This window comes from Rahnella sp. 2050 (genome assembly GCF_040544515.1).
Lineage (GTDB): Bacteria > Pseudomonadota > Gammaproteobacteria > Enterobacterales > Enterobacteriaceae > Rahnella > Rahnella aceris.
In genome coordinates, this window is record NZ_JBEPKE010000004.1 from 288,357 (window position 1) to 403,699 (window position 115,343).

Genomic DNA, 115,343 nt, shown 5'->3' on the forward strand with positions numbered 1-115,343 from the left:
TGGCGTAGTAGTTGGAATAGTGCGAATCGCCGCTGTGATACAGGTTACCGCCCGGCGTTTTGAACAAATAATTCACCGCGCGCTGATCCATCATATCCGGCAATACCCCTGCGGCTTTCTGGTCTGCGGGCAGGGTGATCAGCACCGTGCGGTCGAAAGAATCCAGTGCGTGAATTTCCACGTCTTTGATCCTCACCACTTTGCCCGGCGTCATCACGATGCAACGACTGGCGGGCACGCCCCAGCTCATCCACAAATCCACACAGGTTTGCGGGCCGATAAAGGGCACGTCAGCAGCACAGTTTTGCATGACCGCGGCGGCCACGTTCACATCGATATGATCGTTATGATCGTGGGTGGATAACACCGCGTCGATCTCCCTGATCGCAAAGGGATCGAGCACAAACGGTGTGGTGCGCAGATTTGGCTGGAGCTTCTTTACACCGGCCATGCGCTGCATCTGGTGGCCGGTTTTCATCAGCGGGCTGCTGTGATTTTGCTTGCCGACGCCACACCAGAAATCGACACAAATATTCGCGCCGCCCTCAGACTTCAGCCAGATCCCTGTACAGCCCAGCCACCACATGGCAAAAGTGCCCGGCGCGACCTTTTCCTGCTCGATCTCTTCGTTTAACCAGGTGCCCCATTCCGGGAAAGTGCTGAGGATCCAGGATTCGCGGCTGATCGTTTCTACTTTGCTCATAGTATTCCCTCATCTGAGTTGGCTTTGAAATAGAGTCACAATAAATCATTTAGTGATTATATATGATTTGTTTGTGAGAACTTATCATCGAAAATTCATAATGACAATGATTATAAACGAGCGATTTTTAGCATTAAGCAGGGGGTGACAAAGGAGGATGGGAGGATTTCAGGCGGTTTTCACATGCCTTTTTTTGTAGTATATGGCTGATATTTATCATAAAAACAGAGTGATTTAGTTTGTTAGCTCATTCTGCCGATGACGATATCTTGCGAGACTGCTCACAAATAATCATTGCGAATCTTTATTTGATTCGATGTGAGCATTAGAGTGCGTTTGTCCCTCACTTTTTAGCGCAGCGGTTATGTTCAAGTGCGTTGAAGAGATCAAACAAGGTCAGACGGAGAGTCTTATGGAATTCCTCTACACCATCTTCACCGTATTTTTTAATCAGGTAATGACTAACGCGCCGTTGCTGCTGGGTATTGTGACCATGCTCGGTTACATCCTGCTCAGGAAGAGCGCGACGGTGATTATCAAGGGCACCATCAAAACCATTATCGGCTTTATGTTACTGCAGGCGGGGTCCGGCATTCTGACCGGTACCTTCAAACCGGTGGTGGCAAAACTTTCAGAAGTGTATGGCATTAACGGTGCAATATCAGATACCTATGCCTCAATGATGGCCACGGTGGAGCGCATGGGCGAGGCCTATAGCTGGGTCGGTTACGCGGTGCTGATCGCCCTGGCGCTGAATATCCTGATGGTGGTATTCCGCCGCATTACCGGCATTCGCACCATCATGCTCACCGGCCACATCATGTTCCAGCAGGCGGGGCTGATTGCGGTGTTCTTCTTCATCATGGGCTATCCGATGTGGACCACCATCTGGTCAACCGCAATTCTGGTGTCGCTGTACTGGGGCATTACCTCGAACATGATGTACAAACCGACGCAGGCCGTGACCGAAAACAGCGGCTTCTCGATTGGTCACCAGCAGCAATTTGCCTCGTGGATCGCTTATAAAATCGCGCCGTATCTCGGGAAGAAAGAAGACAGTGTTGAAGATCTCAAACTGCCGGGCTGGCTGAATATTTTCCATGACAATATCGTGTCTACCGCCATCGTGATGACCGTGTTCTTCGGCATCATTCTGTGTTCCTTCGGCCTCGACACCCTGCAGCAAATGGCCGGAAAAACCCACTGGACGATTTACATCCTGCAAACCGGTCTGATGTTTGCAGTGGCGATTTTCATCATTATTCAGGGCGTGCGTATGTTCGTTGCTGAACTGACCGAAGCCTTTAACGGCATCTCCCAACGCCTGATCCCCGGTGCCGTGCTGGCCATCGACTGCGCGGCTATTTACAGCTTTGCGCCGAACGCCGTGGTCTGGGGCTTTATGTGGGGCACCATCGGCCAGCTGATTGCTGTCGCCATTCTGTTTGGCATGGGCTCTTCCATCATGATCATCCCCGGCTTTATCCCGATGTTCTTCTCTAACGCCACCATCGGCGTGTTTGCCAATCACTTCGGCGGCTGGCGCGCGGCGCTGAAAATCTGTCTGGTGATGGGGATGATCGAAATCTTCGGCTGCGTCTGGGCCATCAAACTCACCGGCCTGAGCGCCTGGATGGGCATGGCAGACTGGTCGATTCTGGCACCGCCAATGATGCAGGGCTTCTTCAGCATCGGTATGGCCTTTATAGGCGTCATTGGGGTGATTGTGCTGCTCTACATGTTCTTCGCGGGTCGCGCATTGCGGGCCGAAGAAGATGCTGAAAAACAGGCGCTTAATCAGTCCGTTTCTCACTAATGACTGTTCACTAATGACTTCTCACAAATAACTTCTCACAAAATAAAGAGGTTCCCATGACAGTACGAATTCTGGCGGTATGCGGTTGCGGGCAAGGCAGTTCGATGATCATGAAGATGAAAATCGGCCAGTTTCTGACGCAGGAAGGCGTGGATCACACCATGAATAGCTGCGCGGTGGGGGAATACAAATCCGAGCTGAGCGGGGCTGACATTATTGTCGCCTCCACGCACGTGGCGGATGAAATCACCGTCAGCGGCAACAAATACGTGGTCGGCGTGCGCAACATGCTGTCGGCGGCGGACTTCGGTCCGAAAGTGATGGAAGTGATTAACGCGCACTTTTCCGCAGACCTGAAAAAGTAAGGAGCGATGTATGAAACTGCGAGATTCGCTGGCTGAAAACAACTCGATTCGCCTCAACGCAGAAGCAGAAACCTGGCAGGGCGCAGTGAAAATTGGCGTCGATATGCTGGTGGAAGCCGGAGTGGTAGAGCCGCGTTATTACCAGGCGATTCTGGACGGCGTCGAACGTTTCGGGCCGTATTTCGTGATCGCGCCCGGGCTTGCCATGCCGCATGGCCGTCCGGAAGAAGGTGTGCTGAAAACCGGTTTTGCGCTGGTGACGCTGAAAAAACCGCTGGTGTTCAATCATGAAGATAACGATCCGGTGGACATTCTCATCACGCTGGCGGCGGTGGATGCCAATGCGCATCAGGAAATCGGCATCATGCAGGTGGTGAACCTGTTTGATGATGAAGCCAATTTTGACCGCCTGCGTGCCTGCACTACGGCGCAACAGGTGCTGGATCTGATCGACCTGACCTCCGCCACGGCGGTTCACTAATTCGTTAGCAGAGAAGGAATATATTATGTCTCATTCATTACCGATGTTGCAGGTGGCGCTGGATAACCAGTCGATGGACGACGCTTACAAAACCACGCGTCTGATCGCCAGCGAAGTCGACATTATCGAAGTTGGCACTATTTTATGTGTCGCAGAAGGTGTGCGCGCGGTGCGTGACCTCAAGGCGCTGTATCCGGAAAAAATTGTGCTGGCCGATGCCAAAATCGCCGATGCCGGAAAAATCCTCTCGCGCATGTGTTTCGAAGCCCATGCTGACTGGGTGACGGTGATTTGCTGTGCCGACATCAACACCACCAAAGGTGCGCTGGAAGTGGCGAAAGAATTTAACGGCGACGTGCAGATTGAGCTGACCGGTTACTGGACGTGGGAACAGGCGCAGGAATGGCACGACGCAGGCATCGGGCAGGTGGTTTATCACCGCAGCCGCGACGCGCAGGCCGCCGGGGTGGCGTGGAGCGATGCCGATATCTCGGCGATTAAACGCCTTTCCGCCATGGGCTTTAAAGTGACCATTACCGGCGGACTGGCGCTGGAAGATTTGCCGCTATTTAAAGACATTCCGGTGCACGTCTTTATCGCCGGACGTAGTATCCGCGACGCCAAAGATCCGGTTGACGCAGCACGTCAGTTCAAAAAATCCATTCGCCAGCTCTGGGGCTAAGGAACACCGAATGATGCATAAAGCCGTTCCACTCGGTATCTATGAAAAAGCCCTGCCTGCGGGCGAAGACTGGCTGATGCGCCTGACACTGGCGAAAGAGCTGGGCTTCGATTTCGTTGAAATGTCGGTGGATGAAACCGACAACCGGCTGGCGCGGCTGGACTGGTCACGCGAGCAACGTTTGCAGGTAGTTGATGCAATATCACGCACCGGCATCCGCATTCCGTCCATGTGCCTGAGCGCACACCGGCGGTTCCCGCTTGGTGCAGAAGATGATGAAACCCGCAATCAGGGTCTGGAAATCATGCGCAAGGCCATCGTGCTGGCGCAGGATCTCGGCATTCGCGTGATCCAGCTTGCCGGTTATGACGTGTATTACCAGCAGGCCAATGAAAATACCCGCGAGCGTTTTCGCGATGGCTTGCAGGAGTCCGTCGAAATGGCCAGTCGTGCGCAGGTCACGCTGGCGATGGAAATCATGGATTACCCGCTGATGAATTCGATCAGCAAAGCGCTGGGTTACAGTCATTACCTGAACAATCCGTGGTTCCAGCTTTATCCGGATATCGGCAATTTATCGGCATGGGATAACGACGTGCAGATGGAACTGGCAAGCGGCGCAGGGCATATCGTCGCTGTGCATGTTAAAGACACACAGCCCGGCGTATTCAAAAACGTCCCCTTTGGCAACGGCGTGGTGGAGTTCGAGCGTTGCTTTGCCACGCTGCAAAAAAGCGGTTATCGCGGGCCGTACCTGATCGAAATGTGGAGCGAAACCGCCGCCGATCCGATGCAGGAAGTGCGCAACGCCCGCGCCTGGGTGGTCGATAAAATGCAGAAAGCCGGGCTTAACATGGAGGAAACCCGATGACGGATGCACTGAAACAACGCGTATTTGAAGCCAACATGGCGCTGCCCGCTTTTGGTCTGGTGACCTTCACGTGGGGGAATGTCAGCGGTATTGATCGCGAGCGCGGTATTGTTGTGATCAAACCGAGCGGCGTGGAATACGAGAAAATGCAGGTCAGCGATATGGTCGTGCTGAACCTGCAAGGCGACGTCGTGGAAGGGCATTACAAACCCTCTTCAGATACCGCCACGCATCTCGAACTTTACGCCCGTTTCCCGCAGCTTGGTGGCATCGTGCATACCCATTCGACCTATGCGACCTCATGGGCGCAGGCCGGCGTCGCCATCCCGCCACTCGGCACCACACACGCGGATTATTTTGCCGGTGCCATTCCCTGCACCCGGCCTTTATCGCGTCAGGAAGTCAGCGGAGAGTACGAACTGGAAACCGGCAAAGTTATCGCCGCGTCGCTGACCGGCATCGATCCGCTGCATATGCCGGGTATTCTGGTCGCCCAGCATGGCCCGTTCTGCTGGGGAATCACGCCGGAACAGGCGGTACACAACGCGGTGGTGCTGGAAGAAGTCGCGAAAATGGCGTGGATCACCGGTTCAATCCGACGTGACCAAACCCCGATGGACGATTATTTGCTGCACAAGCACTTCAGCCGCAAGCACGGGCCGGATGCGTATTACGGGCAGAAATAATAGCTATTGAGATGCCATTAAAACCCCTCCCCTGCGAAGGTGAGGGTTGGGGCGGGGTTTTAATGGCATCTCCGCCATCCCTTCGACATGATTTCATGCATTTTTCCTCATCCCCGCAGTGAGCATTTTTCCAGCATAGGGTTTATACATAGATATCGCGATCACACTTTTTCTCACGGAAGCATTCCGTCCCCTCAGACTGAAAAGAGACTGCCCTATGTCGAAGATCACGTTCAAGCAGGATGTTTTTTTGGCGGCGCTCACCCGCCAGTGGCAAGCGTTCGGACTCACTTCAGCTTCAGATATGACCCGGCACCAGTGGTGGCATGCGGTCAGCGCCGCCGTCGCGGAACAAATTCCCCCGCAAAATGAGCCGGTCAGCAGTAAAAGCAAAAAAATTATCCGCCACGTTAACTATATCTCGATGGAATTTCTGGTCGGGCGTCTCACCGGTAACAACCTGATTAATCTCGGCTGGTACGAAAAAATTGCCGCTGCGCTGGAGCAGTTTGATATCAACCTGACCGACCTGCTGGAAGAAGAAATTGATCCGGCGCTGGGCAATGGCGGGCTGGGACGGCTGGCGGCCTGTTATCTCGATGCGATGGCTTCCGTCGGGCAGCCCGGCATCGGTTACGGCCTGAACTATCAGTACGGTTTATTCCGCCAGCGTTTTGTTGACGGCAAACAGAAAGAGTCGCCGGACGACTGGCACCGCAGCGAATATCCGTGGTTCCGCCACAACAGTTCGCTGGCGGTCAGCGTCGGTATTGGCGGTAAAATCGTGAAAAATGAGCAGGGCGTTTCACGCTGGGAACCGGAATTTACCCTGCGTGGCGAAGCCTGGGATTTACCGGTAATGGGTTACCGCAACGGTATCACGCAACCGTTGCGCTTATGGGAAGCCACGCATCCGCACCCGTTTGATCTCGAAAAGTTTAATGACGGCGAGTTTCTGAAAGCCGAACAACAGGGCATCGACGCCGCCAAACTCACCAAAGTGTTGTATCCGAACGACAACCATCAGGCCGGTAAACGCCTGCGCCTGATGCAGCAGTATTTTCAGTGCGCCTGCTCGGTGGCCGATATCCTGCGGCGTCATCATTTCCTTGGCCGCAAAATCAGCGAACTGCCGGATTATGAAGTCATCCAGCTCAACGATACGCACCCGACCATCGCTATTCCTGAAATGCTGCGCGTGCTGCTCGACGAGCATCAGTTGAGCTGGGATGACGCGTGGCACATCACCAGCCGCACCTTCGCGTACACCAACCATACGCTAATGCCGGAAGCGCTGGAAACCTGGGACGAGCGACTGGTGCGCAGCCTGTTGCCGCGTCATTTCCAGATCATTAAACAGATCAACGCCAACTTTAAGAAACGGGTCAGCAAAGAATGGCCGGGTGATGAGGCGGTCTGGGCGAAACTTGCCGTGCATCACGACAAACAGGTGCGTATGGCGAACCTCTGCGTGGTCGCGGGTTTTGCGGTTAACGGCGTGGCGGCGCTGCATTCGGATCTGGTGGTCAAAGATCTGTTCCCGGAGTATCACCAGTTGTGGCCGGAAAAATTCCATAACGTGACTAACGGCATCACGCCGCGCCGCTGGCTTAAACAATGTAATCCGGCGCTGTCGGCACTGATTGATGAACGGCTGAAAACCGACAGTTGGGTCAATAATCTGGACCTGCTGAAAGGTCTGGAAGACGGCGTTAAAGACAAAAAATTCTGCAAACAGTACCGCAAAATTAAGCACGATAACAAAGTGCGGCTGGCGGAATACGTCTGGCAGCGCATGGGGATCCGGCTTAATCCGGACGCGATTTTCGATGTGCAGATCAAACGTCTGCACGAGTACAAACGTCAGCATCTCAATCTTCTGCACATTCTTTCACTGTACCGCCAGATCCGCGATAACCCGAAACTCGACATCGTGCCGCGTGTATTCCTGTTCGGTGCAAAAGCCGCGCCCGGCTATTACCTCGCCAAAAATATCATCTATGCGATCAATCAGGTGGCAGAGAAGATCAACAACGATCCGATCGTCGCCGATCGTCTCAAAGTGGTATTCATCCCGGATTATTGCGTGTCGGTGGCTGAACTGATGATCCCGGCGGCGGATGTCTCCGAGCAGATTTCTACCGCAGGCAAAGAAGCTTCCGGTACCGGCAATATGAAACTGGCGCTGAACGGTGCGCTGACCGTCGGCACGCTGGATGGTGCCAACGTCGAAATTGCCGAACAAGTCGGCGAGGACAACATCTTTATCTTTGGACTGACCGTTGATGAGGTAAAAGCGCAGCTGAAAAAAGGCTACAAGCCGAAAGCGCTGGTGAAAAAGGACAAACATCTCAAAGCCATTCTCGACGAACTGGCCAGCGGTTTTTATGCCAGTGGTGACAAAAAGGCCTTCGATCTGATGCTCAACAGTCTGCTCGATGGCGGTGATCCGTATCTGGTGCTGGCGGATTTTGCCACCTATTGCGAGGCGCAAAAACAGGTCGATGCGCTTTACCGTAATGCCGATGAATGGACCCGCCGTACCTTGCTCAACACGGCCCGTGTAGGCATGTTCAGCGCTGACCGTTCCATCCGCGATTATCAGCAGCGCATCTGGCAGGCCAAACGATAGGAGCCGACATGGAGGACAAGCAACTTGCTGAGGCCGCGCGCCGGGCAGGCATTGTAGACAGTTTCATTAATATGACGGATGACGTGGAAACGGTGTCAGATGACACGCGCGTCGCCTTGCTGGCGGCGATGGGGCGTGATCCGGCTGACGTGCCGGAAATCACGCCCGTGCCGCCGGTCAAAGTGTTTACACAAGGCAAAAAAGTGTGGCTCACGCCGGAAGGCAGTGGCGCATTTCAATGGCAACTGACGCAGGAAAATGGCAGCCAGACGCAGGGCGAAATCCTGACAGGCAACGTGTTGAACCTCGGGGCTGCGCTGCCTGCCGGCTATCACCAGTTGACGTTATCGCAAAATGATAACGTCTGGCCTTGCCGGATCATCGTCGCGCCGCCGCGCTGTTATGAGCCGGAGGCATTGCTGGCAGGGGAAAAACTGTGGGGCGCGACGGTTCAGCTTTACACGCTGCGCTCGGAGAATAACTGGGGCGCAGGCGACTTCGGTGACCTGAAAAAAATGGTCGAAGAAGTTGGGAAACGCGGCGGGGCGTTCGTCGGGCTGAATCCGATACACGCGCTCTATCCGGCGAATCCGCAAAGTGCCAGCCCTTACAGTCCGTCGTCCCGCCGCTGGCTGAATCTGACCTACATTGATGTGAATGCCGTGGAGGAGTTTACCGCCAGTCGCGAGGCGCAAGACTGGTGGCATTCGACAGAGACGCGCGAGGCGTTACTGCAGGCGCGCAGCACGGAGTTTGTCGATTATCCGCTGGTGATGGCGCTGAAATCGGCGGCGCTCAAACTGGCCTGGCCGCTGTTTTGCGAGTTGCCGGAAGACAGCCCGCGTAAGCAGGATTTTCGCCGTTTCGTCGCACTTGGTGGCGACAGCCTGCGACAGCAGGCGTTGTTCGACGCACTGCATACGCATCTGCGCGATCTGGATTTAGGCCAGTGGGGCTGGCCGGTATGGCCGGAAGTCTATCGTGATGCGAAAAGTGCACAAGTGCGGGAATTCAGCGAGCGTTACGCCGGTGAAATTGAATTTTATCAGTGGCAGCAATGGCTGGCGCAGATGCAGTTTTCCGCATGTTATCAGCGCAGTGTTGAGCTGAAGATGCCGATCGGCGTGTATCGTGATCTGGCGGTTGGCGTAGCGCAAGGCGGCGCGGAAACCTGGTCCGATCCGGCGCTGTATTGCCTGAATGCTACCATCGGTGCGCCGCCAGATATTCTCGGCCCGCAGGGACAAAACTGGGGGCTTCCGCCCATTGATCCACACGAAATGAAAGCCCGTGCCTATCAGCCGTTCATAGATTTGCTGCGTGCAAACATGGCGGAATGCGGTGCACTGCGTATCGATCACGTCATGGGGTTGCTGCGTTTGTGGTGGATACCCGCCGAACAGGAGGCGGGCAGCGGCGCGTATGTCCGTTATCCGCTGGAGGATTTACTCGGTGTGCTGGCTTTGGAAAGTCAGCGGCATCAGTGCATGGTGATTGGTGAAGACCTCGGTACCGTGCCGAAAGAAATCCTCGCCAGCCTGCGTGACAGCGGGGTGTATTCCTACAAAGTGTTGTATTTCGAGCACGATAAACACTTCCTTTACCGGCCGCCGGAAGATTATGTTTCACAAGCGATGGCAACGGTCACCACCCATGATTTACCGACGTTGCGGGGCTACTGGGAAGGGGGCGATTTAACGCTCGGAGCGTCGCTGGGCGTTTATCCTGATCCGCAGGTGCTGGAAAAACTGCGCGGGGAACGTGAACGTAGCAAGCAGGGGCTTCTTAATGCGCTGCATCTGACACAGTGTGTGCCGAAATCGATCAGCCGCAGTGCTGAAAACATGCCGATGACGCCGCTGCTGAACCTGGGTTTGCAACGTTATCTGGCGGGCAGTGCCAGCGCGTTGCTGGGTTTGCAACCGGAAGACTGGCTGGACATGGATTTGCCGGTGAATGTGCCGGGCACCAATACCGAATACCCCAACTGGCGGCGCAAACTGACGCGAACCCTGGAGGACATGTTTGCTGATGAGCATATTGATGCGCTGCTCAGTGATTTAAACCAGCGCAGGCAGGCATAAAAAAAAAGCACCCAACGGAAGGGTGCTTTTTATGTTCTGGCTGATCAGCAGGTGATCAGTAGAAGGAGTGTTCGCCGCGCTGGTGTTCAGTCAGGTCGCGAACGCCTTTCAGCTCAGGGAAGTTTTGCAGCAGTTCTTTCTCGATGCCGTCTTTCAGGGTGACATCAATCATCGAACAGCCGTTGCAACCGCCGCCGAATTGCAGGATAGCGATGCCGTCGTCGGTGATTTCCATCAGGGAAACACGACCACCATGGCTGGCTAACTGCGGGTTAATCTGCGACTGCAACTGATATTCAACACGTTCCATCAGCGGCGCATCGTCAGAGACTTTACGCATTTTGGCGTTCGGGGCTTTCAGCGTGAGCTGGGAACCGAGCTGATCGGTGACGAAGTCGATCACGGCGTCTTGCAGATAAGGCGCGCTTAATTCATCAATGAAAGCAGACAGTTTCTCGAACTTGAGTTCGGTATCCGTCGCTTCTACGGCGTCAGGTGGGCAATAGGAGACACCGCATTCTGCGGTTGGCGTACCGGGATTGATCACGAATACGCGGATTTGGGTGCCTTCTTCCTGGCTTGCCAGCAATTTGGCAAAGTGCTCTTGGGCAGCATCGGTAATAAGGATCATAACATTCGCTCAATAGTTGACTACTCTAGTTGGTTATAATACGCCCTTTGTTTTTACCCGTCACCCTTCACGTTGCCAGTGTGTTAGCAGCACGTGCTTACGCCTGTAAAGTCCGGCAAATACAGGCAATTTGCAGCGAAGCAACGCCCTGATTACGCAGAATCTTGCTGATTTCCCTGACAGTACTGCCGGTCGTGACCACATCATCGAGCAACATCACGTGCTTATCGCGCAGGCTGGCATGGCAGGTGAAGGCTTTGCGCAGATTCCACTTTCTCTCGTGCTCGGTCAGACTTTGCTGCGGCGGCGTGCGCCGGTTGCGGCTCAGGGCATCGGGCAGATATTGGCAATGCAGCCAGCGTGCCAGCGGCTTCGCGAGCAATTCACTCTGATTATACCCGCGCGAGAAATAGCGCTTCTGATGCAGCGGCACGCTGAGAAGCACGTCGGGTCTGGGCAGATTGCTCATCCGGTAGCGTTCCTGCCAGCGCAGAAAAAGTAAACGGGCAAGTGTGGTGTCGAGTTCCGGTTGCCTGGAGAATTTGAACCGCAGAACCAGCCCGCTCACCGGCATTTCATAAGGGCTGGCGAAGATCATCGCGTCCCACGGTGGGGGTTTTAACAGACAACGTCCGCAATCGGCATGGCCCCCGGAAGAGGGCAATCCGCAGCGCAGGCAGCAGGGCGGTGCGACCGGCAGATGTTTCATGCACAAACTGCAAATGCCCTGAACCGGGAGATGCAGCGGACACTGGCATAGCCAACAGCGGCTGGCAATTGTTAGCATAGCGGCGGGTTCCTTTTGCCAATCAGACAGACACGGACAATACGCTATGAATACGCTTTACCGGGAGACTATCGGCGAAGGAGATCGCCATCTTGTGCTGCTTCACGGATGGGGGCTGAATGCCGAAGTGTGGCGTTACACGGCAGAGCGACTTGCGCCGCAATTTTGTCTGCATCTGATTGATCTGCCGGGCTATGGCCGCAGTGAGGGTTTCGGGGCGATGACGCTGGAAGAGATGGCGGAAACCGTGCTTGCCGCAATGCCGGAGAAAAGCGCATTACTTGGCTGGTCGCTGGGCGGCCTGGTGGCCAGCCAGATAGCCCTGAGTGCGCCGCAGCGCGTGGAAAAACTGATTACCGTGGCATCATCGCCCTGTTTTGCAGCCCATGAAAACTGGCCGGGGATCCGCCCGGACGTATTACAGGGTTTTCAGCATCAGTTAAGTGAAGATTTCCAGCGCACGGTTGAGCGTTTTCTGGCGCTGCAGACGCTGGGCAGCGACAGCGCCCGTCAGGATGCGCGGCTGCTTAAATCGATCGTTCTGAATCTGCCGATGCCGCCGGTGGCCGTGCTCAATGGCGGGCTGGAGATTTTACGCAACGTGGATTTGCGCCAGCCGGTGACGCAACTGACCTTGCCAGTCCTGCGTATTTACGGTGCGCTCGACGGGCTGGTACCGAGAAAAATGGTGCCGCTGATGGATGCGATTCTGCCCGATTCCTGTTCGGAAGTCGTTGAAAAGGCTGCACATGCGCCGTTTATCTCCCACCCTGATAGGTTTTGTGAACTTGTCGAGCGTTTCCTGATTGCAGACTGCAAGCCAATGTAAATATTTTTTTCAATTTTCTGGCTAATTCTCAAGGGTGACTAATACTTAAGCCGATGATGACGGGGTGAAAGGTGGGCGTAAGTTGTTACGCGAGCCTGTTTGCGTCTCTGGGGAGTTTACTGGCGTTTAACCATGAAGGTCATGCCAGCGCAGATACACCCGCTGTTCATATCCTGACTGCTTTCTTTGAGAACTATTCATCCAATTTAGAGGTAATGTCATGAAATCAAACAAAATTATCGTTGCGGCAATTCTGACAGGGTTATTCTCACTCAACGCGATGGCGGCAGAGATGATCTCGAAAGAAGAAGCCAAAGATAAGGGTTACACCAGTCTGGGCGTGGTCACGACCAGCAATGAATACACTGCGCCAATGGATGCGAAAGAAGAATTGTCCAAACTGGCTGATGAAAAGGGCGGCAAATACTATGTGGTGATTGCGGCTCAGGAGAAGAAGAAAATCACCGCAACGGCTGAAGTCTTCAAATAATCGCTTTTATGCTGCTCTGAACCCCGGGATGCCTTTGTGCATCCCTTTTTTATTCCCGTTTTCTGTGCGCTCCTTCTCTTTCTTTGTTCTGTATCAATTTGTTTTTAAAGAAATACGTCAGATCGTTACTCTCAGCGTAACGAAGTGTCCGGACGCTTAATTGATGCAATATTCTTCGCTGCTTACACTTAGCAGGCTATCAAAACAGGTCAAATGTGATGCAACCGCCACTTGACTGAACTTCCCGATGCCTCTTGTTTCATCACGCCGGGAAAGATTCAGCAAGCTCAACCCAGGGAGGTTTGGCATGCCGCAACATCCGCAGACCACGAAAGTGTGGGACACCCGCCGCAATGAAAAACAACGGCGTATCGACAGTGTCCGTTCCGTGGCAGAGGGTAAAGTTTTACCCACAGATAAAATTATCCCCATCCTCGAAACGCTGATTGCCTCCGGCGACCGCGTGGTGATGGAGGGTAACAACCAAAAACAAGCTGACTTCCTTTCCCGATCACTGGCGAAAGTGAATCCTGAAAAGCTGCATGATTTACATATGATCATGCCGAGCGTCAGCCGCGCTGAACATCTGGATCTCTTTGAACGTGGCATCGCCCGTAAGCTCGATTTTGCGTTCTCCGGTCCGCAAAGCCTGCGCATCGCGCAGTTGCTGGAAGACGGTCAGATGGAAATCGGTGCGATCCACACCTATATCGAACTGTATTCCCGTCTTTACGTCGATCTGGTGCCGAACATCGCACTGATCGCCGGTTTCAAAGCTGACCGCAAAGGCAATCTGTATACCGGCGCAAGCACCGAAGACACCCCGGCGCTGGTCGAAGCCGCAGCCTTCAAAAACGGTATCGTAATTGCGCAGGTGAATGAACTTGTTGAAGAAGACACCGATCTGCCGCGCGTCGATATTCCGGGCGACTGGATCGATTTCGTGGTCGTCGCCGACAAGCCATTCTTCATCGAACCGCTGTTCACCCGTGACCCGCGCCTGATCAAACCGGTTCACGTGCTGATGGCCATGATGGCCATTAAAGGCATCTACGCCAAACACAACGTGCAGTCGCTCAACCACGGTATCGGTTTTAACACCGCCGCTATCGAACTGCTGCTGCCCACTTACGGCGAACAGCTCGGCCTGCGTGGCAAAATCTGTAAACACTGGACACTGAACCCGCATCCGACGCTGATCCCGGCGATTGAAAGCGGCTGGGTGGAAACCGTTCACTGCTTCGGCGGCGAAATGGGGATGGAAGAATATATCCGCGCCCGTCCTGACGTGTTCTTCACCGGCTCCGACGGTTCTATGCGCTCCAACCGTGCGTTCTGCCAGATGGCAGGCCAGTACGCGGTAGATATGTTCATCGGTTCGACCTTGCAGGTTGACGGGCTGGCGAACTCGTCAACCGTGACCCGCGGTCGTCTGGCCGGTTTCGGGGGCGCGCCTAACATGGGGCATGATCCGCACGGTCGCCGTCACTCCACGCCAGCCTGGCTCGACATGATTGAAGAGCCGGACCCGATGGCACGCGGTAAAAAACTGGTCGTACAGATGGTGGAAACCTTCCAGGCCGGGGGCAAACCGACATTCGTTGAGAAACTCGAAGCCGTTGATGTGGGTAAAGAATCCGGTATGCCGCTGACGCCGGTGATGATTTACGGCGACGACGTGACCCACGTGCTGACCGAAGAAGGTATCGCCTATCTTTACCGCGCCCGTTCTCTCGAAGAACGCCGTGCGATGGTGGCGGCAGTTGCCGGTATCACTGACATCGGTCTGGGCGTTGACGCCAAACGCGTCGCCGACCTGCGCCGTCAGGAACTGGTGGTCTTCCCGGAAGATATGGGCATCCGCCGCACCGACGCCACCCGTTCATTACTGGCGGCGGGCAGCGTGAGCGAGCTGGTTGACTGGTCCGGCGGCTTGTATAACCCGCCAGCCAAATTCCGTAGCTGGTGATCACTATGCCGCAGACTTTAACGACTGGCGCTCTGCTCACAGCGGAAGAACTGGCCGAAAGGCTGGCAGAAACGGCGACGCAGGCGCTGATCGACGAAGCGCGGCTTAGCCCGAAACCGGGGCTGGTAGACAGCCGGAGTGCCGGAGCCCATCAGGATTTAAGTTTAGATCTGATGGTGCGTTCGGCGCGCAGCCTGACGTCCACGTTCTATTTGCTGGCTTTACACAGCTGGCAGCGCCCGGCGGATATCGCCCTGCGTCAGGAAGTGGGCCGTTTAGGTCGTGCTGGCGAAGCGCAGATGATGGCAGAAACCGGCGGCGTGAATACTCACCGGGGCGCTATCTGGGCGATGGGGTTGCTGGTCAGCGCCGTCTCCATGCAGCCGGAAAGTTTACTGCCGCTGCATATTGCGCAGCGCGCCGCGAAAATTGCAGCGTTACCCGATGCTTTCAGCCCGAAAAAATTCAGTAAAGGTTCGCACGCCGTGCAGCGTTATCAGGTGCCGGGTGCACGCGAAGAGGCGCAAAGCGGTTTCCCGCACATTATCGGTTGTGCACTGCCGCAGCTTCATCACAGCCGGGCACACGGCGCCAGCGAAAGCGAAGCGCAGGTCGATGCCTTACTGGCGGTGATGTCCACACTGGCCGACACCTGCGTGCTGTCACGCGGTGGCTTACCGGCGCTGGAAGCCATGCATCAGGGCGCGCAGGCCGTGCTGGAAGCCGGTGGCACCAGCACGATGGCGGGCAAACAACGGTTGCGCCATCTCGAACACCGGATGCTGGCGGACAACACATCGCCCGGCGGTGCCGCTGATTTACTGGCTGCGACGCTGTTTCTTGACCGCGTCAGCGTGGTCTGAACCGGATACGCATTAACTAACATCAGTACAAAGAGGTGTTATGGAACGTTTTGAATTTAACTACCCGGCGGCAAAACCGCTGGCAGGCCGTGCCGAAGCAGGCGTGGTAGGTTCCGGCGATTTAGAAGCGCTGTATGAACCAAAAACAGTCAATGAACTGAACATTATCGTCACCACCTCGGTCGACGGCAGCCATACCTTATGGCAGAACTTTTTTAACCGTCTGAGTGCGCTGCGTGAATTACCGGCCGGTCGTCTCGACATCAATGATTTTGGCGCCACACCCGGCGTTGCCCGTCTGCGTATCGAACAGGTCTTTGAGGAGGCTGAAAATGCCAACTGATACTGATCAGAGCTTTATCGAACTGAGCGCCCGTCAGCGCGCCCGCAAATTGCTGGACGCCGGGACTTTCCGTGAACTGCTCGGGCCGTTCGAACGCATTATGTCTCCGTGGCTGGAACCGCAGGGCATCGTGCCGCAGGCCGATGACGGCATGGTCGTCGCCAAAGGTCAGATTAACGGCCAGCCTGCTGTCGTTGTGGCGATTGAAGGCAGCTTCCAGGGCGGCAGCATGGGCGAAGTGTCCGGTGCCAAAATGGCTGCTGCGCTGGAAATGGCTGCAGAAGATAACCGTAACGGCATCCCGACGCAGGCCGTTCTGCTGCTGGAAACCGGTGGTGTGCGTTTGCAGGAGGCCAATCTGGGTCTGGCGGCGATCGCGGATATTCACGCCGCCATTGTTGATTTGCGCCGCTATACGCCGGTGATCGGCGTCGTTGCCGGTACTGTTGGTTGCTTTGGCGGGATGTCGATTGCCGCCGCGCTGTGCAGCTATCTGATTGTCACCCGTGAAGCCCGTCTGGGACTGAACGGTCCGCAGGTTATCGAACAGGAAGCCGGTATCGATGAATACGATTCCCGCGACCGTCCGTTTATCTGGAGCATGACCGGTGGCGAAGTGCGTTATCACAGCGGGTTTGTTGATGCGCTGGTGAAAGATTCCCTGAATGAAGTGAAAGACAGCGTGCTGGCCTTTATTAAAGCGGGCGTACCTGCGACACATCGTTCTGATAATTATGATTATTACCTGCCAAAACTGACCGGTTTTGACACCGCGCAGCAGGCCAGCCGTGAAGTGACGGAAGCCTTGTTTAACCGGGAGGATCGCGCATGAGCAACGTAGCAAATAATGCAGCCAGCCGGGGTGATTACTGGTTCGCTGAACTGACCAAAGACGCCACTCCGGTAACCGGTCTTTGCCCTTCCGTGAAAGCGGCTGACGGCAAAATGAATGACCAGCCGGTACGTTTCATCGCCGTGGTGCCGGACAAAAATAACCAGTATCCGCGTGCAGCGGGCGGCGAAGTCGGTTTGCTCGAAGGCTGGAATCTGGCAAAAGTCGTTAACGACGTGATTGACGCCGACGCGGATGCCAGCACCAAACGCGCCATCGTGGCGGTCATCGACGTACCAAGTCAGGCTTATGGTCGCCGCGAAGAAGCGTTCGGTATCCATCAGGCGCTGGCCGGTGCCGCAGGCGCTTACGCCAAAGCGCGTCTGGCCGGGCATCCGGTGGTCGGGCTGATTGTCGGTAAAGCGATGTCCGGTGCGTTTCTGGCGCACGGTTATCAGGCTAACAAACTGATCGCCTTCAAAAACAACGGCGTGATGATCCACGCGATGGGTAAAGAATCCGCCGCACGTATCACCTTACGTTCTGTGGATGCGCTGGAAAAACTGGCTGCCACCATTCCGCCGATGGCTTACGACATCGAAAACTACGCCACGCTGGGCCTGCTGTCGCAATTACTCGACATCGCTGATCCGGATAAGGCCACACCCGACGACATCAGCAACGTGCAAAACGTTGTCTGGCAAAACATCCAGGACGCACGCAAAGAAGGCGTTAGCCTCAGCAACCGTCTGGGTGCAGAAAACCGCGCAAGTTCGCAGCGCGTTCGCCAGCAGATGCGCCAGGAATGGTAATTCGTTAACAACTTTCAGTCTCAACCGGTAACGCACCTGCAAACAGCGTGACGCAGCCGCATTGCGGGTTCCCGCCCTGACATACCGTCCGGGCGAGGGCCTGCTGTTGTCTGCAACTGGACTGTCATACTAAAAAAACCATCGCACCGGCGCCGACTGAGCAATCATTTTTTGCCTCAGGAAAAACGCTATGACTTACGTAATATTGCACGCGCTTGCCCCTATTTTCGTCATCATGATCCTCGGTTTTTACGCCGGGAAAGCGAAAATGGTGGATAACCAGAATGTCTCTTTACTGAATATTTTCGTGATGGATTTTGCTTTACCTGCTGCGCTGTTTGCAGCCACCGTACAAACCCCGTGGGCGGGCATTGTGGAACAGTCACCGCTGATTCTGGTGCTGGTTCTGGCGATGTGGATAACCTACGCGGCGATTTACTTTATTTGCACCAAAGTCTTCAAAAAATCTGCGCAGGATGCGGCGGTTCTGACGCTGACTGTCGCACTGCCGAACTATGCGGCACTGGGTTTGCCTATTCTGGGCAGCGTGCTGGGTGATGCGCCGTCAACATCGCTGTCCGTCGCGGTCTCTATCGCCTGCGGTTCTGTGCTGATGACGCCGTTCTGTCTGCTGATCCTTGAACGTGAAAAAGCACGTCTCAGTGGTGAAAATCAGGGATCTTCCCTGGCATTGCTGCCGGTTCTGATGTGGCGCTCAGTGAAAAAACCGATCGTCTGGGCACCGTTGCTGGGCGTGATCCTGTCAGCGATTGGCATTAAAATGCCGGAAATCTTCCTGGCTTCGATCAAGCCGCTGGGGCTGTCAGCCACCGCATCTGCGCTGTTCCTGACCGGTGTGATCCTGTCAGCCCGTAAACTGAAAATTAACGGTCCGGTGTTGTTGTCTTGTGTGGCGAAAAACCTGATCCAGCCGTTCATCGCCTGGGGTCTGGTTCTGGCATTTGGCCTGAGCGGTCAGGTTGCTGTGACCGCAATACTGATGATTGCGCTGTCTGCCGGTTTCTTCGGTATCGTGTTCGGTAACCGTTTCGGTGTGCAGTCCCCGGATGCAGAAGCATCACTGCTGATCAGTTCCGTATTGTGTATCGTGACTTTGCCGCTGTTTATCTCACTGACCGCTGCATTGCATTGATTTAAGAAGGATTGAATATGTGTGACCCGCGTGCCCATGATTTTGTCTGGATAAGCGACCGTTCAGCGCTGCAAAGCGACACAACCTTACCCGAATGGGTAAACACCGGCTGGCGCACTGCGCTGCCGCTGGTAGTGCGTCGCGATAAGCGTGCTGACGGTGCGGTTCCGGTGGGTATTCGCGGGCTGACCCGTATTCAGCGAGCCGCCGCCTGGATTGACCCGGCGGCGGTGGTGCGGGTCGTCACGCCCGAATCACTGGTCAGCGACGTCAACGCACTTTTGCACTCGCCGTTTGTGTCTCAGCAACCGGTGCAGGCGCTGATCACGTTATGCAGTCTGCAACTGCCTTTCTCATGGGGGGTGACGGGCAGTTGCGCCTACGCGCTGGCCAGTGATCTCCCGGTGATGCATGCCGACAGCGATCTCGATTTACTGGTGCGTTGCGACACACCGGCAGAACCTTCTCAGTTTTCCGATTTTTACGACCAGCTTCAGCGGCTTCCCTGCCGCGCCGATGTTCAGATCAATACGCCGCAGGGGGGATTTGCCCTCAGCGAATGGTTGCGTGGCGGTGACATCATGCTGAAAACGGCGTCCGGCCCGTTGCTGGTGCGCGACCCGTGGCAATCGCCGGCAGGCTAAGGCCCGCAAAAAGAAGCAAGGAGCACGATGAAAATCTTATTTACCTTCCCCGGGCAAGGGCCGCAGGTGCCGCAAATGCTGCATCGCCTGCCGGATAACCCGCTCACGCATTCCCTCATCGAACAGGCCAGCCTCGCGCTGGATGAAGACGTTCTGCTGCTCGACAGCGCCGATGCTCTGCGTTCCACCCGCGCGGTACAACTGTGTTTACTGATTGCCGGTGTGGTCTGGGCGAAACAATGTCAGGCCGAAGGAATCGAAGCTGATTTTTGCAGCGGGCTGTCGATTGGCGCGTTTCCGGCGGCGGTGATTGCCGGTGCGCTCGACTATTGCGATGCTGTACGTCTGGTCGCGCTGCGCGGTGAGCTGATGCAACAGGCTTATCCGCAGGGCTTTGGCCTCTCGGCGATCACCGGTCTGCGTCAGATGCAGGTTGAAGATCTGGTGGCGCAGGTCAACAGTGCAGAATCGCCGGTATATCTGGCGAATATTAACGCGGAAGATCAACTGGTGATTGCCGGCAGCGATGCCGCGATGGCGCAGGTGATGCAACTCGCTAAAGCGCAGGGCGCACAGAAAACCCATCAGCTGGCGGTCAGTGTGCCGTCACACTGTGCGCTGCTTGATCAGCCTGCGGCGAAACTGGTTGAGGCGTTTAAACAGATTCATATTTCCCGCCCGATCAGCGGTTATCTCAGCGGAACAACCGGGCGTGTGTACTGGCAACCGGAAAAAATCGCTGACGACCTGGCGATGAACATGGCCCGTACTGTCAACTGGCGTGACGCCATGGTTGCCGCGTATCAGCGCGATGTGCGACTGGCAATTGAAATGCCGCCGGGCGCGGTGCTGAGCGGCCTGACACGCCGCGCGATGGAGCAGGGCGAAGCGCTGTCGTTATGCCAGTCGGGTATGCAGGTTGCGCGACGTCTCGCAACACGGTTACGGCAAAACGAACGCTGATTAAAGGCGTGATAGGTTGGTGATGCTACGGAATAAAAGCCTTTCCTGAGTGAAAGGTTTTTTGTTTTTATCGGACTGTTTATACAGGGAAGTCACCGCCATGCCAGTGATACTACGCTTTAAAAATTACCGTTTTTTCTTCTATTCCAATGAAGGAAATCCTCTTGAACCGCATCATATTCATGTAAGATCTGGTCAGAAAGAAGCCAAACTATGGCTTTCACCTGTTGCCCTATGTCGCCAGACAGGTTCTTCTGCCAAAGAGATCAGGGAAATTATAACGTTAACTAACGTTTATCAGACACTATTTCAAGGAGCATGGAATGAATATTTCGCCTAAAAGTGTTCGTTTTGATGAAAGTACAATGTGGGTGACTCTTGAAGATGGCCAGATCCTGACAGTGCCGCTGGCGCAATTTCCTGTTCTGCTGAACGCAACACCCGCACAGCGTCAGGATTGCGAAACCAGTGCTTATGGTTTGCATTGGGATGCTCTGGATGAAGATATTTCCATTGAGGGCTTAATCGTGGGAAAGCCGATCGCTAAACCGGCGACCCATACGAATGCGTCAGCGCTTTCTGCTCGCTAGCGCATACATCCGGCTTTCAGCGGCGAGGGCGAGCAGATTCGGGTCGTGCTCGCGGCTGTGCGGAAAGACCAGCGAAATGGTCTGGCGCATCTGGTAGGCTTCGGCCAGTGGCAGTAATTTTACCGTATTCTCATACACGCCTTTCATCCTGCCGGGAATCAGTGTGTAACCGACACCCGCCTGCACCAAACTCAGCATCGAGAAAATATCATTCACCCGCGTCACGATATCCGGTTCGAAACCGGCGACCTGGAAGGCTTCCTGAAAGCCGTGATAGGTGGCGAACCCTTCAGCCAGCGACACGAATTTCTTCTGTTTGTAATCGCGTAAATCCGCTGTGCCTTCTGAAATCAGTTCTGCGCTGGCCGGTGCGGCGAGGAAGATATCGTCCTGAAACAGCGGCAACTGATCGTAACGCTGGGCATCGACATTGGAATCACTGGTCGAAATCAGGATGGCATCCAGCTGACCGTCTTCCAGCTTGTGCAGTAAATCATTGTTGGACCCCATCACCAGTTCCAGTTCAAGCTCCGGACGGCGCAGTTTCAGCCCCATGATCAGGCGCGGAATGGTTTCCAGCGTCAGCGAATATAACGTGCCGACTTTCAGCCGCTTATCGCCAAAACCGGCGGCGCGCCGGGTCGCCAGGATACCGTGTTCCATTTGCTCGATGACCTGCGTCGCGTGCTCCAGCAGCGCTTCAGCCGCAGGCAGCGGCAGCAGATTGCGGCCACGATGGATAAACAGCGGGCAACGTAAACCTTCTTCCAGTGAATGCAGGGCGCGATGCACGCTGACGCTGCTCAGACCGAGTTGTTCAGCAGTACGCGTGATGTTTTGCTTTTCCATATAAGCGAGGAAGATTTCGAGTTTACGGAAGGTGATTTCACTGTCGATCATGCAGGCTCCTGCGGGCGTAAACGAGGAGTGATGATAGCCGCGACGCGGCTATCAGGAAAGGCTTTGAATCAGTGTCGGGTGAGCTGATAGCTCACCGTGAGGCATTTCTTGCCGTCGGCGCAGCTTTTACAACTGCCGCTCAGACAACTGTCATCAGCTTCGACCACTTCTGCTTTGCGCATGGCGACCAGCCGTTCAAGCATCGCCTGCACCAGCGGTTGTGGTGCATTAAGCTGATGGCTGAGCTGGCGGGCATCTGCCCGCCCGGCCAGTGCGAGACTGTCGCGAACCTGAATCAGACTGGTCATCTCATCTCCTAGTGGCAATCGCTGCCGGTAGCGGGTTTACAACAGGCCGCCACATTGCGCGGTTGCAGATGAACGCTGACCCGGCTGCGGGCTTTGCGCAGGGCGGTTAAGACGAGGGCATTGAAGATCAGTACGATCAGGATAATGCCCGCGCTGTGTGCCGGATGCGTGCTGAACGTTGCCGCCTGATAGAACAGGGTTGCCAGTGAGTACGCCACGTTCAGCCCCCAGAAGATCGAGAACGTCATCCAGCTACGGCTGGTTTCACGAGCAATCGCCCCCATCACCGAGACGCAAGGCACGTAAAGCAATACAAAGATCAGGTAGCTGTAAGCCGAAATCGCCGAACCAAATTTGGTGCTCATGACGCCCATTGAGCTGACGCCCATTTCGCCGTCGCCTTTGCTGGCTTCGATCGGGTTCGACAGCACGCTGATGCTGAAGGTATCTTTCAGACCCTGCCAGGTTTCTTTCACCGCGCCGCCCAGTTCATCGAACAGGTTGAAGCTGGCCGCATCGAAGGCTTCATTGGTGATGTGTTCGGCGGTATATAGCGTGTTCAGCGTACCGACCACCACCTCTTTTGCCATCGCACCGGTGACCAGACCCACGGTCGCCTGCCAGTTGTCAGGATGTACGCCCATCGGCGAGAGCACCGGTGTCAGCACTTTACTGACTGACGCCAGCGCCGAGTCATTGATGTTATCCACCGCCTTGCCGCTGAACGAGAAACTGTTCAGTGCGCCGATGAAAATACTGGCAATCACGATTACCTTACCGGCGCGCAGTACGAAACCTTTCAGACGTTGCCACGTTTGCAGCAGCAGGCTTTTCAGGTGCGGAACGTGATACACCGGCAGTTCCATCACAAACGGCGAGGCTTCGCCGCGCATGATGGTGTATTTCAGCAGCAGTCCGGTCAGGATAGCGACCACGATGCCCAACAGATACAGCGAGAACACCACGGATGCGCCGTCCTGCCCGAAAAAGGCCGCAGAGAACACCGCAAAAATCGCCAGACGTGCGCCGCATGACATGAACGGCGCCATCATCACGGTGATCAGCCTTTCGCGCGGCGCATCCAGCGTGCGGGCACCCATAATAGACGGCACGTTACAGCCGAAACCGACAATCAGTGGCACGAAGGATTTACCCGGCAGGCCGAGCGACTGCATCAGCCTGTCCATGACGAACGCGGCACGCGCCATATAACCGGAGTCTTCAAGGAACGACAGGAACAGATACATCATGCCGATTTGTGGCACCAGAGGCAGCACGGTATTGATACCGCCACCCAGCCCCTGTGCCAGAAAAATGGTCAGCCATTGCGGGAAATGCAGGGTAAAGCCAATCCACTGCGTACCCTGAATGAAAATCGCGGCGGAGCCGATATCGAAAATCGGCTGCAGCGCACCACCGATGTTGATGGCCAGCACGAACATCAGATACATCACCAGCAGGAAAATCGGTACGCCCAGAAAGCGGTTGAGGATCACGCGATCGAGCACCTGCGTCAGTTTATTCGGCGCCGTAAGGTGGGAGTTGCTGATCTCTGCGCAAAGCGCCGCGATGCTCTGATAACGCGCATCGGCGATCAGCAGTGCCGGATCGTCCAGTTTCTGCTCAGCCAGCCGGGCTCTCACCTGCGGCAATAATGCCTGTGCGTTGCCTGCGTGCGTCTGGCTATAAATATCCCCTTCAAGAATTTGCAGTGCCAGCCAGCGGCGTTGTTGCAGCGCCATGGCTGGCGGCATTTCGGCGGCCAGGACATCGACTTCCTGTTGTAAAACCGGATGATATTGCACACGTTCCAGCACAGCCACTTGTGGCAATTCGTCGATGGCGGCTTTCAGTTCTTTGATGCCGCTGGCACGGGTAGAAACCAGCGCCACCACAGGGCAACCCAGACGAGCAGACAGCGCAGGGATATCAATATTGATGTTCTGTATTTTGGCGATATCCAGCATGTTCAGCGCCACGATGCATGGCACGCCCAGTTCCAGCAGTTGCAGTGTCAGGTATAAATTGCGCTCGAGGTTTGAGGCATCGACGACGTTGATCATCAGATCCGCGTCGCCGCTCAGAATGTAATGGCAGGCAATTTGTTCATCGAGCGAAGTTTGCTCGGAAATGGTGGTCAGGGAATAGGTGCCCGGTAAATCCACCAGCGTAATCTGGTGCGCTGCGGTGGCAAACTGACCTTCTTTGCGCTCGACGGTCACGCCTGCCCAGTTACCGACACGCTGGCGTGAACCGGTTAACTGATTGAAAAGCGTGGTCTTACCTGAGTTTGGGTTACCAATCAGGCCGATCGTTAATGGTTTCATTCGATAAAATCTACGTGTCAGAAAAGGTAAACATGCAAGCCCGGGGCCGCCGCGAAAAATGAACTGTCAAAGGCCTGATGTTGGGATCAGGCCATCATCTCGAGCTGGAGGAGATCGAGGTCTTTTCTGCGGACGACGAGGCTGGTACGGCGGGTTTCGATTTGTACCGGATCACCCATGGGCGCAACGCGGATAATGTTGAAAAATGACCCCGGTAACATCCCGAGTGACAACAGTTTCTGCCGGTAAGCCGGGCTGATTTCGTGTGAAAAGCCGGTAATTTTATAAGCACGTTTTGATTGAAGTTGCATAGTTCCTCGCGAAGCATTCAGGCATTTTGGGGGCAGCGTGACAAAGGTTACGCCGCGCTTCCGTGCCCGGTGATCTCACTTAACTGCGAAATATTGCTCAGAAATTGTCCATGGTGCGAAATTGTCAGCCTGTGGCTGACGGCGTATTGAATACGCAAAGAAGTACAAACGAGAATAGTTATCATAATTAGTACGCGTATAGAGACAAAAGAAAAGAGGGGGTGCCTCTTCACGGGAATCTCCACCGCGTCGCTATCGTATGCCTGCCGGATGGCCGATTTATTGATTTACCTCAGTGATTGATTCATTAAGACAGAGTTTAAAAAGTGTCGAAAAAAGATACATAAAAAAAGCCGCTGGATATCAGCGGCTTTGGTGTGGCGGGGAAAAACGAAGAATTAACGTTTTTTGCCGAGCGCGGCGGCCAGAGCATCGGCCATCGCGTTATTGCCTGCTGGCGCGGCATTGCGGCCCGACGGTTTGTTTGGCGCGTGGCGTTTCTGATTGTCTCGTGAATCTGACGCTGGCGCGGAAGAACGGCGCGCGGGTGCTTCGCCCGGTTGCTCGTCCAGTCGCATGGTCAGCGCGATACGTTTGCGTTGCAGATCGACTTCCATCACTTTGACTTTGACGATGTCGCCGGCTTTCACCACCGTGTGGGGATCTTCGACGAATTTGTTCGCCAGTGACGAGATGTGAACCAGGCCGTCCTGATGGACACCAATATCGACGAACGCACCAAAGTTGGTGACGTTAGTGACAGAGCCTTCGAGGATCATGCCCGGCATCAGGTCGTTCATGGTTTCAACGCCCTCGGCAAAGGTCGCGGTTTTAAACTCTGGACGCGGATCGTGCCCCGGTTTTTCCAGCTCTTTGATAATGTCGGTGACCGTCGGCACACCGAACTGCTCATCGGTGAATTCGCTGGCTTTCAGGCCACGCAGCACATTGGAATCGCCCATCAGTTCTTTCAGCGCCAGCTGTGTCGCCGCCAGAATGCGTTCCACTACCGGATAGGTTTCCGGGTGAACTGTCGAGGCATCAAGCGGGTTGTCGCCGTGGTTGATACGCAGGAAGCCCGCGCATTGCTCAAAGGCTTTTGGCCCCAGACGGCTGACTTTCAGCAACTGTTCGCGGTTACGGAACTGACCGTTTTCGTCGCGCCAGTTAACGATATTCTGCGCCATCATGCGTGTCAGACCGGCCACGCGGGTCAGCAGGGGAACGGATGCGGTATTGAGATCAACACCCACGGCGTTCACGCAGTCTTCGACCACGGTATCGAGTTTTTTCGCCAGCTGAGACTGGCTGACGTCGTGCTGATACTGACCAACACCGATGGATTTCGGGTCGATTTTCACCAGCTCCGCCAGCGGATCTTGTAATCGACGGGCGATAGAGACTGCGCCGCGAATAGAAACATCCAGATCCGGGAATTCCAGTGCCGCCAGTTCGGAGGCGGAATACACCGACGCACCGGCTTCACTGACAATCACTTTCTGCGCTTTTACCGCCGGGAACTGTTTTTGCAGCTCAAGGAAGAAACGCTCGGTCTCGCGGGATGCGGTGCCATTACCGATCGCCACCAGTTCGACATTGTGTTTGATACACAGCGCGGCAACCTGTTGTGCGGCTTTTGCTGCCTGACCGGTATGGGGATAAACCGTATCGATATCCACCAGTTTGCCGGTGTTATCCACAACGGCGACTTTTACACCGGTACGTAAACCCGGATCCAGACCCATAGTGGCGCGCATACCGGCGGGGGCGGCCATCAGCAAATCGTGCATGTTGCGGGCAAAAACGTTGATCGCTTCATCTTCGGCGCGTTCGCGCACGGTGCCCATCAGCTCGGTTTCGAGGTGCAGCAGCACTTTGATACGCCATGTCCAGTTGACCACGGCACGACGCCAGACGTCAGCAGGCGCGTTGTTCAGGCGCAGGCCCAGATGGTCGATGATCAGTTGTTCGGCATAGCTTTCTTTTGGCGGCTCGTCATGCTGCGGATCGGCATTCAGCGCCAGTTGTAAGATACCTTCGTTGCGGCCGCGGAACATCGCCAGCGCGCGGTGCGAAGGCACCTGAGAAATCGGTTCGTGATGGTCGAAATAGTCGCGGAATTTCGCGCCTTCCTGCTCTTTACCTTCCACCATCCGGGACGTCAGATGGGCGTTTTTCCACAGGTAATCGCGGACTTTCGCCAGCAGCGCGGCATCTTCTGCAAAGCGTTCCATCAGAATGTAACGTGCGCCATCAAGGGCAGCTTTGGTGTCGGCCACGCCTTTATCGGCATCAATGAATTTTGCGGCAGCAGCGTCCGGCTCGTTTTGTGGCTCGTTCCACAGCAATTCGGCCAGCGGCTCCAGACCGGCTTCGATAGCGATTTGTCCGCGCGTGCGGCGCTTGGGTTTGAACGGCAGGTAAAGGTCTTCCAGCTCGGTTTTGCTCAGCGTGGTATTAATGGCTTTTGCCAGGTCGTCGCTGAGTTTGCCCTGTTCTTCGATAGATTTGAGGATGGTCTGGCGACGGTCTTCCAGCTCCCGCAGATAACCCAGACGGGTGTCCAACTGACGCAGTTGGGTATCGTCCAACCCACCGGTGACTTCCTTACGATACCGCGCAATAAACGGCACGGTATTACCTTCATCCAGCAGACGCACCACGGAAGCAACCTGCTCCGGGCGAACCTGCAATTCACTTGCGATAATGCGGCTCAGTTGATCATTCATAGGTCTGATATCAGTTTTTTTCGTTTAAAAAGCAGGGCACAGTTATACGGTTTGAAGACATAAAATGCCAGTCATCAGGCTGTCCGCCTGCGTGTTTTGAGAGTTAGCTGATCATTTCCCGTAGTCAATCTCATTGACGTACCAGGTCGCGTCGCCAACCGGCGTGGTGACCACCAGACTGTCGCCGACTTCTTTTTTCAACAGCGCGCGCGCCATCGGCGAGTCGATAGAAATGTAGTCTTTGCGGCCAAAAATTTCGTCATATCCGACAATGCGGAAACGCTTGATGTCGCCGTCGTCATTTTCGACTTCCACCCAGGCACCAAAGAACACTTTGCCGTCCTGTTGCGGTGAATAATCGACGATGCGCAGCTGTTCCATGCATTTGGTCAGATAGCGGATGCGGCGGTCGATTTCACGCAGCCGTTTCTTATTGTACTGGTAATCGGCATTTTCACTGCGGTCGCCCAGGCTTGCAGCCCAGGTGACCTTTTTGGTCACTTCGGGGCGTTCATCGCGCCACAGGAAATCCAGTTCAGTTTTGAGCTTGTCGTAGCCTTCACGGGTAATCAGTTTCGTCTTCATGTCACCTGTCGCTTTGCGCAAAATCCTCGCGCTATTGTTTCACACAATCGTGTCGCTGGCAGCGCAGAAATCAGCCGGAAATCCCCGGTTGCTGCTACGCTTTATCTGATGGCTTTTTAGGCGAATAATCATTATCCTGCGGCGCAATGCGTTGAATTTAATAAAAGTCCTGATTCGCATAAAAATATCACTTCTGGCGATGGTTCACAGGGATTAGGGGTACAGCAACAAATGGATTTATTAAAATTCTTACTTCGTCTGCCTTTTACATTGATAAAAGGTGTTTTCCGCGTGCTGGCTTTTGTTCTGGGCCTGCTGGGTCGTGTCTTCAAACCGCTGGTCGGGAATATTGACTGGCGGGCGCCTGCCTGGTGGACAGCCACTTCCGGCTGGCTGAAGCGCAGCTTTACGCGGATGGAAAATGGCGTAGATAAATACCCGAAAGCCATCAGTCTGGCGATTCTGGTTTTGCTGTGCGCCGCAGGTGCTGGCGTTTACGGCTGGCACTGGTGGCTCAATCGCCCGCAGCCGATAGAACCTGCACCAATGGTTTATCAGAACACCAGCGTCAGCGTCAGCGGCCCCGAGTCCGTCAATTACGCCGCGCAAAAGCCTGCACCGCAGCAAGTCATTTTTAGTTTCCGTCATTCTGCCGCGCCCGTGACGGAAGTGGGCAAAGTGGTCGAAAAAGGGATTTCCCTGAAACCTGCCACGGAAGGTGAATGGAAATGGGTAAGTGGTTACACCTTAGTGTTCACGCCTAAAAATCCGCTGCCGATGGGCAACAAATATGATGTGAACTTCACCCCTGATGTGCTGCTTGCGCCACAAATTAAACTGGCGAAAACTCGCTATGAATTTTCTGCCCCAGCTTTCGGTTATCAGTTGGGTCAGGCCGAGTATTATCAGGACCCGCAGGATCCCCAAAAACGCAGCGCGATTTTTAACGTTAAATTCAACGCACCGGTGGATGTCGCCAGTTTCGAAAAACAGATTTCGCTTGGCCTGACCGAAGGGAAAGCCAAAACCGGGACGAAACTCAATTATTCTGTGGTCTATGACCAGAAGAAACTCAATGCCTGGGTACATTCCGAACCGCTGAAATCGCTGGATCACGGTGGTTCCGTGCGTGTCATCATTGGCGAAGGCGTGAAGGCCTCTGTACTCTCAAATGCCACCGCGCAGGCGAAGAATGGCGTGGTGTCCGTGCCGACGCTCTATAGCCTGACGGTGAATGAAGCCAGCGCGCAGGTGGTGGATGCCGATGGCGCGAAAGGCCAGCGTGCGCTGATCGTCGGGTTCAGCGACGCGGTCAAAGACAAAGATATCCGCCAGGCAGTCAAAGTGTGGTTACTGCCACAGCATAATCCAAACGATCAGGACGAAGCCAAAGGCCCGGATGATTACGCAAGCTGGGCAGTCGACAGCGTCGAGAATAATGTGCTCGCGCAGGCCACCCCGCTGAATATCCAGCTTAATGACGCGGAAAGTGATTATCAGCCGCAGTTCAGCTTCCGTTTCGATGCGCCAGCCCACCGTGCCATGCTGGTGGAGATTGACAATATTCTGACATCTTCCGGCGGCTATAAAATGCCGGAAAAAGTCTACCGCATCGTTCAGGTTCCGGATTATCCGAAATCCCTGCAATTTATGTCGCAAGGCTCGTTGCTGTCGGTCAACGGTGACAAGCAAATCAGCGTCGCGGCGCGTAACGTACCGGGGCTGCGCCTGGACATCAAACGGGTGATCCCGAGCCAGCTGCAACACATCGTGTCGTTCAAAAGTCGTGAATATTCATCGGCGGAATTTAACCGCCTGAATGACGAGTATTTCACCGAGCACTTCAAATATCAGACGGCGGTGAATAACGACAAGCCGGGTGAAGTGAATTATCAGGGCGTCGATCTTTCGCGTTATCTCTCCACCGATCCGACCTCGCATCGCGGCGTATTCCTGCTGACGCTGTCGGAATGGGATCCGAAAAAGAAAGAAGTGAAACCGGAAGCGGATGACGACGGCAATGTGTATCAGGATGAAGACCAGAGCGGAGATGAAGCGCCGGTTGGCGATTCGCGATTCGTTGTTGTCACCGATTTGGGGATTATTGCCAAGCGTTCGCAGGATAAAACACGCGACGTATTTGTGCAGTCAATTCACAGCGGCACACCGGTGGCAAATGCGAAAGTCTCGGTTATTGCTAAAAACGGCGTCACGCTGCTGACTCAAACCACCGGTGCTGACGGGCATGTACGTTTCCCGGCGCTGGACGTTTATACCAGCGAGCGTCAGCCGGTGATGTTCCTGGTGGAAAAAGAGGGCGATGTCTCCTTCCTGCCAGCGGACCGGAATAACGATCGCGGCCTCGACTTCTCCCGTTTTGATGTCGATGGCGAAATCACCCCCAATGACCCGCGTACGCTGAGCAGTTATCTGTTCTCCGATCGCGGCGTTTATCGTCCGGGGGATACCTTCAATATCGGGTTGATCACCCGCGCTGCCGACTGGAGCAACGGGCTGGCGGGTGTGCCGGTGCGTGCGGAAATTCACGACCCGCGCGACAAGCTGATGAGCACCATCCCGCTGACGCTCGGTGCCAGCGGTTTCAATGAGCTGAGTTATACCACTGACGATAATTCACCTACCGGTGAATGGAATGTCTATCTGTATCTGATCGGCAAAGACAATGAGTCTTCCACTTTGCTGGGACATACCTCGGTTAACGTCAAAGAGTTCGAGCCGGATCAGCTGAAGGTGAAATTACAACTGACGCCGGAGCGTAAACAAGGCTGGGTGAAACCCTCAGAATTGCAGGCCAATATTGACGTACAGAACCTGTTCGGTACGCCTGCGCAGGACCGGCGCGTGACCTCGAAACTGACGCTGCGCCCGATGTATCCGAGCTTCGATCAGTTCCCGGATTACGCTTTCTATGAGAACCGCCAGAACAGCGACGGTTTCGAAACGGAGCTGGAAGACCGCACGACGGATGAAAAAGGCGCGGCGAATATCCCGCTGGATCTGAAATCTTACGCTGACGCGACCTATCAGTTGCAACTGCTGTCCGAGGCGTTCGTGGCCGGTGGCGGACGTTCCGTGGCCGCAACGGCTCGGGTGCTGGTATCGCCGTATGACTCTCTGGTCGGCGTAAAAGCCGACGGCGATTTAGGCTATATCAACCGCGATGCAGCGCGCCATCTGAACATTATTGCGGTCGACCCGTCGCTGAAGCAGATTGCGTTGCCGGATCTGAAAGTCGCGCTGATTGAACAGAAATACATTTCAGTGCTCACCAAACAGGATTCCGGCGTTTACAAATATCAGTCGAAAATGAAGGAAGTGCAGTTGTCGGAACAGCCGCTGTCACTGACGGCGCAGGGCAACGACCTGACGCTGGCGACGGATAAACCGGGTGATTTCGTGCTGGTTATTGAAGATGCGAAAGGCAATGTGCTGAACCGCATTGGCTATACCGTGGCCGGTAACGCCAACCTCAGCCGTTCGCTGGACAGGAATGCCGAACTGAAGCTGAAACTCAATCAGGCGGAGTACCAGCCGGGTGAGGAAATCGAGGTATCCGTTAACGCGCCGTACACCGGCAGCGGGCTGATTACCATCGAGAAAGATAAAGTCTACAGCTGGCAGTGGTTCCATACCGACACCACCAGTTCGGTGCAGAAAATCCGTGTTCCTGCAGGCATGGAAGGCAACGGCTACATCAACGTGCAGTTCGTGCGTGATGTGAATTCCAATGAAATCTTTATGAGCCCGCTGAGCTACGGCGTGATGCCGTTCAAAATCAGCACTAGAGCCCGCCAGAACACTCTCGACGTCAACGCGCCTGAGGTGATTAAACCGGGGGAAAATCTGGTCATGACGGTGAAGACCGACGGCCCGCAACAGGTGGCGCTGTTTGCCGTCGATGAAGGGATTTTGCAGGTGGCGCGTTATCGCCTGAAAGATCCGCTGGAGTACTTCTTCCGTAAACGTGAACTGGGCGTGGAAAGCTCGCAGATTCTGGATCTTATCCTGCCGGAATTCAGCAAGCTGATGCAGCTCGCCGCCGCGCCGGGCGGTGACGCCGGTGAAGGGCTGGATCTGAACGTCAATCCGTTTAAACGTAAGCGCGACAAGCCGGTGGCGTACTGGTCGGGCATTACCGAAGTGAACGGCGAGAAGCAGTTTGATTATCCGGTGCCGGATTATTTCAACGGTAAAATCCGCGTGATGGCGATTTCCGTGACGCCGGACAAAATCGGTAAAGCGCAGACCTCGGCAACCGTGCGCGACAACTTCATCATGACGCCAAACGTGCCGTCGATGGTGGCACCGGGTGATGAGTTTGATGTCAGCGTAGGTGTCAGTAACAACCTCGAAGGGCTGAACGGCAAAAGCATTCCTGTTGCTATCCACCTGACTGTACCGCCGCAGCTTGAAGTGGTGGGCCAGGCCGATCAGAACCTGTCGCTGGCTGAAAAACGCGAGGGCGTGATTAATTTCCGCTTACGCGCCAAAGCCTTGCCGGGTGATGCGCCGCTGGTGTTTGAGGCGACGTATGGCGATAAAACCAGCCGCCGCACGATCAGTACGTCGGTGCGCCCGGCAATGCCGTTCCGCACGCAGTCGGTGATGGGACGCATGAACGGCAGCGGCCAGAACGTCGATAACCTGCGTCAGATGTTTGATGCTTACGCGGTGCGTAACGCGGCGGTGTCCAACTCGCCGCTGGTACTGACCAGCGGGTTATCCCAGTATCTGGCGGATTATCCGTATTACTGTTCTGAGCAGATTGTCAGCCGCTCGGTGCCGCTGATCCTCGAAACCGTGCATCCGGAAATGCGTGGCAATCTCAGCCCGGCGGACAGCAGCAAGCAACTGAAAGATATGCTGGGGGTGCTGCGTTCACGACAGAACGACAGCGGCGCGATTGGCCTGTGGCGTTCATCGCCGCAAACCGATCCGTTCGTCACGCCGTATGTAGTGCAATATCTGCTGGAAGCCAAAGCGGCGGGCGTTGCGTTGCCAGCCGGTATGCTGGAAGAAGCCAATTCGGCACTGCGCGAACTGGCGGCAAATCAGAATGATGATTTGTATACCCTGCGTCTGCGCGCATGGGCGGTTTATTTGCTGACGCGTCAGGGTGAAATCACCACCAGTTCGCTGGCCTCGGTGCAGGATACCTTGCAGCAGCGCTATCCGGACACCTGGAAAACCGATCTCAGCGCGATGTATCTGGCGTCTTCTTACCGTCTGCTGAAAATGGATGATGAGGCGAATACGCTGTTGCAACCAACGTGGGCGCAACTGAGCAGGGCGTATGACAAAGCCTGGTGGACGCAAAGTTACTTTGATCCACTGGTGCAGGACGCGACGCGGCTGTATCTGATCACCCGTCACTTCCCGGAAAAAGTCTCCGCGATTCCGCCACAGGTGCTGGAAAATATGGTCAAGGCACTGAAAGAGGAACGCTACACCACGTATTCCTCGGCAATGAGCATTCTGGCGCTGGAGAGTTATTCCGCACAGGTGGCGGCGCAGGCCACGGCACCGGATGCGCTGAAAATTACGCAACTAAGCAAAACCAAAAATGTGGAACCGCAGCTGATTTCACAGGTTCAGGGGCTGTTTGCTAAAGCGAATTTCACCGCTGACGCACAGGCACTTCGCATTGAAAACGGCAATAACGCGCCCGCCTGGTACGTGGTGACGCAGGCGGGTTACGATCTGGCAGCGCCGAAGAAAGCCATTTCCCGCGGTCTGGAAATCACCCGCGATTACACCGATGAAAAAGGCAATGCAGTCACGCAGGTGACGCTGGGGCAGAAGATCAATGTGCATCTGAAAGTCCGCGCCAACTCGCAGGAAGGGCAGGACAATCTGGCGATTGTGGATTTGTTGCCGGGCGGATTCGAAGTGGTCCAGCAAACGCCACCGGAACCGGAATCTGACAGCAGTGATGAAAACAGTGAAGCAGAAGCTTCAGCGTCCTGGCAGTCACCGCTGGCGGCATCGGGTTCTACGTGGGCACCGGATTACAGCGATATTCGTGAAGATCGCGTGGTGATTTACGGCAGCGCCAGCACCGATGTGCAGGAGTTTGTGTATCAGATTAAAGCCACCAACACCGGCAGTTTCGTGATCCCTCCGGCTTACGGGGAAGCGATGTATAACCGTGAAGTTCAGACGTTGTCGGTCAGTGATAAAAAACTGGTGGTCGTGCCGGCTGATGAAGCGGCTGTTGCTAAAAAATAACACAATGCAGAAGCCCCGCCGCTGATGGCGGGGCTTAACCTGTTCTGAGTAGCAAGATGATCACCTTTCGCGCATTTTCTAAAACAGCCAAACGTCTGCTGCAAAACATCGCGATGGCGGTTTTTTTACTGGCGATGATTATTGTGGCATGCCGCCTCTGGCCACATCCGCTCCTTTCTCAGGGCCAGCCTTTTTCCACCGTCTATTATGACCGTCAGGGTACGCTGATGCGTATCACGCTGGCGAACGACGACCGTTATCGCCTCTGGACGCCACTTGAACAGGTTTCTCCGCTGGCGGTGAAAAGCTTGTTGCTGCATGAAGATCGCTGGTTTTATATCAACCCCGGTTTTAACCCGTTCAGCCTGATGCGGGGGTTCTGGCGCAGCTATGTGACGGGTGGAAAGATGCAGGGCGGCTCCACTATCACGATGCAACTGGCGCGGATGCACTGGCATCTGAACACCCGCACGCCATCGGGTAAAATCATGCAGGTTCTGCGCGCGGTGCAACTGGAACTGAGTTATTCCAAACATGACATTCTCGAAGCCTATCTGAATACCGCACCGTACGGGCGAAATATTGAAAGCATTGGCGCGGCCAGCCTGATTTATTTCAACAAAGCCCCGAAGGATCTGACGTTACCGGAAGCACTGACGCTGGCGGTTCTGCCACAATCGCCGAGCTACCGTATCGACTCTAAAACGGGTGTTGTCGGTGCGGCGCTGACGCAGGCTCGTAACCGGCTTTTCCAGCGCTGGCAGGCCCATTATGCAACCGACAGCAGCCAGACTTCATTGTTCAGATTGCCGCTGGCACTGCGCCAGCCCGAACAGATGCCTTATATTGCGCCGCATTTCATCGAGCAGTTACGCCAGCAGAACCCGCAAATTATCCGCACGGATACCCGTATCGACACCACACTGGATGCCGGTTTGCAGCGGCTGATCGAGCGGCAGGTGAATGCGTTTATCACCCGCAACGAAAGCCGTGGGATTCACAATGCTGCTGTTGTGCTGGCCGATACCCGTGATATGGGTGTGCGTGCGCTGGTCGGTTCCGCCGATTACTACAACCGTACGATTCAGGGGCAGGTGAACGGCACCAATGCGAAACGCTCGCCCGGTTCGGCGCTCAAACCGTTTATTTACGCGCTGGGCATGGAGCAGGGCGTGCTGCATCCGATGACTATTCTCAAAGATGTACCTTCAGCATTTGGGGCATATGCGCCGGAGAATTTCGACCGGCGATTTCTCGGACCAGTGACTGCCACCGATGCGCTGAACTTCAGCCGCAACATTCCGGCCGTGTATGTGGCTTCACAGCTTCGCCAGCCGACGTTCTATCAGTTTCTGCGTCTTTCCGGCGTGGCGGATATGTCCAGCGAGAACCATTATGGTTTATCGCTGGTGCTGGGCGGTGGCGAAGTGACGATGCAGGAACTGGCAAAACTGTACGCATTGCTGGCGAACCGTGGCGTCTTACAGCCGTTACGGATGCAGAAATCCGATCCGCGGCAGACAACGCCGGTCAGGTTACTGAGTGAAGAGGCCAGTTTCATCACCCTCGATATGCTGCGCCAGCACCGCCGTCCGGGCGATACGCTGGCACAGGCACCGTCTTCACTGCCAGTTTACTGGAAAACCGGCACGTCCTGGGGCTTTCGTGATGCCTGGAGCGTGGGGGTTTTCGGGCCTTACGTGCTGGTGGTGTGGGAAGGGAATTTCGACAGCAAAGGCAACAACGTGTTTGTCGGTGCCGATGCGGCCGCGCCGCTGTTCTTCAATATTATCGACAGCATTACCGCCAGTTATCCTGATTTGCAGGAACCCAAACGCCCGTTTCCCAAAGGGTTGAAACGGGTGGATATCTGCCTGGCCAGCGGTGATTTGCCGACGCCATGGTGCCAGCAAAAAGGCAAAACCTGGTTTATTCCGGGCAAGTCGCCGATCAAAGTCGATACGGTTTACCGCCCGGTGCGCCTCGATAAACTGACCGGTGAAGTGGCATGCCCGCCTTATGAGGAGGACGAAACCCGTACGGAAGTGTTTGAGTTCTGGCCATCGGATCTGGCGAATGTTTTTGCACAGGCAGGGTTGCCAAAACGTAAGCCCCCGGCGAATCACTGCAAGGATGAGGGCGTTGACGTGAGTGGCAATCCGCCACGCATCACGTCACCGCTGAAAAATACCACCTACACGCTGCGGCAGTCACAGCAAGGCCGTGACCGGATTTCCTTTAATGCGGTCACGGATGCGGACAGTAAAACGGTGTACTGGTTTGTCGATGACATCTACCTCGGCAGCTCCGCCAGCAAATCCGCTATCGACTGGCGGCCTATCAATAACGGCCAGTATCGCATTCGCGCGGTGGACGACCACGGGCGCGCGGACAGCCGGTTGGTGAGTATTGAGATTGTGAACTGAACAGCGTGGCAGGCTTATCGGATATCTATTTTCAAGGTCGCCATCCCACTGAATTCGCCGGTATCCAGCCCGCCACCAATGAGGTTAATTGGGTAAGCCGTCATAGAGATGTTTCCCATACCGTTTTGATTCATGGGTAAGTTTCCAGATTCAAAAGGGATCGCTGTACCGCTGGCATTCTCAACGCGAATACCAATATCGGCTTTATTGTCAGAAGGCCGGCGTCTGGCGACCAGCGTGTACTGATCTGTCAGGTCGTCCCCCTTCAACAGCATGGCAAGCTGTGTACCTGCCGGGATCTTCGGCAATCCATTGGCTGTGCAGTCATACGTAATGTTGAACGTTACAGGAATAAACCCTCTGGGAGGCTGATTGAGCGTGGTGAATTTATTGGTGGCGATGGCACCGAAATTGACCGTGATCGTTTCACCTTTATTGATTTCGCAGCTTTGGGGTACGGTCAGTTTTCCGCTGACGTAGACGCGGGCAACAGGGGAGCCAAGCGGAGGGGCGGTCACTATGGCCGTACCTGATGACAAATAAATCTCAGCGATCTCTGTTCTTGGTATATCCAGTTCTCCGATAAAAGGGGTGGTGATATAAAAAGTTAATGAACCTTGAGAACCAATGTCGAGGCTGGCACGGGTATTTTGCTGCACGCAAACGCCGTTATTATTTGCATCTGTGTGATGCGTGGCATCGCCAAGTGTTTTGGTCGTCGGCACCGGAACATCAGTTGCCGGAGGCAGATCAAGGCTTGCTTTGACATCAATGTGGTCATTAATTTTGTAATATCCCGGCTCAGTTCCCTTAGGTAAGGCGGTTTTTACGGTGTACATCAGCAGTACTCCACTGCGGCTGCTGGCATCTTTGTCGGTACAATTGCAGGCAATGGTGTAATTTTGCATTCCACCATTCATGCTTTTTTCATACTTTTTCCCTCTCTCGTTGTCCGACGCGGGGATGTCTTCATGAAGAAAGTTTTCATAACTCACGGCGGCACCATTTTCTGGCGAGCACATTGCCGATCCCGCTTGTGCGAGGGATGAAAAACTATTTATGGCGATCCCCAACAGTGCGAGCTTTATGAGTGATGTCAGGTTGTGCAAAACCTGTTTTTTAGTGTGCATGAATTATCCTTAAATACACTGAGCCTTCAGCGAATTCACCTGAGAGGTTGAGGCAGAAATGTTGAGTTGAGCCTGACATTGCTGAGATGCGTTATTCCCCCATTTGACATGAAGTAAAACGGGTTTTTCTAACGGGATACCTGACAGATAAACGACGCCGCCCTCATCCACGATATTGCTTTGTTTATCAGTGGCCGCCACGGCACCAAACGGGACTGTGGCCCCGTTTGGTCTGACAAGTGTCACCAAAACTCTGGCCCCCACTCGGGCATCAAAATGTGCCGTCACCATGGCGCCGGAATTCGGGATCACAATGGCTGAGGTATTTTCGATATCTACGTCGTCAGGCAGGGTGGTGGTGTCCATGGCGATACGGTTTTCGTTATACGCAGTCAGATACGGGACGACAGCAAAACCACGCCAGTCTGTTCTGACGCCAGGAAGATTTTGCAGACGTGCCCCACTGGCTCCATTGGTATCAATCAATGCAAAGGAATCACCGAGAGGTTGAGACAAAGTGGCACCCCGGGAATGCGCCACGATCCCGCCGGCAATGCCGTAGCTGAGTTGCTGAGAATCCCTGCTGTAATTGTAACCTGCATTGAGATTGCCAAAGGAGGAGCGGTAAGAAGAGTAAAGGTTGCTGCCGCTTTCACTGTTATGATCGGTATAACTTTGCTGAACTGAATAGCTCAGGCGACGATCGTCAAGCGCGGTTCCGCTTAATCCAACCTGATGCCGTGTCCCTTCGCCTTTCTGGTGAGAGACATTGTATGTCCCCCAGCTTTGTGGCAACCAACGGCTGAGCGGAATACGGACGTTCAGGGATATCTGTTGATCGTTATCCTGATCCTGTAACTGGCTGTAGGAATAGCTCAGGTTATAGCTGATACCAAACAGACTGTTGTTTAAGCCCAGTGAGAGATTCTTCTCCTTGCCGCTGTTGTTCCAGTAGTCCTGTTTGTATCCTGACAGATACAGGCTCGCGCCTTGCCACAATGTCTGATTGATATTGAACTGGATTTTACTGCGTTTGTGATAATCAAGTTCCGGAGCATTGTCGCCATCAAGATATTGTGTAGACTCATCGAAGTCGTAATATCCCGCACTTGAGTACCGATAGCTTGCCAGACTGAAATCTGTGTCGGTCATTTCAATATTTTTCGAATACTGGACGCGATATGACTGACCTGAGGTGGTTTGATTATTGTCCAGTGTGGAACGGGCATGGGTAACATCAGCCGAAATGCCGCCCAGCCACCGGAGGTTATAACCAATACCGATGAGTCCTGAGAGGTAATCTTCAGATACCACAGAGCCACCGTAGGACGTAATGGTGTTTGAAAGACCATAGATAGCCGTACCTTGAGCAAAGGTTGGCTCTTTCTCATTGTTATCTGTCGCGCGATAAGTCCCCGCAGTTGCGCTGTATTTCAAACGACCAGGGCGTTGCATGATGGGAATCGCTGAAAAAGGCTGATTAAACCGGCGTTCAGTCCCGTCAGCTTCTTTCACCGTTATCTCAAGATTTCCGCTGTAGGATGAGGGATAAAGATCGTTAATCTCAAAGGCACCCGGAGGGACAAAAGACTGATAAATAATGTGATCATTTTGCCGGATAGTGACTTCTGCATTTGAGTTTGCAATACCCCGGATGGTGGGTGCGAAACCGCGCTGGCTGTTTGGCAGCATATTATCGTCAGAAAAAAGCTGAACCCCGGAGAACGGGACACTGCTGAGGATTTCTCCGGAGGTCGAGTTTTCACCGATTTGGAATTTTGATTTTAAGGTTTTGATATCCCGTTCGGCGTAGGTTGAGATCGTATCCCAACGCTTCTCACCTCCGCTGTTGCTGTAAGTCGTATAATTACGTAAGCGCCACGGGCCTACGTTGAAGCCATTTTGCAGATTCAGGTATTGGCTGGAATCATCACTGCCATTTCGGTAACTCCTCTGGCCGCCTGAATAGGAATAATTTGAGAAAAGTACAGGTGCGCCGTCATCCCATTTTTCCGGATCAATATAGTCTTCAGCTTTTTGAAGGATCGCTGCCTGCGGAATGCTGAAATTAAGCTGCATGAGGTAGAAATCAAATTTGACGTCTGCAGCAGGGATATATTGTGCAAGCGAACCCAAAGGTGCGTCCGGCTGATGATTTTTTAACGCCGGAAACGCATCAACATTGACGCCCAGTAACCGCAATATATCAGGCGTGATCTGTGGCTCAAGCGTGCCGTCTGGTTTGGACAAGTAGCTGATTGAATGACGTATTTTTAATTTTTTATTCACATACAATGCAGTGTCATAGTTACCTGGTAACTGTGCCTGGTCATTACTCTGGAACAACGAGAGGTCGACATCCCCAACATCACCGGCTTGACGCTCGATGAACTGAGGATCGAAATAGACATTTTCTGAACGGGCCGGGTGAGCGGCGAGTAATCCCAAAGCCGTACTGGCCAGCAGGCCACCCAGTTTTAGCACGAGCGGCGCGGAGGTCTTTTTAATGTCTCCAGACAAGCTCTTCTGTAAAAATTTTTCATCCGTGAGCATAGTTTTCTCGTGCTTCTGAGTTGCCGTAATTAGGCGATTGCTGTGAGTTATGGCGTGGCTTTATTGGTCCGGTTACAGAGGTTGCTCATATCGTTCTGTCGTGCCGCCATAGTCATTTATCGCTTCCCATTTCACACTGTTGCCTGAGATTTTCGCGGGAAGAATGACATCCAGCTCGCTCAATGGCGCAATCATGGCCACCTCTTTTAAAAAAGTTGAGCCAATGCTGAGTGAACTGAAAACAACGTGATAAGGGCTCTGATTCTTGATAACGAGATGACCGTTATTTCTGGAGAAAGTGAGCGCCTTCGGTGCTTCAAACGATTTTCCGGGCAGTTTTGTTGGCCGGTAAAAGAGCTTTATCCGCGTATTGACCACCAGTTTAAGTTCGTTTTTTGTATTTTTTGGCGTTGAAGGTATCGCTTTAACATTGATATAGAAAACGGACTCTCTGTCTGTCGGGAGGACGCTGCCGTTATAGGAAATGCGCAGGTTACTTTCCTGTTGAGCATTCAGTCGAAATAGTGGCGGGGTGATAATAAAAGGACCGCGTGTTTTTTCTCCCCCCGCATCAACCCACGATTGTATGAGGAAAGGATTGTTATCGGCATTATTTTTAACGGAAAGGGTAGCTTCCCTTTTATCTGCATCATAAATAACGCGTGTCCGTCCGACAATAATTCCGCCGGCATAGGTTATTTGTGATGTAACTACTGAAGTTATAATGAAAAGTAATGTTAATATTTTTGACTTACCCATTCGAATATGAATCCTTACAGTAGCAATATATCCATGCGGTAATTGAATAAACGTATAAGAAATGCCCTGTAGAATTAATTTTTTACAGGGCAAGGCTCAAAGTACTTATCTGTAATCGAGAGTGACTTTCACGCGCGCGTCTGCCGCACCGGCAGTGATATCGCCAGGCAATTTAAACGACTCATAGTATGCGAGAAGGTTGACATTCATAACCTTTCCGGGGATTGGATAGATGATGTCAGGTAATCCGTTGATTTTCATTATCTCGTTGGTTTCTGCATCTTCGATTCTGATGCCGACACCATCCGCCATTTCATCACCGTAATCATTGCCAAGTGCAATCAAATCAGTGGTATCAGCAACGGTATCTGACTCCAGCCATATCCGGAAGTGAGGGGTAGGATTACTTTCAGTAACGACAGGACAGTTATCAAGTGGCAGGGTAAAAGGGATCTTCGGAGAGAGATCACCAATTTCCTGGAATTGAGCTGCTGAATAAGTCCCTAAAGGTATATTGAGCTCTTCACCCCCATTGATTTCACAGGCCTCTTCAACAATCGCACCCGTAAAATTAATAGCGCCATCGATCGCATAGCTATTTGCAGCCATAGCCAAAAATATCCCACCCGCTAAGAGCTTGAACTTGGTTTTCATTTTTTGCGTCCATTCAGAAATAAAAATTAGTGGTTAATCTAAAGATGACTTTATCGGATTAAATAAAGTGAATTCATCACCTTCAGACGCCGGATTCTATCAAGTGTTCTATACATTGAATAGTCGGTGGCATCCTGTCTAATTAAATGATAATGAGTTTTTAATCTGAAATATCACTGTCTATGATCTTTATGGTTTGGTTAATTCATTCAAATGATCAGTTGGTGGGTAAATGATCTATTTCTCAAATAAAATATTATCCTTATCACTTTATTATTAATCAAACGAATAAGTAAAATCACCAAACTTTTATCCCCACGGGCACATTGAGATGATCATTTTCCTGATACTTTCGGTAGAAATGCTCAGATAATGACCAGAAAAACGGATGAGCAGGTTTGCAGAGCGGGACACCCCGTAACAAACCAACCTTCGCTTGCAGAAGACTCCTCTGATATTGTTGATAAATTAGGAAATCCATAATCATTGTTACAATTTCGACTAGAATATATACCATTAAACGCTGTCTGTTTTGGCTGACTTTTCTAACAATACAAGCTTGAGGCATTCACGCCTTTGGGAGATTTAAATGCAAGAAAATCACAAGATTCTGGTGGTCGATGACGATATGCGCCTGCGTGCACTTTTGGAGCGTTATCTGACTGAACAGGGCTTCCAGGTGCGTAGCGTTGCCAATGCTGAACAAATGGACCGTTTGCTGACCCGTGAGTCATTTCACCTGATGGTTCTGGATCTGATGTTGCCTGGCGAAGATGGCTTATCTATCTGCCGTCGTCTGCGCAGCCAGAGTAACCCGATGCCGATCATCATGGTGACGGCGAAAGGGGAAGAAGTTGACCGTATCGTGGGCCTGGAAATCGGCGCCGACGACTACATTCCTAAGCCATTTAACCCGCGTGAACTGCTGGCGCGTATCCGCGCAGTCCTGCGGCGTCAGGCCAATGAACTGCCAGGCGCACCTTCTCAGGAAGAGGCGGTTATCTCATTTGGTAAGTTCAAACTAAACCTCGGCACCCGCGAAATGTTCCGTGAAGATGAGCCTATGCCACTGACCAGTGGTGAGTTTGCCGTGCTGAAAGCGCTGGTAAGCCATCCGCGTGAGCCACTGTCCCGTGACAAGCTGATGAATCTGGCGCGTGGCCGTGAATACAGTGCGATGGAACGCTCTATCGATGTGCAGATTTCCCGTCTGCGTCGTATGGTAGAAGAAGATCCGGCGCATCCGCGTTACATTCAGACTGTCTGGGGTCTGGGCTACGTATTTGTACCGGACGGCAGTAAGGCATGAAGCGAATACGCTTTTCACCGCGTAGCTCGTTTGCCCGAACTCTGTTATTAATCGTCACCTTGCTGTTCGTCAGCCTGGTGACGACCTATCTGGTGGTGCTGAACTTCGCCATTCTGCCCAGCCTGCAGCAGTTCAATAAGGTATTGGCATACGAAGTCCGTATGCTGATGACTGACCGGCTGCAGTTGGAAGATGGGACGTTGCTGGCGGTTCCACCGGCATTTCGTCGCGAAATCTACCGCGAACTGGGCATTTCTCTTTATACCAACTCTGCGGCCGAGGAGAGTGGCCTGCGCTGGGCGCAGCATTACGAATTCCTCAGTCAGCAGATGGCGCAGCAACTCGGTGGTCCTACTGACGTGCGCGTCGAGGTCAATAAAAATACCCCGGTGGTGTGGCTGAAAACCTGGTTGTCGCCTGACATCTGGGTGCGGGTTCCCCTTACTGAAATCCATCAGGGCGATTTCTCTCCGCTGTTCCGCTATACGTTGGCGATTATGTTGCTGGCGATTGGTGGCGCGTGGCTGTTTATCCGTATACAGAACCGCCCCCTGGTTGAGCTGGAGCATGCGGCGTTGCAGGTAGGGAAAGGTATTATTCCGCCGCCGCTGCGTGAATACGGTGCGTCTGAAGTGCGTTCTGTGACGCGGGCGTTTAATCAGATGGCTGCCGGTGTCAAACTGCTGGCCGATGACCGTACCCTTCTGATGGCGGGCGTCAGCCATGATCTGCGTACGCCGCTGACGCGCATTCGTCTGGCGACCGAAATGATGAGTGACGATGACAGTTATCTCGCCGAGTCGATCAATAAAGATATCGAAGAGTGCAACGCGATTATTGAGCAGTTCATCGATTATCTGCGCACCGGACAGGAGATGCCGACCGAGATCACCGATCTTAACGGTATTCTGGGCGAAGTGATTGCGACGGAAAGCGGTTATGAACGTGAGATCGACTCTGGTCTGGCGGACGGCGAATTGCTGGTCAATGCTCATCCGCTGTCTATCAAACGTGCCGTGGTGAATATGGTGGTGAATGCCGCCCGTTATGGCGACGGCTGGATTAAAGTCAGTAGTGGTCGCGAATTGCAGCGGGCCTGGTTCCAGGTTGAAGACGACGGCCCGGGCATTGAGCCTGACCAGCTTAAGCATCTGTTTCAGCCATTTGTGCGTGGCGAAAGTGCGCGAACTACCAGCGGAACCGGACTCGGGCTGGCGATTGTTCAGCGCATTATTGATGCCCACTCAGGCACGCTGGATATCGGGAAAAGTGACCGCGGGGGATTACGAATTCGGGCCTATCTGCCGTTACCGGTTGAGATGCTGAAAGCGGTGGCGGTACAGCAAAAACTGGTTTGATTAAGGGGAGCCTTAATGATCCCTTTTATTCAGACAGGTGAAAGTTTCGGTTTCTCAATTTCGGCGATCACTTATCGCGCTGCGGCAGCTGAAACATAGCCAGCGCGGAGCGCGCAATAGAGCCCGGGATTCCTTAAGGGGGGTGGCGATAAGCCACCTTTAAGGCCGGTGTGGGTGGCAACCCACGGTTTAACAGCAGCCCAGCCGCTGGCTTAATTCTTCCTGCTCATCACATAATACTCTGCCGCTTCTTCCCGCCATCGTGGTGTTTCCGCCGTATCCCATGGATTAACTAACACCACGCCCGTGTGTGCAAACACTTCTGCGTGATCTGTGGCAAGCCCCGCCTGATGGTTCAGGCAGATTGCCGCGAGCTGCATATCACGCTCCGCCATCTCAATATTGGCCGCCTTCGATAAGGCCATCACACGCGGGTAATACAGCGCGCTGGCCGCATCAAACGGCAATAGTCTGCCCGCGAAATCCTGGTTCATCATCTCCAGCAAAGCGTCCGAAAGCGCGGCTTTCGGCTGATTCTCCGGCAGACTATCCGCCCAGCTGAAAAGCGCCGCGACGCTCAGGCTGGTCAGATACAGTTGTGTGGCGTCCTGCGCGTCCAGCCATTGCAGCACGTTCTTTTGCGGGAAGGGGCTAATCATCTCAAGGATGACGGCAGTATTGAGGATGATCATTTCGGTGGCAGTTCCAGATGTTCCACGCTCAGGGAAGAAAAGCGCTGGCGCAGCTGACTGCCCAGACCAAAATCAGGCACTGTAGTGGTCAGCGCCTGTTTTAGTATCAAACGTGCTTCTTCTTCCATCGAATGGCCTTTTCTGGCCGCCGCAATGCGCAATAATTCCTTCACATCATCATCCAGATTACGAACGGTAATCGTCGCCATATCAGGCTCCTCTGACAGCAATGCTGTCATTCTGAAATGCCGCTGGGCTGGTTGCAATAAAAAAGGCGCGGAAGCCCGCGCCTGATAAGAGTTTGCCAGCAGATTAGCGTTTCGGTCCGGCACTGACCAGTGCGGCGCCAGCCGGGGTATCGGTGTATTTGTCGAAGTTATCGATAAATAACTGTGCCAGATGTTCAGCTTTTTCCTGCCACTGTTCACGGCTGGCGTAAGTATTGCGCGGATCCAGAATATGCGTGTCGACGCCCGGCAGCTCAACCGGCACCGCCAGATTAAACAGCGGCAAGGTGAAGGTTTCCGCATCATCAATGGTGCCGTTGAGGATCGCGTCGATAATAGCGCGGGTATTTTTCAGCGAAATACGTTTGCCGGTACCATTCCAGCCAGTGTTCACCAGATAGGCCTGAGCGCCTGCAGCTTCCATGCGCTTCACCAATACTTCGGAGTATTGCGTCGGGTGCAGCATCAGGAACGCCGCACCAAAGCAGGCAGAAAAGGTTGGCGTGGGTTCAGTGACACCGCGCTCAGTTCCGGCCAGCTTCGCAGTGAAACCGGACAGGAAATGGTATTGCGTTTGCGCGGCTGTGAGACGGGAAACCGGCGGCAATACGCCAAACGCATCGGCTGTCAGGAAAATCACTTTACTGGCGTGACCGGCTTTCGATACCGGTTTCACGATATTTTGAATGTGATAAATCGGGTAGGAGACGCGGGTATTCTCAGTCTTGCTGCCGTCATTGAAGTCGATTTTGCCGTCTGCGCTGACCATCACGTTTTCCAGCAAGGCATCGCGTTTTATCGCACCGAAAATTTCCGGCTCGGCGTCTTTGCTCAGTTTGATGGTTTTGGCATAGCAGCCACCTTCAAAGTTAAAGACGCCGTCATCGTCCCAGCCGTGCTCATCATCGCCGATAAGCTGACGCTTCGGATCGGTGGATAAGGTGGTTTTGCCGGTACCGGAGAGACCAAAGAACACCGCCACATCGCCTTTTTCGCCGACGTTCGCTGAGCAATGCATTGAGGCGATACCCTGCAATGGCAGCAGATAGTTCATGACTGCGAACATGCCTTTCTTCATTTCTCCGCCGTACCACGAGCCGCCTATCAGCTGGATACGTTCGGTCAGATTGAAAGCGATGAAGTTTTCAGAATTCAGACCCTGTTTCTGCCAGTCCGGATTGGTACATTTCGCGCCGTTCATCACGATGAAATCAGGCTCGAAATTTTCCAGTTCATTGACTTCGGGGCGAATGAACATGTTCTTGACGAAATGTGCCTGCCAGGCGACTTCCGTAATAAAACGTACTTTCAGGCGTGAGTCTGCATTGGCACCGCAGAAGGCATCAACGATAAACAAACGTTTCCCGGATAGCTGCTTGCTGACCAGCGCCTTGAGTGATGTCCAGATTTCCTGCGACAGCGGTTTGTTATCATTTTTCCCTTTGCCCTGATCAGCCCACCAGAGCGTATCGCGTGTGGTGTCATCACGGACGATATATTTATCTTTCGGCGAGCGGCCGGTGAAAATGCCAGTATCGACATTCACTGCACCGAGCTCTGTCACCTGCCCGCGCTCATAACCTTCCAGGCCCGGGGCCGTCTCTTCTGCAAAAAGAGTTTCGTAATCAGGGTTATAGACAATTTCGCTATTCTGGTGGATCCCATACTGGGAGAGTGTTTCGGCGGTGATCCCGATAGTGGTAGGCATTTCCCTGCTCCTTGCTGAATTTGAATCCCGTAAATAGGGATAAATCAGTTGCTATTGTAGGTATATATCGCTTTTGTGCCACGACAGCTCTCAAAGAATAACGGTAGATGTGAATGTTTTTCCAGAATTGTGATGAAAAACCCGAAAGGTGTGCAAATGAGGTTATGGAATAGCAATAAAAAAGGGACTTTTCAGTGAAAAGTCCCTCAGGCTGCGTGTGTTAACGATCAATGAACGTGGTCATCTCCGGAATGAACGTCGCCGCCAGCTTTCAGTGTCGCCATATCCATCGCGTCAAATTCATAGTCCGTGCCGCAATAATCGCAGTGCATCTCTATTTTTCCATCAGTTTCCAGCATGTCGAGCACATCTTCATCCGGCAGCGTCAGCAGCGCTGCTGCACAACGTTCGCGGGAACAGGTGCAACGGAAACAGACATTCTGCGGTTCATACAGGGTGACCTCTTCCTGATGATACAGACGATAAAGCACTTCGTTGGCAGGCAGGGTCAGCAGCTCTTCCGCTTTGATGGTGGTGGTCAGTTGTGCCAGATGGCTGAACTCTTCCGGATCAGTATCTTGCGCTGGCAGAACCTGCAACAACATGCCGCCTGCAGCAGGCTGGCCTTCAACTTCACCCGTGCGGATGAAGATGCGGGTTGGCAGCTGTTCTGACTGCATGAAGTAGTTTTCCAGACACTCTGCCAGGTTTTCGCCTTCCAGCCCCACGACGCCCTGATAGCGTTCGCCGACGGTCGGAGAAATCGTGATCACCATGTAGCCGTTGCCAATCATCTCTTTCAGCGAGCTGCCTTCGGTAATGTCACCCTGCAGACGTGCGACGCCGCGCAGTTCCTGCTTGTTGTTACCGTTGATCACGGCCAGTTTCAGCGGACCATCACCTTGCAACTGCACGGTAATATCGCCGTCAAATTTCAGGGTGGCAGTCAGCAGGCTGGTCGCCACCAACATTTCACCCAGCAGATTGCGCACTTCTGCCGGATAGTCGTGACCGGCAATAACCTGCTGGAAAGTTTCTTTGAGCGAGACCAGTTCACCGCGAACGGCGTGATGATTGAACAGGTAGCGATGCAGTTGGTCGTGATTAGACATAATTTTCTCTCTGTTTAGCGAACTCAAATCCTTCATCCCTCCTGGAAGGACTTTGGATTTATTCAGAATCGCCATATTTAAATTTGATCAGGTTGCGGCGTTCCTTTTTGTCCGGACGTCTGTCCGGATGCGGCATCGCGTTCATTTTGCGTGCTTCGGAGATTTTTTCCCGGCTGGCAATGCTCGCCTCAGTTTCCTGATACAGTTTCTGTGCTTCTTCTGCACTACGGCGCTGAGTGGTCAGCCCCAGAACGATGATCGTTTTTGAGTCATTTCCCTGACGCAATGTAATTTCGGCATTCAGTTCCATCAGCTTGCTGGGTTTCCCCCGCTGGCCGTTGTAATGCACTTTGCCGCCATCAATCATCTCGCGTGCCAGCGCGCGGGTCTTATAAAAACGAGCCGCCCACAACCATTTATCGAGGCGCACTGCATTATCGTCGTCTTCCGTTTTACCTTTCATATTCTTCCCCTGAGCGTACCGGTGTTACTTAGCCGGGCCTGTTACGGGGTGAATTGCAGGCAACAGGCTGCGGTAATCATTGATGGAAGGATGTCCTTCAAATGACTTATTTGCCATGGTCGAGTCCGGATTTTCTATACCCAGACAATAGCGGATGCCGAAGGTTTTTGCCGCATTCAGGATCGGTTCACCGTCATCGACAAATAATGTCCTGTCGGGATTAAAGCCCGTTTGTTGCTGAACTGCAGACCACAGCCGCTGATCTTCCTTCGGATAACCAAATGTGTGGGTGGAAAGTAATAAATCAAGGTGCTGGTCTAATCCGGTATGTTCAATTTTAACGGAAAGACTGTGCGGATGCGCATTGGTGAGCAAAATTGTCTGTCGTCCGCTTTCACGCAGGTGAACCAGAAACGGCAGCGTGTCGTCGCGAAGACGCGCATTTTTGCCGATGTTCGTCGTCATCTGGTAGATATCCAGACTCAGCCTTTCACTCCAGTAGTCGAAGCAATACCAGTTCATGGTGTGCTGGACGGCAAGATATTCGTCATGAATTAACTGGCGCGCGTTTTCAAGCGGGATCGCACGCTGCTGGCTAAGGGCAAGAGGGACATCCTGCAACCAGAACTGGCTGTCAAAAGCCAGATCCAGCAATGTGCCGTCCATATCCAGTAAAACAGTATCGATGCATTGCCAGTCAAAATCGGGGGGCATGAAGACTCCAGGTTCTTGCGGCTGTGAGAAACCGCAGGGGCGAACAGATGAAAGCAGGGAAGGGCGTCAGGGTAGCATAATCTGACCGGGTGGCGCAGGGACACCCGGTGGTTTTCAGCCCAGTTTTTGCACGGGGATTGGCATTAACGTGGGATGAAAGCAGGAGTTATAATATTGCTGAATATCGTCGATTCTGCGCTTATCTTTGATGAAACGGCGGGTAAACAGCACGAGATTGACCGCCAGAACACCGATTAACAGTAACAGTAATAAGCTGGTGCCCAGATAGCGCCAGAGCGTTGAGATATCCGGCTCGCTGTGCAACGAAATGTGACGGGTTCCGTTGGCATCAATGCTGATACTGGTGATCACGCCCTGCGCACTGAACGGTGTATGTAGCAGGAGTGTCGATAATTGTTGCAGTTGCTTCCACTGCTCCTGAGGCGGGTTAGCAAACACGCTGACCGGAGGCGTGGGCATTTCAATCAACTGGCGTCCTTCATCGTTACTGATCAAGAATCCGCCCGGTGGCGGGCTGTTAAGGCTGTCAGCGGCGCGACGGGTTTCCTGAACAAAGAAAGAAGACGTTGCGTTATTCACCAGTTCACTCAGCGATTGCGCGCTGACCGGACGCAGCAGAACGTTAATCCCCTGCAATGTGCCTGCTTTTGCCCGCTTCACCAGCGAATTCCAGTTGCTCGAATTGCCCAGATTCACCAGCGCATTTTTCAGACGAACACAATCGTTACTGTTTCCGCATAGCGTTTCGGTTTTCAGCACGATATCCGCGAAATCATCAAGCAGGATCATCCCGGATTTCTCGATGGCGGTGGCCAGTTGCGGGTTAATGTTTTGCTCGGGGGTTTGGTTCTGGCCGGGATGCAGCTGGTTGTTCACCGTGGTTTGCAGCGCTGTAGCTGCATCAATAATTTCTGACTGCGGCACCGGCAGCGGCGTCGCGGTATTCCAGTAAATCGCGGAACAATCAAAAGGCATAAAACCGGATGCAGAACGGCTGGCCGCCGGTGGCACATAACACATGCCGGTACCCTGAACTTTCAGGGTGTCGCCGACGCGCAGGGCAGCCTTTTCCAGTTCCTGTACGCTGTTAACCTGCGAACTTTGTGCACCTTGCAGCCAGGCTACGCTGAGTTTGAGCGGCAGGCCAAGCGGCACATAAACCAGTAACGCCAGCAGCAAGAGGAAGGCGCTGGTGGCGAGCACCAGGTTTCTTCCCCACTGCTGGAGCGGGAATCTTTTCACTTCCTCGTGCAGTGTCAGATAGCTTCCCTGGCGGACAACGTGGCTGTTCATATAGACTTCCACGTCCGTTGGCTGTCCGAGATCACGACCAATATAGGGCTGCCAGTGAGGCGGATAAATCAGGTCTACCGCACCGAGCGAAATATTGCTGATATCACCTTGTTTGGATTCACCGAACAAACCCCAGCGTTTAGGTAAGCCGCGCAGGCAATGAATTTCCTTACGATTTTTACCTAAACGTTCAGACACAAACCGCCAGATAACCCAGGCGGCTAATCCTGCCGAAATCACCAGCAACCAGGGCAGAAATATCACCGGACTTTGCAGTGTGATGAAAAGCAGAAGCAGAATAGCGGAAACAGCCAGCGCTTCTTTTACACCATTCGAACGGGTCAGCGCATGCTCTTCACGTGTTTCGCGACGCACTTTGACCAGTTCAATATGCTCGCTTTCTTCATGACGGATAGACGCATTTTGCGGCTGAGAAGGTATCACCGCCGAAACCGGCGCCGGGCCTTCGTAAACGTGCTCGGTCAGCGTATGACCGTTGAGTGAAATCACCAGCGGCAGAGTCTGTGTTTTGATCAGCTCGACCTGGTTTTCCTGAGCAATGTATTGCTCCCAGAATGGCGGCAGGTGAATTTCAGTAGAATCGAGGAAGTAACGCCATTTGTTAGGATCTTCGCTCGCCACCCCATAACGGGTGATCGCGCGGGTCAGGCTATAAACATTTTCGCTTTTGGTGGTCAGCGTCAGTTTATCGCGCAGGATAATCAGATTATTGCGGTGGGTGATCGGTGTCTGGCCGAGGCCTTCATTTTGTCGCAGATAGCGTTCTACTGCGTCGCGTTCTTTCTGGGAGAGTTTGCGCTGACTGGGTGTGGAAAAACGCACGACTGACTCGCCGCGTTGGCGGCGACGCAATACGAGCCAAAAATAAGACGCTGTGGCAATAATTGCGATACACAACAACACCAGTGTCACGACTACTGTGCTCATCCGATCCCCGTTCAGACGTGGGTGACTTACGTCAACTCTGTGAAAGTATTATACATATAACGAAATGCACATTCTGCGCATGGGTGCTTTTTGATAGGAATTTTATTATTGTTAACCTGAATCGCGTGCACAAAAATACCACGCTAGAGGATACCTGCATTTGGGAATTAACGGGTATCGGTATAATCCTATTTTTAAGTGAGAGTGTTTTTGTTAAAGCAAAAATGTGACAGCCATGAGTCAACGTGTTTTTTTTGCGCGATTAACGGCGATTATTTAGTGACATTTTGAACGGGAAACAGGCAGGACAAAGACAGTTTTTCAGTAAAGATTGCGATGCTGACGCTCCTTAACGCACAATGACTACCGGTAGCGGCTTTTGAACAGACAAACGAACCCATTAGAACACCTCTGGTCAGGTGAATAATAAGTTGGGGATGAGATGACACAACACCTGCAAAAACCGAAAATTACGAAGGTGGAAACCGTAGCCCGTTCGCGATTATTCACCATCGAATCTGTTGATCTGACATTCAGCAATGGCGCTGAACGCGTGTATGAACGCATGCGTCCTTCCGATCGCGAAGCGGTGATGATTGTACCGATCATTGATGATGAGCTGTTGTTAATTCAGGAATATGCCGTTGGGATTGAAAGCTACGAGCTGGGTTTTCCCAAGGGCCTGATTGATCCGGGTGAAGGTGTGCTTGAGGCGGCGAACCGGGAACTGATGGAAGAAGTGGGCTACGGTGCACGGCACTTTGACGTGCTGGCAAAACTGACCATGGCACCTTCTTACTTCTCCAGTCGCATGAATATCGTCATTGCTAAAGATTTGTATATGAAAAGCCTGGAAGGTGATGAGCCGGAACCTTTGCCACAAACGCGCTGGCCGGTGTCACGCATGATGGAACTGTTGCAACATCCCGATTTTTGCGAAGCCCGCAACGTGAGTGCGTTATTTCTGGCGCATGAGTTTCTGATGCGCAATGCCCGCTGAGCCTGCGATAAAACATCATTAAAAAAGCCGGTCATGCATTACGCAGACCGGCTTTTTGCTTTACAGCTCAGGCATCAGAACAGTTCGTGTTCCTGACCGTTATCCATGATGGTTGTTCCGACCTCATGCACAGCATGTTCTGTCGGCTGAGTCCCGTCGATAAAGTATTCCGGGCGACTGTTACCGCCGCCGTCAGAAAGCTTACCGGTACTCTTATCGATAGTGACGGTCACCACACCCGGAGGCGGAGTCTGTGGCTGTTCCGGCACTCCTTCCAGCACGGCTTTCATGTAATCATCCCAGGCTGGCTGAGCACTTTTCGCGCCGCCTTCGGCACCGGAGATTTGATCCGGGATGACACCGGAAGCCGTCGAACGGCCCAAATCACGACGGTGATCGTCAAAGCCAATCCAGACTGATGTCACCACGTCAGGGCCATATCCGGAGAACCAGGCATCTTTCGAGCTGTTGGTTGTCCCGGTTTTGCCGCCAATGTCGTGACGTTTCAGGTCGCGTCCTGCGCGCCAGCCCGTCCCCATCCAGCCCGGTTCCCCGAAGATGTTGGAGTTCAGTGCATCACTGATCAGGAATGACAGAGGAGTACTGATCACATGCGGTGCGTATTGCTGTGCGGCATCAACCTGTGGCGAGTTCGGCGGAACCTGCTCAAGTTGTGGCGTTGGCACACTGGTATTGTTATTGATGGTGGACGTAGCAACATTTTCTACGTTGTCATCCGACAGCACGGCAGATTTCTGCGTATCCCCATAAATAACCGGAATATTACAGGTACGGCAGGCGATTTTAGGTTTAGCTTCAAACTGAACCTGGCCGGATTCATCCACGATTTTGGTGATGAAATACGGGTCAACCAGATAACCTCCGTTGGTCAGTGTGGCGTAACCGCGCACCACCTGTAACGGAGTGAATGAAGCAGAACCCAATGCCAGTGATTCGGAATGAACAATGTTCGCCGCCGGGAAGCCAAAACGCTGCAGATATTCAGCCGCGTAATCCACACCCATCGCACGCATCGCACGCACCATCACCACGTTTTTAGACTCGCCCAGACCCTGACGTAAACGGATCGGACCGTAATACGTTGGCGGGGAGTTCTTCGGCCGCCAGTCGGTACCGGCACCGGCATCCCAGCGGGTGATTGGCATGTCATTCAGGATAGTCGCCAGCGTCAGGCCTTTATCCATTGCTGCGGTATACAGGAAAGGTTTGATGTTCGAACCGAGCTGACGAACCGCCTGATTGGCGCGGTTAAACTTACTCTGGTTGAAGTCAAAGCCGCCGACCAGTGCTTCAATGGCACCGTCGTTTGGATTGAGTGAAACGATGGCTGAGTTGACATCAGGCACCTGCGCCAGCCACCAGTCATCACCCACTTTACGTACCCAAACTTGCTGACCAGGGCGCACCACGTCAGTGACTTTTTTCGGTGTCGGGCCCTGAGCATTGTCATTACGGTAAGGTCGCGCCCAGCGCATGCCGCTGAATGGCAGGCTGATGACCGCGCGGTTGGACATCGTTGCCGTCGCCTGAGCGTCGTCCGTTGCGGTGATAACGGCCGGGAACAGCGGGCCATACACCGGCAGGGTTTTCAGCGACTGAACAATCTTGTCCTGATCCCACGCAGGTTCACCCACTTTCCATAACTGATTTGACGGGCCACGGTAACCGTGGCGCATATCGTAATTGAGCACGTTGGTGCGCAGGGCTTCCTGCGCGGCCAGCTGGGTTTTCTTGGTAATGGTGGTGTAAACCATGTAGCCATCGTTATAAGCATTGTCGCCATAACGTTTCACCATCTCCTGACGCACCATTTCGGTCAGATACGGCGCAGAAAACTCGATATGTGGAGCATGATAATTCGCCACCAGCGGCTCAGCACGCGCCTGATCGTACTGGGCCTGCGTGATGTATTTCTCATCCAGCATACGCGCCAGTACGGTGTTGCGACGCGCCAGAGAACGATCGTGAGAATACAGCGGATTGAAGGTTGACGGTGCTTTTGGCAGACCGGCAATCACCGCCATTTCACTGAGCGTCAGTTGGTTGACATTTTTCCCGAAGTAAACCTGTGCAGCGGCACCCACGCCATAAGCGCGATAACCGAGATAGATCTTATTCAGATACAGCTCAAGGATTTCATCTTTGGACATCATCTGCTCAATGCGGATGGCCAGAAATGCTTCCTTGATTTTACGGGTCAGCGTGCGTTCAGGACTCAGGAAGAAGTTACGGGCCAGTTGCTGAGTAATGGTACTCGCGCCCTGTGAGGCGTGGCCGGACACCAGCGCAACGGAAGCCGCACGGAAAATACCGATCGGGTCCACGCCGTGATGTTCATAGAAACGACTGTCTTCTGTCGCGATAAACGCATGCACCAGTTCCGGTGGGATCTGGTCGAGTTTCAGTGGGATACGGCGCTTTTCACCATATTGAGCGATTAAATCACCCTCGGCACTGAAAACTTGCATTGGTGTTTGCAAGCGCACGTCTTTAAGCGTGGCGACATCGGGTAGCTGTGGCTCGATATATTTATACAAACCGAAGATCGAGGCGGCTCCCAGCAAAATGCAACACACTGCAAGAATCAATAAATACTTTACGAACTTCACCTGAGATTTCCCATTAAGTGTCAATTGGGCAGTTTATAAACAACCGCGCGGTAGTATAAAGGCAAGCCAGCAACATGGATACGTTCTTTTATTTACCTGACGATATGGAGATTGGGCGAAAATGCGACTACAAGCATGGCAGGTAGGTCTGGATATTCAAGCCGGTTTTGCCCGTGCGATCGCCGTTCAGCGGCGGCGTCATGGCTGGCAATTACGTCACTGGTGGCAGCATCCTTTGCCTCCTTTCACATTGCGGGAGGGGATATTACATGAGACCGCACCGCTGATCGCCCTTTTATCGTGCTGGCGAAAAACGCTGCCGACGTCTTTTTCATTACGAATAAGCCTTCCTGCACAACGTATTATGCAACAGCGAATGGCCGCGCCCGATGCCCGGTTGGGTGAGCCGCAGCGCAGTGCGTTTATTTTCGCTAACGCCGCGAAACAATTCCCCCTCGGCATGGAACATCTGGTGATGGACTACCGGGCTGATCCTCATGGTGATAATCAGTTGGTGGTTACAGCCGCAAGGCAGCAGGAAATTGAACAGTGGGTGCGATGCATGGTGCAGGCACGGTTGTTTCCGGATGCTATTGAACTGGCCCCTTGCGCACTTCAGATGGCGGCCTGTGCTGCCGGCGTTCCGGGTGATGCATTGCTGATTCATCCCCTTGACGATGCCTTTCTCTGGGCTTCGCCGCACAGCTTGCCGTTCCAGTTTGGCTTGCTGGATCACGCAGAGGCCATGACTGAAACCTCAATTTCTCAGAAGATCCGCACACAGTATCGCGCGGCCGCATTATGCCACGCGGAGGACTATTTCAGTGGCGAATCGCCATCTGCGGTAATGCAATGCTGGTCGCCATTAAGCGCAATCGCGCAATTGTCCGCGCCTTTGCCTGCGAATCCCGGTGCATTTGCGCCCGCCGTCGGGCTGGCTATTCGTCAGGCGGATTACTGATGCTCCAGGTCAATTTATTACCGTGGCGAAAGCTGCGCCGTCAAAAGCGGATGCGTTGCTGGCTGAAGATTTTCGTTTCGTTTCCGGTCTCTGTGGTGGTCTGTGCCTGGCTTCTGGCCGCTTTCATTGCGCAGGAGCGGACGTTATTGCAGGTGAAGCTGTCAGCGCTAAATTCAGGCATTCAAAAGATTATGCTTCAGCAGCGTCGTGTGGAGGCCGCTTCAGCACAGGTAAAGGTTCTGACTGAAGCACGCCTTTTGAGCCACCAGCGTGTGCAGCGGAGCCGGGACTATCTGCAATTATTGGAGCTGCTGGCGTTAAAGATGCCCGAAGAACTGTGGCTGACTGAGCTGACAGAATATCAGGGAATGCTGACGTTAAAAGGTGAAGGGCGGTTGTACCACGACATTCTGGCATTGAGCGACATGCTGTCGGCAGGAGACTTGCTCAGCAAGGTCAGTCTTTCTGATGTACAGCAACAGCCCAACCAGAATCTGAGCTTCGTGATGAAAACGCAGTTTCGCGCTGAAAGGCCACTGCCTGCGCCGGAAGTACCGCAATGACCGGTTTTCTATCAGAGCGTATTGAACCGCTGATGGAAAAACCCGGCTGGCAGCGGGTATTCATTCTGACCGCATGTTTAGTGATGATGGTTTTAACGCTGTATCAGTTCGGATTGCGCGGATTATGGCAGCAACAGGAAACCCTGAAACGGGAGATTGACATCGCACAACAGACCCTTTCCCTGGCTCAGGTGACGCTAATGCGCATGATTCCACTGGAAAGACTGGATCAGGAACTGGCCGGTAATGCGACATCACTGCGCAAAAGCCTGCCTCTGGAGCAAGCGTTTTCCCGGCCACTGAAAGACTCTCAGGCGGTGCTGATTCGCTGGCAACCCGTTTCGCAACCGAAACAAGAACCGCAGGGTGAATTGCAATTGCAGGTGACTTTTACCGAACTGATGCATTTTCTTCATGCGCTGTTGCAACGTCCCGAACAGCCTGCGTTTAGCGAGCTGAATCTGCATACCACCGGTAGTGGTGGGATGAAAGCATCAGTGTTACTGACACAAACTGCGCCAGCGGCGGAGTTTGTTAGCGGTGTCGTCGCGTCGAAAGCCGTGCGTGATCCGTTTAATACGCCACAGACACCCGACTGTGCTGGTGTTTCTCCGTTATCTGAATGGCTGTTAAGCGGGATTTCAGATGTCGGAGGGCAACGTTATGGCTGGCTGCTTTCTCCGCAGGGGCGCTGGAATAAAGTCGAAACAGGTTCACTCGTTGGGATGCCGCAATGGACGGTTGAAGTGCTCAGCAGTGTGCAGGTTGAACTTAGCCTCAGTGACGCACGTTGCGGCTTACAGCGTCAGATTATCAGGCTGGGTAAAGGTAATGATTCTCCAGGGAAAGGAAAATAATGAAATACGTAAATAAACGGATTGTGCTGTTTTTGCTGTGTTTATGTCTTAGCCCGGTGAAAGCCGGTACGCCACCGCTGATTTCGCTGGAGTTTCAGTCCTCGCCGGTCGGCTTGGTATTGCAGGCGCTGGCGGATGCCCGGCAACTGAATCTGGTCACCGCACCGGGTTTGGACGGGCAGATAAGTGTGAAACTCAAAGATGTGCCGTGGCAGCAGGCGCTCGACATCATTCTGCAAATGAACCATCTCACCAGTCAGTTGCAGGGCAACGTTTTATTGGTGTCGCCTGAAGAAGACCCGCAGGTTGTACAACAGCGGATAAAAGATGCCGCCGATCAGCAGGCGCTGCAAAGCCCGCTGATCAGCCTCACCGTCCCTTTGCAATATGCGGATGCGAAAGAGACGGCGCTTAGCCTGAACGCTCAGAAAGGATCGCTGTTGTCGCAAAAAGGCAATGCTTCTGCAGATACCCGCACCAATACGCTATTGTTACGTGACACGCAGGCGGCGCTGGATGTGGTGGCACCGTGGGTAAAGGAGATGGATTTACCCCTCCAGCAGGTCCAGCTGGCGGCGCATATCGTCACCATGAACAGCGAAAGCCTGCGCGAACTTGGAGTGCGCTGGGGATTTACCGGGGAGGAACCCATTACAAAAGCGGTGCGCATGAACAATTTCAGTATGGGAATGCCGGTCGAAAATCCGATATTTACTGCCGGCTTCAATCTTGCACACATCAGCGGGCGGATCCTTGATCTCGAACTGACGGCGCTTGAGCAGGAAGATAAGGTCGATATTATTGCCAGCCCGCGGCTGCTGACGGCGCATATGCAGACTGCCAGTATTAAACAGGGAACGGAAATCCCGTATCAGGTTTCCAGCGGGGCGAGTGGCAGCACGTCGATCGAATTCAAAGAAGCGGTGCTGGGAATGGAAGTCATGCCGAAAATTCAGCGTGACGGGCGTATTCAACTGGCGTTGCAGATTAGCCAGAACATGCCGGGGCGAAGTATCAAACAGTCCGAAGGCGAGGCGCTGGCGATCGATAAGCAGGAAATAAAAACCCAGGTGACGGTAAAAAACGGGGAAACGATCGTACTCGGCGGGATATTCCAGCGTAAAAACCAAAAAACGGATACGAAAGTCCCTGTCCTGGGTGACATTCCGGTGGTCGGTTCTTTGTTTAAACACCAATACACCAATGAACAGCGGCGTGAGTTGGTGATTTTCATCACTCCGACCTTAATCCTCACCCGTTAAATGGGTATTCTTACCCCTTGTAAATGACTTAATAACGTTGAGCGCATGCAACTTTTTGTGTTGCAAGAGGCTTCTGAGTTTGACGCTGCCGTCGATTTAGCTTACAAGGGTTACCGAATTGAGCACCGTGATCTTTTTATTACGACAGACACGCCGATAAAAACGTACGGTTTCCCTCCTGCGGCGTGCAAAGTGATTTATTCGGTTGCCAAACTACCAAGAGTGTTGAGATAATTTTTTTCTGATCTCGCACTATATCGCTCATGAGGTTTCAGTTTAGGTCCCGCCGCTAATTTGATTGGCGGGGCGGGTTATCATCAACGAATTGTCTTAGTAATACCGAAAAACATGGCAGAGAAACGCAATATCTTTCTGGTTGGGCCTATGGGTGCCGGCAAAAGCACTATTGGTCGACAGTTAGCTCAGCAACTCAATATGGAGTTTTTCGACTCCGATCACGAAATTGAGCGACGTACCGGAGCTGATGTGGGCTGGGTATTTGATTTGGAAGGCGAAGACGGATTCCGCGACCGCGAAGAAAAAGTGATCAACGAACTGACCGAAAAACAAGGCATTGTTCTGGCGACAGGTGGCGGTTCCGTGAAATCACGTGAAACCCGTAACCGTTTGTCAGCGCGTGGCGTTGTCGTCTATCTTGAAACTACCATCGAAAAACAACTGGCGCGTACACAACGCGACAAAAAACGTCCATTATTACAAGTGAGTGCTCCGCCGCGTGAAGTGCTTGAAGCACTGGCGAGAGAGCGTAATCCTTTGTATGAAGAGATTGCCGACGTCACTATTCGTACCGATGATCAAAGTGCCAAAGTCGTTGCTAACCAGATTATCAATATGCTGGAAAGTAACTGATTATTGGTGTCCATCATTGCCTGAGGGTGTCAGTTAAAGAAGGTCACAGAGCACGACATGGAGAGGATTACCGTAACGTTAGGGGAGCGTAGCTACCCCATTACGATTGCTGCCGGATTGTTCCACGATCCGGCTTCTTTTATGCCGGTAAAGGCAGGCGATCAGGTCATGATAGTGACCAATGAAACCCTTGCCCCTCTCTATCTGGATGCAATTCGTTCAGTGCTGGAGCAGGCAGGCGTTCGTGTTGATCAGGTCATTTTGCCTGATGGTGAACAATACAAATCCCTGACTGTTCTAAATGACGTGTTCTCCGCGCTACTCGAAAAGCCGCACGGACGTGATACGACTCTGATCGCTCTTGGTGGTGGCGTAGTCGGTGATTTAACCGGCTTCGCTGCAGCCAGTTATCAGCGCGGTGTACGCTTTGTTCAGGTGCCAACCACGCTGCTTTCTCAGGTTGATTCCTCCGTTGGCGGTAAAACAGCGGTAAACCATCCGCTCGGAAAAAACATGATCGGCGCTTTTTATCAGCCTGCGTCGGTGGTGGTTGATCTCGACTGTCTGCGAACTCTGCCTGCCCGTGAAATGTCATCGGGTCTTGCGGAAGTTATCAAATACGGCATTATTTTGGATGCTGATTTCTTTGTGTGGCTTGAAGACAACATGGATGCTTTACTGGCGCTGGATATGAATGCGCTGGCGTATTGCATCCGTCGTTGCTGCGAGCTGAAAGCCGAGGTTGTGGCTGCCGATGAACGTGAAAACGGACTGCGCGCCTTGCTGAATCTGGGCCATACTTACGGCCATGCTATTGAAGCAGAAATGGGTTACGGTAACTGGTTACATGGCGAAGCTGTGGCAGCTGGAATGGTGATGGCGTGTTATACAGCTCATCGCCTGGGGCAGTTCAGTCTGGGTGATATCGCCCGGGTGAAAGCCCTGCTGACCCGCGCAGGTTTGCCTGTGACGGGCCCCGAAGTTATGGACGCGCAGTCTTATCTGCCGCACATGATGCGTGATAAGAAAGTACTGGCTGGCGAGCTGCGTCTGGTTTTACCGAAAGCAATTGGTCAGTCTGAAGTACGCTCCGGCGTATCGCATGAAATGGTGCTGGCTTCGATTGAAGATTGCCGTTAAGACTGTGGCCATAATGATGGCCAGATAACGACCGATTTTACGTTTGCCAGCAAAGCTTTATATTTTTAGTCAGGATAGTTGCTCCGCGTAAAGCCTCTTGAGGCTTTTGCCGGGTTGGAGGTTTTAGATGGATGATTTAACACCGGAAGACGATCTCAAACCAGACACCAGCGATCGCCGCCCACCGCGCGCGCGCAAACCGTCTCCTTCCATTCCAAAAGTCGCTGTATCCCGTCAGTACGTGATGATCGGCATCGGGATTGTGGTGCTGGTATTGCTGATTGTCGGTATCGGCTCAGCCATGAAGTCACCTTCCTCCAGCCAGCCTGCTCAGCAGACCAATGGTCCGAAAGACATCAGTCTCTCAGGTAACGATGCTGCGGCACCTGCTCAACCTTCTGCTCAGGCTCAGGCTAATACGGCGCAAGCCGTAGACGGTCAACAGCCAGCTGATGGCCAGCAACCGAAGAGTATCGGTTTACCGCCAGTTTCCCCGACACCAACCGAAGCCGAGCCTGTTCCCAATAATGGTCAGGCGAAAGAACGTGTCGATTTGCCGGGTGATATGAGCGATGCGCTTTCTTCCCAGCAAAATCAGGTCGATGGCGTGGCACAAGGCAGTATGGCACCTGCGGCTCAGTCACTGACTTCTTTGCCGACCGCACCAGCGACCGTCAACGGTTCAGCTCATACTCAGGCGCCGGCAGGTTCTCAGCCGTCAGCCACCCATGTACGTCCGGCACAGTCTTCGCGTAATGCGCAGCCTGCTCATACCTCGAAACAGGCTGAGCATAAGACATCAGCAACGGCGTCGCATACCGCGAAAACGCCGGCAACCAAATCCTCCGCGTCACCTGCTCCGGTTGCCTCTGCACCGGCAACAGCTTCTGGCAGCACGTCTGCCATTAAGTCTGCGCCAGGTACGCACTTTACCCTGCAACTGAGCGGCGCTTCTCAGTCCAATACACTGAATGCGTTTGCAAAACAGCAGGGCCTGAAAAATTATCTGGTTTATCAGACCGCCCGCGACGGGAAGCCGTGGTTTGTACTGGTGAGTGGTAACTACGCTTCTTCTGCAGAAGCCAAACGTGCTATTTCCAGCTTGCCTGCGGAAGTTCAGGCGAAAAAACCGTGGGTCAAGCCTGTACATCAGGTACAGCAAGACCTGAAAAAATGAAACTGATCTCAACGCGATTTGCTGTCTAAAAACAGGATACAATCCGCGGCTGTGAATTGTATATAAGTAGCTAACTGACGGCATGAAGAAGAACCGCGCGTTTTTGAAGTGGGCTGGCGGCAAATACCCGCTGATTGATGACATCAAACGTCATCTTCCGGTGGGAGATTGTCTGATTGAGCCTTTTGTTGGCGCGGGCTCCGTATTTTTGAATACCGAGTATGACGCTTATATTCTGGCGGACATCAATAGCGACCTGATCAATCTCTACAACATTGTGAAGACACGCACTGAAGAATTTGTGCGTGATGCTCACGTGCTTTTTACGCCAGAGTTTAACGAATCAGATCGTTTTTACGGCCTGAGGGCTGAGTTTAATGCCAGCAGCGATACTTATCGTCGCTCGGTACTTTTCCTCTATCTTAACCGCCATTGTTACAACGGCCTGTGTCGTTATAATCTCAGTGGCGCGTTTAATGTGCCTTTCGGGCGTTATAAAAAGCCTTATTTTCCTGAAGAAGAACTCTACTGGTTTGCTGAAAAAGCGAAGAATGCAGTATTCGTGTGTGAGCATTATCAGGACACGTTGCTGAAAGCGCAGTCTGGCTCGGTGGTTTATTGTGATCCGCCTTATGCCCCGCTTTCTGCGACAGCAAATTTTACGGCGTACCACACCAACAGTTTTAGCATGGATGATCAGCGTAATCTGGCTCGTCTGGCGTATCAGCTTTCCAATGAGAACGATGTGCCGGTGCTGATTTCCAACCACGAAACACCACTTACGCTGGAATGGTATGCACAGGCGAAACAGCTGCACCGCGTGTCAGCGCGCCGCACTATCAGCAGTAAAGTTGCCCAGCGCAGCATGGTGAATGAACTTTTAGCGCTATATCGCTGATTACCGGCCAAGCGGTGATCATCGGATAAACCTATCGTTTGGAGAAGCGGATGAAACAGTTTTTGATTGCACCGTCCATTCTGTCTGCTGACTTTGCCCGTTTGGGCGAAGACACAGCGAAAGCTCTGGAAGCGGGCGGAGATGTGGTCCATTTTGATGTGATGGACAACCACTACGTCCCCAATCTGACGATGGGGCCAGCCATTCTTAAATCACTGCGTAACTACGGCATTACCGCGCCGATCGATGTTCACCTGATGGTCAAACCGGTTGATCGTCTGATCCCGGATTTTGCCGAAGCCGGTGCCTCTTACATTACTTTCCATCCCGAAGCGTCCGAGCATGTTGACCGCTCCCTGCAGCTGATTAAAAGCCATGGCTGTAAAGCCGGTCTGGTGTTTAACCCGGCAACCTCCCTGAGCTATCTCGAATACGTGATGGATAAACTCGACGTGATCCTGCTGATGTCAGTTAATCCTGGCTTCGGCGGGCAGTCGTTTATTCCAGGCACACTGGATAAACTGCGTCAGGTTCGCAAGATTATTGATGCCAGCGGTTATGACATTCGTCTGGAAGTAGACGGTGGTGTGAAAGCCGAAAATATCGGCGAAATCGCCGCTGCCGGTGCAGATATGTTTGTCGCCGGTTCCGCTATCTTCAATCAGCCGGATTACCGCACGGTGATTGACCATATGCGCAGTGAACTGGCTAAGGTCTCACATGACTGAAATTCTCGCCGCCCGCGGTTTAGGTTTTGACCTCGACGGTACGCTGGTCGACAGCGCGCCGGGTCTCTCTGAAGCCATGGATATGGCGCTGCGTGATTTCAATTTACCTGTCGCAGGCGTTGAGCGTCTCAGTACCTGGATTGGCAATGGTGCTGACGTGATGGTTGAACGTGCCGTTCGCTGGGCCGAAGGTGATTTGTCGCCAGAGTTTCTGCAGAAAGTGCGCGATAAATTCGATCACTATTATGCCGATACTGCCGCAGGTGGCAGCCGTTTATACCCGCAAGTCAAAGAGACGCTGGCTGCACTGGCCGCAGCCGGGCTGCCAATGGGGCTGGTGACCAACAAACCCACGCCTTTCATCGCGCCTTTGTTGCAATCGTTGGGTATCGACAGCTATTTCACGGTCGTGATTGGCGGCGACGATGTTGTGGCGAAAAAACCGCATCCGGCACCGGTCTACATGACCCTGGCACTGCTCGGATTGCGCGCCAGTGAAATGGTTTTTGTCGGTGATTCTCGCAATGATATTCATGCTGCGCAGGCCGCTGGTTGTCCGTGTGTGGGCATGACTTACGGCTATAACTACGGTGAAACTATCGCGCTGACCAAACCCGATCGCGTACTGGATAATTTCGCCGACCTTTTGCCCACTTTAGGGCTGTTATCTTTAAAAGATCAGGAAGCATAAAATGAGTAAACCCATCGTATTTAGTGGCGCACAGCCCTCAGGCGAATTGACCATTGGCAACTACATGGGTGCGCTGCGTCAATGGGTCAAAATGCAGGACGATTACGAATGCATTTACTGCATCGTCGATTTGCACGCGATCACCGTGCGTCAGGATGCGGAAAAGCTGCGCAAAGCGACGCTGGACACGCTGGCGCTGTATCTGGCGGTCGGCATTGATCCGAAGAAAAGTACCATCTTCGTGCAGTCTCATGTTCCTGAACATAGTCAGCTAAGCTGGGCGCTGAATTGCTACACCTATTTCGGTGAGCTGGGTCGTATGACGCAGTTTAAAGACAAATCAGCGCGCTATGAAACCTCCAACAGCGAAAGCATCACTGCTGGCCTGTTTGATTATCCGGTGCTGATGGCGGCGGATATTCTGCTGTACCAGACCAATCAGGTGCCGGTTGGTGAAGACCAGAAACAACATCTGGAACTGAGCCGCGATATCGCCGCACGTTTCAACGCGCTTTATGGTGATGTGTTTACCGTGCCGGAGCCGTTCATTCCGAAATCCGGTGCACGCGTGATGTCATTGCAGGAACCGACCAAGAAGATGTCAAAGTCGGATGACAACCGTAAAAACGTGATTGGCCTGCTGGAAGATCCGAAAGCGGTGACCAAAAAAATTAAAAGCGCGATGACGGATTCTGAAGAGCCGCCAGTCATCCGTTACGATATTAAAAACAAGCCGGGCGTTTCTAACCTGCTGGATATCCTTTCTGGTGTGACGGGCAAAGCCATTCCTGAGCTGGAAGCTGAATTTGAAGGCCAGATGTATGGTCATCTGAAAGGTGCCGTTGCTGAAGCGGTTTCAGGCATGCTCACTGAAGTGCAGGAACGTTTTAACCGCTTCCGCAGTGACGAAGCTTACCTGCAACAGGTCATGAAAGAAGGGGCTGAGAAAGCCCGTGCCCGTGCCAGCGTGACGCTGAAGAAGGCCTACGAAGCTATTGGCTTCGTTACTCTTCCCTAATTTCTGCTTTGGCCGTTAAATCAAAACCACGTCTTTGGACGTGGTTTTTTGCTTTCAGATCCTCAGTAAACCGCTGTGCTCAATCCGATGGCATCGCTACGGTTTCGCTGGCAAACCAGTTGAGTTTCTGACGTAAGCTCACCACGCTGCCGACAATAATCAGACTGGGGCTTTGCACCTTTTTCGCCAGATTTTCGAGCTCTGTGAGCTTCCCTGTCACCACTCGTTGTTGCTGGCTGGTGCCGTTTTCTACCAGTGCGACAGGCGTTTCTGCTGCCAGGCCATTCTCCAGCAACCGGCGCTGGATCTCTCCGGCCTGCGTAAGCCCCATATAAAACACCAGTGTTTGCTGAGTTTGCGCCATGCAGGCCCAGTCTAAAACTCCATCCTGCTTCGCATGGCCGGTGATCAGCCGCACGCTTTGCGCGTGGTCGCGGTGGGTCAGCGGAATACCGCTGTAAGCGGAACAACCGGAGGCCGCCGTGATGCCAGGTACCACGGAAAATGCGATACCTGCGGCTTTCAGTGCTTCCAGTTCTTCGCCGCCACGACCAAAGATAAACGGATCGCCCCCTTTGAGACGGACAACGCGTTTGCCCATCTGCGCCTGTTCCAGCAGGATTTCATTGATGCGCTCCTGCGGCACACAATGGTGTCCGGCACGTTTGCCCACGAAAATCCGCTCCGCGTCGCGACGTGCCAGATTCAGCACGCTGTCAGAAACCAGCCGGTCGTAAACCACCACGTCGGCCAGTTGCATCTGTTGCAAGCCTTTGAGCGTCAGTAATCCGGCATCCCCCGGTCCGGCGCCGACCAGAATCACTTCGCCATGTTTGTCCACAGGCTCGCGGAATAATTCTTCAAGGTATTCGTGGCTTTGCACGTTGTCATTGTTCGCCAGCGACTGCGCCAGGCGATGATGATTAAACAGTTTTTCCCACCAGCGACGGCGCTCAGAAGCATCAGGAAAATGTGTTTTTACCCTCGCCCGCAATCCGCCCGCGACCTGTGCCAGTTTGCCCAGATGCTGTGGCAGAATGGATTCCAGACGTTCGCGCAGCAAACGCGCGAGTACCGGCGCATTACCGCCGGAAGACACCGCGATCATCAGCGGAGAACGGTCAATGATCGACGGCATGATCACGCTGGCACTTTCCGGCGCATCGACCACGTTGCAGAACACGCGGCGGTGATCTGCGGCTTCGCTGACTTCCTGATTCACCAGATCGGAATCGGTCGCAGCGATCACCAGCCATTTTTCATCCACCAGCAGCGGTGAGAATTCACCGCGTAACAGGCGGACTTTGCCTTCATCTGCCCAGATCTGAAATTGCGGCGTAAAGGTGAGGGCGTTCACCGTTAGTTTTGCGCCAGCTTCCAGCAGCAAACGCGCTTTACGCTCTGCAACATCACCGGCACCGACCAGTAAGCAGGCTCTGTTTTTTAACTGACAAAAAAGGGGCAGGTAATCCATAGATAATATTCTCTGAGGCGGCGTTCTTTGAAATAGCGTTCTTTGGAATGAATAATAACGCCGCCTGGAGGCGGCGTGGAAGGCGCGGCGTTTAGCCGATTTCAGCCCGAAGCCTGGCGGTGTTGATTTCCACATTTCCGTTCTGTACGCGGACCTCGTAAGCCGGAATCGAATACTGCTCGTCTTCCATGCAGACACCGTCGGTCAGGCGGAAATGCTGTTTTTTCAGCGGACTGGCTACCCAAAGCTCGCCCTGATGTTCAGCGATAATCCCGCGTGACAGCACGCTGGCCTGTGCGAAAGGGTCGATGTTCGACAGCGCAAAAATCTGCTCATCAGCATAAGGACGAAACAGCGCGACCTGCTGATCGCCTGCCAGTGCGCAAACACCGCATGCAGGCAGGATCTGGTCGACAGAACAAAGCGTTAACCATTGGCTCATAATACTTCCTCCCCGTCGGCGATTTGTCTTACCGGGATACGTTCGTCAGGACGCGCCGGACGATGCTGCTGACGCTCACCGACGAACTGCACGTTCGGGTCACGCTGGCTGCTGTTGATAAAGTGACTGAAGCGGGTTTGCGCCGCCGGATCGTTCAGCGTTTCCTGCCATTCACAAACCGCTGAGTCGCGCAGGCGTGTCAGTTCGGCTTCAAGCTGGTCGTTAAGTCCCAGTTTGTTATCGATGATGACTTTACGCAGGTAGTCGATACCGCCTTCGAGATTGTCCATCCAGACCGAGGTACGTTGCAGTTTATCGGCAGTGCGGATGTAGAACATCATGAAACGGTCGAGATAACGCAGCAGGGTGTCGTTATCCAGATCGGCGGCCAGTAAATCACCGTGCCGTGGTTTCATGCCGCCGTTGCCGCAGACATACAGGTTCCAGCCGTTTTCCGTGGCGATAATCCCGACATCTTTGCCCTGTGCTTCCGAGCATTCACGGGTACAACCGGACACGCCAAATTTCATTTTGTGGGGCGTGCGGATGCCTTTGTAGCGGTTTTCCAGGCTGATGCCGAAACCGAGGCTGTCGCCCACGCCGTAACGGCACCAGGTGCTGCCGACGCAGGTTTTTGCCATACGCAGGGCTTTGGCATAGGCCTGACCGGTTTCGAAGCCAGCGTTAATCAGTTTCTGCCAGATGGCGGGTAAATCGTCCTTTTGCGCGCCGAACATGCCGATACGCTGCGAGCCGGTAATTTTGGTGTAGAGATTGTATTCAGCTGCGATTTCACCAATTGCCTGCAAGCCTTGCGGTGTGATTTCACCGCCCGGCGAGCGCGGTATAACGGAATAGGTACCGTCTTTTTGCATGTTAGCAAGGAACACATCGTTGGTATCCTGCAATGGCGTGTGCTGCGGTTTCAGCACGTAATCGTTCCAGCAGGAAGCCAGCAGCGATCCGACGGTCGGTTTACAGACTTCACAACCGTAGCCTTTGCCGTATTTATTCAGCAAGTCGTCGAATGAGCGGATACCTTCCACGCGGATCAGGTGATAAAGCTCCTGGCGCGAATAGGCGAAGTGTTCGCACAGATGATGGTTAACTTCGATGCCTTGTTTGCTGAGTTCAGCATTTAGCACCTGCGTTACCAGCGGGATACAGCCGCCGCAACCGGTACCGGCTTTGGTCGCCGATTTTAGTGCCGCCACGGTGTGACAACCGCCCTGAACCGCTTTGATGATATCGCCTTTGGTGACGTCAAAACACGAACAGATTTGCGCGCTTTCCGGCAGGGCATCGGTGCCAATCACCGCGCCACCGCTGCCTGCGTGAGCGGGCAGGATCAGCGCATCGGGATTTTCCGGCAGTGGAATACTGTTCAGCACCAGTTGCAGCAGATTGCCGTAATCGCTGGTATCACCGACCAGCACGGCACCGAGCAGCGTTTTATTGTCTTCGCTGACCACCAGGCGTTTGTACAACGCTTTGGTTTCATCCAGATAAACGTAGCTGCGTGCGCCCGGCGTGCGGGCATGCGCGTCGCCGATACCGGCCACATCCACACCTAACAGTTTCAGTTTGGCGCTCATGTCTGCGCCGGTGAAGGCGTTATCGCGACCGAGTAAATGATCAGCGGTGACCTGCGCCATTTTGTAGCCCGGTGCCACCAGACCGAAAGTACGCTGATTCCACGAAGCACATTCGCCGATGGCGTACACATCCGGGTCACTGGTCTGGCACTGGTCGTTAATCACAATGCCACCGCGCGGAGCGATCTCTAAATCACACTGGCGCGCCAGTTTGTCCTGCGGACGGATACCGGTGGAGAATACGATGAAATCGACTTCAAGGAAGGTGCCATCGGCGAACTCCATCGTTTTACGGGCAGACGTGCCGCCCTGAACAATCTGTTGAGTATTTTTGGCGGTGTGGACGCGTACGCCCATGCTTTCGATTTTCTGGCGTAGCTGGCTGCCGCCCTGCGTATCGAGTTGTTCCGCCATCAGGCCGGGGGCGAATTCTACCACGTGGGTTTCAACCCCGAGGTTTTTCAATGCACCGGCGGCTTCAAGGCCGAGTAAACCGCCGCCGACCACGGCACCGCGTTTGCTACGACGGGCGCAGGATTCGATGGCATGTAAGTCTTCAATGGTGCGGTAAACGAAGCAATCCTGACTGTCAGAACCCGCGATCGGCGGCACCCACGGGTAGGAGCCGGTGGCGATAATCAGTTTGTCGTAATACACCGTGCGGCCGCTGCTGGAATGAATGACTTTTTCACTGCGGTTGAGCGTAATCGCCCGTTCGCCAATCAGCACATTGACGTTATGTTTTTCGTAGAATCCTTCGCGAACCAGCGACAGTTCTTCGGCAGTATGATGTGAAAAATAAGAGGAAAGATGGACGCGGTCATAGGCCACGCGCGGCTCTTCACAAAATACCGTGATATCGAACTGGCCCGGTTCTGCTTTATCCAGTAAATCTTCGATAAAGCGATGGCCGACCATGCCGTTGCCAATAATCGCGATTCTGACTTTGCTCATAATTGCCTCAATATTGATTTTCTGAGGCTAAACATAACCCGCGCGTAACAGGGGGTATTGATGCAAATCAAGCCAGTTCCAATATACTCCTTAGGGGGTATTTGACTGATTTTATTGGGTTTTTACGTAACCTTTCGATTTATAAACACTTTCAGGCTATTGTTCTAAGATTGGCTTTAACATCACCGACAACGCAGTCTTACTAAAAATGATGAGGTAACGCGTGACGAAAACTCTTTTGCGTACCGTGAAAAATGTACGGTTGCCTGACCGGGAAGGGTTGTGGCAGATAGATATCGAAGGCGGCGTGATACGCCAGATTGTCCCTCAATGGGATAATGCCGACTATGGCGAGCATATCCTGGATGCTGAAGGGGGGTTGGCAATCCCTCCTTTTATCGAGCCGCACATTCATCTCGATACCACTCAAACCGCCGGTCAGCCAGCGTGGAATCAGTCCGGTACGTTATTTGAAGGCATTGAACGCTGGGCAGAACGCAAGGCGCTGTTGTCGCATGAAGACGTCAAACAGCGCGCCTGGCAAACGCTGAAGTGGCAGATAGCCAACGGCATCCAGCATGTGCGCACCCATGTGGATGTGTCTGATCCGACGCTGACGGCACTCAAAGCCATGCTGGAAGTGAAAGCTGAAGTCGCGCCGTGGGTCACGCTGCAAATTGTGGCGTTTCCGCAGGAAGGCATCATGTCGTACCCGAACGGCGAAGCCTTGCTGGAAGAGGCGCTGAAGCTGGGCGCTGACGTCGTCGGTGCGATTCCCCATTTCGAGTTCACCCGCGAATACGGTGTGGAATCGCTGCATAAAACCTTCGAACTGGCGAAAAAATACGACAAGCTGATCGACGTCCATTGCGATGAAATTGACGATGAGCAGTCGCGTTTTGTCGAAACTGTGGCCGCGCTGGCCCTGCGTGAAAACATGGGCGCTCGCGTTACCGCCAGCCATACCACCGCGATGCATTCCTATAACGGCGCGTACACTTCGCGTTTATTCCGCTTGCTGAAAATGTCAGGTATCAACTTTGTCGCCAATCCGCTGGTCAATATCCACCTGCAGGGACGGTTTGACACCTATCCGAAACGCCGCGGTATTACGCGTGTGAAAGAAATGCTGGAGGCGGGGATCAACGTCTGTTTCGGCCATGATGATGTGTTTGACCCGTGGTATCCGCTCGGCACCGCCAATATGTTGCAGGTACTGCACATGGGGCTGCATGTCTGTCAGCTGATGGGGTATCAGCAAATTAATGACGGGCTGAAGCTCATCACCACCTACAGCGCCCGCACTATGAATCTGCAAGGTTACGGTCTGGAAAGTGGCTATGCTGCCAGCCTGGTGATCCTGCCAGCACAAAGTGGTTTCGACGCGGTGCGCCGCCAGACACCGGTACAATATTCTCTGCGCGAGGGCGTACTGATCGCGCAAACACAGCTGGCAAAAACCCTCATCCATCTTGATGAAGATCACGCTGTGGATTTCAACAGCTAAGGCAGTGAAAAATATGATGTAATATTCTGAAATAATTGGAATATTTATTCCCAAGCGTAAATAAAGGTAAAGGTCTGGCGCTAAGCGTAAAGCCTCTTTAGAATCAGTGGGATCTGTTGTTTGTATTCTGAAGAAAGGAACCGTCATGTTTAAACGTACTTTAGTGGCCCTGACTGCGCTGCTATCCCTGACTGCAATGGAGCCTGTTCTTGCGGCCGCCCAAACCCATGTCATGCTGACCACTTCAGCGGGGAATATCGAATTGGAACTCGACAGTGCGAAGGCACCGGTTTCTGTGAAGAATTTCGTTGATTACGCTCAGAGCGGCTATTACAACAACACCATTTTCCACCGCGTGATCCCGGGCTTCATGGTGCAGGGTGGCGGTTTTACGGCTGACATGCAGCAAAAAGCGCCCAAAGAGCCGATCAAGAACGAAGCGGACAATGGCCTGCGTAACCTGCGCGGCACCATCGCCATGGCGCGTACTGCCGATAAAGACAGCGCGACCAGCCAGTTCTTCATCAACGTGGCAGATAACGCCTTCCTCGATCACGGTCAGCGTGATTTCGGCTATGCCGTATTCGGTAAAGTCATTAAAGGCATGGATGTGGTAGACAAAATGTCTCAGGTCAAAACGGATAATGTCGGGCCTTACCAGAACGTGCCGACGACGCCGATTGTGATCCTGTCTGCGAAAGTGCTGCCTTAATTTTTCAGCCCTTCCTCCAGAATACTGTTTTTCTAAGCCTCCGGTTCCGGGGGCTTTTTATTGCCTATTTATTGACGCCCCTTTGATGAGACTTATAGTTTTATAGAAAGCTCCCCGCCTCCCACTTTCAAGGACAATGAAATGAGTGAAGCCCGTCTGATTGCCAAAGCCATGAATGAAGGTAAACCGGTACAGGATCTGGTGATCCTTCCTGCGCTGGCGAACCGACATGGACTGATTACCGGCGCGACCGGTACCGGTAAAACCGTCACGCTGCAACGAATGGCCGAGCAGTTTTCCCGTATCGGTATTCCGGTTTTTCTGGCCGATGTGAAAGGGGATTTATCCGGTATTGGTGCTGAAGGTGTGGCGTCGGAAAAACTCGCCGTGCGGTTGAATGATATTGGCGTGACGGACTGGCAGCCGCAGGCATGCAGCATTATCCCGTGGGATATCTTTGGTGAAAAAGGCCATCCGATCCGCGCGACGATTTCTGACCTCGGGCCGCTGCTGCTGGCGCGATTGCTCGATCTTAATGACGTGCAAAGCGGCGTGCTGCAACTGGTGTTTAAGATTGCCGACGACAACGGCTTGTTGCTGCTCGATATGAAAGATTTGCGTGCCATGGTGCAGTTTACCGGTGATAACGCTAAACAGTTCCAGACGCAGTACGGCAATATTTCTTCCGCTTCCATCGGCGCCATTCAGCGAGGCTTGCTGACGCTGGAAGGCCAGGGCGCAAATCAGTTCTTCGGTGAGCCGATGCTGGATATTAATGACCTGATGAAAACCGACAAGAAAGGCCACGGTATTATCAACCTGCTGGCCGCGGATAAGCTGATTAATCAGCCTAAACTCTACTCCGTTTTCCTGCTGTGGCTGCTGGCTGAACTGTTTGAGCATCTGCCGGAAGTCGGTGACCCTGAGCAGCCCAAACTGGTGTTCTTCTTTGACGAAGCTCATCTGCTGTTCAATGACGCCCCGCAGGCGCTGCTGACAAAAATTGAACAGGTCGTGCGGCTGATCCGCTCCAAAGGCGTGGGAATTTACTTCGTGACGCAAAACCCGCTGGATATTCCTGACAGCGTGCTCGGGCAGCTCGGTAACCGCGTACAGCATGCCTTACGCGCCTTTACGCCGCGTGACCAGAAAGCGGTCAAAGCGGCGGCGCAAACACTGCGCGCGAATCCGGCTTTCGACGCTGAAACGGCGATCACTGAACTGGGCGTTGGCGAGGCGCTGGTGTCATTTCTGGATGAAAAGGGGCGTCCTGAAATCGTTGAGCGGGCGATGGTGATAGCGCCGGAATCGAAAATGGGCATGACTGGCGACGACGAACGTAACAAAGCGATCAACCAGTCGCCTCTGTATGGTCGCTATGAAGACAGCATAGACCGTGAATCGGCCTACGAAAAAATCACCGCACAAGGTTTCGGCACGATCAACACACCGCAATCCACAGGCCCGGCCAAACCGGCGGCGCAAACCCCTTCCGGCGGTGGGCTGATGGGTGGACTGAATGAAATATTGTTCGGCAGCATCGGACCACGGGGGGGGAAACGTGACGGTGTGGTACAGGTTGCGGCAAAAAGCATGGCGCGTGATTTAGGTCGTCAGATCCTGCGTGGGGTTCTCGGTTCCATTATGGGAGGCCGTAAAAAGTAACATCCTTCTGCTAACGCGTATAAGCTGAAACGCATCAGCTTATGCGCGTCTCTTCCTGCCTGAGATCTCAGTTTCATTTGCAATTTCTCTCTGAAATTACGATTTTTTGCGAGGTCTGGCACGTTACTGCCTGTCATTTAGCATAAAAACCGCTCAACTTGAAGGCTGTCACGTTTTTCGCCTGCCGGACTTTGTAGGCTGAATTGCTTTTGGGCTAAATCAATTCAGCAAAAAGGGGTTATTGTGAAAAAATTACTCGTTACCGGGATCGTTCTGGGGCTTTTTTCGTGGCAGGCCACTGCACAAACCATCGTGCTGACGGATGCTGAAGCCGGTACAGAACTGGGAAACTGGAAGACTGACAACAAAAAGCTGAACATCGCGGGCGCGGATTTCAGCATCGAACAAAAAGTGCTTCACGGTGGCAAACAGGAAGGGTCAAAAGTCATCACTATTACCAGCAAAGGGCTGACGATTGCACTGAGCCCGACGCGCGGGATGGATTTACTGCACGTGACCGGCGATAACATCCGCTTAGGTTGGGATTCTCCGGTTCAGGAGGTGGTGAATCCGGCCTATATCAACCTTGAAAGCCGTAACGGTGTGGGCTGGCTGGAAGGTTTCAACGAAATGATGGTGCGTTGCGGCTTTGAATGGACCGGACATCCTGTTACTGCTGACGGCATGATTTACACGCTGCACGGTCGGGCGGGCAATACACCAGCCTCGAAAGTGGTGGTTGATATTGCCGATAAAGCCCCTTATGAAATCACGGTGCGCGGCTTGCTGAAAGAAGACACCTTTAAGAAAGCCAAGCTGGAAACCTGGACTGAGCTGCGTTACGTGCCGGGTAGTCATTCGTGGACCATCCACGACACCCTGACTAACCAGTCGGATTATCCGCACGACTACCAGATTATTTATCACAGTAATTTCGGTCAGCCGATCCTTGAGCAGGGCGCCCGTTTCATTGCGCCGCTGAAATCAATTTCTCCGTTCAATGATTACGCCAAAAAAGGTTTAGCAGACTGGCAGACTTACGCCGGGCCAACCAAAGGCTTCGACGAGATGGTCTTTAACATGGTTCCGCTGGCGGATGCACAGGGTAAAACCATTGCTGGCGTAGTGAACAAAGCGGGCAACAAAGGAGCATCGATTGAATTCGATACCCATCAGTTGCCGCTGCTGACGCTGTGGAAAAACACCGACACTCTGAAGCAGGGTTACGTTACGGGTATTGAACCGGGCACCAACTATGCGTATCCGGTCACTATCGAACGTAAACAAGGCCGCGTGAAACAACTGCAACCCGGCCAGAGCACGGTGTTTGAACTGAAATATTCACTTCTGCCTGATGCGCAGGCGGTGAAACAGCTTGAGGATCGCGTGAAAACGCTTCAGGCAGATCATAAAACAGACGTGAACGAGACCCCTATCGCTGTTGAATAATCCGAGTTTAGGGCGCTGAAGCTGGCGCCCTTTTTTCTCTGTCTATACTTAACTCCACAAGGTATGTGCCCGAATGGCTGTACCCAGGGAGGAAATAATGGCGAAGAAATTGACACTCAGGCAGCAGGAAAAACTTTTTCGCGAACGTCAGCGGCAGAACTTTCAGGCCAGTAGCGCGCTGGATGGTTTGCAGGTTGAGGTTATCACGTTAGACAACGAACAAATTTCACAACGCCTCACCGAACTGAGGAAGCACTATGAACGATAAACTCGTGCCCGGTGCCGACCCTTACTATTATACCGGCATCAATGTGCTGAAAAACCGGCTGGAAATCCGTGAAGAACATCGTCTGTTGCAGGCCGAACTCGCATTTACTGCCCTGCGCGCGTCAGCGATGCCGCTTGGGCCTGCGGTGATGGGACTGCCGCATCTGTGTGCGGTGCATCTGTCTTTGTTCCAGGATATTTACGCCTGGGCAGGCGAGTTCCGTGAAATCGATATCTACAAGGATGACACTCAGTTTTGCCATTTCGAATACATCGAAAAAGAGGGCAACGCGCTGATGCAGGAGCTTGAAGAAGAAGCGTTTCTGGTCGGGTTACCCCTGGATAATCTCGCTGAGCGTCTGGCTCACTATTACACCGGCCTGAATCTGCTGCATCCGTTCCGCGAAGGTAACGGACGTGCGCTGCGGATCTTCATCGAGCAACTGGTCATTCATGCTGGCTACGATATTGACTGGTCCAAAGTGGATCGTGAGCGCTGGCTGGCGGCCAATAAAACGGCGGTGTTTGGTGATGAATCCGAGCTGGTGGCAATTTTTAATACTGTTGTCAGTGAAATCCCGGAAGAACATTGATCGACAAAATACTGAGCCTGAGCTGAAAAATGCGTAGAATTGCCCGGTAAATTTTCCGACTTTTACCGGGTACACTATGCTGCTGCTGATCGACAACTACGATTCCTTCACCTACAACCTCTATCAATATTTTTGCGAGCTAGGTGCAGAGGTGAAAGTGATGCGTAATGATCAGCTGACGCTCACCGACATTGAACAGCTTTCCCCCTCACATCTGGTGATTTCTCCCGGTCCGTGTACGCCTGATCAGGCTGGCATTTCCCTGCAAGCGATTGCCCATTTCTCCGACCGTTTACCGATACTTGGCGTGTGCCTCGGGCATCAGGCGATGGCGCAGGCGTTCGGCGCGAGCATCGTCCGCGCCCGGCAGGCCATTCACGGCAAAACATCCCCTGTCCGCCATACCGGCAGGAGTGTCTTTACCGGGCTGAATAATCCGCTGACCGTGACGCGCTACCATTCGCTGGTGGTCGCGCCACAGACGCTGCCCGATTGTTTCGAGGTTACTGCATGGACAGAACGGGATGGTGGTCGTGACGACATTATGGGCATCATGCACAAAACCTTGCCGCTGCATGGCGTTCAGTTCCATCCTGAAAGCATTTTGAGCGAGCAGGGGCATCAGCTTTTGGATAATTTCCTTAAAATCTAATCAGTTAATATTGCTGAAAAAATTACTTACCCATCAGATGCGATTTCTGTTTGCCTGTGTGTGATTTTTTATGCATATTTTGTGATTATATTTTCATATCAATGGTCGTGAGGGAGAAGGGTAATGGCGGAAAAATCATCGGTAGATCGGGGCACATTCGATAGAGTTATTTTGCCGGTTTATTCACCTGCGAAATTCATTCCCGTGAAAGGTAAAGGCAGTCGCGTGTGGGATCAGCAAGGGAACGAGTATGTTGATTTCGCCGGGGGTATCGCTGTGACGGCGCTTGGACATTGCCATCCGGCACTGGTGAAAGCGTTGCAAGAGCAGGGCGAAACCCTGTGGCATGTCAGTAACGTATTTACCAATGAACCCGCCCTTCGACTGGCGCAGAAGCTGATCGACGCCACCTTTGCCGACCGCGTATTCTTCGCCAACTCCGGCGCTGAAGCCAACGAAGCGGCCTTTAAACTGGCGCGCTATTACGCTTCGCACCGTCACAGCCCGTACAAAAGTAAGATCATCGCTTTCCATAATGCCTTCCACGGTCGCACGCTGTTCACGGTTTCCGTGGGTGGCCAGCCGAAATACTCCGACGGCTTCGGCCCGAAACCCGCTGATATTGTGCACGTGCCGTTCAACGATCTGGATGCCGTAAAAGCGGTGATCGACGACCACACCTGCGCCATTGTTGTCGAGCCTGTGCAAGGGGAGGGCGGTGTCACACCTGCGACCAAAGCGTTTCTGCAAGGTCTGCGTGAGCTTTGTGACAAACATCAGGCGCTGCTGGTGCTGGATGAAGTACAAAGCGGCATGGGGCGCAGCGGCAAGTTGTTCAGCTACATGCATTACGGCGTGACGCCGGACATCCTGACCACTGCTAAAGCGCTCGGCGGCGGTTTCCCGGTTTCCGCCATGCTGGCAACCGAAGACGTGGCCTCGGTGATGGAACCGGGCAAACATGGCACCACCTACGGCGGTAACCCGCTGGCCTGCGCCGTCGCTGAAGCCGCGCTGGATATCATCAATACGCCAGACGTGCTGGCCGGGATCAACGAGCGCCGCGAGAAATTCATCAGCGCGCTGGAGGCCATCAACCAGAAATATCACATCTTCAGCGAGTTCCGCGGTCAGGGGTTGCTGATCGGCGCCGAGCTTTCTGATGCGTATAAAAACCGCGCCGGAGAATTCCATGCCGCCGCGGCAGAATTCGGATTGATGATGCTGGTCGCCGGACCAAACGTGATGCGGTTTGCGCCATCGCTTGTTATCGACTTCGCGGATATTGAAGAAGGGATGGAAAGGTTTGAGAAAGCCGTGGGGAAAGTTTGCGGGGGGTGATCCCCACGCCTCCGTCTTTAAACGCTTGATCGAGACAATTTCGGTTTCTCACTAACATTTATCACATGGCCTCTCGCGCCGAAACCGACCAAGAGGGAAAAGTGCTTTTTCCCTCTTGGATCTCCCTTCGCTTTTTCACTGCGCGCTGTCGCGGGCACGGCGGACATGTTCTGGCGCATTAGTGTGTGGCGCAAAATGTCATCGCTGCGCGATTCCCGAATTTCAGGCTTCGAGCCATAGGTCTCGAACCGTTCATTCGGTGCCATTTTTGAGCACGCCAATCGACATTTCTAAAAGATAAAACCCTTCTCCTTTTGAATTTAGAATCCTGCGGGCGATTCAGAAATCTTGCTGAACGGAGCGGCTTCGAGACCAGTGGCTCGAAGACCGAGAGAAGGAACCGCAACGCGGCAAGATTTCCAGCCTGTCGCTGTGGTTGCTGGAACATAGCCTACGAGCGAAGCGCGCAGTTTAAGACGTGGAGATTCCAAAGAGGGCTCGTCTTAGCCCTCTTTGGTCGGTTTCGGCTCGGTGAGTTAAGCGAACACGGCAATTGAAAAACCGAAACTTTCTCAATCCGTTTAAAAGAACGCCAGTACACGGCATCCGTACTTGAGAAACCGAGATATTCGCAATTTCAAAAAGCAGTCTGGCTGCAAGCCAGTAAAACGGGGATTTGAAAGGGGCATCCCCCTTCACGCCCGCCGCGTCAGCCAGATCCCATGATGCGGCCTCTGCTTCCACGCCAGTGACGAGATGGTATGCATCACGCTGAGATGTGAAATTACGCGCCGCAGATGGCGTTCCATTTCGGTCAGTGGCATATCCGGGTGAAGTTCCGGCGCATTAAACAGGTTGTTCTCGCTGCCCGGCCCGTCGTAGAGCAGTCGTTGCTGACAGCTTTGCAGCGCGATTTCGCAGGTCTGTAAATACTCTGTCGCCAGTTTTTCCGGCAGCATGTAATGCTCGCGGGCGAGGATCGTCATCGCGTTGATATGCTCAACCACAAACTGACTGTGCGTCACCCACAAACGCATATCCGCCAGATAATGTGAGTTAAAACCCGGCTCCTGCATCGCCTGATTTAGCGAAGTGAACAGCTTATTGTGCGCCTGATTGACCTGCATACGGGTGTACGCCAGTTTGGCGGTGTCGGGGCTTTCCTCGAGCAGCAGGCGGATAGCGTCCTGATAGATTTCCAGCGCCTGGTGTGCATTCTGGCGCAGCAAACCGCTTTGCCATTGCGGCCACAGCCAGATAGTGCCACCAAAGGCCAGCGCGCAGCCGATCAGGGTATCGACCAGTCGTGGTACCAGAAAATGCACGCCGTTCATCGCCAGCAATTGCAGGGTATACACTGCAGTCACCGTCATGCCGACCATCGCCAGTCCGTAGTTTTTGCGCAGAACGGTATAGGACAACAGGGTGATCAGCAACATGCACAGCAGCGTGGTGCCTTCCGGCAGTTCCAGTTTGAGCAAGCCTGAGGCAATCAGCAATCCGGCCAGCGTACCGAGTGCACGGTGCTGGATCCTCACCCGCGTGGCGTTATAACCGTTCTGGCTGACCAACATGATAGTCAGCAAGATCCAGTAGGGTTTGGGCAAATTGAAGAACAGACCCAGACTGCTGCCAATCGCCAGAATAATGCCCAAACGTGCGGCATTACGCAGTGCCACGGATTTGAAGGAAAGATAGCTTTTCAGCGCGGGCCAGAAGGGCAAACGCGGCTGGGTGTTCATCAGGTCACGTTTGTACAACGGCCGCTGTGTGCGTAACAGACGGGCAATGCGGCTGAAATGGTAATAACAAAACTGACCTACCGGATTGTCCGGGTTGCGCGCGGCGATTTTCTCCAGCGCGGTCAGCTCATTGGCCATCGTAAAGCGCCCGGATAAACGGTGATAAAGAATATCGTCGGCAATCACCCGAAGACGGGTGGAAATCACCTGTGCATTTCGGCGGATAACCGCTTCGGCATGGCTTTCCTCCACCAGTTTCTGCACTTCTTCCGGCTGATGCAGGCTCACTGTAATGTGCTCCTGCAAATCGAGCGCCACCTGAAAACGCTGAAACAGCCGCTTATGGTGATGATGATGTCCGTGCTGGGGCAACATGTGTAATTGCTGATAAAGCAGGGCAATCAGGTCGATAACCTGCTGCTGGCGGGCTAGCAGTGGGGGTAACGCGGTTTCGGGATCGGTATGTTGCGTCAGCAGGCTGTACTTGGCTTCGAAATAATCCGCGAGTTGCAGATAGAGCTGGCTGAGTGTTTCGCGCATCGGCTGTTCTTCCGAAATACGAAACCACGCCCAGTTAAACAATCCGTACCAGGCTGTGCCAGCGGCGAACAACACCGGGGCCTGCCACATCGGGCGCACGCCCACCATACTCAGCGTGAAGATAGTCGCCACCAGCGCACCGGGCAGCAGGCGCGCATGCAGCGGGCTGATTTCACCGGTGACGCCGAGCAGTAACGCCAGCGACAGCATGATCAGCGGCAGCGGTATATGCCAGCTTTCGAGCATCAGTTGCAGCAGAAGGCTGCTCACGGCAAAGAGTGAACCGCCGACGAGCAGGCGTTTGAAAAAGCGTTTATGCGGGGTATCCAGACCGGCGATGTTACAACAGGCCGGGCAGAGGGAAAACAGCAGGCCCATTTGCAAATTGCCAAACAGCCAGCAAATGCCAACAGGTAAGCACAACACCAGCGTCTGGCGCAGCGCGTAGTTCACTTCAGGATGGTAAAACAGTCTTCGCCATAGCGTCATGGGTAAAGCTTAGCCCATAAAAAAGGCGCGACAGTGTTTTGCCGCGCCAATTTTTGAGGGATTAACGTGTGCCGTAAACGACAATCGTTTTACCGTGTGCGGAGATCAGGCTTTGATCTTCCAGCATTTTGAGAATGCGTCCGACTGTTTCACGTGAACAACCGACGATTTGGCCAATTTCCTGGCGGGTAATCTTGATTTGCATCCCGTCCGGATGGGTCATTGCATCAGGCTGTTTAGCCAGATTGAGCAAGGTTTGAGCGATACGACCGGTAACGTCAAGGAAGGCAAGGTTGCCGACTTTCTCTGACGTCACTTGCAGACGGTTGGCCATCTGCGCGGAGAGACGCATCAGAATATCCGGGTTAACCTGAATCAGCTGGCGGAATTTTTTATATGAAATTTCAGCCACTTCACAGGCAGTTTTAGCACGTACCCAGGCACTGCGTTCCTGACCTTCTTCGAAGAGTCCCAGCTCACCGATGAAGTCACCTTGGTTAAGGTAGGACAGTATCATTTCCTTGCCTTCTTCATCTTTAATCAGGACAGCAACTGACCCTTTCACGATGTAGTAAAGCGTTTCGGCTTTTTCACCCTGGTGAATCAGCGTACTTTTAGAAGGATACTTATGTATATGACAGTGAGACAGGAACCATTCAAGAGTCGGGTCTGTTTGTGGCTTGCCGAGAACCATTTGCTATTATCCTCTGTTGTTATCGCTGCCCAAAATCACAGGGCTCAGAGTTCCCTGTACGGCACTTCAAATCCAAAGCGCCCTTTCAGCATATAACTCTCCAGAAATGCTGCAAGCGGATGTCGGAGTGCAACAGCCTGTTTATTGCTGTCATCACCGTGGGTTCTGTACTTAAACCGCAAAAACCGTCACCGCAATTTACTGGAAAGTATGTTTCGGCTTTGTTTGTAGCACAGGTTTGAGATGCTGTCTTCTGTTGTCTCGCTTCAGCATGATGGCGATCGGGTTACGTTGCCAGATTTTAGGTGAAAGGGTACTCTGAGAGCAGATTTCGACAAGTTTATTCACCGGGAGAATAGTTCATGCATGCACGTGTCAAATGGGTTGAAGGACTGACATTTTTAGGTGAGTCTGCATCGGGTCATCAGATTTCAATGGATGGAAACGCGGGTGATAAAGCCCCAAGCCCGATGGAAATGTTACTGATGTCCGCAGGGGGGTGTAGTGCAATCGACGTGGTGTCAATTTTGCAAAAAGGTCGTAATGACGTGCGTGATTGTGAAGTGAAGCTGACCTCACAACGCCGCGAAGAAGCGCCGCGTCTGTTCACTCACATCAATCTGCATTTTATCGTCACCGGTAAGGATCTGACCGATAAGATTGTTGAACGTGCGGTCAGCCTGTCTGCCGAAAAATACTGTTCTGTGTCTCTGATGCTGGGTAAAGCGGCCACAATCACCCACAGCTTTGAAGTGATTGCAGCCGAATAAAGTTTACTCGATCTTCTTGCCTTCCATCAGGCGCTGCACCAGCGGCGCCATGATCAGCTCCATCGCCAGCCCCATTTTGCCGCCCGGCACCACCAGTGTTTTGATGTGCGAGATAAACGACCCTTGCAGCATGGCCAGCAGATACGGGAAATCGATGTCATCCAGTCCCTGAAAATGAATCACCACAAAGCTTTCATCCAGTGACGGAATGGCTTTGGCGGCAAACGGGTTCGAGGTGTCGATGGTGGGTACCCGCTGGAAATTGATGTGTGTGCGGGAAAACTGCGGCGTAATGTAATTGATATAGTCATCCATCGAACGCACGACGGAATCCATCACCGCTTCACGGGAATGCCCGCGCTCGCCGGTATCGCGCACCAGTTTCTGGATCCATTCGAGGTTGACGATAGGCACTACGCCGACCAGCAGGTCGACCTGCGCGGCAACGTCAATTTTGTCCGCCACCACACCACCGTGTAACCCTTCGTAAAACAAAATATCCGTCGGTTCCGGCAACGCCTGCCACGGCGTAAAGGTACCCGGCACCTGATTGTAGGGAACGGCTTCGTCATAAGTATGCAGATACTTACGTGAACGGCCAGTGCCGGTTTTACCGTATTCGATAAAGCTTTTTTCCAGCAAACCAAAGTCATTGGCTTCCGGCCCGAAGTAGCTGATATGACGTCCCAGATCGCGCGCCTTGCGTATTGCCGCATCCATTTCAGGACGGGTGAAATGATGAAAACTGTCGCCTTCCAGTTCCGCCGCACGCAAACCAAGCTGCTGAAATATTTTACGAAATGCCACGCTGGTGGTCGTGGTGCCTGCACCGCTCGAACCGGTCACGGCAATAACAGGATGTTTGGCTGACATAATGCGCTGTTCTCCATAAAGGTGATGCAGGCAGGCGAGACGCGGTCTTTTCTGTGGTCGAAGATCTGGCGTCAAGGCTGCGCATAATTAAGCCTATTGTTACCATATTTATTCGCGAAGCCAAAGAGGGCATCACTATTCTAAACCCGCCAGCAACGGTTGGATCAGCGGGTCTTTCTGGTGGAACAGAGAAACAATGTCATGCAGCGCCTTGCCTGTGTACTCCTTTTTCCACGCCAGACTGAGCGGGGAAGGGGCGCGCGGATAGCGGATTTGCCGGGCGATCAGCTCGCCGCTGTCGAGATATGGCTGGCACAGATGGCGCGGCAGAAAACCGATACCCATTCCCTTCAGGTGACAGGCCAGTTTAGTCGCCACATCTGCCACGATGATCTGCCGTTGCCCGGTCAGCAACCAGGCTACCCGCTTGTTCAGATGGCGCGAGGTGTCTTCCACATTGATGGCAATGTACTGACGCAACACCGCTTCTTCCAGCATGCCAGTGATGTGCTGCAGCGGATGAAAGGGCGCATGAACAAAAATCCAGTCCACTTCACCCAGCGGCAGCAGATTCACGGCGTTAGAAAGAGATTCGGTGCCGGTGACGCCAATCGCCAGCTGAAAATCTTCGTACAGCAGCGTATCCCATACCCCCATGTAAATCTGTCGTGTGAAAGTGAACTGCGTGAACGGGTAGCGCTGCGTCAGACAGCTTAATAACGCCGCCAGAGTTTCAGGGCAGTACATCAGATTGTTCACCACCACATTCAGCTGGCGCTCAATGCCGTCGTTAATCTGCTGCAGTTCTGCCGGTACACCCTCCAGCCAGGTTAGCCACTGGCGACATCGTTCAAGCAGATGCTGTCCGGCGGGCGTCAGCGACACCGTACGGGTCGTGCGGTTGAGCAATAACGTCCCGGCACTGTCTTCCAGCATCTTAATTCGATAGCTGATGGTCGCGGGCGTTTTATGCAGCATCTCTGCCGCGCGGGAAAAGCTGCCTGTTTGCGCGACGTGCATAAAGGTTTTAATCGACTCCTCATCCAGCATAGGTCACCTGAAGTAATGTTAATGCATTGAATGAAAAAGATTTTATAGATTTAACCTGATGAGAATTGTGGACTTCATCAATTTTATGGAATCTTTTTCCATATTTCGATTGAGCAAGTTGGAAAAAGTTTCTACAGTAATTGCATTGAGGATAAATCCGCCAATCTGGCGGGCTTATCTCACCGGTTTTATTTTAAATGCAGGGATGAATGCCATGGAACTTCCGGTTTACCCGCTGACCCAGGCGGCCTTCGCGGTTTACGGCGATGTGATTGAGACGACAGGTCGCGATTTTTTTCATATCAACGACGGCAAGGTTGAGCGGTACCACGATCTGACCAACGTGGAAATCCTCGGGCAGGATCGCCCGCTGGTGAGCATCAACCGCGCCCAGCCAGCACCGTTGCCCATTGTGGTGACGCAACTCGAAAAACACCCGCTCGGTTCACAGGCGTTTGTGCCGATGCAGGGCGAGCGCTTTATCGTGATTGTTGCGGCAGGGGGCGAGACGCCGGACATCTCCACGCTGAAAGCCTTTATCACCAACGGCCTGCAGGGCGTGAATTATCACCGGAATGTCTGGCACCATCCGCTGTTTGCGTTTGAGACGGTGACGAATTTTCTCACCGTCGATCGTGGCGGCGCAGACAACTGTGATATCAGTCAGTTACCTCAGGGCTATCAGCTTATTTTACCCGTTGCGGCGGGATTAAAGTCGTGACGCTATAAAGCATCTTGCATAAGATACAAGCATCTGAAAACAAGCGAAACGCGGGCGCTCAGCGCCTGATGCTGGAGAAATGTGAGATGGCCGAAGTAAAAAAACGGGGGCGTCCTAGCCAGCCTGGTTCTGGTTCGCAAAAGGGCGCTCAGGCCTTAGAACGCGGCATTGCGGTGTTGAATTATCTGGCGCAGTCCGGCGGCAGTTCTTCTGTCAGCAACATTGCAGAGAATTTGTCGCTGCCCCTTTCCACCACCTTTCGACTGCTGAAAGTGCTGGAAGAGGCCGATTTTGTTTATCAGGATGCGCAACTGAGCTGGTGGCACATCGGCTTACAGGCGTTTACGGTCGGATCGTCTTATATCCATAACCGGGATGTATTGTCAGTCGCCGCGCCTTATATGCAGCGCCTGATGTTGTTGTCGGGCGAAACGGCCAATCTGGCGATCCGCAACGGTTTCGAAGCGGTACTGATCGGCCAGCGGGAATGCCAGTCGATGGTGCGGATGTGCGCGCCGCTTGGCAGCCGTCTGCCACTGCATGCCTCCGGTGCCGGGAAAGCGTTGCTGTATTCGCTGGATGACGAGGCGCTGATGAGCCTGATGATGCAGGCGGGGTTGAAGAACTTTACGACGCACACGCTGGATAATCTGAATGCGTTGAAAAAGGATCTGCAACACGCGCGTCAGCAGGGGTTTGCACAGGACAGCGAAGAGCATGTGACAGGGCTGAACTGTCTGGCCTCGGCGATTTTTGACAGCAATAACAATGCGGTGGCGGCGATTTCGATCTCCGGCCCCAGCTCCCGCTTAACGACGGAGCGTTTTACCGATTTAGGCGAACTGGTGCGGGATACCGCGCGTGACATCAGTCTGGCCCTGGGCCAGCGCCACTAACCGGTTCGTCCTGCGATCCCCGCTCTGTCGTGAGCGGGATTTTTTTCAGTTAAATTAAAGTTGGAAACTTTTTCCGTTATTTTATGCAAAGCGGAATTACCTGAGGATTTAGCTATGGCTCGTATGACAGCTGCACAGGCAGCAATGTATGTGTTGGAAAAAGAAGGGATCACCACCGCGTTTGGTGTACCGGGCGCAGCGATTAACCCGTTTTATAACGCCATGCGCCTGCATGGAAAAATCCGTCATGTGTTAGCCCGTCATGTGGAAGGTGCATCGCATATGGCCGAAGGCTATACCCGGGCGAAAGCCGGGAACATCGGCGTGTGCCTGGGGACGTCTGGCCCGGCGGGTACCGACATGATCACCGCGCTGTATTCCGCCTCGGCGGATTCCATTCCGATCCTGTGCATTACCGGTCAGGCACCGCGCGCCCGTCTGCATAAAGAGGATTTTCAGGCGGTGGATATTCAGGCGATTGCCGGTCCGGTGAGCAAAATGGCGGTGACCGTGCTGGAACCTGCGCTGGTGCCGCGTGTCCTGCAACAGGCGTTCCATCTGATGCGTTCCGGTCGCCCCGGTCCGGTACTGGTCGATCTGCCGTATGACGTGCAGACCGCCGAAATCGAATTCGATCCGGAAACTTATGAATCGCTGCCCGCTTACAAGCCTGCCGCCACCGTCGCTCAGGCCGTCAAAGCGATGGAAATGCTCAACGCCTGTGAGCGTCCGCTGATTGTGGCCGGTGGCGGTGTGATTAACGCTGATGCCGCCGCGCTGTTGCAGCGCTTTGCTGAAATAACCCAAGTGCCGGTGATCCCGACGCTGATGGGCTGGGGCGTGATCCCGGACGATCACCGCCTGATGGCTGGCATGGTCGGATTGCAGACCGCGCACCGCTACGGTAACGCCTCACTGCTGGCGTCGGATCTGGTATTTGGCATCGGTAACCGTTTTGCCAACCGTCATACCGGCTCGGTAGAGAAATACACCGCAGGCCGCAAAATCATCCACGTTGATATCGAACCGACACAAATCGGCCGCGTACTTTGTCCTGATTTAGGCATTGTGTCTGACGCCGGTGAAGCCCTGAAACTGCTGATCGAAGTAGCAGAAGAGCAGAGAAAAGCCGGCAAACTGCCATGTCGCGAAAGCTGGATCCAGGAATGTGAAGAACGCAAACGCACCATGCTGCGCAAAACCCACTTCAACGATGTGCCGGTCAAACCGCAGCGCGTCTATGAAGAAATGAGCAAAGCCTTTGGCCGCAACGTGAATTACGTGACCACCATCGGACTGTCGCAGATCGCGGCGGCGCAGATGCTGCACGTATTTGAACCGCGCCACTGGATCAACTGCGGTCAGGCGGGCCCGCTGGGCTGGACCATTCCTGCGGCACTCGGCGTTTGCATCGCGGCACCGGAACGTCAGGTGGTCGGGATTTCAGGCGATTACGATTTCCAGTTCATGATCGAAGAGCTGGCGGTCGGTGCGCAGTTCAACATTTCTTACATCCACGTCCTGGTGAACAACGCTTATCTCGGCCTGATCCGCCAGTCGCAGCGCGCCTTTGATATGGATTACTGCGTCCAACTGGCGTTCGAAAATATCAACTCTGAAGACGTGAAAGGTTACGGCGTCGATCACGTGAAAGTGGTGGAGGGGTTGGGATGTAAAGCGATACGCGTCTTCAAGCCGGAAGATATCGCCCCGGCGTTTACAGAAGCTAAACGTCTGATGAAAAAACATCAGGTGCCGGTGGTGGTGGAAATCATGCTGGAACGCGTCACCAATATTTCCATGGGCGGCGAAATTGACAGCGTGAATGAGTTTGAGCCGGTTGCCGATAATGCGGATGACGCACCGACGCACGTCAGCTTCATGAAATATGAATAAGCCAGGAGGCTGAAAATGCTCAAGTTCTCTGCGAATTTATCCATGCTGTTTCTGGAGGTAGATTTCCTTCAGCGCTTTAAAGCGGCGGCTGACAGCGGTTTTACGGCGGTGGAGTTTATGTTCCCTTACGACTATCCGGCTGACACCCTGAAGGCGTTGCTGACGCAAAATAAGCTGCAACATACGCTGCACAATCTGCCCGCGGGCGACTGGGCGGCGGGCGAGCGCGGTATTGCCTGCCTGCCGGGGCGTGAAGCAGAGTTTCGCGAAGGCGTAGCACAGGCCATCGCTTACGCCAAAGCACTCGGCAACCGCAAAATTAACTGTCTGATTGGCAAAACTCCGGCGGGTTCTGATGCCGTCAGCGTGACGCCTTTGGTGGTGGAAAATCTGCGCTATGCCGCACAGGCGCTGGCGAAAGAGGGGCTGATGCTGCTGATTGAGCCGATCAATCACTTTGATATGCCGGGATTTTATCTGACCGGTACGCAACAGGCGCTGGATCTTATTGAACGCGTCGGCTGTGACAACCTGTTTATCCAGTACGACATTTACCATATGCAGCGGATGGAAGGGGAACTGGCGAATACCCTGATCCGCCATGCGGACAAAATCGGTCATTTGCAGGTGGCGGATAACCCGAACCGTAATGAACCGGGTACCGGTGAAATTAATTACGACTTTATTTTCGACCTGATTAAAAACTCGGATTACGACGGCTGGGTCGGTTGTGAATATAAGCCACGGGCGCGCACGGAAGAAGGATTAGGCTGGCTTAACGCCTACCGCTAATCGTTATAAAACGCGAGAAACAGACATTATTCACCCTCGCGGTGAGGGATTTCTGTACGCCAAATTTCAGTCACATTGAAAGGGAATTAGCATGAAAATTGGATTTATCGGCTTAGGAATTATGGGCGCACCGATGGCGCAACATCTGGTGGATGCCGGGCACAGTCTGCATTTCTCCACACTCGGCAACGTGCCTGCTTCACTGACCGATGCCGGTGCCAAAGCCTGTGCGACACCGGCAGAAGTCACCGTTCACGCCGACGTCATTATTATCATGGTGCCGGATACGCCAGACGTGGCAACGGTGCTGTTTGGTGACAATGGCTGCGCCAGCGTGCCGCTGAAAGGCAAAACCATTGTCGATATGAGTTCCATCTCACCGATTGAAACCAAAACGTTTGCGCAGCGTGTGCAGCAACTGGGGGGGGAATATCTGGATGCGCCGGTTTCCGGCGGTGAAATTGGCGCGCAGCAGGGCACGCTGACCATCATGGTGGGCGGTAAGGAATCAGTCTTCAACGATATCAAACCGCTGTTTGAGCTGATGGGTAAGAACATCACGCTGGTGGGCGATTGCGGAGCCGGGCAAACCTGCAAAGTGGCGAACCAGATCATTGTGGCGCTGAATATTGAAGCTGTCTCGGAAGCGCTGCTGTTTGCTTCCCGCGCCGGTGCCGATCCTGCCCGTGTTCGTCAGGCTTTGATGGGCGGATTCGCCTCATCGCGCATTCTGGAAGTGCACGGTGAGCGCATGATCAAGCGCACTTTTGCGCCGGGCTTTAAAGTCGCGCTGCACCAGAAAGATCTCAACCTGGCGCTGCAAAGTGCCAAAGCCTTATCAATCAGCCTGCCTAATACGGCGACCTGTCAGGAGTTATTCAATGTCTGTGCAGCAAACGGCGGATCGCAGTTAGATCATTCGTCATTAATTCAGTCGCTGGAAATGATGTCGAATCACAAAATCGGTTAATTAAGTAAGGCTGGCATCAATGTCAGCCTTTTTTAATCCACAAGCACGTCCCTAACGTATTATGAGGAATTAAGGATGAATGAATCAGAATGCACTCAGCAAGAACGTTATCGTGAAAGAGGATACAGCAACGATCTTCTGCCAAAATTAAAAGAAAAAAGAAACTGGAAAGGATTTAATTATTTTACGCTGTGGATGGGTTCGGTACACAACGTGCCGAATTATATTGCGGTCGGCGGATTTCTTATTCTCGGGTTGTCTACGTTTAGCGTGATGATGGCGATTATTATCAGCGCGCTGTTTATTGCGGCGGTGATGGTATTAAACGGGGCGGCAGGTTCGAAATACGGCGTACCTTTTGCGATGATCCTGCGCGGTTCTTACGGTATCCGCGGCGCATTATTTCCCGGCATTCTCAGAGGCTGTATCGCGGCGATTATGTGGTTCGGTTTGCAATGCTATGCCGGTTCACTGGCCTTCCTGATCCTGATTGGCAAAATCTGGCCGGAGTTCCTGACCCTCGGCGGTGATTTCAATCTGCTGGGTATTTCCATGCCGGGGCTGATCGCCTTTATGATTTTCTGGGCAATCAACGTGATGATCGGTTTTGGCGGCGGCGGGGTGCTGAATAAATTCACCGCCATCCTTAATCCGTGCATTTATGTTGTTTTCGGCGGCATGGCGGTCTGGGCTATCTCGCTGGCCGGGCTGGAAAATATCCTTAACTATGTGCCCGCCAATGCCGAGCAATCGGGTAATCCGCTGTTCCTGTTTCTGGTGGTGATCAATGCCGTGGTCGCGGTGTGGGCGGCACCGGCGGTGAGTGCTTCGGACTTTACCCAGAATGCCAGCAGTTTTAAACAGCAGGCGTGGGGACAAACTCTGGGTCTTATCGTGGCGTACGTGCTGTTTGCCGTTGCCAGCGTCTGTATTCTGGCTGGGGCAAGCATTCACTACGGTGTTGATACCTGGAACGTGCTGGATATCGTACAGAAATGGGACAGCCTGTTCGCCTCGGTGTTTGCTGTGTTAGTGATCCTGATGACCACCATTTCGACCAACGCCACCGGTAACATTATCCCGGCCGGTTTCCAGATTGCCGCTATCGCACCGAAAAAGCTGACCTATAAAAAAGGTGTGCTGATTGCCAGCCTGATAAGCGTGGTGATTTGCCCGTGGAAACTGATGGAGAATCAGGAAAGTATTTACCTGTTCCTCGATATTATCGGCGGGATGTTAGGGCCGGTCATTGGCGTGATGATGGCGCACTATTTTATTGTGGTACGCAGTGAGCTGGATCTGGATACGCTGTATACCGCACCGGGAAATTATCACTATTACGATCGCGGATTTAATACCGTGGCATTCGCCGTGACATTAATTGCCGTCGTCCTTTCACTGGGCGGAAAGTTTATTCCTGTGCTGGAACCTTTATCGCGGGTTTCCTGGTTTGTGGGTGTCATTGTGGCTTTCGTTTTGTATTCCGTTTTTATGAAAAGGGAACCGTCACTTCAGCCGCAAAATGTGTGAGCCGGTAAACCGGCATGAAATAAACGAATAATAAATCCAATAATAAAATCTTATCTCTGTACTTTCATAAGGAAATATAACCATGTCATATGATCTGATCATTAAAAAAGGCACTGTTGTTCTGGAAAGTGAAGCCGTGATTACGGATATCGCGGTGAAGAATGGCAAAATTGTCGCCATCGGCGATGACCTGACTGGCGCAGAAAAAATACTCAGCGCGGAAGGGTTGATCGTTGCGCCGGGAATGGTGGATGCCCATACGCACATCTCCGAACCGGGCCGCAGTCACTGGGAAGGCTACGCCACCGGTACCCGTGCGGCGGCCAAAGGCGGGATCACCACCATGATCGAAATGCCGCTTAACCAGTTACCGGCCACGGTGGATCGCGCGTCCCTGCACATGAAATTCGATGCTGCCGAAGGCAAGCTGACCATCGATGCCGCGCAGTTTGGCGGGCTGGTGTCTTACAACCTTGACCGTTTGCATGAGCTGGATGAAGAAGGCGTGGTGGCCTACAAATGTTTCGTCGCTACCTGCGGCGACCGCAGCGTCAGTAACGATTTCCGTGACGTGAATGACTGGGAATATTTCAAAGGCCTGCAAATTCTGGCAAAACGCGATCAGTTAGTGGCGGTTCATGCGGAAAACGCGCTGATCTGCGACGAACTGGGCCGCGAAGCCAAAGACGCCGGACGGGTGACGGCACATGATTATGTTGCCTCACGCCCGGTCTTCACTGAAGTGGAAGCCATTCGCCGCGTGTTGTATCTGGCGAAAGTAGCGGACTGCCGTTTGCACGTCTGCCATATCTCCAGCCCGGAAGGTCTGGCGGAAGTGCTGCGCGCACGTCACGAAGGCCAGCGTGTGACCTGTGAATCTTGCCCGCATTACTTCGTACTGGATACCGCACAGTTTGAAGAGATCGGCACGCTGGCAAAATGTTCGCCACCTATCCGCGACAAGAAAAATCAGGACGGCATGTGGGAACACCTGCTGAAAGGTGACTTTGACTGTCTGGTCTCCGACCATTCGCCGTGCCCGCCGGATATGAAAGCCGGCAACGTCATGCAGGCGTGGGGCGGTATCGCCGGACTGCAAAACTGCGTCGATGTGATGTTTGACGAAGCCGTGCAGAAACGCGGTATGTCGTTGCCGATGTTCTCAAAGCTGATGTCTTCCAACGCGGCGGATATCTTCGGGCTGAAGCATAAAGGCCGTATCTCCATCGGCAAAGATGCCGATTTCGTGTTCATCAAACCGAACAGCAGCTATGTGCTGAAAGCGTCAGATCTGGAATATCGCCATAAAGTCAGTCCGTATGTTGGCCGCACCATCAATGCGCAGGTCGTGAAAACTATTCTGCGCGGCGAAACCATCTATGACATCAAAGATGGTTTCCAGGATAAGTGCATCGGTAAATTCGTACTGAAACACCAGCAGTAATCTCTGCATCTGCCCGCTGTGTAAACGGCGGGCTTTTTCTTTTTGAGGTCAGCCAGATTGTCATGATGTTATTTCCCAGAGCGCAAATCCTGCCGGGTATCCAGTGGTTCTTCTTCATTTTCTGCAACACGGTGGTTATCCCGCCGACGTTACAGTCTGCGTTTCAGCTTTCCGATGCGGCCACGCTGTGCCTGATGCAATACTCTTTTATCGCCACCGGGCTGGCGTGCGTGGCGCAGGCGGCGCTCGGCCACGGCCGCGCCATTATGGAAGGGCCGACCGGATTGTGGTGGGGCGTGATCCTCACCGTGACGCTGGCAGAAGCCGCGCAAGGGACGCCGCTGCCGGTGATCGGCGGCAGTCTGGCTGTGGGTATCGCACTTTCCGGTGTGATCACCGTGCTGATTGGCCTGAGCGGGCTTGGTCATCGTATCGCCGTGTTGTTTCGTCCGGCGGTGATGATGGTGTTTATGTTTTTACTCGGTGCCCAACTGCTGTCGCTGTTTATTAAAGGCATGCTGGGGCTCCCTTTTGGCGTGCCGCAGGGGCCGGTGGCTATTGATTTTCCGGCGTTCCTGCTGGCGCTCACCGTGGCGGCGCTGGTGGTCGGTATTGTGGTCTGGCTGCCGTCACCGTGGAATAAATATGGCCTGCTGGCTGGTACGTTGCTCGGTTGGGCGGCATATCGGATCATTTTCCCGCAGGCCGTCAGCCCGGGCACCGGCACAGACTGGCAGTGGTTTCCGCTGGGCGCGCCGCAGGAATTACGCGGTGGTATTATCCTGACCGCCACGATGACCGGGCTGCTGAATATTTCGAATACTTTTGGCGCGCTGCGCGGCACCCAGATTTTTTACCCGCAGCAGACCCCGCAATATCGCCGCAGTTTTGTGGTTTCCGGTCTGTTTACCCTGGGATCGGCTGTTCTGGGCATCGTGCCTTTTTCGCCGTTTGTCTCATCGATTGGCCTGCTGACGCAAACCAATGACAACCGCAAAGCACCGTTTATTCTCGGCGCGCTGGTGGTGGTTGCCATTGGTCTGTTTACGCCGCTGACGGCGTTTTTCGCCCGCATCCCGTTGAGCATCAGCAGCGCCGTGTTGCTGGTGTCTTATCTGCCTCTGCTCAGTTCGTCGCTGTCATTTCTGCCCCACATCAGGCTCAGCAGCCGCAATGTTTACCGTCTGGCGATCCCGCTGTTTGCCGGGATTTTCCTGATGGGGCTGCCTGCCGGATATGTGCAGCAGGTGCCGCTGTGGCTGCGTCCGCTGCTGAGTAATGGTTTGCTGACCGGCGTGATGCTGGCGATTGTGCTGGAAAATTTATTGCCCTGGGACCGGGTTCACTGAGTCCCCATTACCGAAGGATTGAAGATGAAAATTATTATTGCGCCCGATTCATTCAAGGAAAGTTTAAGTGCGGAATGTGCGGCGATGGCGATTGAAGACGGGTTTCGCGCTGTGTTCCCGGAACTCGAGGCTGTCCGTCTGCCGGTTGCTGACGGCGGCGAAGGCACGGTGGATGCGCTGATTGCCGCGACCGGCGGGCATCGCATTGATATTGAGGTGACAGACCCGCAGGGACATCGCGTGCGTGGTTTTTACGGCGTGAACGGCAAAGGTGATTGTGCGGTGATTGAAATGGCCGCCGCCAGCGGTCTGATGCTGGTGCCCGCCGGACAGCGTGATCCGCTCACGGCCACCAGTTTCGGCACCGGTGAGTTAATCCGTCATGCACTGGACGGCGGTATCCGCCACATCATTTTAGGCATTGGTGGCAGCGCGACCGTTGATGGCGGCATTGGCATGGTACAGGCGCTCGGCGGTCGTTTTACCGATGCGCAGGGCATTGATCTGCCGTGGGGCGGCGCCGCGCTGGCGCAACTGGCGGCTATTGATCTGAGTCAGTTGGATCCGCGTTTAGCGCAGTGCCTGATTGAAGTGGCGTGCGATGTGGAAAATCCGCTGACCGGTCCGTGCGGTGCGGCGGCAGTATTCGGCCCGCAAAAAGGCGCATCGGTGCAAGATGTTCAGGTTCTGGACGCGGCGCTGGCCCATCTGGCGGCGGTTATTTTCCGCCATCTCGGGGTTAACGTGCTTGAGTGGCCAGGCGGTGGCGCAGCGGGCGGAATGGGTGTGGCGGCTCGGTTGTTCCTGCGTGGCAACATGCGTTCCGGTATCGACATTATTATGGATGCCATCGGGCTGGAAGAGGCGATGCAAGGTGCTACGCTGGTGATCACCGGCGAAGGGCGGCTGGATCAGCAGACCATTAACGGCAAAGCGCCGGTCGGTGTGGCGAGACTTGCACAACGCTACCATGTGCCGGTGATCGGGCTGGCGGGCATTCTGGGCGAAGGAGTGGAAGTCGTACATCAGCACGGGCTGGATGCGGTATTCAGTATTCTCCCACGCCTCGCGCCACTGGAAACGGTGCTGGAGCAGGGGGAGGAAAACCTGCGTTACGCTGCGCAAAATCTTGCCCGAGTTTACCGGCTGGGCATGAAGGCCTCTTCCTGACGTTATCGGTTTCTCAAAACACAAAAACCGCCAGCGATGGCGGTTTTCTTATTACATTCACGAACCGTTAAAGTTCGACGTCGCGGTTACAGTCTTTCGAATAGATATAGCTCAGCGGCTCATCGCGCCCCACGGCATAACAGGCCTGCGGGCAGTACGCACCCATAAAGATATAGTCGTTTTTCTTCACCGGGATCCAGTGGTTATCCAGGTTATACATGCCTTCACCGCTGAGGATCAGCGCACCATGCTCCTGCACGTGCGTCTCCACATAGCCGTGGCAGGCACCTGGCGCAAACGTCAGAATATGAATGTTCATATCGAACCCCAGAACTGCAGGGAGTAAATCCTGCACAATCACATCTGACATGCCTTCGTAGTGGATTTTTTCCAGCTGATGCACGTTGTTGCTCACCACATGCGGCTGGAAACCACTGACTGGCGTATAGCGTTTTTTATAGAGGAATAAGCGGCTGTTCTGGCCGCCGTTGGCATTCACCAGCGTCATGCTCACGCCCGGCGGGCAGTAAAGATATCCGCCGCTTTCCAGCCGGTAATCCTGACCTTCGGCATTCGCAGTGATGTTACCGTCGATCACGTAGACGAAGGTTTCGATATGCGCGTCGCCGCCGAAGCCCGCCAGGTTTTTCCCCCCTTCCAGCATGTTGACCAGATAATCCACAAAGGTCGCGCCCAGTTTCGGCGTCGCCAGAATGGTGATTTCACAGCGCTCAAAACCGGGCAGGGTATTTTTGACCAGACCGTCGGGTTCAATCAGCGCATAATCCCCGCGTTTGATGATGGAACGGTTAGAAAGTAAATCATTGATATAGCCTGTGTTTTGGTTGATATAACCCATTGTAAACTCCCTTTAAGACAGATTAATAAGCCAGTTGATGCAGCATTTTCGCCAGCATTTCCACGCCCGCGGCCAGATCGGCAACAGCGGTGTTTTCTGCCGGGTTGTGGCTGATACCCGCAATGCTGGGAACGAACAGCAGGCAGGTCGGTACGCAGGCGGCGAAAATCTGCGCGTCGTGACCGGCGCCGCTGTGCATCACGCGGTAACGGCTGTTTTGTTCACGGCACAGGGCGTCGAGTTGCGCCACCAGTTGTTTGTCCATGGGCACCGGCGCTTCATCCATCCATAAATCAATGTCGATGCCGATGCCGCGTTCCTGGCAAATCCGCCGCATGGTGGCTTCCAGTTCTGTGGTAAACGCCAGCAGCGCCTGCTGATCGGTGTGGCGGCAATCAATGCTGAACACGGTTTTACCCGGCACGACATTAACGGTACCCGGCACCGGCACCACTTTGCCGAAGGTCAGCACCAGCGGGTCGCCGTGCGCTTCGGCGCTTTCGGTGGCCGTCACGCAAATCTGACTGAATGCCTGAAGGGTATCTTTGCGGTAACTCATCGGCGTAGTGCCCGCGTGATTGGCGGTGCCGGTCAGGGTCACGGTATAGCGGCGCTGACCGACAATCGCATGCACCACGCCAAGTTGCTGCTGATTGCGTTCGAGCACGCTGCCCTGCTCGATATGCAGTTCGACAAAGGCTTTGATGTCGCGGCGGGCGGGCAACGGAGAACCGGGCAGCGTGAAACCGCATTGCTGCATCGCATCGGTAAATTTCACGCCCTGCGCATCGGTGATGTTGCGCACATCGGCAGGATCGGCCTGTCCGACGATGTTTTTACTGCCCCAGAAAACATAGGGAAAACGGCTGCCTTCTTCTTCGGCCAGCGACACCACTTCCAGCGTGCGGCGCGGCGTGCCAAAGGTGTCTTTCAGATAGCGCATGGCGATAAAGGCGGCGAGCACACCGAACTGTCCGTCGAGATGGCCACCGCTGACCACCGTATCGATATGCGAGCCGGAGAGAATGACCTCGTCTTTGCGGTCACTGCCTTCGATGCGGCCATATAAATTGCCGACGGCGTCGAAACGGGTGGCAAACCCATTCTGCGTCATCCGCTGTTTTAACTGATTTTGCGTTTCCAGCCATTCGGGGGAATAAAGCAGGCGGGAAATACCGCCAGCCGGATCTGCGCCAAATACCGATAACCAGTCGAGCTGACTTTCTACGTGCTGATAAAAGGGCGACATAGCATATTCACCTTTAAATAAATAATTAATGTGCGAAAGGAGATTGTGTTTGATAAGTGTGGGTATAAAGCTCATCGGAAATTAAATAACGATAAATATCATCTATCAGTTCTATTCCATTGGCTTTCGTATGCTCTTCATAAATATCCAGGTTCTGGCCCGGATACAGCACTTTTTCAAAACCCGGCGCCGGGCGAAGTGCCACTAATTCGGCCAGCATCTGGCTGATATTTTTTCTGAATATCTGAGAAGAGGTAAAGAACGCCGGATTAATCACAATGTGCAACTGGCCGAGGTCACGACCGGCGGTGAGGTCTTCATACATCGAGCTGACGGAGCGCCCGAACGGCAGGCCGAGCAAAATACCGGACAACACATCAACCATCATCATCAGGCCGTAGCCTTTCGGGCCGGACATCGGCAGAAGCGCTTCGACGGCATAAGGATCGGTGGTGGGATTGCCTGCGCCATCTACCGCCCAGGTGTCAGGGATTTTTTCATTGCGCGCCCGGGCATCAAGGATTTTCCCCCACGCCTGCACGGTGGTCGCCATGTCAAAGGTGATGATTTGCTCCCCTTCGCCGGGTGCGGCAAAGGCAATCGGGTTGGTGCCGTAATAGATGTCGGCGGAACCAAACGGCACCACCATCGGGTCAGACTGGCAAACGGAAACCGCGATCAGACCGGCTTTGGCCGCGCGGTGAACGAAATAAGACAGCGCGCCGCAATGCCCCATCTGACGGATTCCCACCACGGCGACGCCTTTGGTTTTTGCCATGTCGATGGCATGTTCCATCGCCAGGTTTGCTGCGACGTGTCCGGGGCCGTTATCGGCATGCAGAATGCCGCTGCATGGCCCGGTTTCTTCCCACTGCAACGCCGGAGAGGTGTTGGTGCCGCCTCTGGCAATACGTTCGGCATAATATTCAACCCGCACCGCGCCGTGAGAATGGATGCCTCTGGCATCAGCATAAGAGAGCACGTCGGCCACCACGGCCGCATGTTCCGGCGTTAAACCGGCGGTGGTGAGTTTGCGGGCAATAAGCTGGTGTAATTCTTCGCGACTGACCTTCATCTGGCGTTCCTTATTTGCAGCGAATGAGGCGTTGAATAGCGAAGAAAATACGGGATATCCCGCGTGAGAATGTGATCTGAATAACTAATCAGGGATAGCGAAAATCAATTTGCTAATGCGCATTTTTTCTTATTAATTTTTTATTTAATCGTTATTCATTATTTAATTTTCTCACATGTAAATCAGCGTGGTTATTTAATTAAACCTGACAATAAATCAAGTGTGAGCCAGTTCACCTTGCGAGGTTTTATTTCTGCGTAGCCTGCGTCTCACCGTCTGAAAATATAAGGGAAGCAGATGATCCACGCCTGTATTAAAAAAGGAAGTTTTCAGGATTCCGTCAGCCTGATGATTATTTCCCGCCAGCTCAGTGAATCACCGGACGTTGACGATGTATCGGTGATGATGGGGACACCCGCCAATAAAGCGTTATTAGAAGCCACCGGTTTCTGGCATGCCTGTTTTGAACAGGCGACGCCGAATGATATCTGCGTGGCGGTGCGTAGCGAAAGTCGCGAAGCAGGCATTATTGCTGCGATTACCGCACAGCTTGAAGACGCCTTAAAAGCCATGTCAGCCGGGCAACGCGGCGGGCGATCTCTGCCGGTAGCGCGCCGTTTTTCCAGCGCGGAACAACGCCTTCCTGACGCTAATCTGATGCTGATTTCCATTGCGGGCGAGTATGCCGCCGGGCTGGCGCATCAGGCGCTCGACAGTGGCCGCAACGTGATGATTTTCTCTGATAACGTCACGCTGGAAGACGAAATCGCGCTTAAACAAAAAGCCTGTGAGAAAGGGCTGCTGGTGATGGGGCCGGATTGCGGCACCGCCATTATTGCCGGTGCACCGCTGGCGTTTGCCAATGTGTTGCCGCAAGGCGTGATTGGCGTGACCGGCGCATCCGGTACCGGCATTCAGGAACTGACGTCGCAAATTGCGCTGAACGGACAGGGCATTTCGCAGGCTATCGGCCTCGGAGGACGCGATCTTTCCGCGCAGGTCGGCGGCATCAGTGCGCTGACGTCGCTGAAGATGCTGGCGGAGGATCCGCAAAGTCAGGTGCTGGCCTTTGTCTCCAAACCCCCGGCAGATGCCGTTCGCCTGAAAGTGATGGCAGCGATGAAAGCTATTCGTAAGCCAGTGGTGGCGCTGTTTCTCGGTGCGCCGGTCAGCCAGGCGCGTGACGGTAATGTCTGGCTGGCATCGACCCTCGATGAAGCGGCACGCATCGCCTGCCTGCTGGCGCGGGTGGTTCAGGTTGCCGCATCGCAGCCTGATGTCACGGGTAAAAAAATCGCCGGATTGTTTACCGGTGGCACGCTGGCCGCCGAGGCCGCAATGGTGCTGGCCGGTCTGCTGGACGTGGAAGCCGATCATGTCCATGAGCACGGCACCATGCTTGACCACAACGGACACCGCATCATTGATTTGGGCGACGATTTCTACACCGTTGGCAAACCGCATCCGATGATTGACCCGACCTCGCGGGAACAGCTGATTCTCGGGCTGGCCGGTAAATCTGAAACCGGCGTGCTGCTGCTGGATGTGGTCATTGGTTATGGCGCGCAGCGCGATCCGGCCGGTTCGGTGGCAACGGCTGTCAGGCAACTGATGACGCAGCGCGCCCGACATGCGCCGCTGGTGGTGATCGCCATGGTGACGGGCAGTGAGCAGGATCCGCAGTGCCGTTCGCAGCAAATCGCCCTATTGCGCGAGGCGGGCATTTTAGTGGTGCAAACCCTGCCGGAAGCCACGCTGCTGGCACACACCTTATGTACCCAAACTGCCGTGACACCTGCGGCATCAACTTGCCCGCTGTTGTCGCAGGTCGCGGTGATCAACGCCGGACTGCGCAGTTTTGCGCTGGATTTGCAATCGGCTTCGGTGCCGGTCGTGCACTACCCATGGTCGCCCGTTGCGGGTGGCAATCTCCGGCTGGCCAGCTTGTTAAAACAACTGGGCTGAGCCGTTTCCCCTCTTCGGATAACGAGACATCTTATGAAAAATACCCTCGAACAGGCCAATACCGCCGTTATCGAACGCATTCGTCAGGCGCGACCGCACTGGCTTGATGTTCAGCCCGCCCGTCAGGTGATCCCGGTGCTGAATCAGGGAAAAACCCTGCTGCATGCAGGCCCGCCCGTCTGCTGGGAAGACATGACCGGCCCGGTGCGCGGTGCCTGCATCGGCGCCTGTCTGTTTGAAGGCTGGGCGCAGGATGAACAACGTGCGTTGCAATTACTGAATAGTGGCGAAATCCGGTTTGTGCCTTGCCATCACGTCAGTGCGGTCGGGCCGATGGGCGGTATCACGTCGGCGAACATGCCGGTGCTGGTGATCGGCAATCTCACTGACGGCAACCGTGCTTTCTGCAACATGAACGAAGGTATCGGCAAGGTGATGCGTTTCGGTGCCTATGGCCCGGATGTTCAGATGCGTTTGCGCTGGATGCGCGACGTGCTGGCACCGGCACTGAGTGGCGCGTTGCGGCGTCTCGAGCGCGGTATCGATTTAACGGCGATGATGGCGCAGGGCATTACGATGGGCGATGAATTCCATCAGCGCAATATCGCCACTTCGGCGTTACTGATGCGTTCGCTGGCACCGCAACTGGCGGCAGGCAATCTGGATAAAACCACGCTGACTGACGTTTTGCATTTTCTGAGTACGACCGATCAGTTCTTCCTCAATCTGGCGATGGCTTACTGCAAGGCGGCAATGGATGCCGGTGCGGCCATCGGCAAAGGCAGTATCGTCACCGCCATGACCCGCAACGGCAAAGAGTTTGGTATCCGCGTCAGCGGCCTCGGTGACCGCTGGTTTACCGCACCGGTCAATATGCCGCAGGGGTTGTTCTTCAGCGGCTACAGCCAGCAAGACGCCAACCCGGACATGGGCGACAGCGCGATCACTGAAACCTTTGGCGTCGGCGGCGCAGCGATGATTGCCGCGCCGGGCGTGACCCGTTTTGTCGGCGCAGGCGGGATGGACGCCGCCATCACCGTGTCTGAGGAAATGGCGGAAATCTTCCTCGAACGCAACATGATGCTGCAAATTCCCGGCTGGGATTTTCAGGGCGCCTGCCTCGGGCTGGATGTGCGGCGTGTGGTGGAAACCGGCATCACGCCGCTGATTAACACCGGCATTGCTCACCGCGAACCGGGGATTGGTCAGATTGGTGCAGGCACGGTACGTGCGCCGCTGGCCTGCTTCGAACAGGCGCTGGAGGCTCTGGCGGAACATCTCGGGGTGCATCCTCAGGTATGAATATTCCCGCACCGCTGGCGGTCAGCGCTCACGCACCGGTATGTCCCGGTGACTGGCTGGTCGTTGGTTTGTTTTCCCGCGCCATCAACCTGAGCAATGAGCGGGGCGAATGGCTGACACTGCATCGATACGGCAAAGGGTTGAGCCCGATGGGATGGCTGTTGCGGGCGCGGGATTTTGAAGGGCTACTCAGTCGTCTGACGTTGGGCGATGTGATGCGGGCGGGTGCTGAAAACCCGCCCGCGCGCAGACTGGATTTGCACGTAACACAAGGCTCGCGGCAGCTTTACGACTATGTGCACGGTTTTCTGACCGGATGCCCGCAGCTTACGGGGCTGTTCGGTGAGCTTCGTCAGGTTGTCCTTGAACCGCCCGGCGGAGAACTGGCGCATATTCAGCATCAGTTATTGCGGCAGTTGCAGGGGCATCGCGTTGACTGGCAGAACGTAGTGGGCAAAGGCGCGGGGCTGACACCGAGCCACGACGACACGCTGACCGGCATGTTGCTGGTGTGTGCGGCGCACGGGTTGCCGGTCGGTGACTTTTTTGATCATACACCGGACCTGCGCACGCTCACGTCATCGGTCAGTTGCGCCTATCTGCATCATGCGGTGAGAAGACAATTTTCCACCCCATTGCTGCATCTGATTCGTGCCCGGCGCGCAGAGCAGGTTCTGGCGCTGGGGCACACGTCGGGTGCCGATACGCTGCTTGGCGTCTGGCTGGCATTGACGCTTTTCAGGGAACACTTTCTTTAAGGAGGAAACATGGAAACTTTAGTGGTCGCACTGGGCGGTAATGCGCTTTTACAACGTGGCGAATGCCTGTCGGCTGAAAATCAGTATCGCAATATTGCGACGGTGGCCGGTGCGCTGGCGCGGCTGGCGACGCGCTACCGTCTGGCGATTGTTCACGGCAACGGACCCCAGGTCGGATTGTTGTCATTACAAAATCAGGCGTATACGGAGGTGCCCGCCTATCCGCTGGATATTCTGGTCGCAGAAACACAGGGCATGATCGGGTTTATGCTGGCGCAAATGCTCGGGCAGCAGACGGGCATGCCAGAGGTGTCCACCGTGCTGACGCGCATTGAAGTCGACAGCCGCGATCCGGCGTTTGCCTCTCCCGAAAAATTTATCGGGCCGGTGTACCCGCCGGGATCTCAGCAGGAACTGGAAAATCTGCATGGCTGGAAAATGAAAGCCGACGGGGCTTATTTGCGCCGCGTGGTGGCGTCACCCGTGCCTAAGCGGATTGTGGATATCGACGCTATTCAGCAATTGCTGGCGCGCGGGCACGTGGTGATTTGTAATGGCGGTGGCGGCATTCCGGTGTTTGAAGATGGCAACGGCGCGCAGGCGGTAATCGACAAGGATTTGTCGGCAGCGCTGCTGGCGCGTCAACTGAAGGCGCAAAAGCTGGTGATCCTGACCGATGCCGATGCGGTGTATGAACACTGGGGCACGCCGCAGCAACGGGCGATCCGTCGTGCGACGCCCGCGCAGCTCGCGCCTTTTGCGCAAAACGACGGTTCGATGGGCCCCAAAGTCGCGGCGGTCAGCGCGTTTGTGAATTACAGCGGCTATCCGGCCTATATCGGCGCGCTGGATCAGATCGAGGCGGTGCTGGCGGGAGACGCCGGAACCTGTATTTCGGCAACGGCGTAAGAAAACGGCTCCGCATCGACGGAGCCGTGAGTTACCAGTCCTGCGGGGTTTCTTCCTGCCCGGCGCGGAACTGACCACGCGGCATAATGTTCAGCGTTTCATGCAGTTCTGACCAGACCAGCACAACCTCGCCGCTTTTCAGCTGACGCTTCACGTCATCGACTTTTTGTTCCAGCGATCGTTCCTGCTCCCCGTAATCGGTGCCTTCGCGCAATACGAAGGATTCCACCACGCTGGTGAGCAGTTCAGCGTCCAGTTCCTGCCAGGGAATAATCACTCTGTTGTTTCCTTAGTCTTATTTTCTAAATACGGGGCGATCCAGGCCGGAATGCGTTGCTCCAGCCACATCTGCGGATGACGTAAGCTGCCGGAAACAAACCCGACATGTCCGCCATGTTCTGTTAACTGATATTCCACGCAATCCGGTAAATCTTCTGCTTTCGGGATGACCTCCGGCGTCATAAACGGGTCGTCTTTGGCGTGGATAATCAGCAAGGGTGTTCTGATCTGCGCCAGTAACGGCAGGCCGCTGCACCGGCGGTAATAATCCAGCGCGTCGGTAAATCCGTGCGCTTTTGAGGTGATGGCGTCGTCGAATTCACGAAGGTAACGCATGGCTTTTAGCTGCTCCAGCGTGACGGGCAATGTGCCCGGATATTTCGCCAGTTTGCGCGAGGCATTGCCTTTGAGCTGATCGAGCAGATAGCGCTGATAAATCCGTGATGAACCTTGTTCCAGCCGGTAAGCGCAAGGTTCCAGCATCAGCGGCGCGGAGACCACCACGGCGGCGCTCAGCGTACACGTTTCCCCTTCCTGCCCGAGATAACAGGCCAGCATATTGCCGCCGAGCGACACGCCCACCGCGCCGGTCGGGACTTCGCCATAAGTTTCATTGAGCCAGCGAATGAAAAAACGGGCGTCTTCGGTTTCACCGGAATGGTAAATACGCAGCAGTTTATTGGGTTCACCGCTGCATCCGCGAAAATGCATGACGACGCCGAGCCAGCCTTTGTCTTTCCAGGCCTGCAATAGACCGTGGGCATAAGGGCTGAAGAAACTGCCTTCCAGTCCGTGAAACAGGATCATGCGTGGTTTATGTCGCGCCTGTTCCGGGTCTTCAGTCCAGGCTAAATCCAGAAAATCCCCGTCCGGCGTATCCAGCCTTTGCCAGTGAGGTTTGAGTTTTGCGTGCCGCCGAACGAGCCGCGGTAACAGCGTCTGGATGTGAGGATTACTGGCTCCGCGCAGGGGGCGAAAGGATTCAAACATAAGATGAATAAATTTCTCTTAAGAGACTCTTGTGCGATCAATATCACGCTGTTAGCTTCAATGCTATCGCACATCTTTCGGGTCGGAGAACCCAAATTAAATGGAACCTGGTTTATTTTTCTCGATGCTCGGATTTTTATGGGTCGCCGCTATCACCCCTGGCCCGAACAATATGTTGTTAACCACGTCTGGCGCTAACTTCGGGTTCTTCCGCTCACTCTGGCTGATGGTCGGCATTATGCTTGGCATGCAAAGTATTTTGCTGCTGGTGGCGTTTGGGGTCGGCGGGCTCATCACGATTTATCCTGCGTTACATCTGTTCCTCAAAATCGCCGGTAGCCTGTATCTGCTGTGGCTGGCGTGGAAGATTGCGACATCTGCCTATGAAAAACTGGAAACCGGCGCCCCGCCACCCAGGCCGATCCGCTTGTATCAGGGCTGGTTGCTGCAATTCCTCAACCCGAAAGCGTGGCTGATGGGGCTGGGCGCGGTCGCAAGCTTCAGTCTGGCCGGTGCCGCCTATAACCATTCTATTGCCGGTATCAGCCTCGGGATGTTCCTGGTCAATCTGGTGTCCGGGATCATCTGGCTTGGCTTCGGTACCGTAATTGGCCGCCTGCTGCGCAGCAGGCGTGCGTGGTATACCTTTAATATCGCGATGGGGATCCTGACCGCCGCCTGCGTATTGCTGATCTGGCACTGATTTGCAGACAAAAGAAAGGCGCCGTCGTGGCGCCTTTCTCATTTCTTACCGAACGATCTTCTAGTCGAGATCAAAGGCCTTCGACATGTCTTCCAGTTGTTCCTGTGCATCGAGCCAGGTCATTTCGGTCTCTTCCAGCGCGCCTTTCACTTTGGTCTGCTGTTGCAGACATTCGGTGAGATCGGCTTTACGGCTGTTGTCGTAAATCGCGGAATCAGCCAGACGCTCTTCAATGGTCGCCAGTTCTGTACTTAATTTTTCCATCTGCGCTTCAAGTTTGGTGATTTGCTTACGCAGCGGCTGGGTCTGATTGCGGAAATCGGCTTCGCGACGTTTCTGGTCTTTACGCGACTGCGCGCTGTTAACGCCGCCGTCTTTGGCCGGTGCGTCCTGCTGGCTTTCCTGACGCTGAATGTCCACCAGCCATTGCTGATAATCTTCCAGATCGCCGTCGAACTGTTCCACTTTGCCGCCGTGTACCAGATACAAATCGTCAGTGGTGGAGCGCAGTAAGTGGCGGTCATGCGACACGACAACCATCGCGCCCTCGAAGTCGATCAGCGCTTCGGTCAGCGCCTGACGCATATCGAGATCCAGGTGGTTGGTCGGTTCATCGAGCAACAGCAGGTTAGGGCGCTGCCAGACAATCAGTGCCAGCACCAGACGCGCTTTTTCACCGCCGGAGAATCGCCCGGTAGGATCCGTCACTTTATCGCCGTGGAAACCAAATCCACCGAGATAATCGCGCAACTGCTGTTCGGTTTCTTTGTTCGCCAGGCGCACCAGATGTTGCAGCGGCGAATCTTCTGCGCGCAGGAACTCCAGCTGATGCTGCGCGAAGTAACCGAGTTTGACGCCTTTCGCCAGACCAATGTCACCGTGAAGCGGCGGCATGGTGCCAGCCAGCAGTTTGATCAGCGTGGACTTCCCGGCCCCGTTACGGCCCAGTAAGCCGATACGTGAACCCGGCACCAGATTCAGTTTGATCGACTCCAGAATCGTGGTGTCGCCATAACCGGCGCTGACTTTTTCCATCCGCAACAGCGGATCGGGCAAACTTTCCGGCGAGCGGAAGCTAAAATGAAAAGGATTGTCGACGTGCGCCGGGGCTATCAGCTCCATGCGTTCCAGCATTTTAATACGGCTTTGCGCCTGCTTGGCTTTGGTCGCCTGCGCACGGAAACGGTCAATATAACTTTGCAGATGCGCCACTTTCTCCTGCTGACTTTCAAACAATGCCTGCTGTTGCGACAGTTTGGTCGCACGCTGGCGTTCGAAAGACGAGTAGTTACCGGTGTATTCGTTCAGCGTCTGCTGTTCGATATGCAGTATTTTATCGATGATCGGATCGAGAAAGTCCCGGTCATGGGAAATCAGCACCAGCGTGCCGGTGTAGCTTTTCAGCCATTTCTCCAGCCAGATGACGGCGTCGAGATCCAGGTGGTTAGTCGGTTCATCGAGCAGCAGTAAATCAGAACGGCAAATCAGCGCCTGCGCAAGGTTGAGACGCATGCGCCACCCGCCGGAGAACGATTTGACTGGCTGCTGCAACTGATTCTGAGTAAAGCCCAATCCGCTGAGCAGGCTCGCCGCGCGCGCCGGAATGGTCCAGGCGTTGATGGCGTCGAGTTTACCGTGCAGCGTGGCGATAGCGTGGCCGTCATCACGCTCGTTAGCGTGCTGCAATTGCGCTTCCAGTTGGCGAAATTCGCGGTCACCGTCGATAACATACTCTATCGCAGGCTGATCCAGAGCGGGTGTTTCCTGATTGACCCAGGCCAGTGCCCAGTTGGACGGAAACGTCAGGTTGCCTGCATCGGCGCTCATTTCACCTTTAAGCAGCGAAATCAGGGTGGATTTACCGCAGCCATTTTTGCCCACCAGCCCGACTTTCTGGCCGGGATTGATGGTCGCAGACGCGTTGTCCAGCAGCACGTTAGTGCCGCGTCGGATTTGTAAGGAGGAGAAAACAATCATAAAGCGCCGTGTTGAGAGTATGTTAAATTGTCATGATAATGATTTAAACAAGACGTATCGCGTCCCATTTTGTCTTTGCGAAGCATGGTAACGGAAAAACCGCACCCTGACGACGCTTTGGAGGTATTGATGTCGCAGCCACCAAAGGTTTTGCTGCTGTACGCCCACCCGGAATCACCCGATTCAGTCGCCAACCGCGTTTTGTTACAGCAGGCACAGCAACTTGAGCATGTCACCGTGCATGATTTGTACGCCCACTATCCTGATTTTTTTATTGATATCCACCGCGAACAACAACTGCTGCGTGAACACAAAGTGATTGTCTTCCAGCATCCTCTTTATACCTATAGTTGCCCGGCTTTATTAAAGGAATGGATGGATCGCGTGCTGGCCCGGGGGTTTGCCAGCGGTGCTGGCGGGAATGCGCTTAACGGCAAATACTGGCGTTCGGTCGTTACCACCGGCGAGCCGGAAGGCGCTTACCGTGCGGGCGGTTATAACCGTTATCCGATGTCCGATATTATGCGTCCGTTCGAGCTGACGTCGGCGATGTGCCATATGCACTGGATGACGCCAATCGTTATTTACTGGGCGCGACGTCAGAAACCTGATGTGTTGCAGAGCCATGCCGAAGCGTACGGCGAATGGCTGCAATCCCCGTTGCCGCATGGGGGGATCGTCTGATGGACGTTTCAAGTATTCCTACGGCAATCCTGCTGTTTTTATTCGCTGCGGTGGTCGCCGTGCCTCTGGCGCAACGTTTAGGTATCGGCGCGGTACTCGGCTATTTGCTGGCGGGGATTGCCATCGGCCCGTGGGGCTTAGGTTTTATCCGTGACGTGGATGAGATCCTGCACTTCTCCGAACTGGGCGTGGTTTTCCTGATGTTTATCATCGGGCTGGAACTGAATCCCGGTAAGTTGTGGGCGCTGCGGCGGCAAATCTTTGGCGTCGGTGCCGGGCAGGTGATCCTGACCGCGCTGGTGCTTGGCGGTTTGTTGTATCTCACGAAGTTTTCCTGGCAGGCGGCGGTGATTGGCGGTATCGGGCTGGCGATGTCATCCACGGCGATGGCACTGCAACTGATGCGCGATAAAGGCATGACGCGTAACGAAGGCGGCCAGTTGGGTTTTGCCGTGCTGCTGTTCCAGGATATCGCGGTGATCCCGGCACTGGCGCTGATCCCGATTCTGGCGGGGGGCTCCGAAGGCAGCAATAACTGGGAAATGATCGGCCTGAAAGTGCTGGCCTTTGGCGGGATGTTGATTGGCGGACGCTATCTGCTGCGGCCGATTTTCCGGCTGATTGTGGCCTCCGGCGTGCGTGAAGTGTTTACCGCCGCCGCGTTGCTGGTGGTGCTCGGCTCGGCGCTGTTTATGGATACGCTGGGCTTTTCGATGGCACTCGGGACGTTCATCGCCGGGATTTTACTGGCTGAAAGTGAATATCAGCACGAACTGGAAATCGCTATCGAGCCATTTAAGGGTTTACTGCTCGGGCTGTTCTTTATTTCTGTCGGCATGGCGCTGAATCTGGGTGTGCTTTATACCCATATTTTGCTGGTGCTGGCGGGCGTGATTGTTCTGGTGACTGTCAAAGGTGCCTTGTTGTACGGGCTGTCCCGTGTATTTGGCTTGCGTACTTCGGTCCGGCTGCAATTTTCCGCCGTGCTCAGTCAGGGCGGTGAATTTGCTTTCGTGCTGTTCTCGGCGGCGGGCGCGCAGAAAGTGATTTCTTCGTCGCAGCTTTCGCTGTTGCTGGTGGTGGTGACGTTATCAATGATGACCACGCCGCTGCTGATGCAGTGGGTTGACCGGATTTTGGTGCGACGCTACAACGACGGCGAAGAAAGCGACGAAAAGCATTTTGTTCAGGATGACGAACCGCAGGTGATTATTGTCGGGTTCGGGCGCTTCGGGCAGGTGATCGGACGTTTGCTGATGGCGAACAAAATGCGCATTACGGTGCTGGAGCGTGATATCAGCGCCGTCGGGTTGATGCGGACTTACGGCTACAAAGTCTATTACGGCGATGCAACCGAACTGGAGTTACTCAGGGCGTCCGGCGCGGAAAAGGCAAAGTCGATCGTTATTACCTCCAATGAGCCGGAAGATACGATGGCTATCGTGCATTTATGCCAGCAGCATTTTCCCCATCTGAATATTCTGGCTCGTGCCCGTGGCCGTGTGGAAGCGCATGAGCTTTTGCAGGCCGGCGTAGTGAATTTTTCCCGCGAGACGTTTTCTAGTGCGCTGGAGCTTGGGAAGAAAGCACTCGTGACGCTGGGCATGCATCCGCACAGTGCGTATCGCGCGCAGCAACATTTTCGCCGGCTCGACATGCGGATGTTGCGTGAACTGGTGCCGCAAAACCGCGGCGACGTTGCGCAGATTTCCCGCGTGAAAGAGGCCCGGCGAGAGCTGGAAGACATCTTTCAGAGTGAAATGCATAACGAACGTCGCCAGCTTGATGGCTGGGACGATGACGAATAGCCCGGTAGCAGAAAAATAATTTCGGTGGTTGATCGAAAACTGACCGGACGCAATATCGGAAATTTCAGGAGAAGTAACATGGCTACAACCCGTAAACGGTTCATCGCTGGTGCGGTGTGTCCGAAATGTAAGGCGATGGATACACTGGCTTTATGGCAGGAAGATCAGGTTGAAGTGGTGGAGTGTGTAAAGTGCGGACACCATCAGCGTCAGACTGACGCGCAGGTCAGCAAGAAGCTTCGCCCGGAAGAGCAGGTGATTGGTATTTTCGATCCGAAGTAGCGTTATGGCTCGTGTTTTTTTATGCTGGTAGTACAGAGACGCGGATTTCCGCTACACTCTTCGCCAAATTTATCCGATCGCGCTTTTCAGGATGATCTCATCGAAAAGTGGCCGTCACTGAATTAGCCTTAAGCGAAGTTGCGTGCGTTATGCAACGCCCGCAGACAACAAATTGAGTTTCCAACGGTAGGAGTTATCATGAAAGTAGCAAAAGACCTGGTCGTCAGCGTGGCATATCAGGTACGTACAGAAGACGGTGTGTTGGTTGATGAATCTCCGGTGAGTGCACCGTTGGATTACCTGCACGGCCATGGTTCCCTGATCTCCGGTCTGGAAACTGCACTTGATGGTCATGCAATTGGTGACGTATTTGACGTACATGTTGGCGCGAACGATGCTTACGGCAACTACGACGACAACCTGGTTCAGCGCGTGCCTAAAGACGTGTTCATGGGTGTTGATGAGCTGGAAGTCGGTATGCGTTTCCTGGCTGATACCGATCAGGGCCCGGTTCCTGTCGAAATCACTGAAGTTGATGGCGACCACGTTGTGGTTGATGGCAACCACATGCTGGCTGGCCAGAACCTGAACTTCCACGTTGAAGTGGTGGCAATCCGTGAAGCGACCGAAGAAGAACTGGCTCATGGCCACGTTCATGGCGAACACGGCCACGATCATGGTCACGACCATGAACACGGTGACGGTTGCTGCGGTGGTCACGGCCACGACCATGATCACGACCACGGTCATGATCACGGCAAAAAAGGCGGTTGCGGCGGTAACGGCGGCTGCGGTTGTCATTAATCGCCCGCACAGTGATATAACAGTGATATAAACGAAAGGCGCCGCAAGGGCGCCTTTTTGTTGCGTCGCAATCCGTATCAATAATGCGGTGGCGGCGTTTCTTCCGACTGATCGGCAATCATTGATGGCTGGCTGGCACGCAGTTTGTCTGTCAGCAGGCGCAGGTGATCGTGCAGTCTGCTCATTTCCAACTGATGCTGTGTGACAATCATGTTCAGCTCTTCAATGGTAATTTCCTGAAAAGCCAGTTTGTTTTCCAGCATCTCCAGACGTTGTTCAATGGTATTTGAGTTCATCATCATTACCTCACTGTATGGCTCGTGTTGATCATGTTGTGCACTGACCTGAACCTCATCCTGTATTGTAGACCGGCGATTCTACCCGTAAAGCCGCAGGATTACCTGACCTCCCTGACGCTTTATCCGTATATCCCGATCGTGTGACGAAACTTATTGATGTAAAAAAGGTCGGAATAAGACGCTAATGGCGTGTATAGAGATTGTTTTGTCGTGAGACGGACAGTTATAGTAACCGCCGAACTTTCGTAATTATTACCAGAGGTCACAGATTTCTGGTCCTGGAGAAATGGATGAAATCACTGTTTAAAGTAACTCTGCTGGCAACCACCATGGCTATCGCCCTGAATGCCACTCAGGTTATGGCTGCTGAAGCCACAGCACCGGCCGCTGCTGCAACTGCGCCAGCCGCTGCCCCTGCTGCAACTGCTCCGGCAGCAACAGATACGGCCAAATTCAAAAGTGATGATGAGCAGGCTGCGTATGCTCTGGGTGCATCGCTGGGTCGCTACATGGACAACTCCCTGAAAGAGCAAGAAAAGCTGGGCATCAAACTGGATAAAGACCAGTTGATCGCCGGTGTTCAGGACGCGTTCGCGAACAAAAGCAAACTGTCTGATCAGGAAATCGAGCAGACTCTGCAAACCTTCGAAGGCCGTGTGAAAGCATCAGCACAGGCTAAGATGGAGCAGGACGCGAAAGCTAATGCTGACAAAGGCGACAAATTCCGTGCTGATTTCACCAAAGAAAAAGGCGTGAAGAAAACTGAGTCAGGTCTGTTGTATCAGGTTGAAAAACCAGGTGCTGGCGCAGCGCCTAAAGACAGCGATACCGTTGTCGTTAACTACAAAGGTACCCTGACCGACGGTACAGAGTTCGATAATTCTTATACCCGCGGTGAGCCGCTGTCCTTCCGTCTTGACGGTGTAATTCCTGGCTGGACTGAAGGCCTGAAACACATCAAGAAAGGCGGCAAAATCAAGCTGGTCATCCCACCGGCACTGGCCTACGGTAAAACTGGGGTTCCGGGGATCCCGGCTAACTCCACTCTGGTGTTCGATGTTGAACTGCTGGATGTGAAAGCGGCACCTAAGGCTGACCCGAAAGCAGCTGAAAAACCTGCTGAAGCAGCACCAAAAGCAAACTAAGTTGCTGCTGAGTCGTTGCAGAAAACCGTCGCTAAATGCGGCGGTTTTTTTTCGCCTCTCACTTTTCTTGCCGCCTGTCCTTCATTTTATTGAGGTTACTCTATGATGATAACTTGACGCTTTTGTTTCCCCGGCATAACGTCACAGATCCATATAATCGTAAGGCCGTTTTTTCTGTGTCTTTGATACAGTAACGACCGTGGAATGATGAATAATGCGTCCTGACTCCCGTTGGAAGGCGCGATAGAGAGGGTGGTAGCTTCGATGTCTAATTCGCTTATAACTGGCGAAACCGGTGAACTGGATTTGCTGGACCAACGTCCGTTCAGCCAGGTCGATCATGAGATTTTGTCTTCATACGAGGCCGTGGTGGACGGGCTTGCGATGCTGATCGGTGAGCATTGCGAAATTGTTCTGCATTCACTGGAAGACCTGAAATGTTCAGCGGTCCGTATTGCTAATGGTGAGCATACTGGTCGTAAAATCGGCTCGCCAATTACGGATTTAGCGCTGCGCATGTTGCATGACATGACCGGTGCGGACAGTAATGTGTCCAAAGCTTATTTCACCCGCGCGAAAAGTGGTGTGCTGATGAAGTCAGTCACCATCGCTATTCGCAACCGTGAGCAACGCGTGATTGGCTTGCTGTGCATCAACATGAATCTTGACGTACCTTTCTCGCAAATCATTCAGACCTTTATGCCGCCTGAGACGCAGGAAGTGGCATCGTCCGTGAACTTCGCGTCATCCGTAGATGATCTGGTGGCTCAGACGCTGGAATTCACCATTGAAGAAGTCAACGCTGACCGCAACGTATCTAACAATGCGAAGAACCGTCAGGTGGTTCTGAATCTTTATGAAAAGGGTATTTTTGATATCAAAGACGCGATTAATCAGGTTGCGGATCGCCTCAACATTTCTAAGCACACGGTCTACCTGTATATCCGCCAGTTTAAAAGCGGTGATCTGGTGGGGAACGAACGTTGAAACTGCGTTACTGCCTGCTGGTCACCGGCCCTGCATACGGCACTCAGCAAGCCAGTGCCGCGTATCAGTTTGCACTGGCGCTGATCGCCAGCGGTCATCATCTCGACAGCGTGTTTTTTTATCGTGAAGGTGTGCTCAATGGTAATTTGCTTTCCGCGCCGGCATCCGATGAATTCGATTTAGTCCGATCCTGGCAGCGCATGGCGGCAGATTACCAGGTGGCACTCAATGTGTGCGTAGCTGCCGCATTACGCCGCGGTGTGATAGATGAAACAGAAGCCCATAATCAGGGGCACGGGCAGACTAACTTGCAGCCGGGTTTTACCCTGACCGGACTGGGCAGTCTGGCTGAAGCTTCGTTGACCTGTGATCGTCTGGTGCAGTTCTGATGTGTGAATGCAGGGAGCAATAATGAAGAAGATCGCGTTTGTATTCACCCAGGGTCCGCACGGTACGTCTGCAGGACGGGAAGGGCTGGATGCGTTGCTGGCAACGTCAGCGCTGACCGAAGATATTGGTGTATTTTTCATAGCTGATGGTGTTTTCCAGTTAATGCCAGCGCAGCAGCCGGAAAAAATTTTGGCGCGTAATTATATTGCCACGTTCGGCGTGTTATCTCTTTACGATGTCGATCAGTGTTTCGTTTGTGAAGAGTCATTAAAGACACGGGGCCTGTCGGCTGGCCATGAATGGGTTCTGGATGTTGAGCCGTTGCCCGTGACTGAAATTCGCCAGCGACTGGCCGAATATGATGTGGTAATGACGTTTTAAATCAGGAAACTCCATGCTTTTTACTCTTGCCAATTCCCCGCAACATTGTGATTTTTCATTGCTTATTCACATGATCGCCCAGGACGATGCGCTTCTGCTGATGCAGGATGGCGTGCTGGCTGCACTTGATGGCAGTGAGGCATGCAACCTGATGAGTCAGCATGTGCAGTCCATTTATGTTTTAAGCGAAGATTTGGCGGCTCGTGGTCTGGTTGGTCAAATTTCACACAGAATCACATTGATCGACTATACTGGTTTCGTCGCGCTGACTGAGAAACATACCCAGCAAACAGCATGGTGAAACAACGATGTGCTGTATATTTCTTGACACCCTCTTAGGTCAGCCCTAAAATTCTGCGTCCCCATATTAGCTAATGCTTTTTATGGGGCGATTTATCACGCGTTTACAAAGTAGTTTATGAACCAAAATCCAGGAGCTTTTTAATGGCAACAATTAATCAGCTGGTACGCAAACCACGCTCTACGAAGGTTGCTAAAAGCAACGTTCCAGCGCTGGAAGCTTGCCCGCAGAAACGTGGCGTATGTACTCGTGTATATACCACCACTCCTAAAAAACCAAACTCCGCACTGCGTAAAGTCTGCCGTGTGCGTTTGACTAACGGTTTTGAAGTTACCTCCTACATCGGCGGTGAAGGTCACAACCTGCAGGAACACTCCGTGATCCTGATCCGTGGCGGTCGTGTAAAAGACTTGCCAGGTGTGCGTTATCACACCGTCCGTGGCGCACTGGACTGTTCAGGCGTTAAGGATCGTAAGCAATCTCGTTCTAAATACGGCGTTAAAAAGCCGAAGTCTTAATGGTTCTCCGTTAAGTAAGGCCAAACATTTTCACTTTACTGTCAAAATAAACTCTTAGAGTTTTGGACAATCCTGAATTAACAACGGAGTATTTCCATGCCACGTCGTCGCGTCATTGGTCAACGTAAAATCCTGCCAGATCCTAAGTTCGGATCCGAACTGCTGGCAAAATTCGTCAACATTCTGATGGTAGATGGTAAAAAATCTACTGCAGAAGCAATCGTCTACACTGCTCTTGAGACCCTGGCTCAACGTAGCGGTAAAGGCCACCTGGAAGCTTTCGAAGTCGCACTGGACAACGTTC

General features: G+C 53.7%; 105 protein-coding genes (2 of these 105 cut by a window edge). 70 read left to right on the forward strand and 35 right to left on the reverse strand.

Features of this window, described 5'->3' with window-relative positions; all coding sequences use genetic code 11:
• Positions 1-703, reverse strand: the 5' portion of a protein-coding gene (gene ulaG / locus ABIC79_RS17375) for an L-ascorbate 6-phosphate lactonase (RefSeq protein ID WP_013573563.1). The gene continues 362 nt to the left of window position 1, outside the view; only the first 703 of its 1,065 coding nucleotides appear in the window; the start codon lies at positions 701-703; the stop codon falls past the left edge of the window.
• Positions 704-1,115: 412 nt separating this feature from the next.
• Between ulaG and ulaA the strand changes: the two genes are divergently transcribed.
• The 8 genes from ulaA to malQ all read left to right on the forward strand — a co-directional run bounded on the left by ulaA (position 1,116) and on the right by malQ (position 10,320).
• Complete coding sequence (gene ulaA, locus ABIC79_RS17380; protein ID WP_112151940.1) at positions 1,116-2,519, forward strand: PTS ascorbate transporter subunit IIC; 1,404 nt, start codon at positions 1,116-1,118, stop codon at positions 2,517-2,519.
• Between the two features lie 56 nt (positions 2,520-2,575).
• Positions 2,576-2,884, forward strand: coding sequence for a PTS ascorbate transporter subunit IIB (gene ulaB, locus ABIC79_RS17385; RefSeq protein ID WP_013573565.1), 309 nt, complete (start codon positions 2,576-2,578; stop codon positions 2,882-2,884).
• Positions 2,885-2,894: 10 nt separating this feature from the next.
• Positions 2,895-3,365, forward strand: a complete 471-nt coding sequence (gene ulaC, locus ABIC79_RS17390) for a PTS ascorbate transporter subunit IIA (protein WP_112151939.1) — start codon at positions 2,895-2,897, stop codon at positions 3,363-3,365.
• Between the two features lie 25 nt (positions 3,366-3,390).
• Entirely contained in the window at positions 3,391-4,047 is a 657-nt protein-coding gene (locus ABIC79_RS17395) for a 3-keto-L-gulonate-6-phosphate decarboxylase UlaD (protein WP_013573567.1), read from the forward strand.
• Positions 4,048-4,057: 10 nt separating this feature from the next.
• On the forward strand, positions 4,058-4,918 hold the full coding sequence (locus ABIC79_RS17400; RefSeq protein WP_112151938.1) for an L-ribulose-5-phosphate 3-epimerase: 861 nt from the start codon (positions 4,058-4,060) through the stop codon (positions 4,916-4,918).
• Positions 4,915-5,604 (forward strand): L-ribulose-5-phosphate 4-epimerase, encoded by a 690-nt coding sequence (locus ABIC79_RS17405; RefSeq protein WP_013573569.1) that lies wholly within the window; start codon positions 4,915-4,917, stop codon positions 5,602-5,604. Before ABIC79_RS17400 ends, ABIC79_RS17405 begins: the two co-directional genes overlap by 4 nt.
• A 217-nt stretch (positions 5,605-5,821) precedes the next feature.
• Entirely contained in the window at positions 5,822-8,236 is a 2,415-nt protein-coding gene (malP, locus tag ABIC79_RS17410) for a maltodextrin phosphorylase (protein ID WP_119261104.1), read from the forward strand.
• A gap of 8 nt (positions 8,237-8,244) precedes the next feature.
• Positions 8,245-10,320, forward strand: coding sequence for a 4-alpha-glucanotransferase (malQ, locus tag ABIC79_RS17415; protein ID WP_119261105.1), 2,076 nt, complete (start codon positions 8,245-8,247; stop codon positions 10,318-10,320).
• Between the two features lie 55 nt (positions 10,321-10,375).
• On the opposite strand, the gene nfuA is transcribed toward malQ, so the two are convergent.
• Together nfuA and gntX are read right to left on the reverse strand one after the other, a co-directional pair.
• On the reverse strand, positions 10,376-10,951 hold the full coding sequence (gene nfuA, locus ABIC79_RS17420; RefSeq protein ID WP_013573573.1) for a Fe-S biogenesis protein NfuA: 576 nt from the start codon (positions 10,949-10,951) through the stop codon (positions 10,376-10,378).
• Between the two features lie 97 nt (positions 10,952-11,048).
• Positions 11,049-11,738, reverse strand: coding sequence for a DNA utilization protein GntX (gene gntX, locus ABIC79_RS17425; protein ID WP_013573574.1), 690 nt, complete (start codon positions 11,736-11,738; stop codon positions 11,049-11,051).
• Between the two features lie 46 nt (positions 11,739-11,784).
• Between gntX and bioH the strand changes: the two genes are divergently transcribed.
• From bioH to ABIC79_RS17485, 12 genes are all read left to right on the forward strand, one after another.
• Positions 11,785-12,567 (forward strand): pimeloyl-ACP methyl ester esterase BioH, encoded by a 783-nt coding sequence (gene bioH / locus ABIC79_RS17430; RefSeq protein WP_013573575.1) that lies wholly within the window; start codon positions 11,785-11,787, stop codon positions 12,565-12,567.
• A 220-nt stretch (positions 12,568-12,787) separates the two neighbouring features.
• Positions 12,788-13,057, forward strand: a complete 270-nt coding sequence (locus ABIC79_RS17435) for a YdgH/BhsA/McbA-like domain containing protein (RefSeq protein ID WP_014333504.1) — start codon at positions 12,788-12,790, stop codon at positions 13,055-13,057.
• Between the two features lie 307 nt (positions 13,058-13,364).
• Positions 13,365-15,026 carry a malonate decarboxylase subunit alpha gene (gene mdcA / locus ABIC79_RS17440; RefSeq protein ID WP_354567952.1) on the forward strand — a complete coding sequence of 554 codons (1,662 nt, stop codon included), beginning with the start codon at positions 13,365-13,367 and terminating at the stop codon, positions 15,024-15,026.
• A gap of 5 nt (positions 15,027-15,031) precedes the next feature.
• Positions 15,032-15,889: a triphosphoribosyl-dephospho-CoA synthase gene (locus ABIC79_RS17445; protein WP_013573578.1), complete on the forward strand. Its 858-nt coding sequence runs from the start codon at positions 15,032-15,034 to the stop codon at positions 15,887-15,889.
• A gap of 40 nt (positions 15,890-15,929) precedes the next feature.
• Positions 15,930-16,232: a malonate decarboxylase subunit delta gene (locus ABIC79_RS17450; RefSeq protein WP_013573579.1), complete on the forward strand. Its 303-nt coding sequence runs from the start codon at positions 15,930-15,932 to the stop codon at positions 16,230-16,232.
• On the forward strand, positions 16,222-17,064 hold the full coding sequence (locus ABIC79_RS17455; RefSeq protein WP_013573580.1) for a biotin-independent malonate decarboxylase subunit beta: 843 nt from the start codon (positions 16,222-16,224) through the stop codon (positions 17,062-17,064). The genes ABIC79_RS17450 and ABIC79_RS17455 overlap by 11 nt, the downstream gene beginning before the upstream one ends.
• Entirely contained in the window at positions 17,061-17,876 is an 816-nt protein-coding gene (gene mdcE / locus ABIC79_RS17460; protein ID WP_013573581.1) for a biotin-independent malonate decarboxylase subunit gamma, read from the forward strand. Before ABIC79_RS17455 ends, mdcE begins: the two co-directional genes overlap by 4 nt.
• A 190-nt stretch (positions 17,877-18,066) precedes the next feature.
• The gene (locus tag ABIC79_RS17465) at positions 18,067-19,029 is read left to right on the forward strand and encodes an AEC family transporter (protein WP_013573582.1); all 963 of its coding nucleotides are present in this window, start codon (positions 18,067-18,069) and stop codon (positions 19,027-19,029) included.
• A gap of 17 nt (positions 19,030-19,046) precedes the next feature.
• Complete coding sequence (locus ABIC79_RS17470; protein ID WP_354567956.1) at positions 19,047-19,673, forward strand: malonate decarboxylase holo-ACP synthase; 627 nt, start codon at positions 19,047-19,049, stop codon at positions 19,671-19,673.
• Between the two features lie 27 nt (positions 19,674-19,700).
• Positions 19,701-20,636, forward strand: a complete 936-nt coding sequence (mdcH, locus tag ABIC79_RS17475) for a malonate decarboxylase subunit epsilon (protein ID WP_013573584.1) — start codon at positions 19,701-19,703, stop codon at positions 20,634-20,636.
• 100 nt (positions 20,637-20,736) lie between these two features.
• On the forward strand, positions 20,737-20,976 hold the full coding sequence (locus ABIC79_RS17480; RefSeq protein WP_013573585.1) for a DUF4160 domain-containing protein: 240 nt from the start codon (positions 20,737-20,739) through the stop codon (positions 20,974-20,976).
• Entirely contained in the window at positions 20,960-21,226 is a 267-nt protein-coding gene (locus ABIC79_RS17485; RefSeq protein ID WP_013573586.1) for a DUF2442 domain-containing protein, read from the forward strand. The genes ABIC79_RS17480 and ABIC79_RS17485 overlap by 17 nt, the downstream gene beginning before the upstream one ends.
• Here the strand turns inward: ABIC79_RS17485 and ABIC79_RS17490 are convergent.
• The 6 genes from ABIC79_RS17490 to greB all read right to left on the reverse strand — a co-directional run bounded on the left by ABIC79_RS17490 (position 21,206) and on the right by greB (position 28,386).
• Complete coding sequence (locus ABIC79_RS17490; protein WP_013573587.1) at positions 21,206-22,126, reverse strand: LysR family transcriptional regulator; 921 nt, start codon at positions 22,124-22,126, stop codon at positions 21,206-21,208. The two genes, ABIC79_RS17485 and ABIC79_RS17490, sit on opposite strands and share 21 nt — an antisense overlap.
• A 68-nt stretch (positions 22,127-22,194) precedes the next feature.
• Positions 22,195-22,434: a FeoC-like transcriptional regulator gene (locus ABIC79_RS17495; RefSeq protein WP_013573588.1), complete on the reverse strand. Its 240-nt coding sequence runs from the start codon at positions 22,432-22,434 to the stop codon at positions 22,195-22,197.
• A gap of 8 nt (positions 22,435-22,442) precedes the next feature.
• Positions 22,443-24,761, reverse strand: coding sequence for a Fe(2+) transporter permease subunit FeoB (feoB, locus tag ABIC79_RS17500; RefSeq protein WP_013573589.1), 2,319 nt, complete (start codon positions 24,759-24,761; stop codon positions 22,443-22,445).
• An 86-nt stretch (positions 24,762-24,847) separates the two neighbouring features.
• Complete coding sequence (gene feoA, locus ABIC79_RS17505; RefSeq protein ID WP_013573590.1) at positions 24,848-25,072, reverse strand: ferrous iron transporter A; 225 nt, start codon at positions 25,070-25,072, stop codon at positions 24,848-24,850.
• A 398-nt stretch (positions 25,073-25,470) separates the two neighbouring features.
• A complete protein-coding gene (locus tag ABIC79_RS17510) occupies positions 25,471-27,801 on the reverse strand; it encodes a Tex family protein (protein ID WP_131638459.1) in 2,331 nt (776 codons plus the stop codon).
• 111 nt (positions 27,802-27,912) lie between these two features.
• Positions 27,913-28,386, reverse strand: a complete 474-nt coding sequence (gene greB / locus ABIC79_RS17515; RefSeq protein ID WP_013573592.1) for a transcription elongation factor GreB — start codon at positions 28,384-28,386, stop codon at positions 27,913-27,915.
• 231 nt (positions 28,387-28,617) lie between these two features.
• Between greB and ABIC79_RS17520 the strand changes: the two genes are divergently transcribed.
• Together ABIC79_RS17520 and pbpC are read left to right on the forward strand one after the other, a co-directional pair.
• Positions 28,618-34,635, forward strand: a complete 6,018-nt coding sequence (locus tag ABIC79_RS17520; RefSeq protein ID WP_354567961.1) for an alpha-2-macroglobulin family protein — start codon at positions 28,618-28,620, stop codon at positions 34,633-34,635.
• Between the two features lie 56 nt (positions 34,636-34,691).
• Positions 34,692-37,061 (forward strand): penicillin-binding protein 1C, encoded by a 2,370-nt coding sequence (gene pbpC, locus ABIC79_RS17525; RefSeq protein ID WP_121019995.1) that lies wholly within the window; start codon positions 34,692-34,694, stop codon positions 37,059-37,061.
• Positions 37,062-37,075: 14 nt separating this feature from the next.
• On the opposite strand, the gene ABIC79_RS17530 is transcribed toward pbpC, so the two are convergent.
• The 4 genes from ABIC79_RS17530 to ABIC79_RS17545 form a co-directional block, all read right to left on the reverse strand.
• Entirely contained in the window at positions 37,076-38,191 is a 1,116-nt protein-coding gene (locus ABIC79_RS17530) for a fimbrial protein (protein ID WP_119261113.1), read from the reverse strand.
• Between the two features lie 9 nt (positions 38,192-38,200).
• Positions 38,201-40,711, reverse strand: coding sequence for a fimbria/pilus outer membrane usher protein (locus ABIC79_RS17535; protein ID WP_225444970.1), 2,511 nt, complete (start codon positions 40,709-40,711; stop codon positions 38,201-38,203).
• A gap of 105 nt (positions 40,712-40,816) precedes the next feature.
• Entirely contained in the window at positions 40,817-41,503 is a 687-nt protein-coding gene (locus ABIC79_RS17540) for a fimbrial biogenesis chaperone (RefSeq protein WP_013573597.1), read from the reverse strand.
• 105 nt (positions 41,504-41,608) lie between these two features.
• On the reverse strand, positions 41,609-42,157 hold the full coding sequence (locus ABIC79_RS17545) for a fimbrial protein (RefSeq protein WP_013573598.1): 549 nt from the start codon (positions 42,155-42,157) through the stop codon (positions 41,609-41,611).
• Positions 42,158-42,746: 589 nt separating this feature from the next.
• On the opposite strand from ABIC79_RS17545, the gene ompR reads away from it, so the two are divergent.
• A complete protein-coding gene (ompR, locus tag ABIC79_RS17550; RefSeq protein WP_009635740.1) occupies positions 42,747-43,466 on the forward strand; it encodes an osmolarity response regulator transcription factor OmpR in 720 nt (239 codons plus the stop codon).
• Positions 43,463-44,824: a two-component system sensor histidine kinase EnvZ gene (gene envZ, locus ABIC79_RS17555; RefSeq protein WP_013573600.1), complete on the forward strand. Its 1,362-nt coding sequence runs from the start codon at positions 43,463-43,465 to the stop codon at positions 44,822-44,824. The genes ompR and envZ overlap by 4 nt, the downstream gene beginning before the upstream one ends.
• 212 nt (positions 44,825-45,036) lie before the next feature.
• Here the strand turns inward: envZ and ABIC79_RS17560 are convergent, their stop codons facing one another.
• The 7 genes from ABIC79_RS17560 to ABIC79_RS17590 all read right to left on the reverse strand — a co-directional run bounded on the left by ABIC79_RS17560 (position 45,037) and on the right by ABIC79_RS17590 (position 52,002).
• Positions 45,037-45,516 (reverse strand): PIN domain-containing protein, encoded by a 480-nt coding sequence (locus ABIC79_RS17560; RefSeq protein WP_013573601.1) that lies wholly within the window; start codon positions 45,514-45,516, stop codon positions 45,037-45,039.
• Entirely contained in the window at positions 45,513-45,725 is a 213-nt protein-coding gene (locus ABIC79_RS17565; protein ID WP_013573602.1) for a FitA-like ribbon-helix-helix domain-containing protein, read from the reverse strand. The genes ABIC79_RS17560 and ABIC79_RS17565 overlap by 4 nt, the downstream gene beginning before the upstream one ends.
• Positions 45,726-45,828: 103 nt before the next feature.
• Complete coding sequence (gene pckA, locus ABIC79_RS17570; RefSeq protein WP_013573603.1) at positions 45,829-47,451, reverse strand: phosphoenolpyruvate carboxykinase (ATP); 1,623 nt, start codon at positions 47,449-47,451, stop codon at positions 45,829-45,831.
• A 227-nt stretch (positions 47,452-47,678) separates the two neighbouring features.
• The gene (gene hslO / locus ABIC79_RS17575; protein ID WP_014411506.1) at positions 47,679-48,563 is read right to left on the reverse strand and encodes an Hsp33 family molecular chaperone HslO; all 885 of its coding nucleotides are present in this window, start codon (positions 48,561-48,563) and stop codon (positions 47,679-47,681) included.
• A gap of 58 nt (positions 48,564-48,621) precedes the next feature.
• Positions 48,622-49,026: a ribosome-associated heat shock protein Hsp15 gene (hslR, locus tag ABIC79_RS17580; RefSeq protein WP_013573605.1), complete on the reverse strand. Its 405-nt coding sequence runs from the start codon at positions 49,024-49,026 to the stop codon at positions 48,622-48,624.
• Between the two features lie 24 nt (positions 49,027-49,050).
• Complete coding sequence (gene yrfG / locus ABIC79_RS17585) at positions 49,051-49,740, reverse strand: GMP/IMP nucleotidase (protein WP_119261116.1); 690 nt, start codon at positions 49,738-49,740, stop codon at positions 49,051-49,053.
• Positions 49,741-49,854: 114 nt separating this feature from the next.
• Complete coding sequence (locus tag ABIC79_RS17590) at positions 49,855-52,002, reverse strand: intracellular growth attenuator family protein (protein ID WP_014411507.1); 2,148 nt, start codon at positions 52,000-52,002, stop codon at positions 49,855-49,857.
• Between the two features lie 442 nt (positions 52,003-52,444).
• Here ABIC79_RS17590 and nudE point away from each other — a divergent pair, with 442 nt between their 5' ends.
• On the forward strand, positions 52,445-53,002 hold the full coding sequence (gene nudE, locus ABIC79_RS17595; RefSeq protein WP_013573609.1) for an ADP compounds hydrolase NudE: 558 nt from the start codon (positions 52,445-52,447) through the stop codon (positions 53,000-53,002).
• Positions 53,003-53,076: 74 nt separating this feature from the next.
• Here the strand turns inward: nudE and mrcA are convergent, their stop codons facing one another.
• Positions 53,077-55,632, reverse strand: a complete 2,556-nt coding sequence (gene mrcA, locus ABIC79_RS17600) for a peptidoglycan glycosyltransferase/peptidoglycan DD-transpeptidase MrcA (RefSeq protein WP_013573610.1) — start codon at positions 55,630-55,632, stop codon at positions 53,077-53,079.
• 121 nt (positions 55,633-55,753) lie between these two features.
• Between mrcA and pilM the strand changes: the two genes are divergently transcribed.
• The 11 genes from pilM (at position 55,754) to trpS (ending at position 65,797) form a co-directional block, all read left to right on the forward strand.
• Positions 55,754-56,593, forward strand: a complete 840-nt coding sequence (gene pilM, locus ABIC79_RS17605) for a pilus assembly protein PilM (protein ID WP_119261117.1) — start codon at positions 55,754-55,756, stop codon at positions 56,591-56,593.
• Positions 56,593-57,156, forward strand: coding sequence for a PilN domain-containing protein (locus ABIC79_RS17610; RefSeq protein ID WP_119261118.1), 564 nt, complete (start codon positions 56,593-56,595; stop codon positions 57,154-57,156). The genes pilM and ABIC79_RS17610 overlap by 1 nt, the downstream gene beginning before the upstream one ends.
• Complete coding sequence (locus ABIC79_RS17615; protein ID WP_119261119.1) at positions 57,153-58,013, forward strand: pilus assembly protein PilO; 861 nt, start codon at positions 57,153-57,155, stop codon at positions 58,011-58,013. Before ABIC79_RS17610 ends, ABIC79_RS17615 begins: the two co-directional genes overlap by 4 nt.
• The gene (gene hofQ, locus ABIC79_RS17620; protein WP_112198413.1) at positions 58,013-59,275 is read left to right on the forward strand and encodes a DNA uptake porin HofQ; all 1,263 of its coding nucleotides are present in this window, start codon (positions 58,013-58,015) and stop codon (positions 59,273-59,275) included. Before ABIC79_RS17615 ends, hofQ begins: the two co-directional genes overlap by 1 nt.
• A gap of 348 nt (positions 59,276-59,623) precedes the next feature.
• Complete coding sequence (aroK, locus tag ABIC79_RS17625) at positions 59,624-60,145, forward strand: shikimate kinase AroK (RefSeq protein ID WP_014333540.1); 522 nt, start codon at positions 59,624-59,626, stop codon at positions 60,143-60,145.
• A 57-nt stretch (positions 60,146-60,202) separates the two neighbouring features.
• The gene (aroB, locus tag ABIC79_RS17630) at positions 60,203-61,285 is read left to right on the forward strand and encodes a 3-dehydroquinate synthase (protein ID WP_013573616.1); all 1,083 of its coding nucleotides are present in this window, start codon (positions 60,203-60,205) and stop codon (positions 61,283-61,285) included.
• A 127-nt stretch (positions 61,286-61,412) separates the two neighbouring features.
• Entirely contained in the window at positions 61,413-62,462 is a 1,050-nt protein-coding gene (locus tag ABIC79_RS17635) for an SPOR domain-containing protein (RefSeq protein ID WP_112151928.1), read from the forward strand.
• An 82-nt stretch (positions 62,463-62,544) separates the two neighbouring features.
• Positions 62,545-63,360, forward strand: a complete 816-nt coding sequence (dam, locus tag ABIC79_RS17640; protein WP_013573618.1) for an adenine-specific DNA-methyltransferase — start codon at positions 62,545-62,547, stop codon at positions 63,358-63,360.
• A 50-nt stretch (positions 63,361-63,410) separates the two neighbouring features.
• Positions 63,411-64,088, forward strand: coding sequence for a ribulose-phosphate 3-epimerase (gene rpe, locus ABIC79_RS17645; protein WP_014333544.1), 678 nt, complete (start codon positions 63,411-63,413; stop codon positions 64,086-64,088).
• On the forward strand, positions 64,081-64,779 hold the full coding sequence (locus ABIC79_RS17650) for a phosphoglycolate phosphatase (RefSeq protein WP_013573620.1): 699 nt from the start codon (positions 64,081-64,083) through the stop codon (positions 64,777-64,779). The genes rpe and ABIC79_RS17650 overlap by 8 nt, the downstream gene beginning before the upstream one ends.
• A 1-nt stretch (position 64,780) precedes the next feature.
• A complete protein-coding gene (trpS, locus tag ABIC79_RS17655; protein WP_013573621.1) occupies positions 64,781-65,797 on the forward strand; it encodes a tryptophan--tRNA ligase in 1,017 nt (338 codons plus the stop codon).
• 79 nt (positions 65,798-65,876) lie between these two features.
• Here the strand turns inward: trpS and cysG are convergent, their stop codons facing one another.
• From cysG to nirB, 3 genes are all read right to left on the reverse strand, one after another.
• On the reverse strand, positions 65,877-67,271 hold the full coding sequence (gene cysG / locus ABIC79_RS17660; protein WP_013573622.1) for a siroheme synthase CysG: 1,395 nt from the start codon (positions 67,269-67,271) through the stop codon (positions 65,877-65,879).
• 91 nt (positions 67,272-67,362) lie between these two features.
• Entirely contained in the window at positions 67,363-67,713 is a 351-nt protein-coding gene (gene nirD / locus ABIC79_RS17665) for a nitrite reductase small subunit NirD (RefSeq protein WP_112198416.1), read from the reverse strand.
• A complete protein-coding gene (gene nirB, locus ABIC79_RS17670; protein WP_013573624.1) occupies positions 67,710-70,262 on the reverse strand; it encodes a nitrite reductase large subunit NirB in 2,553 nt (850 codons plus the stop codon). Before nirB ends, nirD begins: the two co-directional genes overlap by 4 nt.
• 223 nt (positions 70,263-70,485) lie before the next feature.
• Here nirB and ABIC79_RS17675 point away from each other — a divergent pair, with 223 nt between their 5' ends.
• From ABIC79_RS17675 to argD, 8 genes are all read left to right on the forward strand, one after another.
• Positions 70,486-71,769, forward strand: coding sequence for a cytosine deaminase (locus ABIC79_RS17675; RefSeq protein ID WP_013573625.1), 1,284 nt, complete (start codon positions 70,486-70,488; stop codon positions 71,767-71,769).
• A 145-nt stretch (positions 71,770-71,914) separates the two neighbouring features.
• Entirely contained in the window at positions 71,915-72,481 is a 567-nt protein-coding gene (gene ppiA / locus ABIC79_RS17680) for a peptidylprolyl isomerase A (RefSeq protein ID WP_013573626.1), read from the forward strand.
• Between the two features lie 141 nt (positions 72,482-72,622).
• Positions 72,623-74,146, forward strand: a complete 1,524-nt coding sequence (locus ABIC79_RS17685) for a helicase HerA-like C-terminal domain-containing protein (protein ID WP_126124591.1) — start codon at positions 72,623-72,625, stop codon at positions 74,144-74,146.
• Between the two features lie 243 nt (positions 74,147-74,389).
• On the forward strand, positions 74,390-75,595 hold the full coding sequence (locus ABIC79_RS17690) for an aldose 1-epimerase family protein (RefSeq protein WP_013573628.1): 1,206 nt from the start codon (positions 74,390-74,392) through the stop codon (positions 75,593-75,595).
• A 97-nt stretch (positions 75,596-75,692) separates the two neighbouring features.
• Positions 75,693-75,863 (forward strand): YhfG family protein, encoded by a 171-nt coding sequence (locus tag ABIC79_RS17695; RefSeq protein WP_013573629.1) that lies wholly within the window; start codon positions 75,693-75,695, stop codon positions 75,861-75,863.
• Positions 75,853-76,455, forward strand: coding sequence for a putative adenosine monophosphate-protein transferase Fic (locus tag ABIC79_RS17700; RefSeq protein ID WP_014411515.1), 603 nt, complete (start codon positions 75,853-75,855; stop codon positions 76,453-76,455). Before ABIC79_RS17695 ends, ABIC79_RS17700 begins: the two co-directional genes overlap by 11 nt.
• A gap of 76 nt (positions 76,456-76,531) precedes the next feature.
• Positions 76,532-77,107: an aminodeoxychorismate synthase component II gene (locus tag ABIC79_RS17705; protein ID WP_013573631.1), complete on the forward strand. Its 576-nt coding sequence runs from the start codon at positions 76,532-76,534 to the stop codon at positions 77,105-77,107.
• Between the two features lie 123 nt (positions 77,108-77,230).
• Positions 77,231-78,448, forward strand: coding sequence for a bifunctional acetylornithine/succinyldiaminopimelate transaminase (argD, locus tag ABIC79_RS17710; protein WP_354567978.1), 1,218 nt, complete (start codon positions 77,231-77,233; stop codon positions 78,446-78,448).
• Positions 78,449-79,143: 695 nt separating this feature from the next.
• Here argD and ABIC79_RS17715 read toward each other — a convergent pair.
• Both ABIC79_RS17715 and crp read right to left on the reverse strand, forming a co-directional pair.
• Positions 79,144-81,219, reverse strand: a complete 2,076-nt coding sequence (locus ABIC79_RS17715; RefSeq protein ID WP_119261126.1) for a YccS/YhfK family putative transporter — start codon at positions 81,217-81,219, stop codon at positions 79,144-79,146.
• A 61-nt stretch (positions 81,220-81,280) separates the two neighbouring features.
• Positions 81,281-81,913 (reverse strand): cAMP-activated global transcriptional regulator CRP, encoded by a 633-nt coding sequence (gene crp / locus ABIC79_RS17720; protein WP_013573634.1) that lies wholly within the window; start codon positions 81,911-81,913, stop codon positions 81,281-81,283.
• Positions 81,914-82,275: 362 nt separating this feature from the next.
• Here crp and ABIC79_RS17725 point away from each other — a divergent pair, with 362 nt between their 5' ends.
• Positions 82,276-82,683, forward strand: coding sequence for an OsmC family protein (locus ABIC79_RS17725; RefSeq protein ID WP_013573635.1), 408 nt, complete (start codon positions 82,276-82,278; stop codon positions 82,681-82,683).
• Positions 82,684-82,686: 3 nt separating this feature from the next.
• Here the strand turns inward: ABIC79_RS17725 and ABIC79_RS17730 are convergent, their stop codons facing one another.
• Both ABIC79_RS17730 and allS read right to left on the reverse strand, forming a co-directional pair.
• Positions 82,687-83,556: a phosphoribulokinase gene (locus tag ABIC79_RS17730; protein WP_013573636.1), complete on the reverse strand. Its 870-nt coding sequence runs from the start codon at positions 83,554-83,556 to the stop codon at positions 82,687-82,689.
• Positions 83,557-83,691: 135 nt separating this feature from the next.
• Entirely contained in the window at positions 83,692-84,606 is a 915-nt protein-coding gene (gene allS, locus ABIC79_RS17735) for an HTH-type transcriptional activator AllS (protein ID WP_112151925.1), read from the reverse strand.
• Between the two features lie 214 nt (positions 84,607-84,820).
• Here allS and ABIC79_RS17740 point away from each other — a divergent pair, with 214 nt between their 5' ends.
• The 9 genes from ABIC79_RS17740 (at position 84,821) to ABIC79_RS17780 (ending at position 95,374) form a co-directional block, all read left to right on the forward strand.
• Positions 84,821-85,327 (forward strand): ureidoglycolate lyase, encoded by a 507-nt coding sequence (locus tag ABIC79_RS17740; protein ID WP_013573638.1) that lies wholly within the window; start codon positions 84,821-84,823, stop codon positions 85,325-85,327.
• A gap of 86 nt (positions 85,328-85,413) precedes the next feature.
• Positions 85,414-86,223 (forward strand): HTH-type transcriptional repressor AllR, encoded by an 810-nt coding sequence (gene allR / locus ABIC79_RS17745; protein WP_013573639.1) that lies wholly within the window; start codon positions 85,414-85,416, stop codon positions 86,221-86,223.
• Positions 86,224-86,337: 114 nt separating this feature from the next.
• Positions 86,338-88,119 (forward strand): glyoxylate carboligase, encoded by a 1,782-nt coding sequence (gcl, locus tag ABIC79_RS17750; protein WP_354567985.1) that lies wholly within the window; start codon positions 86,338-86,340, stop codon positions 88,117-88,119.
• A gap of 15 nt (positions 88,120-88,134) precedes the next feature.
• Positions 88,135-88,911 carry a hydroxypyruvate isomerase gene (hyi, locus tag ABIC79_RS17755; RefSeq protein WP_217192463.1) on the forward strand — a complete coding sequence of 259 codons (777 nt, stop codon included), beginning with the start codon at positions 88,135-88,137 and terminating at the stop codon, positions 88,909-88,911.
• A gap of 91 nt (positions 88,912-89,002) precedes the next feature.
• Positions 89,003-89,881: a 2-hydroxy-3-oxopropionate reductase gene (gene glxR / locus ABIC79_RS17760; protein ID WP_013573642.1), complete on the forward strand. Its 879-nt coding sequence runs from the start codon at positions 89,003-89,005 to the stop codon at positions 89,879-89,881.
• Positions 89,882-89,956: 75 nt separating this feature from the next.
• On the forward strand, positions 89,957-91,411 hold the full coding sequence (locus tag ABIC79_RS17765) for an allantoin transporter (protein WP_014411521.1): 1,455 nt from the start codon (positions 89,957-89,959) through the stop codon (positions 91,409-91,411).
• Positions 91,412-91,493: 82 nt separating this feature from the next.
• A complete protein-coding gene (allB, locus tag ABIC79_RS17770) occupies positions 91,494-92,855 on the forward strand; it encodes an allantoinase AllB (protein ID WP_014411522.1) in 1,362 nt (453 codons plus the stop codon).
• A gap of 62 nt (positions 92,856-92,917) precedes the next feature.
• A complete protein-coding gene (locus ABIC79_RS17775; RefSeq protein WP_014411523.1) occupies positions 92,918-94,204 on the forward strand; it encodes a uracil/xanthine transporter in 1,287 nt (428 codons plus the stop codon).
• A gap of 24 nt (positions 94,205-94,228) precedes the next feature.
• Positions 94,229-95,374 (forward strand): glycerate kinase, encoded by a 1,146-nt coding sequence (locus ABIC79_RS17780; protein WP_354567988.1) that lies wholly within the window; start codon positions 94,229-94,231, stop codon positions 95,372-95,374.
• A gap of 67 nt (positions 95,375-95,441) precedes the next feature.
• On the opposite strand, the gene allE is transcribed toward ABIC79_RS17780, so the two are convergent.
• The 3 genes from allE to allD are packed head-to-tail and all read right to left on the reverse strand — an operon-like array spanning position 95,442 to position 98,557.
• A complete protein-coding gene (allE, locus tag ABIC79_RS17785; protein ID WP_354567990.1) occupies positions 95,442-96,233 on the reverse strand; it encodes a (S)-ureidoglycine aminohydrolase in 792 nt (263 codons plus the stop codon).
• Between the two features lie 22 nt (positions 96,234-96,255).
• Complete coding sequence (allC, locus tag ABIC79_RS17790; RefSeq protein WP_112197874.1) at positions 96,256-97,482, reverse strand: allantoate deiminase; 1,227 nt, start codon at positions 97,480-97,482, stop codon at positions 96,256-96,258.
• A gap of 25 nt (positions 97,483-97,507) precedes the next feature.
• Positions 97,508-98,557, reverse strand: a complete 1,050-nt coding sequence (gene allD / locus ABIC79_RS17795) for an ureidoglycolate dehydrogenase (RefSeq protein WP_013573649.1) — start codon at positions 98,555-98,557, stop codon at positions 97,508-97,510.
• A gap of 297 nt (positions 98,558-98,854) precedes the next feature.
• On the opposite strand from allD, the gene fdrA reads away from it, so the two are divergent.
• From fdrA to ABIC79_RS17815, 4 genes are read left to right on the forward strand one after another with little or no spacing between them, the layout of a single operon-like run.
• The gene (fdrA, locus tag ABIC79_RS17800) at positions 98,855-100,522 is read left to right on the forward strand and encodes an acyl-CoA synthetase FdrA (RefSeq protein ID WP_119261132.1); all 1,668 of its coding nucleotides are present in this window, start codon (positions 98,855-98,857) and stop codon (positions 100,520-100,522) included.
• A 33-nt stretch (positions 100,523-100,555) separates the two neighbouring features.
• Positions 100,556-101,824 (forward strand): YlbE family protein, encoded by a 1,269-nt coding sequence (locus tag ABIC79_RS17805; RefSeq protein WP_354567993.1) that lies wholly within the window; start codon positions 100,556-100,558, stop codon positions 101,822-101,824.
• On the forward strand, positions 101,821-102,582 hold the full coding sequence (locus tag ABIC79_RS17810; RefSeq protein ID WP_354567995.1) for an oxamate carbamoyltransferase subunit AllH family protein: 762 nt from the start codon (positions 101,821-101,823) through the stop codon (positions 102,580-102,582). Before ABIC79_RS17805 ends, ABIC79_RS17810 begins: the two co-directional genes overlap by 4 nt.
• Positions 102,583-102,591: 9 nt before the next feature.
• The gene (locus ABIC79_RS17815) at positions 102,592-103,491 is read left to right on the forward strand and encodes a carbamate kinase (RefSeq protein ID WP_013573653.1); all 900 of its coding nucleotides are present in this window, start codon (positions 102,592-102,594) and stop codon (positions 103,489-103,491) included.
• Positions 103,492-103,522: 31 nt separating this feature from the next.
• On the opposite strand, the gene ABIC79_RS17820 is transcribed toward ABIC79_RS17815, so the two are convergent.
• A complete protein-coding gene (locus ABIC79_RS17820) occupies positions 103,523-103,768 on the reverse strand; it encodes a YheU family protein (protein WP_013573654.1) in 246 nt (81 codons plus the stop codon).
• On the reverse strand, positions 103,765-104,760 hold the full coding sequence (locus ABIC79_RS17825) for a hydrolase (RefSeq protein ID WP_014411530.1): 996 nt from the start codon (positions 104,758-104,760) through the stop codon (positions 103,765-103,767). Before ABIC79_RS17825 ends, ABIC79_RS17820 begins: the two co-directional genes overlap by 4 nt.
• A 100-nt stretch (positions 104,761-104,860) precedes the next feature.
• Between ABIC79_RS17825 and ABIC79_RS17830 the strand changes: the two genes are divergently transcribed.
• Positions 104,861-105,463 (forward strand): LysE family translocator, encoded by a 603-nt coding sequence (locus tag ABIC79_RS17830; RefSeq protein WP_013573656.1) that lies wholly within the window; start codon positions 104,861-104,863, stop codon positions 105,461-105,463.
• A 60-nt stretch (positions 105,464-105,523) separates the two neighbouring features.
• Here ABIC79_RS17830 and ABIC79_RS17835 read toward each other — a convergent pair whose 3' ends face one another.
• Positions 105,524-107,440, reverse strand: a complete 1,917-nt coding sequence (locus tag ABIC79_RS17835) for an ABC transporter ATP-binding protein (protein ID WP_013573657.1) — start codon at positions 107,438-107,440, stop codon at positions 105,524-105,526.
• 129 nt (positions 107,441-107,569) lie between these two features.
• Here ABIC79_RS17835 and kefG point away from each other — a divergent pair, with 129 nt between their 5' ends.
• The 4 genes from kefG (at position 107,570) to slyD (ending at position 111,018) form a co-directional block, all read left to right on the forward strand.
• Positions 107,570-108,124 (forward strand): glutathione-regulated potassium-efflux system ancillary protein KefG, encoded by a 555-nt coding sequence (gene kefG, locus ABIC79_RS17840; RefSeq protein ID WP_014411531.1) that lies wholly within the window; start codon positions 107,570-107,572, stop codon positions 108,122-108,124.
• On the forward strand, positions 108,124-109,932 hold the full coding sequence (gene kefB / locus ABIC79_RS17845; protein WP_013573659.1) for a glutathione-regulated potassium-efflux system protein KefB: 1,809 nt from the start codon (positions 108,124-108,126) through the stop codon (positions 109,930-109,932). The genes kefG and kefB overlap by 1 nt, the downstream gene beginning before the upstream one ends.
• 78 nt (positions 109,933-110,010) lie before the next feature.
• A complete protein-coding gene (locus ABIC79_RS17850) occupies positions 110,011-110,214 on the forward strand; it encodes a YheV family putative zinc ribbon protein (protein ID WP_013573660.1) in 204 nt (67 codons plus the stop codon).
• A 198-nt stretch (positions 110,215-110,412) separates the two neighbouring features.
• On the forward strand, positions 110,413-111,018 hold the full coding sequence (gene slyD, locus ABIC79_RS17855; RefSeq protein WP_013573661.1) for a peptidylprolyl isomerase: 606 nt from the start codon (positions 110,413-110,415) through the stop codon (positions 111,016-111,018).
• A gap of 77 nt (positions 111,019-111,095) precedes the next feature.
• Here slyD and ABIC79_RS17860 read toward each other — a convergent pair whose 3' ends face one another.
• A complete protein-coding gene (locus ABIC79_RS17860; protein WP_014411533.1) occupies positions 111,096-111,314 on the reverse strand; it encodes a protein SlyX in 219 nt (72 codons plus the stop codon).
• 293 nt (positions 111,315-111,607) lie between these two features.
• Between ABIC79_RS17860 and fkpA the strand changes: the two genes are divergently transcribed.
• The 7 genes from fkpA to rpsG all read left to right on the forward strand — a co-directional run.
• Positions 111,608-112,462: an FKBP-type peptidyl-prolyl cis-trans isomerase gene (fkpA, locus tag ABIC79_RS17865; RefSeq protein WP_013573663.1), complete on the forward strand. Its 855-nt coding sequence runs from the start codon at positions 111,608-111,610 to the stop codon at positions 112,460-112,462.
• A 264-nt stretch (positions 112,463-112,726) separates the two neighbouring features.
• Positions 112,727-113,449 (forward strand): helix-turn-helix transcriptional regulator, encoded by a 723-nt coding sequence (locus ABIC79_RS17870; protein ID WP_013573664.1) that lies wholly within the window; start codon positions 112,727-112,729, stop codon positions 113,447-113,449.
• Positions 113,446-113,838: a sulfurtransferase complex subunit TusD gene (gene tusD, locus ABIC79_RS17875; RefSeq protein ID WP_013573665.1), complete on the forward strand. Its 393-nt coding sequence runs from the start codon at positions 113,446-113,448 to the stop codon at positions 113,836-113,838. The genes ABIC79_RS17870 and tusD overlap by 4 nt, the downstream gene beginning before the upstream one ends.
• A 22-nt stretch (positions 113,839-113,860) precedes the next feature.
• Positions 113,861-114,220, forward strand: coding sequence for a sulfurtransferase complex subunit TusC (tusC, locus tag ABIC79_RS17880; RefSeq protein WP_013573666.1), 360 nt, complete (start codon positions 113,861-113,863; stop codon positions 114,218-114,220).
• A gap of 13 nt (positions 114,221-114,233) precedes the next feature.
• Entirely contained in the window at positions 114,234-114,521 is a 288-nt protein-coding gene (tusB, locus tag ABIC79_RS17885; RefSeq protein ID WP_013573667.1) for a sulfurtransferase complex subunit TusB, read from the forward strand.
• Between the two features lie 143 nt (positions 114,522-114,664).
• Positions 114,665-115,039, forward strand: coding sequence for a 30S ribosomal protein S12 (gene rpsL, locus ABIC79_RS17890; RefSeq protein WP_013573668.1), 375 nt, complete (start codon positions 114,665-114,667; stop codon positions 115,037-115,039).
• A 96-nt stretch (positions 115,040-115,135) separates the two neighbouring features.
• On the forward strand, positions 115,136-115,343 hold the 5' portion of the coding sequence (gene rpsG, locus ABIC79_RS17895) for a 30S ribosomal protein S7 (protein WP_005969574.1). 263 nt of this gene lie beyond the right edge of the window; only the first 208 of its 471 coding nucleotides appear in the window; it begins with the start codon at positions 115,136-115,138; the stop codon falls past the right edge of the window.

Coding starts and splice junctions, on each gene's coding strand:
- ulaA (WP_112151940.1), top strand. CDS start 1,116: ATGGAATTCCTCTACACCATCTTCACCGTATTTTTTAATCAGGTAATG.
- ulaB (WP_013573565.1), top strand. CDS start 2,576: ATGACAGTACGAATTCTGGCGGTATGCGGTTGCGGGCAAGGCAGTTCG.
- ulaC (WP_112151939.1), top strand. CDS start 2,895: ATGAAACTGCGAGATTCGCTGGCTGAAAACAACTCGATTCGCCTCAAC.
- ABIC79_RS17395 (WP_013573567.1), top strand. CDS start 3,391: ATGTCTCATTCATTACCGATGTTGCAGGTGGCGCTGGATAACCAGTCG.
- ABIC79_RS17400 (WP_112151938.1), top strand. CDS start 4,058: ATGATGCATAAAGCCGTTCCACTCGGTATCTATGAAAAAGCCCTGCCT.
- ABIC79_RS17405 (WP_013573569.1), top strand. CDS start 4,915: ATGACGGATGCACTGAAACAACGCGTATTTGAAGCCAACATGGCGCTG.
- malP (WP_119261104.1), top strand. CDS start 5,822: ATGTCGAAGATCACGTTCAAGCAGGATGTTTTTTTGGCGGCGCTCACC.
- malQ (WP_119261105.1), top strand. CDS start 8,245: ATGGAGGACAAGCAACTTGCTGAGGCCGCGCGCCGGGCAGGCATTGTA.
- nfuA (WP_013573573.1), bottom strand. CDS start 10,951: ATGATCCTTATTACCGATGCTGCCCAAGAGCACTTTGCCAAATTGCTG.
- gntX (WP_013573574.1), bottom strand. CDS start 11,738: ATGCTAACAATTGCCAGCCGCTGTTGGCTATGCCAGTGTCCGCTGCAT.
- bioH (WP_013573575.1), top strand. CDS start 11,785: ATGAATACGCTTTACCGGGAGACTATCGGCGAAGGAGATCGCCATCTT.
- ABIC79_RS17435 (WP_014333504.1), top strand. CDS start 12,788: ATGAAATCAAACAAAATTATCGTTGCGGCAATTCTGACAGGGTTATTC.
- mdcA (WP_354567952.1), top strand. CDS start 13,365: ATGCCGCAACATCCGCAGACCACGAAAGTGTGGGACACCCGCCGCAAT.
- ABIC79_RS17445 (WP_013573578.1), top strand. CDS start 15,032: ATGCCGCAGACTTTAACGACTGGCGCTCTGCTCACAGCGGAAGAACTG.
- ABIC79_RS17450 (WP_013573579.1), top strand. CDS start 15,930: ATGGAACGTTTTGAATTTAACTACCCGGCGGCAAAACCGCTGGCAGGC.
- ABIC79_RS17455 (WP_013573580.1), top strand. CDS start 16,222: ATGCCAACTGATACTGATCAGAGCTTTATCGAACTGAGCGCCCGTCAG.
- mdcE (WP_013573581.1), top strand. CDS start 17,061: ATGAGCAACGTAGCAAATAATGCAGCCAGCCGGGGTGATTACTGGTTC.
- ABIC79_RS17465 (WP_013573582.1), top strand. CDS start 18,067: ATGACTTACGTAATATTGCACGCGCTTGCCCCTATTTTCGTCATCATG.
- ABIC79_RS17470 (WP_354567956.1), top strand. CDS start 19,047: ATGTGTGACCCGCGTGCCCATGATTTTGTCTGGATAAGCGACCGTTCA.
- mdcH (WP_013573584.1), top strand. CDS start 19,701: ATGAAAATCTTATTTACCTTCCCCGGGCAAGGGCCGCAGGTGCCGCAA.
- ABIC79_RS17480 (WP_013573585.1), top strand. CDS start 20,737: ATGCCAGTGATACTACGCTTTAAAAATTACCGTTTTTTCTTCTATTCC.
- ABIC79_RS17485 (WP_013573586.1), top strand. CDS start 20,960: ATGAATATTTCGCCTAAAAGTGTTCGTTTTGATGAAAGTACAATGTGG.
- ABIC79_RS17490 (WP_013573587.1), bottom strand. CDS start 22,126: ATGATCGACAGTGAAATCACCTTCCGTAAACTCGAAATCTTCCTCGCT.
- ABIC79_RS17495 (WP_013573588.1), bottom strand. CDS start 22,434: ATGACCAGTCTGATTCAGGTTCGCGACAGTCTCGCACTGGCCGGGCGG.
- feoB (WP_013573589.1), bottom strand. CDS start 24,761: ATGAAACCATTAACGATCGGCCTGATTGGTAACCCAAACTCAGGTAAG.
- feoA (WP_013573590.1), bottom strand. CDS start 25,072: ATGCAACTTCAATCAAAACGTGCTTATAAAATTACCGGCTTTTCACAC.
- ABIC79_RS17510 (WP_131638459.1), bottom strand. CDS start 27,801: ATGAATGATCAACTGAGCCGCATTATCGCAAGTGAATTGCAGGTTCGC.
- greB (WP_013573592.1), bottom strand. CDS start 28,386: ATGAAGACGAAACTGATTACCCGTGAAGGCTACGACAAGCTCAAAACT.
- ABIC79_RS17520 (WP_354567961.1), top strand. CDS start 28,618: ATGGATTTATTAAAATTCTTACTTCGTCTGCCTTTTACATTGATAAAA.
- pbpC (WP_121019995.1), top strand. CDS start 34,692: ATGATCACCTTTCGCGCATTTTCTAAAACAGCCAAACGTCTGCTGCAA.
- ABIC79_RS17530 (WP_119261113.1), bottom strand. CDS start 38,191: ATGCACACTAAAAAACAGGTTTTGCACAACCTGACATCACTCATAAAG.
- ABIC79_RS17540 (WP_013573597.1), bottom strand. CDS start 41,503: ATGGGTAAGTCAAAAATATTAACATTACTTTTCATTATAACTTCAGTA.
- ABIC79_RS17545 (WP_013573598.1), bottom strand. CDS start 42,157: ATGAAAACCAAGTTCAAGCTCTTAGCGGGTGGGATATTTTTGGCTATG.
- ompR (WP_009635740.1), top strand. CDS start 42,747: ATGCAAGAAAATCACAAGATTCTGGTGGTCGATGACGATATGCGCCTG.
- envZ (WP_013573600.1), top strand. CDS start 43,463: ATGAAGCGAATACGCTTTTCACCGCGTAGCTCGTTTGCCCGAACTCTG.
- ABIC79_RS17560 (WP_013573601.1), bottom strand. CDS start 45,516: ATGATCATCCTCAATACTGCCGTCATCCTTGAGATGATTAGCCCCTTC.
- ABIC79_RS17565 (WP_013573602.1), bottom strand. CDS start 45,725: ATGGCGACGATTACCGTTCGTAATCTGGATGATGATGTGAAGGAATTA.
- pckA (WP_013573603.1), bottom strand. CDS start 47,451: ATGCCTACCACTATCGGGATCACCGCCGAAACACTCTCCCAGTATGGG.
- hslO (WP_014411506.1), bottom strand. CDS start 48,563: ATGTCTAATCACGACCAACTGCATCGCTACCTGTTCAATCATCACGCC.
- hslR (WP_013573605.1), bottom strand. CDS start 49,026: ATGAAAGGTAAAACGGAAGACGACGATAATGCAGTGCGCCTCGATAAA.
- yrfG (WP_119261116.1), bottom strand. CDS start 49,740: ATGCCCCCCGATTTTGACTGGCAATGCATCGATACTGTTTTACTGGAT.
- ABIC79_RS17590 (WP_014411507.1), bottom strand. CDS start 52,002: ATGAGCACAGTAGTCGTGACACTGGTGTTGTTGTGTATCGCAATTATT.
- nudE (WP_013573609.1), top strand. CDS start 52,445: ATGACACAACACCTGCAAAAACCGAAAATTACGAAGGTGGAAACCGTA.
- pilM (WP_119261117.1), top strand. CDS start 55,754: ATGCGACTACAAGCATGGCAGGTAGGTCTGGATATTCAAGCCGGTTTT.
- ABIC79_RS17610 (WP_119261118.1), top strand. CDS start 56,593: ATGCTCCAGGTCAATTTATTACCGTGGCGAAAGCTGCGCCGTCAAAAG.
- ABIC79_RS17615 (WP_119261119.1), top strand. CDS start 57,153: ATGACCGGTTTTCTATCAGAGCGTATTGAACCGCTGATGGAAAAACCC.
- hofQ (WP_112198413.1), top strand. CDS start 58,013: ATGAAATACGTAAATAAACGGATTGTGCTGTTTTTGCTGTGTTTATGT.
- aroK (WP_014333540.1), top strand. CDS start 59,624: ATGGCAGAGAAACGCAATATCTTTCTGGTTGGGCCTATGGGTGCCGGC.
- aroB (WP_013573616.1), top strand. CDS start 60,203: ATGGAGAGGATTACCGTAACGTTAGGGGAGCGTAGCTACCCCATTACG.
- ABIC79_RS17635 (WP_112151928.1), top strand. CDS start 61,413: ATGGATGATTTAACACCGGAAGACGATCTCAAACCAGACACCAGCGAT.
- dam (WP_013573618.1), top strand. CDS start 62,545: ATGAAGAAGAACCGCGCGTTTTTGAAGTGGGCTGGCGGCAAATACCCG.
- rpe (WP_014333544.1), top strand. CDS start 63,411: ATGAAACAGTTTTTGATTGCACCGTCCATTCTGTCTGCTGACTTTGCC.
- ABIC79_RS17650 (WP_013573620.1), top strand. CDS start 64,081: ATGACTGAAATTCTCGCCGCCCGCGGTTTAGGTTTTGACCTCGACGGT.
- trpS (WP_013573621.1), top strand. CDS start 64,781: ATGAGTAAACCCATCGTATTTAGTGGCGCACAGCCCTCAGGCGAATTG.
- cysG (WP_013573622.1), bottom strand. CDS start 67,271: ATGGATTACCTGCCCCTTTTTTGTCAGTTAAAAAACAGAGCCTGCTTA.
- nirD (WP_112198416.1), bottom strand. CDS start 67,713: ATGAGCCAATGGTTAACGCTTTGTTCTGTCGACCAGATCCTGCCTGCA.
- nirB (WP_013573624.1), bottom strand. CDS start 70,262: ATGAGCAAAGTCAGAATCGCGATTATTGGCAACGGCATGGTCGGCCAT.
- ppiA (WP_013573626.1), top strand. CDS start 71,915: ATGTTTAAACGTACTTTAGTGGCCCTGACTGCGCTGCTATCCCTGACT.
- ABIC79_RS17685 (WP_126124591.1), top strand. CDS start 72,623: ATGAGTGAAGCCCGTCTGATTGCCAAAGCCATGAATGAAGGTAAACCG.
- ABIC79_RS17695 (WP_013573629.1), top strand. CDS start 75,693: ATGGCGAAGAAATTGACACTCAGGCAGCAGGAAAAACTTTTTCGCGAA.
- ABIC79_RS17700 (WP_014411515.1), top strand. CDS start 75,853: ATGAACGATAAACTCGTGCCCGGTGCCGACCCTTACTATTATACCGGC.
- ABIC79_RS17705 (WP_013573631.1), top strand. CDS start 76,532: ATGCTGCTGCTGATCGACAACTACGATTCCTTCACCTACAACCTCTAT.
- argD (WP_354567978.1), top strand. CDS start 77,231: ATGGCGGAAAAATCATCGGTAGATCGGGGCACATTCGATAGAGTTATT.
- ABIC79_RS17715 (WP_119261126.1), bottom strand. CDS start 81,219: ATGACGCTATGGCGAAGACTGTTTTACCATCCTGAAGTGAACTACGCG.
- crp (WP_013573634.1), bottom strand. CDS start 81,913: ATGGTTCTCGGCAAGCCACAAACAGACCCGACTCTTGAATGGTTCCTG.
- ABIC79_RS17725 (WP_013573635.1), top strand. CDS start 82,276: ATGCATGCACGTGTCAAATGGGTTGAAGGACTGACATTTTTAGGTGAG.
- ABIC79_RS17730 (WP_013573636.1), bottom strand. CDS start 83,556: ATGTCAGCCAAACATCCTGTTATTGCCGTGACCGGTTCGAGCGGTGCA.
- allS (WP_112151925.1), bottom strand. CDS start 84,606: ATGCTGGATGAGGAGTCGATTAAAACCTTTATGCACGTCGCGCAAACA.
- ABIC79_RS17740 (WP_013573638.1), top strand. CDS start 84,821: ATGGAACTTCCGGTTTACCCGCTGACCCAGGCGGCCTTCGCGGTTTAC.
- allR (WP_013573639.1), top strand. CDS start 85,414: ATGGCCGAAGTAAAAAAACGGGGGCGTCCTAGCCAGCCTGGTTCTGGT.
- gcl (WP_354567985.1), top strand. CDS start 86,338: ATGGCTCGTATGACAGCTGCACAGGCAGCAATGTATGTGTTGGAAAAA.
- hyi (WP_217192463.1), top strand. CDS start 88,135: ATGCTCAAGTTCTCTGCGAATTTATCCATGCTGTTTCTGGAGGTAGAT.
- glxR (WP_013573642.1), top strand. CDS start 89,003: ATGAAAATTGGATTTATCGGCTTAGGAATTATGGGCGCACCGATGGCG.
- ABIC79_RS17765 (WP_014411521.1), top strand. CDS start 89,957: ATGAATGAATCAGAATGCACTCAGCAAGAACGTTATCGTGAAAGAGGA.
- allB (WP_014411522.1), top strand. CDS start 91,494: ATGTCATATGATCTGATCATTAAAAAAGGCACTGTTGTTCTGGAAAGT.
- ABIC79_RS17775 (WP_014411523.1), top strand. CDS start 92,918: ATGATGTTATTTCCCAGAGCGCAAATCCTGCCGGGTATCCAGTGGTTC.
- ABIC79_RS17780 (WP_354567988.1), top strand. CDS start 94,229: ATGAAAATTATTATTGCGCCCGATTCATTCAAGGAAAGTTTAAGTGCG.
- allE (WP_354567990.1), bottom strand. CDS start 96,233: ATGGGTTATATCAACCAAAACACAGGCTATATCAATGATTTACTTTCT.
- allC (WP_112197874.1), bottom strand. CDS start 97,482: ATGTCGCCCTTTTATCAGCACGTAGAAAGTCAGCTCGACTGGTTATCG.
- allD (WP_013573649.1), bottom strand. CDS start 98,557: ATGAAGGTCAGTCGCGAAGAATTACACCAGCTTATTGCCCGCAAACTC.
- fdrA (WP_119261132.1), top strand. CDS start 98,855: ATGATCCACGCCTGTATTAAAAAAGGAAGTTTTCAGGATTCCGTCAGC.
- ABIC79_RS17805 (WP_354567993.1), top strand. CDS start 100,556: ATGAAAAATACCCTCGAACAGGCCAATACCGCCGTTATCGAACGCATT.
- ABIC79_RS17810 (WP_354567995.1), top strand. CDS start 101,821: ATGAATATTCCCGCACCGCTGGCGGTCAGCGCTCACGCACCGGTATGT.
- ABIC79_RS17815 (WP_013573653.1), top strand. CDS start 102,592: ATGGAAACTTTAGTGGTCGCACTGGGCGGTAATGCGCTTTTACAACGT.
- ABIC79_RS17825 (WP_014411530.1), bottom strand. CDS start 104,760: ATGTTTGAATCCTTTCGCCCCCTGCGCGGAGCCAGTAATCCTCACATC.
- ABIC79_RS17830 (WP_013573656.1), top strand. CDS start 104,861: ATGGAACCTGGTTTATTTTTCTCGATGCTCGGATTTTTATGGGTCGCC.
- ABIC79_RS17835 (WP_013573657.1), bottom strand. CDS start 107,440: ATGATTGTTTTCTCCTCCTTACAAATCCGACGCGGCACTAACGTGCTG.
- kefG (WP_014411531.1), top strand. CDS start 107,570: ATGTCGCAGCCACCAAAGGTTTTGCTGCTGTACGCCCACCCGGAATCA.
- kefB (WP_013573659.1), top strand. CDS start 108,124: ATGGACGTTTCAAGTATTCCTACGGCAATCCTGCTGTTTTTATTCGCT.
- ABIC79_RS17850 (WP_013573660.1), top strand. CDS start 110,011: ATGGCTACAACCCGTAAACGGTTCATCGCTGGTGCGGTGTGTCCGAAA.
- slyD (WP_013573661.1), top strand. CDS start 110,413: ATGAAAGTAGCAAAAGACCTGGTCGTCAGCGTGGCATATCAGGTACGT.
- ABIC79_RS17860 (WP_014411533.1), bottom strand. CDS start 111,314: ATGAACTCAAATACCATTGAACAACGTCTGGAGATGCTGGAAAACAAA.
- fkpA (WP_013573663.1), top strand. CDS start 111,608: ATGAAATCACTGTTTAAAGTAACTCTGCTGGCAACCACCATGGCTATC.
- ABIC79_RS17870 (WP_013573664.1), top strand. CDS start 112,727: ATGTCTAATTCGCTTATAACTGGCGAAACCGGTGAACTGGATTTGCTG.
- tusC (WP_013573666.1), top strand. CDS start 113,861: ATGAAGAAGATCGCGTTTGTATTCACCCAGGGTCCGCACGGTACGTCT.
- tusB (WP_013573667.1), top strand. CDS start 114,234: ATGCTTTTTACTCTTGCCAATTCCCCGCAACATTGTGATTTTTCATTG.
- rpsL (WP_013573668.1), top strand. CDS start 114,665: ATGGCAACAATTAATCAGCTGGTACGCAAACCACGCTCTACGAAGGTT.